We start from the raw sequence: 112,273 nt of genomic DNA, 5'->3' as shown, positions 1-112,273 counted from the left end.
GTCGCATCGCTACGACCTGCAATACCAGCTCTACTCGCTGGCGCTGCACCGGCTGCTCACTCTGCGCCTGCCGGGCTACGACTTCGAGCAGCACTTTGGCGGGGTCTTCTATCTGTTCCTGCGTGGCATGCCGCAGGGGGGCATTTTCCATACCCGCCCGAGCCGTGAACTGGTACTGGGGCTGGATGAGTTGTTTAGAAACGGTGATCGCTCTGGCGGTGTTTCATCAGCAGAATTAAACGAGGTAGAGGCATGAGCGGCACCATGATCAGCACCGCGACCAGCGCAATGATGGTTGAACGGCTCAAAACACTGGCGCTGGCTGGCCGTATTCGCCAGCTGGATCTGCAATTTGCCAAGCTGGTGGCCGACCTTGGCGGCAGCCCCGAGCTGGTGCTGGGGGCGGCGCTCACTTGCTTCGAGCTGGGGCGCGGCCATGTCTGTTTGCCACTTGAGATGCTCGCAGCCGGATCGCTGCGGCCGTTCGGGCTGGATCCCCAGCAGAGTCGGGATCTGCTGCTGGATCTGGCGGATCCTGCCCGCTGGCCCGCCCTGTTTGCGGCAAGCCCGCTCGTTGGTACCGAACAGGATGAGGGCAACGCCCCGCGCTGGCCGCTGCGACTGTGGCACGGGCGGCTCTACCTCACCCGCTACCACGATCACGAGCAGGGGGTCGCCCGCCACCTTCGAGCCCTAAGTGAAAGAGCCGAATGGCCCGAAATAGCCCCGGCCCTGTCGCGGCTGTTTGCCCGCGACTACGGGCTGGTGTTCGGGGCGCTGCTCAAGGCCCGCCTCGCCCCCGACTTCTCGGCCCGCCACTTTATCGAGAAGTATCTCGACTTAGTGTTCCCGAGCGAGGTGGACTGGCCCGCCATCGAGGCATTGCTGGCCAGCGCGCAGGCGGCGAGCGACTTGAGCAAGCTGGATGCGCTGGTGCCCGAGGCGCTCTGCTGCAACGGCCAGAAGCTGGCGGCGGCCACCGCGGCGGCGCGCCCCTTTGCGGTGATCTCGGGTGGCCCCGGCACCGGCAAGACCACCACGGTCGCCAAACTGCTCGCCATTCTGGTGGAGACCGGCCTGCAGGCAGGCAAGGCGCCGGCGATCCGGCTGGTGGCTCCCACCGGCAAGGCGGCGGCGCGCCTCACCGAGAGTATCGGCTCTGCCCTGCAGGCCCTCGATCTGCCCCCCGAGTGGGTCGAAGCGATTCCCACCGAAGCGGGCACCCTGCACCGGCTGCTCGGGGTCATTCCGGGGCGCAGCCAGTTCCGCCACCACGCGGGCAACCCGCTGCACCTCGATTTGCTGGTGGTGGATGAGGCCTCCATGGTCGATCTGCCGATGATGGCGCGCCTGCTCGATGCGCTGCCCAGCCATGCCCGCCTGATCCTGCTCGGCGACAAGGATCAGCTCGCCTCGGTGGAGGCGGGGGCCGTGCTCGGCGATATCTGCAGCTTTATCGAACAGGGCATCAGCCCCGCGCAGGCGGATTGGCTCTCCCGCCAGACCGGCTACCGCTTGCAGGGCACGCCAGCGGGGGCACCGGTGCGCGACAGCCTCTGTTTGCTGGCCAAGAGCTGGCGCTTTGATCAGCACTCCGGTATCGGTCAGCTGGCGCGCGCCTGCAATAGCGGCGATGCCACGGCGGTGGAATCAGTCTGGGGCATGGGCTTTGCCGATATCAGCCTGCACCCCTGGGCAGGGGAGGCCTACGATGCCCTGATTGCCCAGGGGGTGGCCGGTTATGGTGCCTATCTGAAGGCGGCCCGCGCGGGGGAAGCGCCCGCCGCCGTGTTCAAGGCATTCAACAGCTTCCAGATCCTCTGTGCCCTGCGCGACGGCCCGTTCGGGGTGCTGGGGCTAAACGAACGGCTCGAACTGGCCCTGTCACGGGCCGGGCTGATTGCCCGCGATGGCGACTGGTATGCCGGTCGCCCGGTGATGGTGGTGCGCAACGACCACGGGGTCGGCCTCTACAACGGCGATATGGGCCTCTGCCTGCCCGATGAAACTGGTCGGCTCAAGGTATGGTTTGAGCAGCCGGACGGCACCCTGCGGGCGCTTTTGCCCAGCCGCCTGCCGCCCCATGAGACGGTCTACGCCATGACCATCCACAAATCCCAGGGGTCGGAGTTTGCCCATACCGTGCTGGTGCTGCCCGACAGCCCCAGCCCATTACTGACCCGTGAGCTGGTCTATACCGGCATCACCCGCGCCAAGGCCCGGCTCGATCTCTACGGCGATCGTGCCCTGTTAGCCCAAGCTGTGCGGAAAAAGACCGAGCGTTATTCCGGATTGGCGGAGAGGTTGGGGAATACCTCACATGCATTCTGATTAACCCATTGATATTTAAGTTTTAATTTTAGATAGGGGTGTAATGATGGTAAAGGAAATCTTCGATGATGAATTTACGAGAAGTCGACGTGGATTATTAATTATATTTTCCATTGGTTTTATTCATCAACTACTAGAGATTAAGTTCATCGATGCAAAAATATCAATACCTGGATTGCCTGAAATTATTGCATCACACCCTGAACGTATAGTTTATGCATATATTCTATTGGTTTTTTATGCTACTTACCGGTATGTGTTAAATTCAAAGATGGAATTTTCTGAGATTTGTAGAATGGCATTTTCATGGGGGATAGAAACAACACTCGGAAGATTTTTTTCATCTAACTTTATCACTAGCGATATGTATAGAGTCAGTAATGATTCCAACTACATAAAAAATAATGTTGTAGTACTTAATGCTTATGAGGAAGATAGTGTTTCCTATATAATTGGATTTAATTTAGATTCATGTTTCTTCAAAGAATGCTGGGTAGAGTTACCACCCTCAATATCTAACCCTATGTTACTGAATTCTCCAACCAAGGAACAATGGGGTTTTTACAATACAACGAACGAATTAGATCCTGAGGAGCAGCGCCTTGGTATTACATCATATGAAGCGTACAGGATAAAATCCAAAACCATCAAAGGATATCTTTATGCGATTCTGTTATTTTCGATAATTATTTGTCTAATTAAAAATCCAAAAGCATTTGATTATTGGACTCCTGTAGTGCTTAATATGATTCTAATGATATGGATGATGAATAGTAGCGGAGTATTATCCAGCGTAATTGGGTAATCGAGTATGTTGGGCTTCGCAGGCTCAGCACCAACCTACCGATTGTGTAGGTTGTGGTTGAGCGTAGCGAAGCCCAACGTTTACTGCGTAATCTCTTTTTTCCTCCCCCTCATCCCCGACCCTTCTCCCGCAAGGGGAGAAGGGAGTAATGCCGTCACCGCTGTCCGATGACGCTTCGCTAATCGAACCTACATGGTTGGCGATCATATTACCGATGCCGCTTTATCCCCTCTCCCTCTGGGAGAGGGCAGGGTGAGGGGCGGATTGCACCACTGCTATTTATCTGGCAAAAGGTGTAATGCGCTGCGCTTATTACACCCTACATCCAACCTACACACGACAGGATCTGATTGCTTGAGACTTGAATTTAACACTATCGATCTGGATCGGGATTACGAACGTTGCGTACAGGCGCGCAGGGATGCTTATTTCTGCAGCTTTCATACCCATGACGGTTTTGCCGACTTTATAGACGGTTATCGGGAGCGGATCCGCGAAAGGCTGGGGCAGGCGAAATGGCATTACCTTCATGTCTGGGCGGGTGAACAACTGGTGGGGCAGCTGGAATTTCGCAGCTTTTCCGATGAACCCGAGACTGGCTATGTGCAGCTGATTTATCTGTTCCCCGAATATCGTGGCAGCGGTCTGGCCGCCGAGTTGCAGGCATATATCCGCCAGCAGTTGCTGGGGGCGGGCTGTAGATGGGCCATTCTCTCTGTGAGTCGCACCAATGTGCGGGCCTTAAGCCATTACCGGCGATCTGGCTGGGTATTTCTGCGCCCCAATCCGAAGCATCAGGAGACGGATTTTTATCGGCTGACTATGGCCGATTGACCTCTGTGGTTGCTCCATCTCGTATGTTGGGCTTCGCAGGCTTAGCACCAACCTACCGATTGTGTAGATTGTGGCTTCGCGTAGCGAAGCCCAACGTTAACCGCGTAATCTCTTTTTTCCTCCCCCTCATCCCCAGCCCTTCTCCGCCTTTTCTAATAAACGGGAGAAGGGAGCAATGTCGTCACCGCTGTCCGATTACGCTTCGCCAATCGAATCTGCGTGGCTGGCGATCATATTTCCGGTGCCGCTTTATCCCCTCTCCCTTTGGGAGAGGGCTAGGGTGAGGGTAGCGGGTTGGCACAATGTCCACTTCGTACAATCGGGTAGGGTGCAATGAACGAAGTGAATTGCACCGCTGCTATTTATCTGCCAAAAGGTGTAATGCGCTTCGCTTATTACACCCTACTTACTGTGGTTGCCCCCGGGTATCCCCCCATCTTTTCCATCCCCCAAATGACTGAATCGTGAGTTAAATCCGGTAAATGGGGCGCACTTGAACCACACTTATGGCTCCCATGATTCAGCCTGTGTCGTGAGTGGCTGATACCCGGGGAAACGGTGGTGCGGTGGGGTTCTGGCTGACAGATTTGTTGCGATATGCCAAGGTAGCGCCTCACGATAAAACAGCGATTCCCCGTGGTGGCGCGGGGCAGAAGAATAAGGGTAACCGCTATGGTGCAGGACTGTGACAGGATCAGGATCTCGGATGTCAGCGAAGCCGTGGTACACGGCATTCTGGAGGTGATCAGCGATGGTATCTGGGACTGGAATGCCAATACCGGTTTCGTCTATCGCAACTCCGGCTGGTATCGGATGCTGGGTTATGAGGTCCATAGCCTCGGTAATACCGTTTTCACCTGGGAGCAGGTGATCCACCCCGATGATCTGGCCGCAGTGATGGCGAATTTTGATCTCTGTCTGAGCGGCAATGCCCCTGAATATCGCGCCGAGTATCGGTGCCGCACCCGTGATGGCAGTTATATCTGGATTGAAGATTGCGGTCGGATCATCGAGCGCAACCCCAACGGTTCTGTGGCGCGAATGATCGGCGCTCATCACAATATCCACGCCAGCAAGCTGCTGCTGGATCAGCTGGAGCTGCGCAATCATTCGCTGGCGCAGTTGGTGGCTGAGCGTACCGCCGAGCTGGTGCGGCTGAATGAGGCGCTGCAACAGAAGGTGGAGGAGAATCGCCAGCTGGCGGAGACTGATGCCCTGACCGGTGCCGCCAGCCGCTATCGGCTGGAGCGGGCGTTGCAGCTGGAGTGCGAACGGGCCCGCCGTTTTCATCAGCCTTTTACGGTGATCGCCATGGATGTGGACAACTTCAAGCAGATCAATGACAGCTATGGGCATCACATCGGGGATCAGACCCTGATCAATGTAGTGGCGCGGGTGCGTAGCCATATCCGCGAGATCGATTTGCTTGCCCGCTGGGGCGGCGACGAGTTTATGGTGCTGTTGCCCAACACCGGCCGTGAGGATGCGCTGGTGGTGGCGAGCAAGCTGCAAGCATGGATGGCGATCGATCCCATTTGCCCCCACGGCCCCACCACCATGAGCTTCGGGCTGGCGGAGTATCAGCCGGATGAGCAGAAGGAGAGTTTGATGGTGCGTGCCGATCGGGCGCTCTATCAGGCCAAGCAGTTGGGCAAGAACCAGATCTGCTAACGGCGCTCTCGCCAGTAACTCGCCAGTAAAAAGGGCCGCAGGATAAGATCCTGCGGCCCTTTTGCATTGTTGCTGACGCGGCGCGACTTAGAAGTGGTAGCGCAGGCCCAGCTTGAAGGTATCCAGAGAGTAGTGATCATCACGCAGGGAGACTGCGTTGAACTGACGCTCATAACCGATACCGGCAGAGAAGTGGTCGTTGAAGGCGTAGTCCAGACCCACTTCCAGGTTGGGGTGTACAGTACCCTTGGTGGTGTTTTTGGTCATTTGGACATCGGCAACGTTCATAGAGAACTCGCTTTTGGTGCGAGTGTAAGCGATACCCGGCTTGGCATAGGCGCTGAAGCCCCAGGCCAGCGGCTGGCTCAGCTTGGTTGCCAGGCTGATGCTGCTGGTATCGATACTGGTGTTGGTGGAAAGATCCACACCATTCTTGCTCTGGCTCATGTGCTGACCATGCAAGCCACCTTCAACCGCCAGCCAAGACTTGAAGCTGTAACCCACGATCAGGCTGCCGCCATTGAGCTGGTCATCGATGATGCCGGCATTGCTCAGATCTTTGGCTTGGCCGTCGAGATCCATCTTGGAGGTGGTCAGATCCAGACCTGCATACCAGCCTTCGGCATGAGCGCCGCCATTCATGGCCAGGGCAAGTAGGGAGAAAGCGGCAATTTTATTAAACTTGTTCATGGATAAATAAACCTTATGTTGCGTGAACTGCGTGTGATTTATATTGCTCAATCCATGAAGCTTTTTATATTTCCGTCACATCTCTGTTTCCACAGAGGGGCCGCAGTATAGTCAGCGTATTTATGAATAACAAGAGTGTAATTTCCCCATGCGCCTAAATAATGCTGGCCGCAACTAGGGCTATTTTGTTTAATAAATGGTGTTATTAGAGTTTTAGCTTTATTGAGCTAAAAATAATTAAGTGGCGAGTTGAATGGTTGTCGATGTGTTCTTTTTTGATTCTATGTGATTGATTTTTATCGGTATAAGTTTTTCCTTCGAGTGGAGTCATGTTTAGGTGACCAAAGATGGGCATCTCAGATGCCATTGATAGGTGTGAGTCTCTTTACGGTTGTTTTTTGAGCGCCCCACAAGATGAAACCGTGAGAAAAAAATCTATCTTTTTGCCTGTTTTTTGTTCTTTTTGTGGTTTGGGATTGTTCCCATTGTGATTTGTGGTGGTCTTTTGAGGCTGTTTCTGCGGGTGTTGATGTTGCCCATCAGATGCGCGGGTGGGCTCTTATGGGTTTCTTTTTCTTCACCGAACTGCACTTGTTGGGGCGGGGGCGGGATGTAATGAGCAGATATTGGCAGTGCTGGTCGATTAATTTTGTTGGCTTATATATATAAGCTATTTAAAAGATAACATTTTGGTGTTTTTAATAACTTGTTTATATTGGTTTTGATATTTCATAAAGCTTTTTTAGGCACAATTTTAAATATGTTGTATGCCAAAAATGGGTAATGATGGCCGTTTAGGATACCTTGCCAGAGAGGTCGTGGTGGCTGGCTCATCGGTGGGCGGTGTGTGGCCGGTGACACTTCCCTTGCCGGGGCCCTTGACCTGACCACTGAATTCAGGGAAAAGAAAAAGGCGGTGCTATCAGCGCCGCCCAATGCCAGGAAAGAGAAAAAACCTTACGGTTTAAAATAAAAAAATTTGGAAGCAAACAATCGATTTCTCAACCAGGAAGGGTCTTGAATTCGATACGTTTCGATTATGCGCGATGTTCTATGCAGCACTAGCAAAATGTTTGCGGGTTGAAAGATATGCACTGTCTGGTGTCAGATTTTGCGACCTAGCTGCTTAACTGGTCTGTCCTGATGGGCGTTCTAAGCGGTTTTTTCTCTGGGGTGTTTTTTCGGTGTCAATATCTGCGCCTTGAAGGTAAAAACAGGTCAGAAGCTGACTCGGCATAACCATGCAATGAAAGTGCGATAACAAGGAATAGTGGCATGACCTACAGCCAGACCCTGGCCAACAATATTCTCGACACCCTGAAGAAGACCCTGACCGACAAGGGGATCCGCTATCAGACCCTGGCGGAGGCGATGGGCGTCTCCATCGCGACCGTGAAACGGATGATGAACAAGCCCTCCCTGCCGTTCGATACCCTGCTGGAGATCTGCCATCTGGTGGGGCTCTCGTTCGAGGAGCTGCTGGATCGCACTCAGGACGCCCAGAGCCGCCGCGCCGTCTTCACCCAGGAGCAGGACGAGGCGTTTCACAACGAGCCGGGGCTCTACGCCTTTCTCGCCAATATCTTCTGGCGCGACAAGACGCTGATCGATCTCAAGCGGGAGTACGGCCTGACTGACGCTTCTTGCTACCTCTATCTGCGCAAGCTGGAGAAGCTCGGCATTTTGCAGCTCGGTATCGACAACAGTTACCACTTCCTGATCAGCGAGCGGATCAGCTTCGAGCAGCACAGTCGCTTCGCCCGCCAGCAGGCGCGCCAAGCGATGTCGGTGCTGGGGGAGTATCTGGTGGAGAACATGCACAAGTCGAACAACTATATGGCGCTCTGTCAGCTGCACCTCAACGAGGGGGAGGCAATGGCGCTGATCGACCGGATGAAGGAGTACTGGCATCAGGAGCTCAAGCTCAACCGCCCCGCCATCGGCCAGCGGGAGCATGCCAAGACCTACACCATGTCGCTGCAACTGGCCGACTGCGGCTACCAGAGCTTCGACGACATGATCCCTAATATCGACAACTGATCCCGGCGGATCCTGCGGGATCCGCCTGCCTTGGTTAGCTCGATATCGGCAAGTCAGACCATCTTGCTGCCATCGGTTGCAGCGCCCGTGTATCGAGACAGATACGGATGGCATCCGGTCGCCAGTGTTCGATATCACAATCCACCAGCCCCCCTCGCTCGTCATAGTTGACCCGTACCAGCCGCAGCACCGCGCTCCCCTCCGCCAGATTGAGGGCGCGGGCGATGGCGCCCCGTGCCGCCGAGGGGGTGATCTCGAGGCTGGCGCCACCCTGGCCTATGCCATAGCGCTGTTGATAGAGCTCGGTGAGGGAGCTCGCCAGCGGTGCACTGGCGATATCGGGAAAGCGGCTGGCCAGCAGGTGATGGCTGACGTGCAGCACCGGGCGACCGTCGATCAGCCGCTGGCGGCGGATTTCGTAGAGCGGGGTAAAGGGCGCAAGCCCCATCCAGCGGCACAGTTCGCTGCTGGCAAGCTCGCTGCCGTGGGCCAGCACCCGGGTTTCGGCGGTGCGTTGCTGCTCGCCGATCCACTGGTGAAAGTGGGTGTGTATGGCGGGATCGTAGGTGAGGCGGGGCGGTGCCACAAACCAGCCACGCCGCTCGGCCCGGTAGATAAGGCCATCCGCTTCGAGGCTGGAGAGCGCCTCCTTGATAGTGATGCGGGTGGTGGCGAAGCGCTCGCTGAGCGCCCGTTCGGCGGGCAACTGCTGCCCGGCCCCCAGCTGGCCGCTGCCGATATAGCGGCGTAGGGTCTGGCAAATCTGTTCGCACTTGGAGGAAGAGCGGCCATCGGCCATGCTCTGTTCGTTCAGTCTCTGCTCGCTCAATCTCGGCTCGGTCACACTCTTATCCCTGTTGCTTATTCAGAAGGCGGGTGGCTGGCCAATCCCTTGCTGGAGTAGTCCAGCCTCACTCGGGTTCAGAGTTGTAACCGCGCTGGATGACAGCGGCGTGACAGGGTGATTGTCATCAAACTGCCATCAAAGCGCCCCGCCACCGTCATATTTCCCCTCTAGCATCCCTCTCGAACCTTAACTGACCTAGTCCAGAGGGATGGGATGATGAAAAGCGTGATCGCAAGTGCACTGGCCATGGTGGCCATCAGCCAACCACTTTTTGCAGCCGAAAATATCGCGGATCTCGAAAAGGCCGCCCGTGGCGAAGGGCAACTCAGCAGTATCGGCATGCCCGACAGCTGGGCCAACTGGAAGGATACCTGGCAACAGCTGGGCAGCATCTACGGCATCAAGCATCAGGATACCGACATGAGCTCGGCGCAGGAGATCGCCAAGTTTGCCGCCGAGAAGGCCAACGCCACCGCCGACATCGGCGATGTGGGCGGCGCCTTCGGTCCGGTGGCGGTCAAGCAGGGGGTCACTCAGCCCTACAAGCCCTCCACCTGGGCCGATATTCCCAACTGGGCCAAGGATGCGGACGGTCACTGGATGCTGGCCTATACCGGCACCATCGCCTTCCTGATCAACAAGGATCTGGTCAAGGCGGCCCCCACCAGCTGGCAATCTCTGCTGGGTGGCGACTACAAGGTGACCCTGGGTGATGTGGGCGTGGCCTCTCAGGCCAACAACGGCGTGCTGGCGGCGGCTTATGCCACCGGCGGCAGCGAGAAGAACCTCAAGCCCGCGCTGGATCTGTTCGGCCAGCTGGCCAAGCAGGGTCGCCTGTCGCTGAACGACCCGACCATCGCCAATATCGAGAAGGGCGAAGTGGAAGTAGGGGTGCTGTGGGACTTTAACGCCCTCAACTACCGCGACCAGATCGATCCCAAGAAGTTTGAGGTAGTGATCCCGAGCGACGGCTCCGTCATCGCCGGTTACACCACCATCATTAACAAGTGGGCCAAGAACCCCAACGCCGCCAAGCTGGCGCGGGAATACATCCTCTCCGATGCCGGTCAAATCAACCTGGCCCGTGGCTATGCCCGCCCCATCCGCGGCAACGTGACCCTGCCGGATGACGTGAAGGCCAAGCTGCTGCCAGCCGAGCAGTATGCCAATGCCAAGCCGGTCAGCGACCATGCGGCTTGGGAGCAGAGCTCCAAAGCCTTGCCGCGTCAGTGGCAAGAAGCCGTCATGATCAACATGCAGTAAGGGAATCCAGTGCAACACAAGGTGATAGTGGTACTTGTGGATGGTCTGGCAGCCGAGGTAGCCCACACCATGGGCTACCTCGCAGGTATGGTGGAGGCGGGGCGGGGCCTGCATACGACCCTGAACTCTGCCCTACCGTCTCTCTCCCGACCCCTCTACGAGTGCATCCTGACCGGCGTGCCGCCGGTGGTAAGCGGCATCACCCACAACGGGGTGAGTCGCTTGAGCCAGCACGACGCCATCTTCCATCTGGCCCGCGCCGCGGGTAAACGTACCGCAGCGGCGGCCTATTACTGGGTGAGCGAACTCTACAACCGCAGCCCCTGGCTGGCGGCCCGGGATCGCTTTACTCACGATGAGCAGCTGCCCATTCAGCACGGCTGCTTCTACTGGGATGACGCCTACCCCGACAGCCATCTGCTGATGGATGGCGAATGGCTGCGCAGCCAGTACGATCCCGATTTTCTGCTGATCCACCCGATGGGGGTGGATGACGCCGGCCACAAGTTTGGCCTCGATTCGCGCCAGTACCGCAATCAGGCGCGCCGCATGGATAGCTTGCTGGCCGATCTGCTGCCCCAGTGGCTGGCGGAGGGGTATCAGGTGGTGATCACCTCGGATCACGGCATGAACAACGATCTGAGCCACGGCGGCACACTGCCCGAGGAGCGCACCGTGCCGCTCTGGCTGTTTGGCGATGCCTTTATCGAGCGCTGGCCGGATGGGGTGGCGATTGCCCAGACCCAGCTCTGCGCCCTGATGGCGGATCTGCTGGGGGTTTCCCACGACAAGCCGGCTGCGCCACCGCTGCTCAAGGCCGCCTTTATGCGCGAGGTGCATTGATGATGCCTGCAACCACCGAGATCCTCGTGGATCAACCCGTGGTAACCCGGCGCAAGGCGCGCCGTCACTGGCTGCCCGCGCTGGTGCTGCTGCCGTTTGTCCTGTTGATGATCCTGTTCCAGCTCGCCCCCATGGTGTGGGTGCTGGTGGGCAGTTTCCAGACCCCCGATGGCTGGGGCCTCGACTACTACCGGGAGATCCTTAGCTCCCCCTTCTACCTGCAATCGTTCGGCAACTCCCTGCGCATCGCCGGTATCGCCAGTCTGGCGGGGCTTGCCATCGGTACTCTGGGGGCGGCGGCGCTGCGTCACAGCGGTGAGCGGGTCAAGCGAGCTCTGTTGGCGTTTGTCACCATGACCAGCAACTTCAGCGGGGTGCCGCTGGCGTTCGCCTTCATCATCATTCTCGGCATCAACGGCGCCGTTACCCTGCTGCTGAAATCCTGGGGCTGGATCGACGGCTTCAACCTCTACTCGGGGTCGGGCCTCATCCTCATCTACACCTACTTCCAGATCCCGCTCGCCTTGCTGCTGCTCTATCCGGCGTTTGATGCCTTGCAGGATGAGTGGCCGCAGGCCGCCGCGCTGCTGGGGGCGAGCAAGGGGCAGTATGTGTGGCATGTGGCGCTGCCGGTGCTCACGCCCGCCCTGCTCGGCACCCTGATCATCTTGTTTGCCAACGCGGTGGGGGCCTATGCCTCCGCCTACGCCCTCACTACCGGCAACTTCAATCTGGTGACTATCCGGGTGGCCAGTCTGGTCTCTGGCGATATCTTCCTCGAGCCCAATATGGCGGCGGCGCTGGCGGTGATCCTGATGGTGCTGCTGGGGGTAGTGACGGCCGCCAACCAGTGGCTGCTGAAAAAGAGCTATGTGAACAAGGGGCAATCCCATGCATGATTTGCAACCGCGCTGGCCCAAGTGGATGCTGGTGGCGCTGGTCGCCACCCTGCTGCTGCCGCTGCTGGCCACCTTTCTCTACTCCATCTCCACCCGCTGGGGGGCGACCCTGCTGCCGGATGGCTTCACCCTCGACTGGTATCTCAAGCTGTGGGGCGACCCGCGCTTTCTCGCGGCGTTTGGCCGCAGTCTGCTGGTCTGCTTCGCCACCCTGCTGCTGGGCACGCTAGTGCTGGTGCCGACCGTGCTGGTGGTGGCCTATTACTTCCCAAAGCTGGATCCCTGGATGAACCTGCTGATCCTGCTCCCCTTTGCGGTGCCGCCGGTGGTCTCGTCGGTGGGGCTGCTGCAGATCTACGCCGACGGCCCGCTGCCGATTATCGGCACGCCGTGGATCCTGATCGGCACCTGGTTCACCGTGGTGCTCCCCTTCATGTACCGGGCGCTGGCCAACAGCCTGCAAGGGGTACCGCTCAGGGATTTGATGGATGCTGCCCATCTGCTGGGGGCAAGTAGTCGCCGCGCCTTTCTGCTGGTGGTGATCCCCTGTCTGCGCAAGGGGCTGCTGGCGGCGCTGTTTCTCTCCCTCTCCTTCCTGCTCGGCGAGTTCGTGTTTGCCAACATGCTGGTGGGCACCCGTTACGAGACCCTGCAGGTCTACCTCTACAACATGCGTGCCACCTCGGGCCACTTCACCAGTGCGCTGGTGATGAGCTACTTCCTGCTGACCCTGCTGCTTACTTGGGCGGCCAACAGATTTCATCGGTGATCCAAGATGTTTCATTTAGAAGTCAATCAGTTGCACAAATCATATGGCGATACTCCGGTGTTCGAGGGGATCGAGTTCGGCATTCGCAAGGGGGAGCTGGTGACCCTGCTCGGCCCCTCCGGTTGCGGCAAATCGACCCTGCTACGGGCGCTGGCCGGGCTCACCCCGGTGGATGGCGGTCAGGTGCGGGTGGCCGGAGAAGACATTACCTGGCAGGCGCCCCAGAAGCGGGGCATCGGCATGGTGTTCCAGAGCTATGCGCTGTTCCCCAACATGACGGTGTGGGACAACGTCGCCTTCGGCCTCAAGATGAAACCCCAGCCGGGGCGGGAGCTGGCGGCCAGCGTGCAGGAGGCATTGGAGTTGGTTGAGCTGACCGGCTTTGAGCGCCGCTATCCGGGTGAGCTCTCCGGCGGTCAGCGCCAGCGGGTGGCGCTGGCCCGGGCTCTGGTGGTGCGGCCAAGGATCCTGCTGCTGGACGAACCGCTCTCGGCGCTGGATGCCCGCATTCGCCGCAGCCTGCGCCAGCAGATCCGCGAGATCCAGCAGCGCCTTGAGCTCACCACCATCTTCGTGACCCACGATCAGGAGGAGGCGCTCACCATGTCGGATCGGATCTTCCTGATGAACAAGGGATCCATCGTGCAGAGCGGTACGCCGGAGCAGATCTACACCCGCCCCGCCAGCGAGTTTGTGGCGAGCTTTATCGGCAACTACAACCTGCTCGGCGCAGAGCAGGGCAAGTCGCTGTTCGGCCCCCGTTTTCAGGGCAAGCTGGCGCTGCGGCCAGAATCCATCACCCTGTTGCCCGCCGGGGCGACCAGCAGCGAGCCCAGCCTGCCCGGCATCATTCGCCAGCAACAGTTGCTCGGCAACGTCATCCGCTATCAGGTGGAGTGCGAGGCGGGACTGTTGACGGTGGATTGCCTCAACCGCTCTGCCAGCGATCTGCTGGCCACCGGCAGTGCCGTGACCCTGGCGGTGGCCCGGGATCAACTCTGTGAGGTAGCATGATGCCTCGTTTCATTTTCGTTGTTACCGCAAGGAGCTCTCATGGCACTGGCACTGTTTGATCTGGACGAGACCCTGATTGCCGGGGATTCCGCCAGCCTCTGGCTGGAGTACATGGTGGCCGGGGAGCTGGCCCCGGCGGACATGATTGCCGAAGAGCAGGGGATGATGTCCCTCTACCATCAGGGCAAGATGGACATGCACCAGTACATGGCTTTCACCCTGCAGCCGCTGGCAGGCAAATCGCGCCAGTGGCTCAGCCAGCAGTGCTACCACTTTGCCGAGCAGGTGCTGCGCGAGCGCCTCTACCCCGAGGGGCTGGCGCGTATCGAATGGCATCGGGAGCGGGGCGACGAGCTGGTGCTGATCTCTGCCTCCGGCGAGCATCTGGTGGCCCCCATGGCGCAGATGCTGGGAATGGATCACTGCGTCGCCATCCTGCTCGATGAGGAGGAGGGGGTGCTGACCGGCCAGACCCGCGGCACCCTCAGCTTTCGCGAAGGCAAGGTGGCGCGCATCAACCAGCTGTTTGCCGGGCAGGAGCAGATCTGGCAGGGGAGCTTTGGTTACAGCGACTCCCACAACGATCTGCCGATGCTGCGGGCGGTGACCCATCCTCATGCGGTCAATCCGGCCCCCGCGCTGCGCCAGCAGGCTGGGGAGCTGGGCTGGCCGGTGTGGGAGTGGCAGCGCTGAGTCGAGCGATCAAACACGCTTAAAAGCGGCAAGAAAAAACAGACAAAAAAAGAGAGAGGCGATTGCCTCTCTCATCGTTTCCATGTCCCTATGGCGATCACTTTCTACTGATGGGCCCGCTGTCGGGTCTGATCAAAGTGAGAAGGGGGATCCTCTTCCAGCGGATCGCTGACCCGGATCTGGGGGAAGCAGAGGCGGTTTTTCCCCTCCCGTTTGGCCTGATAAACCCCGCTATCGGCCAGTTCTACCAGCTCCTTGGCCGAGAGCCCCGAGTGACTGATGGCCACCCCGCCGCTGATGGTAATGCTGAGGTCGGGTTCGCGCCATTCCAGCTGCTCGACCGCGATTCTGAAGGTCTCCAGCAGGGAGGCGACCTCGTTCATTTTCATCTCCAGCCGGAAGATCAGCACCAGCTCCTCGCCGCCGTAGCGGCAGAACCAGCCCCAGTCGTGGAACAGATTCATGCCCAGCTTGCTCACCCGCTTGAGCACCACGTCCCCCGCCTGATGGCCATAGGTATCGTTGACCCGTTTAAAGTCATCCAGATCGAACATCACCACCCCGAAAGGTGCGCCACTGCTGCTCTGCTTTTGCAGGCACTCGTCGAAGAAGCGGCGGTTGTAGAGGCCGGTGAGTTTGTCCTGATTGGCTTGCAGACGCACATCAGCAACCTCTTTGCTGGCGGCTGCCATCTCGGCGTAAATAGCCGATAGCTCACTCATCTGGTGTTCCGGTACGCGTTGGTCGCCATTAAAACTGACCCGGATCATGCCACTTATCTCCTGCAGCATGCGGCGGAAGTAACGTGACCAGCGCAGCGCCAGCAGCAGATAGAGGATGGAGGCGAGCGCTATCATGGCGAGCACGTTGAGGGATACGTTGTCGATTATCTGATTGAGGCCCGCGGTTGGGATCACGCTAAGCAGGATCCAGCGCTGCTCCGGGATGCGGTCGTAGGAGACCATCATGCCGCTGGCATCATCGAGGAAGAACCCCTGCGGCTGTTGCATCTGTGTCAGCCAGTCGGGGTGGGCGAGGGGTTTGAAGACCTGCTCGCGATCCGGATGGGCCAGCACCAGCCCGTCATGATTGAGCAGGATCTGATAGCCCGCCCCCAGATGGTGGGACTCATCATGCTTGTTGTTGAGCCAGCTGGCGAGGGGGGTTAGTTGGGTATCCAGCGAGAGCACACCGACCCGCTTGCCGTCAGGATCCTCGATCACCCTTGCCAGCGCTATGGTGAGGGTGCCAAGGGTGTAGTCGTAATAGGGATCAGTCCAGACCATCTTGCCGGGGTTGTTGGCGGCCAGCAGATACCAGGGACGGGTTCTGGGATCGAAGTTCTCATCGGCCTGCCAGGAGGGGTGGATCAGCATCTTGCGTTGTTCGGTGCCGACATAGACGTAATCGAGCTCCATCACCTTGTGATAGGCCTGCCACTGCTGCAGGTAGCGCTCGCCGTTGCGGATTTGCGGGCCGCTGAAGTCCTGATAATTTACCTGCTGATAAATGAGCGTAAACTGGCGTTTGAGTGTCGCCAGATAGGGTTCGATCAGGGTGTGGAAATACTGGGTATTACGAGCAATCAGGTTCTGTTGCTGCTCGTAATGCAGGGTGCGCTTCATATGCAGGTAGTAGATGCTGCCAAGCAGCAAGACCGGAATAAAGAGCAACAGGAGGCCCAGCCGCATGCGGGTGATCAAAGACCAAGTGTTCTTGGGCTTGCCGGGGGACATGAACAGATCCTTTTCGTCTCGGGTGACACCAGCATATATGATGCGGTGCGGCGCGTCTAAAGGCAGAAAATGAGATTTTTCCGATGCTGAACCACACTCTGCTCGCAATGGCTCACTACGGCAGCATAGCTGTGCTGATCCTGGCCCTCTGTGTCGAATATCTGATCTTTCGTCGCGGCCTGAATATGGTGCGGGTGCGCCGTCTGCTGCTGGCAGATGGGGTGGCGGCGCTGGCGCTCTTCTCCATCTTTGCCACCGGTTGTCTGCTGGCCCACGAGCATGCCAGTTCGGTGGCGCAGATCTTTGCCCATCCTGTCCACGGCCTCAAAATGGGGCTGTTTCTGCTGATTGTCTGCTCCCTCGATTACCCCAGCCGACTCTTCTATCGTTGGCGTCGCGCCCTGCGTCTGGGCAAGGCGCCGATGATCTCCATCCAGCAGCACTTTCGGGTGGTGTGGATCCTGCGGGGCAATCTGGTGCTGGTCGCCCTGCTGGCTGTGCTGACCAAGCCGCCCCTGCTGTGACCTGTGGTGAGAGGGTTGCAGTGAAGAGATCGGAAACAAGAGAGTGGAGACAAGAGGGTAGAGAGACGGGTATCTTGGATCGGATAACCCGTCACGCGCCAATTTAAGGAAGAATCGCCATGCGCTCCAATCTGATGTTGCTGATGGCTGCCACCATCTGGGGTATGGGCTTTGTCGCCCAGCGCCTCGGGATGGATCACATGGGGCCCTATACCTTCAATGGCCTGCGCTTTCTGCTCGGTGCCCTCTCCCTGCTGCCGCTGCTCTGGTGGCTCAAATCCCGACAACCGGTTGCCGTCGCGGGCGACCATCGCCAACTGCTGACCGGTGGCGTATTGGCCGGGCTGGTGCTGTTCTGCGCCGCCTCCCTGCAGCAGGTGGGGCTGCTCTATACCACAGCTGCCAAGGCCGGTTTTATCACTGGGCTCTACATCATTCTGGTGCCCGTGCTGGGGCTGCTGCTGCGCCACAAGAGCGGGCTCAATACCTGGATTGGTGCCCTGATCGCGCTGAGCGGCCTCTATGTGCTGAGCGTCACCGACGAGTTCACCATCGGCTTTGGTGATCTGCTGCAGGTGGCCGGCGCCCTGTTCTGGGCCATTCATCTGCTGCTGGTGGATCACTACTCCAATCGGGTCGCCCCCATCAAGTTGGCCGGAGTGCAGTTCGTGGTCTGCGGCCTGCTCAGCCTGGCCGCCGCTTTTGTCATCGAAACCCCGACTGTGGGTGGCGCTGTGGCCGGTTGGCAGGCGCTGCTCTATGCCGGGCTGGTGTCGGTCGGGGTCGGTTATACCCTGCAGGTAGTGGGGCAGCGGGGTGCCCATCCGGCCCACGCCGCCATCATCCTCAGTCTGGAGACCGTGTTTGCCGCCGTGGGTGGCGTGTTGCTGCTGGGTGAGACGCTGGACGAGCGCGCTATCGCCGGTTGTGCCCTGATGCTGGCGGGGATGCTCATCTCCCAAATCCGCTTGAGATGGTGGTGGAAGTCGCGCCGCGACAAGGTGCCGCAGGCCAAATAAATCGCGCTCTGCCCGCATCACAAAAACGCCCCGACAGTCGGGGCGTTTTGCATGGTGGCGGTTCGGATCAGGGGCGCTGATCCAGCTCGCGCTCCAGTTCCACGGCCTTCTGGCGGGCCGGATGGGTATTGAGGCGCTGCCAGTAGGCTTGCAGGTGCGGGAAGTGGGCCAGCTGGCCGCTTTGCGCCAGCAGGTCCACCAGGAAGGAGTTCATGATGTCGGCGCCGGAGAGGCGCTCCCCCACCAGATAGTGGCGGGTTGCCAGTACATCGTTGAGGTAGCCCAGCACCTTGGCACACTCCGCCTTGGCATAGTCCGGCAGGAAGTGCATCGGGCTGCCATCCTTGCGCACGAACATGTCGAGAAGCAGCGGCAAGATGCCCGAGCTCTCGGCAAAGTGGAGCCACTGCAGGTACTCGGGGTACTCGGGGCTATCTGGTGCCGGTGCCAGCCGTTCGGCGGCATGACGGGCAATCAGGTACTCGGTGATGGCGCCCGATTCGGCCAGTACCCTGCCGTCGAACTCGATGACCGGCGACTTGCCGAGGGGGTGGATGGCCTTGAGCTCGGGCGGCGCCAGAAAGGTGGTGGCATCGCGCTGATACGCCTTGATCTCATAAGGTTGGCCCAGCTCTTCGAGCAGCCAGATGATGCGTTGGGAGCGGGATTTGTTCAGGTGGTGCAGGACTATCATAACGACCTCGATTCGGTGGCAGGATACGATATACGAGCGGGCGAGAGGCGCGGTTCACCGGTAGCTAAAAAAGAGCGGGCTGATGCCCGCTCGCTCAACGCCTGACTTAGGCCGCCAGCGCCTGATCCAGATCCGCCAGTATGTCCTCGATCGCTTCGATCCCCACCGACAGCCGGATCATCTCCGGCTTGACCCCGGCCCTGGCCTGTTCCTCCTCGCTCAACTGGCGATGGGTGGTGGAGGCCGGGTGGCAGGCCAGCGACTTGGCGTCGCCGATATTGACCAGCCGCTTGAAGATCTTCAGCGCATCGTAGAAACGCACGCCCGCTTCATAGCCATCCTTCAGACCGAACGAAAGGATGGCCGAGGGGCGACCGGCCATGTACTTCTCCGCCAGCAGATAGTGCGGGTGACCCGGCAGACCGGCGTAGCTGACCCAGGCCACCTTGGGGTGATGCTTGAGGTGGTGGGCGACCCGCAGGGCGTTATCCACGTGGCGCTCCATACGCAGGCTCAGAGTTTCCAATCCCTGCAGCAGCAGGAAGGCGTTCATCGGCGCCAGCGCCGCGCCGGTATTGCGCAGCGGCACGGTACGTACCCGCCCGATAAAGGCGGCGGGGCCAAAGGCCTCGGTGTAGACCACCCCGTGGTAGGAGGGCTCGGGTTTGGTCAGTTGGGGGAAGCGCTCGGCGTGATCCGCCCAAGGGAACTTGCCCGAGTCGACCACCACGCCACCCAGCGAGTTGCCGTGGCCGCCGACATATTTGGTCAGGCTGTGCACCACGATATCGGCGCCGTGTTCGATGGGTTTGCACAGCACCGGCGTGGCGACCGTGTTGTCGACAATCAGCGGCACGCCACGGGCGTGGGCTGCCTTGGCCAGCGCAGCCAGATCGACGATATTGCCCGCCGGGTTGCCGATGCTCTCGCAGTAGACCGCCTTGGTCTTGTCGTCGATAAGGGCGGCGATGGCCTCGGCGCTGTCATCCTTGGCGAAGCGCACCTCGACCCCGAAACTCGGCAGCATGTGGGCGAACAAGGTGTAGGTGCCGCCATAGAGCTGGGGGGTGGAGACGATGTTGTCACCGGCGGCGGTCAGCGCCTGAATGGCGTAGGTGATGGCGGCGGAACCTGCCGAGACCACCAGCGCGGCGATGCCCCCTTCCAGCGCGGCCATTCGCTGTTCCAGCACATCGTTGGTGGGGTTCATGATGCGGGTGTAGATGTTGCCCGGCACCGCCAGATTGAACAGATCCGCCCCGTGCTGGGCGCTCTCGAACTCGTAGGCCACCGTCTGGTAGATGGGCACGGCGACCGCCTTGGTGGTGGGGTCGCTGGAAAAGCCGTGGTGCAGGGCCAGGGTCGCATCTTTCATCACACACTCCTTGTTGGATGTTGCTTGGCGCAGTTATAGCTGAGCCGTTATAGATGGATAGACGTCCAATCTATCAGGCCCGTGGCCGATGTAAACAGCAAGATCCGGCAAAGCAATGTCGCCCGCAGGGGATGGCGCCCCGAGTGGCTGGCACGGCTCGTACTCAGAGGCGGCGGCGATACTCCTTGTCATCTATCTGGTTCATATCCCACTGCATCAGGCGGTTGAGCTGGCTCATGGGATCCTCGATGAGCGCCAGCGGGCGCGGCAGGATCCGCTTGAAGTAACGGCGCAAGGTCTGCTGGATCCGGTTCGGTTTGAGGGGGTTGGTGTGGCTCATGATGGTGTTCCTCTGCTGTGGTTCTCACGTTCGCCAGCAGTATTGAGCTAAAATGAGGAAGTAAAAACTGATGACTTACAGCAACAGGATTTCCTCTTTTATGCCGACCGGTCGCCTCTACCAGCAATTTCAACGACTCGCCCAGCAGCTTGGCAGCGATGAGCGGGAGATCAGTCTCGCCGAGGTGGCGGATCTGCTCTGCTGCACCCCGCGCAACGCCCGTCTGCTGCTGCGGCGGATGCAGGATCAAGGCTGGCTCAGCTGGTCGGCCGAAGCGGGGCGGGGGCGGCGCTCCCGGCTTATCCTGCTCGACAGTCAGGAGAGCCTGACCCGGCGCCGTTTGCGGGATCTGCTCAGTCAGGGCCAGCTGGCGCAGGCGGTGCGGCTGGCCGAAGATCGCCTCGATCTGCTCACCCCGCTGTTGCTCGAACAGCTCGGTCAGGCCACTCGCGAAGGGCGCCAGATCCTGCGGGTGCCTTACTACCGGCCGCTGCCGCAGTTGCTGCCCACCGGCCCGATGCGCCGCTCCGAAATTCACCTGAGCCGCCAGATCTTCAACGGCCTGACCCGGCGAAATGAGGAAAATGGGGAAATCGAAGGGGATCTGGCCCACCACTGGGAGTGTCTGGGCCCCTGCCACTGGCGTTTCTACCTGCGCCCGGCGGTGCGTTTTCACCACGGTCGCGAGCTGGTGGTGGAGGATGTGATGGAGAGTCTGCTGGCCCTGCGGGATCGCCCGCTGTTTGCCCATCTGGAGCGGCTGGAGAGCCCCTGGCCGCGCACTCTGGATCTCTATCTCGACAGCCCGGATCCCTGGCTGCCCCACCTGCTGGCCGAGCCGGTGGCGACCATTTTGCCACGGGAGCTCAAGGGGGAGGCGGGCTTTGCCCTGCAACCGGTGGGCACCGGCCCCTACCGGGTCGCTGCCAACGATCCGTTGCATCTTTGCCTTGCGGCGTTCGACGATTTTTTCGGTTTGCGGGCCCTGCTCGACGAGATCGATATCTGGATGCTGCCGGAATTGGCGGAGCGACTGGAGACCCACCTGCAGCTGGGGCGCGACCGCCCGGAGCTGGGCACCATGCGCGGCGAGTCGGAGCTCGAATCTGGCTGCTACTTCCTGCTGCAGGACGATCGCTCCGGATCCTTGCAGGATCCCGCCTTGCGTCAGTGGCTCGGCCAGCTGTTCAATCCGGTGACCCTGATGGGGCGGGTCGCCCCCGAGTTGCAACGGGGCTGGACCAGCGCTCTCGGCCTGTTGCCCCACTGGCGCGAAGCGCTGCCCGCGCCCTTGCCCACACCGGCGCAGTTGCCGACGAGCCTGGTGCTCGCCTGTTTCAACCAGCATCTGGAGTTCAACGAGTGCGCCAACGCCATGAGCAGCCTGCTGGCCGAACAGGGGATCCGGCTCGAGGTGCGCACCCTCGATTACGGTCGCTGGGTGAGTGGCGAGGATGAAGACGTGGACCTCTGGCTCGGCACCCTCAACCTTGAGCACGCCGGTCCCTTTGCCCCCTACGTCTGGTTGCAGGGTACCCCGCTGCTGCGCAAGGTGTGGGGCAGCCAGCACGAGCTGTGGCAAGGGTTGATGCAGTGGCGGGCCAGCGGTGCCGAGCCTGGCCCTCGCGCCCTGCTGGCCAAGGTGCAGCAGCAGAGCCGGTTTGTGCCGCTGTTTCACCACTGGCTGGAGCTGGAGAGCCGGGTCGGGGTGCACGGGGTGCGGATGACCGCGCTTGGCTGGTTCGATTTTCGCAGCGCCTGGCTGCGGCCCGAGGCGACCAATCAGCCGGCAGCGGCGCCATAGTTCGTCCAATTGCTGCCGCTGCTGACGAGTGCTCCGTGGCCGCTTGCGTGAACGATCCGTAAAATGGCCGCCGTTGCACAGTTTGTGTCACGCCTCTGTGCCATGCTGTTTCAGGTTATGGACAGCAGAGCAAATGAGGAAAACGATGAGCAACAATTCAGACAGTTCCGCAGGAAAATGCCCGGTGATGCACGGGGGAACCACCTCCGTCGAGACGTCCAGAATGGAGTGGTGGCCGAAGAGCCTCAACCTCGACATTCTTCACCAACACGATACCAAGACCAATCCGCTGGGGGCCGGTTTCAACTATCGGCAAGCCTTGAAGGGGCTCGATATGGCGGCTCTCAAGCAGGATGTGACCGCCCTGATGACCGACAGTCAGGATTGGTGGCCAGCTGACTGGGGCCACTACGGCGGCCTGATGATCCGCATGGCCTGGCACTCGGCCGGGACTTACCGCATCGCCGATGGCCGCGGCGGTGGCGGCAGCGGCAACCAGCGTTTCGCCCCCCTCAGCTCCTGGCCGGACAACGCCAACCTCGACAAGGCCCGTCGCCTGCTGTGGCCCATCAAGAAGAAGTACGGCAACAAGATCAGCTGGGCCGATCTGATCATTCTGGCGGGCACTGTGGCCTATGAGTCCATGGGGCTCAAGACCTTCGGTTTCGCCTTTGGCCGCGAGGATATCTGGCACCCGGAGAAGGATATCTACTGGGGCTCGGAAAAAGAGTGGCTGGCGCCCAGCGGCAAGCCGGGCGGTCGCTACTCTGGCGAGCGGGATCTGGAAAACCCGCTGGCGGCGGTGATGATGGGGCTTATCTACGTCAACCCGGAAGGGGTGGATGGCCAGCCCGATCCGCTGAAAACCGCGCAGGATATGCGAGTCACTTTCGTCCGCATGGCGATGGATGACGAAGAGACGGTGGCGCTGACCGCCGGTGGCCACACCGTCGGCAAGGCTCACGGCAACGGCGACGCCAAACAGCTCGGGCCCGAGCCGGAAGGGGCCAGCCTCGAGGAGCAGGGGCTCGGCTGGATCAATCACCACAGCCGCGGCATCGGCCGCAATACTGTGACCAGCGGCATCGAGGGTGCCTGGACCACCCACCCGACCCAATGGGACAACGGCTACTTCGAGCTGCTGTTCAAGTACGACTGGTGGTTGCAAAAATCTCCGGCAGGGGCCCATCAGTGGGAGCCGATCAATATCGCCGAGGCGGATATGCCGGTGGATGTGGAGGACCCGTCGCTCCGCTGCAAGCCGATGATGACGGATGCCGACATGGCGCTCAAATTCGACCCCGCCTATCGCAAGATTGCCGAGCGCTTTCGCGATGACCCGGCAGCCTTCTCCGACGCCTTCGCCCGCGCCTGGTTCAAGCTGACCCACAGGGATATGGGGCCGAAGAGCCGCTATGTCGGCCCCTATGTGCCGACAGAAGATCTGATCTGGCAGGATCCGGTGCCTGCCGGCCGCGTCGACTATGACGTGGCGGCGGTGAAAGCCAGGATTGCCGCCAGTGGCCTCTCTATCAGCGAGCGGGTGAGTACCGCCTGGGATAGCGCCCGCACCTTCCGTGGCTCCGACAAGCGGGGCGGTGCCAACGGCGCCCGCATCCGGCTGGCGCCCCAGAAGGATTGGCCAGGCAACGAACCGGCACAGCTGGCGAAGGTGCTGGCGGTCTATGACAAGCTGGCGGCCGAGTGTGGCGTCAGCATCGCGGATCTCATCGTGCTGGGGGGCAACCTCGCCATCGAGCAGGCTGCGCAGGCCGCCGGGGTGAGGGTGAGCGTGCCGTTTGCGCCGGGCCGGGGCGATGCCACTCAGGCCCAGACCGATGTGGCCTCGTTCGAGGTGCTGGAGCCGCTGGCCGACGGCTTCCGCAACTGGCTCAAGCAGGACTATGTGGTGACGGCGGAGGAGCTACTGCTGGATCGCGCCCAGCTGATGGGGCTCACTGCCTGCGAGATGACAGCGCTGGTCGGCGGGATGCGGGTGCTCGGCACCAACCACGGCGGCACTGGGCACGGGGTCTTTACTGATCGGGTCGGGGTGCTCAGCAACGACTTCTTCGTCAACCTGACCGACATGGGCTACCAGTGGCTGCCGAAAGCGAGCAATCTCTACGAGATCCGCGATCGCCGCAGCGGCGCGCTGAAGTGGACGGCCACCCGGGTGGATCTGGTGTTCGGCTCCAACTCGGTGCTGCGCGCCTATGCCGAGGTCTATGCCCAGGATGACAACCAGGAGAAGTTTGTCTGTGACTTCATCACCGCCTGGAACAAGGTGATGAATGGGGATCGCTTCGATCTGCCGGGCTAACCCCCGAGCCGTTTAGCTAGCTGCACCAGCCCCGCACACCACAGGTGTGCGGGGCTTTTTACTGCCCGCTTTGCTGAGTTGCACCACAACCCGCCGCGCTGCGACATCCGCTGGCCGGTCGTGCAGGGCCGCTGGCATCCCTGTCCTTGGGCCAGCAGTATCATGTAACATGCTGATCCGCTGATGATGCTCGGCGGCCAGCCATTGGCCGCTTAGGTCCCATGAACAGGACAAGGACAAAAACCAAGACAAGGAGTCACCCATGCTGGAAATGCAGATCCAACCCCGCTTTCAAGAGACGGATGCCCTCGGCCATATCAACAATACGGTGCCGGCGGTCTGGTTCGAATCGGCGCGGGATCCCCTGTTCCGGATCTTCTCCCCCGAGCTGGATGTGGATAACTGGCATCTGATCATCGCGGGCTACACGGTGCAGTTCAAACGGGAGCTGTTCTACGGCCAGCCGGTCACCATCAAGACCGGCGTGCGCCGCATCGGCACCAGCTCATTTACGGTCTGGCAGGAGGCCTGGCAGGGCGGCGAACTGGCCGTCACCGCCGAAACGACCCTGATCCATTTTGACTACCGTGCCCGCCAATCCCTGCCCCTGAGCGATGCTCATCGGGAAGGGCTGCGGGCCTGGCTGACAGAGAGTTAACCACGGGCCGGATGGCCCATCACAGGAGTGCTATGTACAACTCAATGCGCAACACAGCGATCGCGCTGACCCTGGGATTCTGCTCCCTCCCTTCTCTGGCCGCTTCTCTCGCCGAGCAGTTTACCCTGATGGAGAAGGGGGCCGAGAACGCCCTCGATACCCGTCAATTCAGCCATGACGGCGTCGATATCAAGGCCTGGATCGATGGCGCCCCCGTCATCATCGCCGTGCCCATCATGAACGAGCTGGGCAAGCTGGAAGGGGAGAGCCGCTACTACTTCAAGGGCGGCAAGCTGTTCGGGGTCAAAGAGCCCGCCGCCCAGTTCGTCTTTGACGACAGCGGCAAGCTGACTCAGTGGCTGGACGAGAAGGGCCAGCCCGCCGAGTTCGTCAGCAAGATGAGCATGCAGCAGCGTCAGGCGTGGCTCACCAAGCGGGCCGCCGAGCTGAGCAAGCTGTTTGTGGTGAGCGCGGCCGAACAGAAGGCTGCCAAGGGGGGCGTCAAGCTGAAGGGGGCGGATCTCGCCCACTGGATCTGCAACGGCAAACTGATGGAGCTCGCCCACGGCGACAAGGTGATCTTCGAGCAGGAGAAGCTGAAGATTGGCGAGCAGGGGATCGAGGGGGAGGTCTCCCTGCGTCAGGATAAGGGATGGCAGGAGCTGAGTCTCAAGTGCGAGGTGCAGGGCACTCAGGTGACCCGTCTCACCTGGCAGCCGCTGCCGGGGGCCAACAAGCCGCAATAAGCGCAACAGCAAGGGGGCCCATCGCGGGCCCCCTTCTCATTCGGCTGGTGGCTCCCCCAGCTTGAGCCGGGTGATCGCCTCGACCCGGCGCCACTCTCCGGGCTCAAACCAGCGAGCCAGCAGCTCCTGCTGCTGTGCGGCCCGGGCCTCGTTCGGCAGTTGTTTTCGCTCTGCCAGATAACCGGTGAGCTGCTCATTGAACCCCTGCCGGTGCTGCTCCAGCTGGCGCATCCGATCCACCGCCTCCGGCCCTCCCGTCTCCAGCAGCAGGGCATCCCGTTTGGCCGGATCCATCTGCTCAAGCCCCTGCAACTCCTTAAGCAGGTGGCTGTTGGCCTCCGCCTCGCGAAACCAGCCCGGCTGCTCTGCCAGCCAGAGATCCAGCTCGCTGGCCAGCTGCGACTTGTCACTGTCTCTGGCCTCTGCCAGCGCCCTGCGGCGCAGGGTCAGCTGCTCCATCAGCCGATCTTCAGCAAACAGCTGCGTCTGCTCAGCCGGGGTGAAGCTCTGCTGGCGCAGCTGCTCCCGCTCGTCAAACAGGATCTGCAGGCTGGCGAGGGAGATCTCGGTGGGCACCGTCAGGCTACTCTGGGCAGAGATAAAGGTGCGATAGCGCGCCTGCAGCGCATCGGCGGCCTCCTGCTCGGGATCGTGTGGTTGGCTCTGGGCATGCTGGCTGGCTTGAGCGGGTGATGAGCCTGCCGTCGGTGCGGTGGGCCAGAGTAGCACCCCGCCGATCAGCAGGGTGATGGCGCAGGGTACGGCGAGCAGTATGCCGCGCTTCATAATCCCAGATCCTTGAGGCGGTTGGCGTGCTGGCGATAGAGGGTGACCGGATCGGTCTCGAGCAGATGGTGGATACCGAACGACTGGTTCACTTCATCCAGATGGTTCATCCGGTAGCCGGTGCCGATCACCTTGCCGAGGTGGCTGCTGCAGACCCCGACCAGCCCGTCATTGGGCTCTTTGAAGAAGGCGCCGGTCAGCGCCAGCGCAGGATCCACCGGATCCAGCAGATTGGTCAGGTTGCCGCTCCCGCTCCAGGAGAAGTAGTAGACGCCGTTGCTGGCCTGCATCGGCCCCTCACCGCAATAGCGGCTGGGCAGCCCCTCCGGGTAGCGCTGGTTGAACTGGCTGGCCCCTTTGCTGGTGAGGGCGTCGAGGGCGGCGACCGGATCTTGCGGTAGCTGGCTGCCGCCCGAGAGCAGTGAAATCATGCCGGATAGCGCATGGGCAGCGGCGGCGGTCAGTTTCTCGGCCGCGCTGCCGGGGGCGGCGTTGGCCCGCACCAGATCGGCAATCTCGGAGCCGTAGTTGACCCCGCCGATGCTGGTGGCGGAGGCGACCAGATTGGGCGCCACCGAGGCGACATAGCGGATGGTGGGGCCGCCGTGGGAGTGGCCGATCAGGTTGACCTTCTCGGCGCCGGTGGCCGCCAGCAGCAGCTCAACCTGAGCGAGCAGCTGTTCGCCCCGTTGCTCCGAACTGGCGGTGGCCGACACCTGGGCCACGTAGACTTTGGCTCCATCTCGGCTCAGGGCCTGGGGAATGCCGTAGAAGTAATCGACCCCGAGCAGCTTGTCGAAGCCGAACAGGCCGTGCACCAGCACTATGGGGTAGCGGGTCTGGGTATATCCGCTGGCGTGTGCCAGCATGGGCAGGGTGCAGAGCAGCACCAGAAGCCATCTCTTCATCATCAGCATCCTTGTTGATTCGTGAGGAACAGATTGTGTGGCGTACTCCATGTTCGCCGGTGCCAGTATGGTGGCTGATTGAAAAACGGGCTGTGAGGGGGATCGCAACTCAGGATTCAAAAGAGATTGTTGCTGGCCTGGCCTGGCCTGGCCTGGCTTAGGCGCGGGCGAGGAGACTGAACTCCCCGCCCTGCGGCTTATTGCCACTCCACCAGGTGATACTGCTTCTTGCCCCGGCGCAGCAGCAGGTAGCGGCCAAACAGCCGATCCGCAGCACTCAGCTGTTCATCCTGCTTGAGCACCCCATTGAGGCTGATGGCCCCCGCTGCCAGCAGTTCGCGGGCGATGCGCTTGGAGTTTGCCAGACCACAGCTGACCAGCAGGGTGACCAGATCGAGCTCGCCGCTGACGGTACTGCTCGGCATGCCATCTTGCGCCAGCTGGGCCAGATCGCTCTCGCCGAGGCGGGCCACGTCGCCGCTAAACAGCAGATCGCTGATGCGCTGCACCGCCGCCAGCGCCGCCTTGCCGTGCACCAGTTCGGTCAGCTCGTTTGCCAACACCTGCTGGGCCTGCTTGCGCCCCTGTCGCTGGGCATCTTCCGCCTCCAGTGCATCAATCTCGCTCAGCGACCTAAAGCTGTAGTAGCGCAGGAAGCGGTAGACATCCTCATCCGCGGTGCCGAGCCAGAACTGGTAGAAGGCGTAAGGGGAGGTGAGCGCCGGATCGAGCCAGACTGCGCCACCTTCGGTCTTACCGAACTTGGTGCCGTCCGCCTTGGTGATAAGGGGCAGGGTCATGCCGTGCACCTGCGTCTGATGGAGGCGACGGGTGAGATCCATGCCACTGGTGATATTGCCCCACTGGTCGTTGCCGCCAATCTGCAGGGTGCAGCCGAGCCGCTGGTGCAGCACCGCAAAGTCGTAGGATTGCAGCAGAGCGTAGGAGAACTCGGTGAACGAGATGCCCTGATCCGGCCGGGCCAGTCGCTGGCGCACCGACTCCCGCGCCAGCATGGCGTTGACCGAGAAGTGCTTGCCGATATCCCGCAGAAAATCGAGGGCGGACATCTGCCCCATCCAGTCGCCATTGTTGACCAGTTGTGGGGCCGACAGGTCGTCATCGGCGGGCAGCAGCGCCTTGATCTGGGCTGACAGGCTGGCGACCCAACCCAGCACGGTATCGGCACTGTTGAGGCTGCGTTCGGTCGCCTTGAAGCTGGGATCGCCGATAAGCCCGGTCGCCCCGCCCACCAGCGCCACCGGGGTGTGGCCCGCCCACTGGAAGCGGCGCAGCATCAAGAGCGGTACCAGATGACCGATATGCAGACTGCCGGCGGTGGGATCGAACCCGCAATAGACGGTACGCGGGGTGGCGAGGTGGTCGGCCAGGGCCGCCGGGTCGGAATTCTGGGCCACCAGGCCGCGCGCGGTCAGCTCATCGAGCAGGTGGGGGTTGATCATGGGTGCTCCAACAGCAGGGGGAAAGCCGTCATCCTCGCCGTTCTGGTCGGTGGCGGATATGTCCCCTGAGGGACAGTTTTACCACTCTCGTGCTAGCATCCAGCCATAGTGGGGAATCGCTCCCCGCCACCGGAAACGAGCCGCCATGACCCAGCCATTCACCACAGATGCCTTGACCCGCAGCATGACCGAGGTGGTCGATGCCCTGCACAGCAGCGCCTTTGCGGCGGCGCTGGTGCGACTGCTCCAGCAGCAGGTGGCGTTTGATTGCGCCCTGCTGCTCGGGGTGGGGCAGCGGCCCGTCTACCTCTACGACAACCTCAACCATCAGCGGGCCTTGCTGTTTGATCGCTACCTCACCAGCCACTTCAGTCAGGATCCCTTTATGCAGGCGCTGGAGCAGGGCTTGCCTGCCGGCGTCTGGACGCTGGCGCAGGTATCGCAAGGGCGGCTCGATCCCGAATATCGCCACCACTTCTATCAGGCTACCGGTTGGCAGGAGGAGGTGGGGCTGATCCTGCCGGTGCGGGACGGACTGACCCTGATGCTGTTTCTCGGCCGCCTCGACAAGCGCAGTACCCTCAGTCGTGACGAGCTGGCACGGCTGGAGCAGCTGTTTCCGCTGGTACATTCGCTGTGTCGTCAGCAGTGGCAGCAGAGCCAGCCGCTGCTGGCCCAGAGCACTGCACTGCCGGACAGCGCCAGCCTCAAGAGTGCGGTGGAGCAGGCGATGGCGAGCGTGGGGGGGGATCGGCTCACCCGGCGCGAGCGGCAGGTGGCGGGGTTGCTGCTGCAGGGGCTGGATACCGAGGCGATTGCCGCGGAGCTCGGGATTGGCAGCGGCACGGTGAAGAATCACCGCAAGCATCTCTATGGCAAGTTGCGGCTCGGCTCGCGGGCCGAGCTGTTCAATCTCTTTCTGAACCACCTCATCACGGCACCCGAGATTGGCAGCGAGCACATTGCTGCAGAGTAAAGGTTGGCACCAGACGGCAAGAGGCCTTATTCGATCAAGGGGGGTGGCGTGCCGACATGGGGTTGGGCATGTACATGTTGGTAGCGGGCTATCAAAGCTTGGTACTCCTTCCCCTGTTGCACTTTTTGTAGCGCCTGTTGCAGACGCGCGACCTGTTGCCGGTCTGCCAGAAGATTAAAAGCGAAGCAGTTCTCCTGTTCTGACAGGATGGCTACCGTGACGAAATTCTCTGATCCAAAGCCCATGTTTTGTGCCTGATAGCGAAGCATCACCTCATTGCCTGCCACCAGATCGGTACGAGCCATGATCAGTTGACGTACCACTTGGTCCATGCGTTCGACAGCCATCATATTGCTCGGGCTAACCCCGCGGCTGAGCAGCAACTGCTCCCCGACATCCGCCTGCATCACGCCGATCTGCAGCTTGGCGAGATCGGCTTTGCTAGCCACTTTGGGGGCATCTTTCTTGCGGCCGACCAGCGCCACCCGCGAGTGGCTGATGGGGCAGACCCAGAGAAAGTGGGGATCCCGCTCCTTGGTGCGGGCAGTGGTAAATAGCACGGCCTCTTGCTGCTGGGTCAGCAGATACCAGCCGCGGGCCCAGGGCAGAAAGTGGATCGGTTGCTCCGGCTCCCCCATTTCGCGCCACATCAGGCGCAGCAACTCGACGGCCAGCCCGGCAGGTTGGCCATTTTTATCCTGACCATTGAGGGGCATATTCTGCTCTGAATAGTAGATAAAGGCCGGAGCCGGGAGCACGACAAAAAGTGTGAGGGCGGCAAGAGCAGAGAGCAGGCGACGCATGATGCACTCCTTGTGCAGAGGGTTACCTAACAGTCTATGTGGCCTTTGCCATAACGTCATGATCCGGTGGCGGGATAAAAAACAGGCCACCTCGCGGTGGCCTGTCGGTCTATTTGAGCAGGGCTTCCATCTCCGCCTCTGCCTTGGCGCGGGCCTTGGCTTCCGCTGCGCTGGCGGCATCGGCGACGCTCTCTCCTGCCGTATGGGATGCGGCACTGACGGCCTGCTGAGCTGGCGCGGCCACAGCCTTGGTGGCTTCCTGGGTCACTGTGGCGGCGCTGCTGACGGCCTGCTGGGCAGGTGCGGCCACTGCTTTGTTCGCCTCCTGCGCTACGGTAGCGGTGGCGCTGCTGACAGCCTGTTTGGTGGGTGCGGCAACAGCCTTGCTCGCTTCCTGCATCATGGTGGCAGTGGCACTGCTGACTGTCTGTTTGACAGGAACGGCCACAGCCTTGGTCACTTCCTGCGTCACGGTGGCCGCGGTGCTGCTGACTGCCGGTTTGGCAGGTGCGGCCACAGCCTTGGTGGCTTCCTGCGTCACGGTGGCTGCTGCGCTGCTGACTGCCTGTTTGGCAGGCGTGGCCACAGCCTTGGTGGCTTCTTGCGTCACAGTTGTGGCGGCGCTGCTGACAGCCTGTTTGGCTGGCGCGGTGACTGCGGTGGTCGCACTGCGGGTCAGGTTGGTCGCGCTCTGGCTCACCGCTTGGGTGGCCTGTACGGTGGCTTGTTTGGTGGCCTGTCCTGTGGCGTTGGCGGCTGCGCCACTGATGGCCTGGCTGGCGCTGTCGGCCAGCGAGCCGGTGACGCCACGGGTAACTGTGCCCAAAGCATTGCCAAGGGAGAAGGGGGATGCGCCGCTCTGGCTGGTTGCGGTTGCGGTTGCGGTTGCAGTTCCGGTCAGGGCATTGGCCGCCGGGGTGAGCTGGCTGGTGGGGGTCTGCCAGCCCTGCATGGCGGTTGGCCAGATCGGCGTGGCAGCGGCCAGATTCTCGCCAAAGGTCTGGGTGGTGCCATCCCCTTTTTGCAGCAGCACTGACATCTGGTTGGTTTGCGAGTTCCACACCATGCCCGCCTGCTTGGCGATATCCGGCACCGGCGCATACTCGGAGAGCACGTAGAAAAGCGGCCCCTCCTGCTGTAACTTGTCGGCGGTCTTGAGCAACTGCATGGTGCTGTCGTAGTTGGGGCCAAGGATGGCGGTCATCCGATCCTTGATCAGGGGTTGTTCGAACAGATTGACCTCGTTCGGGTCAAAGCCGACCAGCGGCTTGAGCAGGGCCCACATCAGCTGGCTGGTGGGGCTCATCATCAGCAGGGGGGCAACGCAGGCGGACAACATCAGGCTCAGGCAGGCCGCCTGAAGCAACGGCATGATACGCATTGGGATAATATCCAAATAACGATTTGATAAATAAGGTTATATTTTGTCAGGAAGTGACAAATTTACCGGAAGTTTGCGGGTGGCAACGAGAGCCTGCCCGCAGGCGCTGGCAGGCTACCATATTGGTTCCACAATGCCAGCAGGCAGTATGATTGTCAGTCAAGTAAACCTCGGGACTGGTCGCTCCATCGAGGGCATCCCGCAACGACACAGGATCTACCCCATGAGAAATCTATTGTTCTGCCTGCTGGCCGCCTTCTGGCTGGCACCTGCATCGGCTACTCCCAAAACCACAGTGGCGGGAGAGGTTGCCAGCCCCGAGCTGGTGTTGCCACTGGGCGATCTGCCAGAGCGGGTCTGCTGGTTTGCGGATCAAAAATATTCTGAAGGGGGGCGGATACTGCAGGGGGATATCTGGCTGGAGTGTGGCCCGCTGAACGATCTCGAGAGTAATGGCCCGCTGGCCTGGCGATCCCCTGCAATGGTGCTGCCTGCCACCCGGGGGGCGAAAGATCAGAAGACGATTTCCGTGGGGCAGTGAGGCTTTTCTTGATCCAGCTAAAGACATGGACGTGATCCCTGTCGCATAATGCAGCTCCTTTCTTCTCTTGGCTGGAACCTAAGAAATGGCTCGTCGCTCTTCCAATGCACAACGTCGTCGCAGTAGCTGGTGGTACAAACGCTTGTTGGCAAGGGAGCGGGAAGAGCGCGAATCGCGTTCCGTCAGGGATTGATACTGCATTGAAAAACGGAGCCTCGTGCTCCGTTTTTGTTGCTGGCAATTTGCCGTCTGGTTATCTTGTCCACCCATCGCATACCCTATTGCCCGATGCCATCGGCAACTATCCAGAGAGCTGAAACCGTGAGAGTCGACGTCGTCTCCTATAACCCTCAATGGCCAGCCCGCTTTGTAGCGGAAGAGGCTCAACTGCGCAGTGCGCTGGATAACTGCTTGCTAGCTGTCCACCACATCGGCAGTACCTCGGTCGTCGGTTTGGCAGCCAAGCCCATCATCGACATCATGCTGGAGGTGTCATCGCTGGAGCGACTCGATGAGCAAAACGGGCAACTGGAGGCGCTGGGCTATGAGGCGATGGGGGAGTGCGGGATTGCGCGCCGCCGCTATTTTCGCAAGGGGGGTGGTGAGAGAACCCACCAGATCCACGCCTTCTTGCAAGGGGATGACCATGTACGTCGGCATCTGGCCTTTCGTGACTATCTAAGGGCCTACCCGGCGGTATGCCGGGAATACGCCGAGTTGAAGCAGGCGGTAGCCGCTAGCTGTCAGCACGATATCGAGCGCTACTGTGCGGGCAAGAATACCTTTGTGAAAGAGCACGAGGCGAACGCGCTGCGTTGGCAGGCCGGACAGGATCCTGCTCTCTGAGCGAGCTTGCATGCAACAGAAAACGGGGGCCGAAAGGCCCCCGTTTTGTTTTGCTGTCTTTTACCTGTCAGATCATGGCCTAGCGTTGCAGCGCGGCCAGTGCCAGTTCGATCCGCTTGGCGTACTCGGGGTCGGCCTGCTCGAAGTGCTTGAGCTGGGCCGCGACGATGGCGTCATCTTCCACATTGATGAGGGAGCGCGCCAGGTTGGCGGCGAGCCGTGAACGCTGCTCCTCGTCCATGATGCGAAACAGCTTGCCCGGCTGGCTGTAGTAGTCGCTGTCGTAGTCACGAAAATCGTAGTGCAGGGCTGCCCCTTCCAGACTCAGTGCCGGTTCGTGCTGTTCGCTCGGCTGCTGGGTACCGAAACGGTTCGGCTGATAGTTGGGGCTGGTGCCGCCATTGCTGTCTGCCCGCATGGCGCCGTCACGATGGGCGCCATGATGGAACGGGCAGCGCGGGGCGTTGACCGGCAGCAGGCCGTGGTTGACGCCGAGGCGATAGCGCTGGGTGTCACCGTAGGAGAAGAGCCGCCCTTGCAGCATGCGATCCGGCGAGAAGCCGATGCCGGGCACCACGTTGGCCGGGGTAAACGCCGCCTGTTCCACATGGGCGAAGTAGTTGTCCGGGTTCTGGTTAAGCTCCAGTACCCCGACCGGGATCAGCGGGTAGTCGCTGTGCGGCCACACCTTGGTGAGGTCGAACGGGTGGATCTGGTAAGTCTGGGCATCGGCCTCCGGCATTACCTGCACATAGACCTTCCAGCGCGGGAAGTCGCCCTGCTCGATGGCATTGAACAGATCCGCCTGGCTGGTCTCCCGATCCTGACCGACGACATTGGCAGCCTCTTCATCGGTGTAGAAGCTGTGGCCCTGCTCGGTCTTGAAGTGGAACTTGACCCAGAAGCGTTCGTTGGCGTCGTTGATAAAGCTGAAGGTGTGGCTGCCGTAGCCGTTCATCTCCCGCAGGCTCTTGGGAATACCGCGATCGCTGAACAGTATGGTGACCTGATGCAGGGATTCCGGATGGCGGGACCAGAAGTCCCAGGCTGCGGTGGCGCTGCGCAGGTTGGTGCGTGGATCCCGCTTCTGGGTGTGGATGAAGTCGGGGAATTTCAGCGGATCGCGGATGAAAAAGACCGGGGTGTTGTTGCCCACCAGATCCCAGTTGCCCTGCTCGGTGTAGAACTTGAGGGCGAAGCCGCGTACGTCGCGTTCGGCATCGGCGGCCCCCTTCTCACCGGCCACGGTGGAGAAGCGCAGGAAGATCGGGGTCTGCTTGCCGATGGCGTTGAACAGGTCGGCCTTGCTGAACTGGCTAATGTCGTGGGTCACGGTAAAGGTGCCGTAGGCGCCCGAGCCCTTAGCGTGAACCACCCGCTCGGGAATGCGCTCGCGGTCGAAGTGGGCGAGTTTCTCCATCAACCAGATATCCTGCATCAGGATGGGGCCGCGCGGACCGGCGGTGAGGCTGTTGTTGTTGTCGATGACGGGGGCGCCGTTGGCGCTGTGCAGAGTCTTGTCAGTCATGGCTTCTCTCCTTGTTGATATGGGGTCAGCCTACGGATCTGCGCCATGCTCGGCCAATGGGCCTTTCCTCGCCCTTTGATAGGCAAGACAAATGGGTGCGGGTAGGGGGTGTGCAATCGCGCCGGATATTGCATGATGGGGGTTTCGAGAAGGAGCCTCATATGCAGATAGCTATCCGTCATGCCGAACCCGCCGATGCCGCCGCCTTGCGGGATCTCTACGCCATGCCCACTGCCCAGGCGGGCACTTTGCAACTGCCCTATCCCGCCCCGGACGTGTGGCGGAAGCGCTTGGAGAATACCCAGGCGATTTCACTGGTTGCTGAGGTGGACGGGGAGCTGGTGGGCCATTTCGTGCTAGAGGCGGAATCCAGCCCGAGGCGCAAGCATGTGGCTGGTATAGCCATGGGGGTGCGGGATGACTGGGCCGGCAAGGGGGTTGGTTCTGCCCTGATGGCTGCGGCAATGGATCTGGCGGATAGCTGGCTCAATCTGCACCGGATCGAGTTGACCGTCTATGCCGACAATGCAGCGGCGCTGGCGCTCTATCGCAAGTTCGGCTTTGTGGAAGAGGGGCGGGCTCGCGACTATGCCTTCCGCCAGGGGCGTTACGTAGATGCGCTCTATATGGCCAGAGTCGCGGGGAACGCCAGTCGCTAACGGCATGGTCGATTATCAGGCCAGATTGCGCTCGGTGATCCGGGCGCTGGAGCAGAACCCCGAGCTTTGCCTCAGTGAGGCGGCCACTCTCGCTGCGCTCTCCAGCTATCACTTTCATCGGGTCTTTACCGCCGTCACCGGCGAAACCCCGGCCGAGATGCAGCGCCGCCTGCGGCTGGAGCGGGCGGCCCGCTCTCTTTGCTACAGCCGGGATCCGGTGACCGAGATTGCCTTCTCGGCCGGTTTTGCCAGCTCGCAGGCCTTTGCCAAGGCGTTTCGCAAGCAGTTTGCCATGACGCCGGGGGCGCTGCGCCAGCAACCCTCGCTGCTGCAACTGAGCAAGAATGGACACGCCGCCGCCCGCGAGGCTGGTTATGCTGAAAGCTGTTCCGATGAAAGGAGGCAACCGATGAAAACCGAACAGATGGCCCCGCGCACCCTGGCCTATATCCGGGTGACCGGCCCTTATGGCACTGGCTATGAGCCGGTATGCGATCAGCTCTACCAGTGGTCGGCCGAGCAGGGGCTGGCCGAGGGGGAGTGGATCTTTATCTACCACGACAACCCGGAGATCACCGCGCCCCAGCAGTGCCGCACCGATATCTGCGTCACCGTTCCGGCGGGTACCAAAGGCGGCGGTAATGTGGAGATCCAGCCGCTGGCGGGCGGTCGTTATGGCCAGTCACGTTTCACCGTGACCGACCCGGCGCAATATCCCGCGCTCTGGCAGCAGCATGTTGGCGAGATCGTGGCGGCCGGTTACGAATTTGATGATCGACCCTGTTTCGAGCTCTATCACAGCTATGACCCGGCGACCAAGGTCGCGGATGTCAGCTTCTGCTCCAGCCTCAAGGGGTAGGGCGCATAAGGGACAACTGAGCTGTGTTGCGCATAGCGCAGCAACGAGAGAGCCGGACAGTGTCCGGCTCTTTTGCATCTGGCGGTTGGGGGCGCGTTTAGCGCTGGAACCCCTTCTGGGCGAACTTGGGGCGGGCGTTCATGATCTGCTCCACCTGCTCGTCGCTCATCTTGCCGCGCGACAACCCCAGCACCTTGTAGGTGAGCAGCGGTCGGGCGGGCAGGGCGATCATCAGGGCACGGATCTGGTTCTCGTCATCCTTCTCCCGTACCGGCTTGCCGTAGGCGTAGGTGAGGACACCGGCATCCATCAGGTTTTTGACGGCGGGCTCGGTGATCGGCAAGTTTATGACGCTTTTACGCTGCAGCACGAACTCGCGCAGTACTGCCTTCTCGTTGAAGTCGAGGAAGCCGATCATCTGGGTCAGCTGGTCCTGCTGACGACGCGCCTGCCACTCCTCACAGGCCCACTCCCAGGCGATCAAAAAGCCCTGACTGCAGAAGTAGGAGATGGCGATCAGCATGCCGACTCCCAGCCAGGCCGCGTGATCCGCAGCCCACTGGCTCACGGCCCCTTTCATCAGCCCGGCCGGAAACAGCAAGATGATGCTGCAGCAGAGCAACAACCAGACCATCAGCCAGTTGAGGCGGTTCAGTTGATAGAAATGTTGGATCCACCGTTTCATCGTTCATCCTTCCCAAACTGTTGTGGATAGTGAACTACCTACAGCAAGCGGTGTGCCAACAGCGCAATTTGGAGGGGAGTGCGGTGGGCCGGGTTACATTCCCTTACAACTCAGTCAGTGAGTGATGAATTGTTTGTCTTGTGAACGGGCTGCCGCGTTGCTAAAAAGCCCCCTCAGTCATTGGGGAGTAGCAACCCGCCTGCATTGCGGGCCGGGCCCATGTCAACACTCTTGGATCCTCGCATCCATGGCATGGGCGGCGATAGGCACTATCGCTCTGCAAGACCTTTGGCCTCGATATGCACGCCAGCCGGGCGAGCCATGTCGGGTCCATTGGTTATTCTGCTCGCCTGGCGGTATCCATTATGTTGATTACCCTGCTGTTATTTCTCGTCTCTGCGGTCACCATCTACCTTGCCTGCGAATACTTCGTCAACGGCATCGAGTGGACCGGCCACCACCTCAAACTCTCCCAAAGTGCCACCGGCTCGCTGCTTGCGGCACTGGGTACGGCGCTGCCCGAGTGCATCGTCACCCTCACTGCCCTGCTGATGGGCAACACGGCAGCCCAGCAGGAGATCGGCATTGGCGCCGCCCTCGGCGGGCCGCTGGTGCTGGCGACCATCGGCTATGCTGCGGTCGGTCTCACCCTGCTGCTTTGCATGGGGCGTACCGAACGGGCCATCGATGGTGAGGTGCAGCGTGAGATTGGCCGGGATCAGCGCTGGTTTATCGGTATCTTTCTGGTGGCGACCGCGCTGGGGCTGGTCGCCTTTAGCGGCAAGAGCTGGCTGGCCCCGCTGTTTGTGCTGGTCTACCTCGTCTATGTGCGGCGCGAGTTGAAGCAGAGCGACAGCCACGAGGTCGAGCTGCCGGAGCCCCTCAAGCTGGCCCCCGATGCCGGGATCCCGCCCCTTGGCAAGGTGCTGCTGCAGACGCTGGGTGCGCTGGTGGTGGTGGCGCTGGCGGCCCAGCTGTTTGTTCATCAGCTGGAGAGCATGGGCGAGCTGTTTGGCCTTTCGCCGGTGCTGGCGGCCCTGCTGCTGAGCCCAGTGGCGACCGAGATGCCGGAGCTGATGAACGTGCTGATCTGGGTGCGACAGGGCAAGACCCGGCTGGCCTTGGCCAATATCTCCGGGGCCATGATGATCCAGGGCACCATCCCCAAGGCGTTCTGTCTGCTGTTTACCCCCTGGTTGCTGAGTGGTGCCATGTTGGCCTCGGCGATCGTGACAGTATTGGCGATGGTGTTGCTCTGGTGGGGTTTTCGCCGAGGGGCGATGACGGCTGGTCGTCTGGCACTGATAGGTCTGCTCTATCTGTGCTTCTGCGGCTGGCTGTTAGTGATGTGAGCGGGATGCGAGCGGCGGATCGGTCGGTGCATCAAGGCAGTCACTCTTGGGTGCCCCTGAAGTAGCAACGACACAGCCCGGCAAGAGACGCCTGCCGGGCTGTGGGTCCGGCGGCCCCGCGCCTTAAGTTCCGAGCCGGTTTCAGGTGGGCTGGGGCAGCTGTTGTTGCGAGGTGCGTTGCTGGAACCAGAGCCAGAGGCCGATGGCAAAACCCAGTGCCGACAGGCTCACCACATAGTGGGAAGGTGCCAGCATGTCGTTCTTCATCCAGAGGGTCACCGCCATCGGGGTGAGGCCGCCGAAGATGGCGTAGGCCACGTTGTAGGAGAACGACAAGCCGGAGAAGCGCACCACCGGTGGGAAGGCGTTGACCATCACGTAAGGCACGGCGCCGACAATCCCGACCGCAAAGCCCGCCAGCATGTAGAGCGGCACCAGCTGGCTCGTGCCTGCCGCCAGACCGTGATAGAAGGCGTAGCTGGAGCCTGCCAGCAGCAGGGAACCGAGCATGAAGGTGATACCGCTGCCCAGCAGGTCGATCAGTCGGCCATAGATGATGCAGCCGAGGGTCAGGGCGACGATCGCCAGCGAGTTGGCGGTCAGGGCGTCAGCCGGGCTGATGCCATAGACCTTCTGCAGATAGGTGGGGGTCATCAGGATCACCACCACGATCCCGGCGGAGAGCAGCCAGGTGAGCAGCATGGAGACCACCACGCTGCTCTTGTGATTGCGCAGCACCGTTTTGAGGGGCAGCTCGTCGGCCAGGGTCTTGTTGGCTTTCATCTCGGCGAAGACCGGGGTCTCGTGCAACCAGCGACGCAGGTACATGGCAACGATTCCGAAGATACCGCCCAGCAGGAAGGGCACTCGCCAGCCCCACTCGCTCACTTCGGCAGGGGTCAGGCTCTTGTTGACCGCAGTGGCGATCAGGGAGCCGAGCAGGATGCCGGCCGTCAATCCCGCCGTGAGCGTGCCGCAGGCGACCCCGACCCGACGGGCAGGGACGTGCTCGGCGACAAATACCCAGGCACCCGGCACTTCACCGCCGATGGCAGCGCCTTGCAGGATACGCAGTCCCAGCAGGGCGATGGGGGCGCCGATGCCGAGCACCGCATAGGTGGGCAACAGACCGATCAACAGGGTCGGCAGCGCCATCATGATGATGCTGAGGGTGAACATCCGCTTGCGACCGATGAGATCGCCAAAGTGGGCCATGATGATGCCGCCGAGCGGGCGGGCCAGATAACCGGCGGCGAAGATGCCGAAGGTCTGGAACTGGCGCAGCCACTCGGGAATGTCGGCCGGGAAGAACAGCTCGCCGATAACCACGGCGAAGAAGACGAAGATGATGAAGTCGTAAAACTCCAGTGCACCGCCGAGGGCGGCCAGACTCAGAGTCTTGTAATCCTGTCGATTGAGGGGGCGGGCGTGATCGTGTTGTTGTGCGGTTGTGCTCATATCCGTATGTTTCCCATCGGTTTTTTTAGTTATTGTCAGCCCGCGCAAGGGGCATATATAGGTGTTCGAGAGTATGCTGCCAGCCTCTTGTGTGTAAATCGCGCAATTCGCAACACTGTCTTGCATCTTTTTGGGGCAATCCGAATGCCCCGTTGGCGGAGGAATGATGGAAAAGAAACGGGTACTGCTCTCCTGGAGCAGCGGCAAGGATTGCGCATGGGCACTGCATCAGTTGCGGCAAGATCCCGCCATCGAGGTGGTGGGGCTGTTTACCACCCTCAATCAGGCATTCGAGCGGGTGGCGATGCACGGCGTGCGCAAGCAGTTGCTGACCGAGCAGGCCGCTTGTGTCGGGCTGCCCCTCATCACTATCGATCTGCCCTGGCCCTGCAGCAACGAGGATTACGCCCGCATCATGACCGGCTTTATTGCCGATGTGGTGGCACAGGGGATCCGCCACATGGCGTTTGGCGATCTGTTCCTTGAAGATGTGCGCGCCTACCGTGAACAGCAGCTGGCAGGCACCGGCATCGAGCCGCTGTTCCCGCTGTGGGGCAGCAATACCGGTGAACTGGCGCCGCAGATGATGGCTGCTGGCTTGAAGGCGCGGATCAGTGCCCTCGATCCGAACAAGCTGGATGCCAGTCTGGGGGGTCACGATTTTGACGAGGCGCTGCTGGCGGCGCTGCCGGAGGGAGTCGACCCGTGCGGTGAGAACGGCGAGTTTCACACTCTGGCCTATGATGGCCCCATGTTCGCCCGTCCGCTCGGCATTCGGGTTGGTGAAACCGTGCTGCGCGACGGCTTTGTCTTTACCGATCTGTTGCCAATCAAAGATTAATTATCAGGCGTCAAATGCTCCCTTTTGCAGGAGCATTCACAGATTTGAGGGGCGGGATGGGGGCACTATTGGCCCCCTCTTTTGCTTGAAGATGACAACCTGCCTTATGAAACACTTCTCTCGTCCGGCGCTGCTTGCCTCCTTGCTGGCTGCCGCCCTCGCTCTGCCTGCCGTGGCAGGTCAAGCCACAACCGTTCAGCCGATCCCTGCCGGTGTCACCACCGTCACTCTGGCCCAGCAGGCGCCGATCCACTGGGTCTCGGTGGCGCAGATTGCCAAGAGTCTGGATGGTCTGCCCCCGATGGCGGTCGGTTTTGACATCGACGATACCCTGCTCTTCTCCAGCCCCGGTTTTTATCGCGGCAAGCAGGAGTTCTCGCCCAACGACGAGAGCTATCTGAAGAACCCGGCCTTCTGGGAGAAGATGAACAACGGCTGGGATGCGTTCAGCATGCCGAAAGAGGTGGGCAAGGCGCTCATCGCCATGCACCTCAAGCGCGGTGACCATATCTATTTCGTCACCGGTCGCTCGGCTACCAAGACTGAAACCGTGAGCCAGACCCTGCAGCAGACCATGAATATTCCGGCCGACCAGCTCAATCCGGTGATCTTCGCCGGTGATCAGCCGGGCCAGAACACCAAGGTGCAGTGGCTCAAGGATAAGCAGATGAAGCTCTTCTACGGCGATGCCGACGGGGATATCAAGGCGGCGCAGGAGATCGGCATTCGCGGCATTCGGCTGCTGCGGGCTGCCAACTCCAGCTACCGGCCGCTGCCGCTGGCAGGGGCATTGGGGGAAGAGGTGATCATCAACTCCCAGTTCTGAGCCACAGCGGATCCATGTAATAAGGGCGGGGCCATTGGCACCCGCCCTTCTGCTTTTAAGGAGCCATGCAAAGGCGTGGCGCCTTGGTCAGCTCACGGTATCAGTCAGCCCACGGCATCTCGGGTAGGCTGTCGAGGAACTCGCCGTAGCGGGTCAGATTGAAGGGGCCTTGATCGGCCTCCATCGCCATCAGCTCGGCCCCGAGGGCGCAGGCGATATACTGCAGCGCCTCTGCCCGTGGCGTGCCCTTCATCACCAGCCGCATCAGGGTCGCCTTCACATGGGGCGGGTGACCATCGTTGAGCTGGTTCTCCACCATCTCCAGCAGCGTCTCTTCGTCAAAAAATTCCTGAGTGTCGTTCATGGGCTACCCACAACAGTAAATGTGGCGGCCAGTATAGCCCTAACCGCCTCCACTCCCTGCACAATCAGGCAATAAACTGCCCGCGGTGCGTGGCGGTTAGGTTCGGCAAATCAGCCCGAACAGGGTGTAGCGATCGCGCTGGTTAACGCGGCAGTAACGGATGCCGGCGGGCAGCGCCTGCTGCAGGGTGATGGCGCTGTGCTGATAGTGGCAGACCAGATAGAGCGGGCGCAGGCTGCCGTCAAGCTGGCTCCAGTAGTGGGTCTCATCGTTGTCGCCGTTATCCGGTTTGAGCTGGGCCTGATCAGCGGGATCCCCGTCGAACAGGGCGAGGTTGTCGAGCCGCAGGCTGAGGGAGTCGCGCTGCTCGCCGTTGGCGTTGCGGGTAACGGCTTGCCAGCCCTGCTGCGGGGCGAGCAGTTGCTGGCTAACCTCGATGGCGGGCGGGCAATCAAATTGCAGGCTGGCGGCAAGGGCCAGGGTGGTCAGTAACATGATCTCGGATCTCTCTTCATTCCATCAATCCCGTGCCCATGCTATGTCACCTGCTACTGAACAGCTTCATCATTTTGTCCAGTAGATCAAGCTGTTGTGGTGGCTGTCTCATGGACTCAGCCTCCCGCTCCAGCAACGCCTGCTGCTCCTGCTGGCGGGCGCTCAGTACCCGATAGAGGGGCTCGACCAGCGACTCGCGCTGCATCACCAGTTCCTGAAACATTCCTTGATTAATGCGATAGGTTTCCACGGTAGCAAGTGCCCGTACCGTGAAGGAGCTGGGCTCGCCAGTCAGCAGGCTCAGCTCGCCAAAGAAATCACCAGCCCCCAACGAACCCAGTTTCAGCTCTCGCCCCTCGACGTTGATCAGCATCTCCGCCTCCCCCTTGACCAGTACGAACAACCAGCCTGAGATCTCCCCCTGTTCCAGCATGATGTCGCCGCTGACGAAGGGGGCGAACTTCACCTGATCGGCCAGCTGGAGCAACTCGTTCTCCTGCAACATGGCAAACAGCGGCAGTTTGCGCAGGGTGTCGGTACGCTCGGCGGTGTGGCGTTTGTGGCGGGCATCGAGGTGCTGCTTCTCCTTGGCCATAAAGACGTTGAAGATCGGCGGGGTGAGGCGACGATCGTTGCGGCGCAGGGCGGCATCAATGAGGCTGCGCACCATGGAGTCGGTCGGATCGTCGCGAGCCAGATCGGTCAGCCAGTAGCGCACTGCATAGCGGGCAATGCCCCCCTCGACGTTCATCAACAGGCAGTCCGGTTGCGGATGCTTGGCGACACAGGGGAGCTTGGTCTCCCGCAGGGATTTCTCGATCAGCGCGATGATCTGGGTCGGCAGGGTATCCAGGGTCAGATCGAACCAGACCCAGCGCCGCCACTGCAAGGGTTCGCCCTGACGGCGGCCGAGCACGGTGAAGCGCTGCTTGAGCAGATGGCTGTTGGGGATGACTACGGTTTCCCAGTTGCGGGTCTCGATGGTGGTGGCACGCCAGTTGATCTCCACCACCCGGCCCTGAGTGGTATCTACCTGCAGCCAGTCACCGATGGCGATGGAGTTGTCGAGCTGAATGGAGACCCCGGCCAGCAGGTTGCCCAGCGTGTCCTGCATGGCGAAGGCGATGACGGCGGTGATCACCGCCGAGGTGGTGACTATCTCCCCCAGCGCCATCCCGGAAGCATAGAGACGAAACAGCCCCCAGCCGATGTAGCCGATGGTGATGACAATATCGGCGATGATCCGCGGGATCCGCACATGGCAGAGGGGGAGCAGAAACTCGAACAGCAGGATCCCCCACACCTTGACCAATATCAGACCGGCCAGCAGGGTGGAGATCTCGATCAGCAATTGATGGGGCAGCGGCAGTTTGAACCAGCCCCCTTCCAGCTGGATAAGCAGGATCATCACCGCGCTTATCATCACGAAACTGAGCTCGGAGAGCAGCTCCCGGCGCTGGCCCGGACGACGCCAGAGGTGGATCAGCATCAGTGACAGGGTGAACAGAGTCCAGAATGGGTGCTCCATGATCCAGATGATGGCAGGTAGTACCGTGAGGTTATCGCCAGACATAGCAGCCCCTTCTTGTGGTTTACCACCAGCATAGTTGCTGTAGCGAGGGGAAATGGTGCGTTGGTACAGCAATTTATTTATCCTGTGCAGAACCAGGCAAAGGAGTGCGATTTAGTGTCAATTTCAAAGAAAATCATCTGGTTGGTGGCATTGTTGCCACTGGCTGGCTGTGACCTGTTAGTGGATAAGTATCGGGTTGAGTTCAGGGATGGCTCCTGGCGCGAGATTGCCATCACCCCCTTCTCCAGCGAAGCGCGCTGGCGCGAGGGGTGTGCCACCGGCGAGGTGCTGAGCGATATGAAAGTGCCGATCAAACGCGGTGACAAGGTCAATGGCCGGGAGCAGTTGCTGATCGGCGGCGAGAAGTTCGAGCTGGATGACAACAACCTCTACCGCAGCAACGGCATGGTGTTTGGCCAATCCCCGGATCATATCCAGCGAGGGCTCAAGGGAATGGATATATGCCGAACTATGCGCCCCGAGCGGGGTGGCTTGCCCAAGCTCAAGGCGCGCGGTTTCGGCGACTGACTAGCTCCGGCTTAACCTTTGGCTGTCAGCCCACAGCGCTGGCGGCAGGCATCACCAAAGGCTTGAAAGATCTTGATGGAGTGGGGGTTTTCACTGGCTTTCCACTCCGGATGCCACTGCACTGCCAGCAGAAAGGGGGAGAGTGTGGGAGCATGCAGAGCCTCGATCAGCCCATCTTCGGCGTGGGCCAGCGGCTCCAGCCCGCTACCCAGTCGATCAATCCCCTGTCCATGCAGGGAGTTCACCGCAATCCGCTCAGCCCCCATCAGCTCGGCAAACCAGCTGCTCGGCAGCAGCTCAATCTGATGGCTCGGCCCATACTGCTCGTCAACCGGATCGTCGGCATCCTCCCGGTGATCGTCATAGCCCGGCTCGTTGTAGACCTTCTGATGAATATCGCCGCCCAGTGCTACGTTGATCTCTTGCATGCCACGACAAATCCCGAGGATCGGCAACCCCTGCGCAATCGCTGCATTGATCAGTGACAGGTCAAACAGGTCGCGATCCCGATCCTGCTGTTTTTCCGGGGTGAGGTTCTCTTGCCCATAGAGGCCCGGGTCTATGTTGGAACCGGCACCGCTCAGATAGACACCATCGGCCAGATCCAGATATTGCTGCAGATCGGCGGTGCTGCAGCAGGTGGGTACCAGCAACGGGATGCAGTCACTGATCTCCACCAGCGGCATGATGTATTTGTGGGTCATCACCTGATAGGCGTGGCCGTTGCGGGGTTGGGCCCCCATGGTCATCAGCACCACAGGTTTACGGTTGGATGGGGGGAGGGGATTTGGCATAGGGCACCTTGATTATCCTTGGCGTTGAAGTCTCATCCTGCGCCTTGGGCAGGCCCTTGCATATGCAGTGGGCAAGGGCATGCCTCAAGGCATGGTCATGGGATCCCGGGTCGGGCAGGGTGCAGAATCGTCGGTCAGCCTGGGCAGCGACAGCCTGGATCCTCTGTTCAGTCTGCCAAGGCCGTTCAATATGTCAAACAAAATGATGCTAAATTGTTAACGGATTTGTCTTGATCTGCTCTGAAACAGCGATTTAACGGGGTGGAGTAGATGGGTATTCATGGCTGGGTCGCCAGAATGGTGGATATATTAAACGCGCAGGGGCTGCGGGGGATGGGGAAAGGCAAAGGCGTCAATAGAAGCACGCCTCCGCAAGGGGAGGCGTGTTTCGGGGATCACAGCAGGTCTTCGATCTCGCCGCGCAGATATTGGTATATCTCGCGATAAGCGATCGGCGGCGTGTTGAGGGTCCGCTCTTTGTTAGCTGTGCGGATCAGTTGGCGCAGCTTCTGGCGATCCAGCTCGTGGAACTGTGACAGCAGTTCGTTGAGGGCGCTGTCACCTTCGGTGATCAGGCGCTCCCGCCACTGCTCCAGACGATGCAGACGTGCATTCACGGTAGAGTGACGGTTTCTGAAGATCGACAGGGCTTCGACGATCGGCTCGATATCACGGCTGCGCATCAGGCGGCCGATAAACTGCAAGTGACGGCGGAATGACTCGTCTTTGTTCGGTTTGAGCTTGCGGCCCAGCTCGACTGCATCGGCAAGCTCTTCATCCAAAGGAATTTTTTCCAGCTCGCTGTGGCTTAAGGAGACAATCTCTGCACCCAGTTTTTGCAACGCTTCTGCATCGCGCTTGAGCTGGCTCTTGCTGGGGCCCCAGTCTTCTAACTCGTTGTCGTCTTGATATTGACTCATCGGTCTCTTGATTCCTGTCTTTCACGTTTGGTGGATATGTTACCAGCTTCTCCCGCTGGGCGCAGGGGTCTGATATGCTTAGTCCCCTTTCCTTCCTTCATACAGATGTGAGTTATGGATCAGCAAGACCAAATCCGCCAGGATCAAGCCCATCTCGAGGCCGTGGTTGCCGAAGCCCTGGAGATAGCCAAAGGACTGGGCGCCTCGCTGGCCGAAGTCTCCATCAGCAAGCAGACCGGGCTGTCGGTGAACACCCGGGGTTGTGAACTGGAAAGCATTGAATTCAATAAGGATGGGGCGCTCGGCATCGCGGTTTACCGCAATGGCTGCAAAGGGTCATCATCGACCACTGATCTGGGCAAACCGGCCATTCGCGCCGCTGTCGAAGCCGCTATCGAGATCGCCCGCCATACTTCTGCCGACGATTGCGCCGGGCTGGCGCCCGCCGAGCTGCTAGCCTGGGATGCCCCTGACTTGCAGCTGTGTCACCAGATTGAGCTGGATCCCCAGCGCGGCATCGAGTTGGCCATCGAGTGTGAGCGGCTGGCACTGGGCCGCGATGCCCGCATCAAGCACTCCGACGGTGCCGGTTTCTCCAGTCATCTCGGCATCAAGGTTTATGGCAACAGTCATGGCTTTGTGAAGGGCTATGCCGCCTCGCGCAACTCCCTGAGCTGCGTGCTGATCGGCGAGCAGGATGGCGAGATGCAGCGGGATTACGGTTACTCATCCAGTCGCGACCTGGCCGGGCTCTGGAGCCCGCAGCGCATCGCCGATGAGGCGGTCGAGCGTACCGTCTCCCGCCTTGGCGCCCGCAAGATCTCTACCCGCCATGCGCCGGTGCTGTTCCACCCTGACACTGCCTCTGGCCTGTGGGGCCATCTGGTGATGGCCATCAGTGGCGGTAATCTCTATCGCAAGTCGAGCTTCCTGTTGGACAAGCTGGGCAAGCAGGTCCTGCCCGAGTGGCTCACCATTCAGGAATTCCCCCATCTGCTGGGCGGGTTGGCCAGTAGCCCGTTCGATGGTGAAGGGGTGCGCACCCGCGACATGGATATTATCCGTAACGGCGAGCTGATGAGCTGGTTGCTTACCTCCTACTCTGCCCGCAAGCTGGGGTTGACCACCACGGGCCATGCCGGTGGCATCCACAACTGGCAGGTCTCCAATACCGGCCAGGATTTTCAAGGCATGCTGAAAGAGATGGGCACTGGCCTGCTGGTGACCGAGCTGATGGGGCAGGGGGTCAATATCGTCAACGGCGACTACTCCCGCGGCGCTGCCGGTTTCTGGGTCGAGAATGGCGAAATAGCCTACCCGGTCGAGGAGATCACCATAGCTGGCAATCTGGCGGAGATGTTCAGCCATATCGTGGCGGTGGGCTGTGACGAGGACGAGCGCTCCAGCCTCAAGACCGGTTCGGTACTGGTCGAGAACATGAAGCTGGCGGGTCATTGATCCGGTAGTTACCCTGCCTGACGGGATGAAATGAGAAAGGCCCCCTCGCCAACGCGAGGGGGCCTTTTTATCAGCTGGCGATCAGTGATCTGCTGGCAAGCGAAGGGCTATCAGCCCTTGATGCGCTCGATGCGGCCACCCAGACCCTGCAGCTTCTGCTCGATGTCTTCGTAGCCACGGTCGATGTGATAGATGCGATCGACGATGGTAGTGCCTTCGGCTACAAAGCCGGCCAGTACCAGACTGGCAGAGGCGCGCAGATCGGTCGCCATCACCTGGGCACCTTTGAGTTGCTCGGTGTCGCGGCAGATGGCCACATTGCCCTGCAGTTCGATGTCGGCGCCCATCCGTACCAGCTCGGGAACGTGCATGAAGCGGTTCTCGAAGATGTTCTCGGTGACCATGGCGGTGCCCTTGGCGACGGCGTTCAGCACGGTGAACTGTGCCTGCATGTCGGTCGGGAAGGCCGGGTAGGGTGCGGTCTTGATGGTGACCGGCTTGAGGGTGCGGCCCGTCATGTCGAGGGTGATCCAGTCAGCCCCTTTCTCGATCAAGGCGCCTGCCTCTTCCAGCTTGACCAGTACCGCTTCCAGCAGGGTCGGGTCGGTGTTGCGGCAGGTGACCTTGCCACCGGTAACCGCTGCGCCCACCAGGAAAGTACCGGTTTCGATACGGTCAGGCTGCACGCTGTAGTCGCCACCGTGCAGGCGCTCGACGCCATCGATGGTCAGGGTGTCAGTGCCTGCGCCCTGGATCTTGGCGCCTAGGGTGGTGAGGAAGTTGGCCAGATCGACCACTTCCGGCTCACGGGCGGCGTTTTCGATCACGGTGCGGCCTTCTGCCAGGGTGGCGGCCATCATCAGGTTCTCGGTACCGGTGACCGAAACCATGTCCATCAGGATATGGGCGCCTTTGAGGCGGCCATCGACACGGGCCTTGATGTAGCCATCTTCGATGGTGATCTTGGCACCCATCAGCTCCAGACCGTGGACGTGCAGGTTGACCGGACGGGCACCGATGGCGCAACCGCCGGGCAGGGAGACGTCAGCTGCCCCGAAACGGGCGGCCAGCGGGCCCAGCGCCAGAATGGAGGCGCGCATGGTCTTCACCAGCTCATAGGGGGCGACGTGGTTGTTCACCGCACCGGTCAGCACGGTGACGTTGCCGTTGACCTTGGTGGTAGCGCCCAGCATCTCCAGCAGCTTGATGGTGGTGCCCACATCTTTCAGGCGCGGCACGTTGGAGAGGTGCACCTCTTCATCACACAGCAGGGTGGCGAACAGGATCGGCAGGGCGGCGTTTTTGGCGCCAGAGATGGTCACTTCGCCGTTGAGAGTACAACGACCATCGATTTTGAATTTGTCCATTTTTACTTCGTTACCAAATCAGGAGGGCAATAGGAATTTACGTTCGCGTTTCCACTCGGCGTCGGTGAACGCCTTGATGGAGAGGGCGTGAATGGCGTTACTGGCGATCTTGTCCATCAGCGGGGCATAGATGGCCTGCTGTTTCTTGACCCGGCTCATGCCGTCAAACATGTCACCGACGGCGATCACTTGGTAGTGACTACCGTCCCCTTTGACATGGACTTCGGACAATGGCAGAGCCTCGAGGAGTATCGCTTCAATTTCAGAGACTTGCATTATGCGTCCTCAGTTGTGAGCGGGGTTGACTGAAACAGCCCGGCCACCCCGTAGAGGGTGGCCAGGGTATAGAAATCACTGGAGGCGCCCACCAGTTGCGGTGTGGCGCCTCGCGCTAATACGGCTTTGGCCCATTTGACCAGCAGCGCCAGCCCGGCGGAGTCGAGGGTGGTGACGCCACCGAGTTCGAGCCGGTCATTCTGCCACCACTGGGCGCGGGATTGCCACAGCTCATTGACCTGTGGCGCCTGCAGCTCACCGCTCAGGATCATGGCTTGATCACTAGCGGTTTGGCGTTGTGCTCGCGCAACTGGGCGATCACCGCATCGATGCCGTTCTGGCGAATGAGGCCGCCCAGCTCGCTCTGTTTGGCAGATAGCAGGCTGATCCCCTCGGCGACCATGTCGAAGGCTTTCCACTCGCCGGTTTTATTGTTCTTGCGCAGCTTGAACTCGAGGAAGATGTCCGGCTTGCCGGGCTCTTTTACGCTGACGCTGACGGCGGTGATGTTGCTGTCACCGGCCGCTTTGCCCGGTTCGACCTTGACGGTCTGCTTGTCAAAGTGGGCCAGCGCGTCGGCGTAGGAGCTCACCATGTATTCGGTAAAGACCTCGACAAAGGCATTGCGCTGCGCCTCGGTGGTCTCTTTAATCTGGTTGCCGAGCACCTTGTAGGCGGCAAAGCGGTTATCCACGTAGGGCAACAGCTCTTCACGGATGATTACCCGCAGGTGATCCGGATTGCTTTTCACCTGAGCCTGATCGGCTTTCAGGCGGGCAAAGGTCTGCTTGGCTGCCTGATCAACCAGTGCGTTGGGGTCGGTGGCATCGACCGCGGCCTGGGCCGACAGGGCAAAGAGCATGCTGGTCATCAGACCCAGCAGCAGGGCGATTTTCTTGAACATGGTTACTCCTTGTTGCTGTCAGGTTTGCTGTCGGAGGATTGGCTGTAGAGGAACTTGCCAATCAAATCTTCCAGCACGATGGCGGATTTGGTGTCTTCAATCAGATCACCATTTTTGAGCATACCGGTTCCCATCTCCTCATCGCTGAAGCCGGGGGCCAGACCAATGTACTGCTCGCCCAGCAGACCCGAGGTCAGGATCGAGAGCGAGCTGGTATCGGAAAACTCGCCAGCACTCTTTTGCATCAGCAAGGTGACTTCGGGCACCTGGGTTTTCGGGTCCAGCGTAATATCGCTGACCCGACCCACCACCACACCGCCGACCTTGATCGGCGAGCGGACTTTCAGGCCGCCGATATTATCGAAATGCGCGCGCAGGGTATAGGTTTCTCCTTCCGGTTTGAAGCTCAAACCGGCCACTTGCAGTGCCAGCGCCAGAATGGCGCCGAGGCCAGCCAGCATGAAGGTGCCAACCAGGAATTCTACTTTGCTGAACTTCATCGTTACCTTATCCAAACATGACTGCGGTGAGTATAAAATCCAGGCCGAGTACGGCGAGGGAGGAGTGGACCACGGTACGGGTCGTGGCCTGACTGATCCCGGCCGAGGTCGGCTTGGCATCATAGCCGTTAAAGAGCGCAATCCAGGTGATCACCAGGGCGAAAATCAGGCTCTTGATGGCCCCCTGCATGATGTCATCCTGCCAGTCGACGGAGGCCTGCATGGCGGACCAGAAGCTCCCTTCATCAACCCCCAGCAAATCCACCCCAACCAGTTTGCCGCCAAAGATACCGATCAGGCTAAACATAAAGGCCAATAGTGGCATGCTGATGACCCCGGCCCAGAAGCGCGGTGCGACGACACGGCGCAGCGGATCGACCGCCATCATCTCGAGGCTGGAGAGTTGTTCGGTGGCCTTCATCAGACCGATCTCGGCGGTCAGGGCAGACCCGGCGCGACCGGCAAATAACAGGCCGGTCACCACAGGCCCCAGTTCCCGCAGCAGGGAGAGAGAGACCAGCGGCCCGAGGCTCTGCTCGGCGCCGAAATCCTTCAATACGTTGTAACCCTGCAGCGAGAGCACCATGCCGATAAACAGGCCGGAGACCAGAATGATGGCCACCGACTGCACGCCCACTACGTAAAGCTGTTGCACCAGCAAGGGAAAGTGTTTGCGTGGTTCGGGTTTGCCCGCCAGTGCATGAAACAGCATGATGGAGGCGCGGCCGACGGAGCTGATAACACGCACCCCGACCCGACCCAGCTTGCTTATTTGACTTATCAACATCAGAGATCCTGTAGCAGATCGCCTGCCGGAAAATGAAACGGAACAGGACCGTCGGGCAACCCTTTGAGGAACTGCTCGACTTCGGGATTGTGCTCCTCGCGCAATTGAGCCGGTGTGCCGTGTGCCACCACCTTGCGATTGGCGATGATGTAGGCATAGTCCGCGATGCTGAGCACCTCTTTCACATCGTGGGTAACGATGACGGAGGTGATGCCAAGGGCATCGTTCAGCTCCTTGATTAGCTTGACCAGCACCGCCATGGTGATGGGGTCCTGCCCGACGAAGGGCTCGTCATACATGATGAGATCAGGGTCAAGGGCGATGGCTCGGGCCAGTGCCGCCCGACGCGCCATGCCGCCGGAGAGCTCGGACGGCATCAATTGTGCCGCGCCGCGCAAGCCCACCGCTTGCAGCTTCATCATGACGATGGTGTGGATCAGCTCCTCCGGCAGGCCAGAGTGCTCCCGCAGCGGGAAGGCCACATTGTCGTAGACCGTCATGCCGGTAAACAGGGCGCCACTCTGGAACAGCATGCTCATCCGTTTGCGCACCTCGTAGAGACGGCTGCGGGAGAGGGTGGGGATATCTTCCCCATCGAACAGGATGTGACCGGACTCAGGTTTGATTTGGCCACCGATTAAGCGCAGCAAGGTGGTTTTGCCGATACCGCTCGGGCCCATGACGGCGGTGACCTTGCCACGGGGAATGGTCAGGCTGATCCCGTCGTACAGCAGCCGATTGCCGTGGCTGAAACTCAGGTCGGAGATGGTGATCAGATCATTGTTCAAACAATTGTCCATCCGGTGTAAATGAGGTGCGAATTTTATGGGGTAGTCTAGGTGTAAGCAACAGCAAGGAACAACTATTGAACAGGTTGCCAGCCTATTTGCACGACAGTTTTCTGTAACAAAGTGCGTCATTCATCGTGGGGTTCACCATCCGATTCGCTTATCCGGGCAGACTTTTTTATAATCCCGCAGCTAATTTCGGCCCGGAGCTGTGTCTTTATGTCTGTAAAGCCTGAGAAAGTGTCTGAACTGTTCGATTTTCGTCGCAGTGCCCGCGCGGTGCTGGACATTGAAAAACAAGCGATAGATGGACTCTATCAGTACCTGAACGATACCTTCGACAGGGCCTGCGAGATGGTGTTGCGCTGCGGCGGCAAGATAGTGGTCACCGGCATGGGCAAGTCGGGCCATATTGGCAGCAAGATTGCCGCGACCCTCGCCAGCACCGGCACGCCAGCCTTCTTCCTCCATCCGGGGGAAGCGAGTCACGGTGACCTGGGGATGGTATCCAGTGGCGATCTCATCATCGCCATCTCCAACTCCGGCGAGAGCGACGAGATCCTGGCCCTGCTGCCGGTGCTCAAACGCCGCGGCATCCCACTCATCTGCATGACCGGCAATCCGGCCTCCACCATGGCCAAAGAGGCCAACGTGCACCTGTGCATCAAGGTGGATAAAGAGGCCTGCCCATTGGGGCTGGCGCCTACCTCCAGTACCACGGCAACCCTGGTGATGGGCGATGCACTGGCGGTGGCCCTGCTGGAAGCGCGCGGCTTTACAGCTGATGATTTTGCCCTTTCTCACCCGGGTGGATCGCTCGGCAAGCGCTTGTTGCTGCGGGTCGGTGACTTGATGCATCGTGGTGAGCTGTTGCCCCGGGTTGGCATCGATGCCACCATCAGCGAGGCACTGCTGGAAGTGAGCCGCAAAGGTCTGGGGATGACGGCGATCATCAATGTCGATGGCGTGCTGGCGGGGTTGTTTACCGATGGTGACCTGCGCCGTATTCTCGACCAGCAGATCGATATCCATCACACCCCCATCAGCCGTGTGATGACCACCAACTGTGTTACCGTAGGGCCAGAGATGATGGCGGCTGAAGCTGTCAAACTGATGGAAACCCGCAAGATTAACGGATTGCTGGTGGTGGATGAGGAGAAGCGCCCGCTCGGTGCCTTTAACATGCACGACCTGCTGAAAGCCGGAGTAATTTGATGCAAAACGTACCGACCCTCTATGGTCCGGTGACGCGCAGCCAGTACGACAAGGCGGCGCAAATCCGCCTGCTGGTGTGCGATGTGGATGGGGTGCTCTCCAACGGCCTCATCTATATGGGAAACAACGGCGAAGAGCTGAAAACCTTCTGCACCCGCGATGGTGCGGGCATGCGGGCGTTGCTCAATGCCGGGATCGAGATCGCCATCATCACCGGGCGCAACTCTCGCATTGTCAGCGATCGGATGAAAAGCCTGGGTGTGGCGCATGTGGTGCAGGGGGCAGACAAGAAACTGCCCCACTTCGAGGCGCTGCTGGCCAAGCTGGGACTGACCCCGGAGCAGGCCGCCTATATGGGTGATGACACCATAGACCTGCCGGTGATGGCCGCCTGTGGCCTTGGCATCGCGGTGGCGGATGCTCATCCGCTGGTGCTGAACCGTGCTGATATGGTGACTCGTCTTGGCGGTGGCATGGGGGCGGTGCGCGAGGTGTGCGACTTGATCCTGCAGGCGCAGGGCCATGACGATTATCAGCCCGAGGCGTCGGTATGAGCAGACAGACCCTGTTGTTTGCCTTATTGCTGCTGGTGGCGCTGGTCGCCTGGCAGTTGGGCAAGGTGGAGCTGGTGCCGGAGAGTGCCGTCAAAATCGAAAACTATCAGCCGGATTTTGTCGCTAAAGATCTGGTGACCACCCGCTTTGACATGAATGGTAAACGTACCGAGCGGCTGGAGTCGACCTACGCCGAGTATTATCAAATCCTCGAGCAGGCGACCTTCGACCAGCCGGTGGTCTATATGTATGACGAGCAGGGGAGTGCCGAGTGGAAGATCACTGCCGAAACCGGCGTGCTCAACACCGGTGACAACGTGATCCTGCGGGATAAGGTGCATCTGGATGGGCTACTGCCAACTAGCTTCATCTCCACGCTCGATACGCCCTATCTGGAGCTGGATCTGGTGACGCAGGATGTGCGCAGCAACCGGGAAGTAAATATTCTGGGTCGGGATTTCCAGACCCAAGGGGTTGGCCTAAAAGGCCATCTGGACCGCAAATATTTTGAGTTACTGGATCAAGGTCATGCCATTTATTTCAATGAAAAACGCTAATCTGGCCCTCGCAGCCCTGCTGTTGTGTGGTGCTGTGACCGCCAAAGAGTCCGATTTTGCCGAGAAGGTCTATGTCGATGCCGTCAAGCAGGTGGCCGAGATGCAGGATAATCGCATCACCTTTGAACAGAATGTCATCATCACTCAGGGCACCATCAAGATCCATGCCGACAAGGTGGTGGTGACCCGTTCCGGCGAGAAAGGGGCCGAGGTGATGACTGCCTACGGCAAGCCAGCGACCTTCTTCCAGATCATGGATAACGGCAAGCCGGTCAATGCTCATGGCAATAGCATTCGTTACGAGCTGAAAAACCGGCTGGTCACCATTACCGGCAACGGTCAGCTCAAGCAGGAAGATAGTCTGGTCACTGGCGACCTGATCCGTTATGACATCGACAAACAGAAGATGACTGCCGAGAGCAAGAACCCGACCCAGCGGGTCAGGACCGAGTTCCTGCCGGATCAGGTAGAGAACTTCGACAAACCCGCCGACCAGAAGAAGCAGGGAAAATAAGCCATGGCAGTGTTAAAAGCAGTTGGGCTGCAAAAAAGCTACAAACGTCGCATGGTGGTCAGCGACGTTAGCCTGGAAGTGGGCACTGGCCAGATTGTCGGCCTGCTGGGCCCCAACGGGGCGGGCAAGACCACCTCCTTCTACATGATCGTGGGACTGGTGCAACGGGATGCCGGTCTCATCACCATTGATGATCAGGATATCAGCCTGCAGCCGATGCATGTGCGGGCTCGCAATGGCATCGGCTACCTGCCGCAGGAGGCCTCTATTTTCCGCCGGCTGTCGGTATTCGACAACCTGATGGGGGTGATGCAGACCCGCAAAGGGCTGAGCCGCGAAGAGCGGGAAGACAAGGTTCAGCAACTGCTGGAAGAGTTCAACATCACCCACATTCGCGATAACCTGGGCCAAAGCCTCTCCGGCGGTGAGCGCCGTCGGGTCGAGATCGCCCGCGCGCTGGCGGCCGAGCCGCGTTTTATTCTGCTGGATGAACCCTTTGCCGGGGTCGACCCGATTTCTGTGATAGACATCAAGAAGATCATTCAGCATCTGAAAGATAGAGGCCTTGGCGTCTTGATTACCGACCACAACGTCAGAGAGACTCTGGACGTATGTGAGAAGGCCTATATCGTCAGCCACGGCAAGATGATTGCCGAAGGTGCACCGGCAGACATCCTTGCCGATGAACAGGTCAAGCGCGTCTATTTGGGCGATCAATTCAGTCTATAGTAAGGGGGCATGCCTTCATTCTCTTTGACGAATGCCTCGCTGAACATAAGGATATCCCGACGTAGATGAAGCCGACATTACAGTTGCGTCTCGGTCAGTCCCTGACCATGACGCCGCAATTACAACAAGCGATTCGTCTGCTCCAGCTCTCCACTTTGGAACTTCAGCAGGAAATTCAGCAAGCGCTCGAGAATAACCCCCTGCTGGAGCAGGAAGAGAGTGAGGTACAAGAGACCAGTCCGGAAGAGCCTGTTGACGCCAGCCGGCTGGATTCAAGCGATGCCATGGCGCAGGAGCAGATGCCGGACGAGTTGCCGGTAGATACCACTTGGGATGAAGTCTACTCTGCCGGGACCGCCCAGAGCGCTGGCCCTATCCACGATGGGGAAGATAGCGTTTATCAGGGGGAGACCACCGAAAACCTGCAGGATTATCTGTTGTGGCAGATGCGGCTGACCCCGTTCAGCGATGTGGATGCCGCCATCGCCCTCGCTATCATTGATGCTATCGACGAATCCGGCTATCTGACCGTTGAGCTGGAGGATATCCTGCAAGCGGTCAGTAGCGATGCGCTGGAGGTCGAGCTTGATGAGGTCGAAGCTGTGCTCAAGCGGGTGCAGCATTTCGATCCGGTCGGCATCGCTGCCCGTTCGGTACAGGAGTGTTTGTTGATCCAGCTGGGGCAGTATGACCCGCAGACCCCCTGGCTCAATGAGGCCAAGGAGGTGATCCTCGAACATATGGATCTGCTCGGTAATCGTGACTACCGAACCCTGGCGCGCAAGACCAAACTCAAAGAGAGCGACCTCAAGTTGGTGCTGGATCTGATCCAGCTGCTGGAGCCGCGCCCCGGCAATGGCATCATCCAGAGTGACTCCCAATATGTGATCCCCGATGTCTCTGTGGTCAAGAAGGGTAGCAAGTGGGTCGTTGAGCTCAATCCTGATTCTTCCCCGCGAATCCGGGTCAACGAGACCTATGCTGCCATGGCCCGCAATGCGCGCAGTGGCACGGATACCCAATTTATTCGCTCCCATCTGCAGGAAGCCAAATGGTTCATCAAGAGCCTCGAGAGTCGCAATGATACCCTGCTGAAAGTAGCCTGTTGTATTGTCGAGCAACAACAGGGCTTTTTCGAGTATGGTGAAGAGGCGATGAAGCCGATGGTGCTCAACGACATCGCCGAAGCGGTGGAGATGCATGAATCGACCATTTCCCGGGTGACGACCCAGAAATACATGCATACCCCAAGGGGCATATTTGAACTGAAGTTTTTTTTCTCCAGCCATGTGAACACCGAAGGAGGAGGAGAGTGCTCATCGACCGCAATTCGCGCGCTCATCAAGAAGCTGGTCACGGCAGAGAATCCTGCCAAGCCGTTAAGTGATAGCAAGATCGCGGATTTGCTGGCCGAACAGGGTATTATGGTGGCGAGACGCACGATCGCTAAGTATCGCGAATCCTTGTTTATCGCACCTTCCAATCAGCGTAAACGCCTGGTTTAGGCAAAACAAAAGGATGATGTTATGCAAATTAACCTGACCGGACACCATGTCGAGATCACCGAAGCTCTGCGTGAATACGTGAGTAACAAATTTGCCAAACTCGAGCGTCACTTTGACCACATTAATAACGTGCATGTGGTGCTTAGTGTGGAAAAACTGAACCAGATAGCGGAAGCTAAATTGCATGTCAGTGGCGGCGAAGTGTTTGCTACCTCTGAGCATGCTGATATGTATGCTGCGATAGACACCTTGCTCGACAAGCTGGACAGGCAGATCATCAAGCACAAAGATAAGTTAAATAAAAAATAACTATGCAACTTGAACATATATTGAGTCGGGACTGCACCAAAAGTGCAGTCCCTTGTACCAGCAAGAAACGCGCCCTCGAAATCATCAGCGAGTTGGCCGCCGAACGCCTTGGCACCTCCCGTCAGGCGCTGTTCGAATGCTTGCTGGCCCGCGAAAAAATGGGCAGTACCGGGATCGGTGCCGGTATTGCGATTCCCCACGGTCGTATTGATGATGCGTTCCCGCCAACCGCGATTTTGATGACCTTTGCTGATCCCATCCCTTTTGATGCCATCGACAACCAACCGGTCGACCTGTTGTTTGCCTTGCTGGTACCGGAAAGCGAGTGCAAGCAGCATCTCAAGACCCTTTCCCTGATGGCCTCCAAGCTGGGTGACAAGGCGGTCTGTCGCCAATTGCGTCAGGCAACCAGCGATGAAGAGCTCTATCAGATCATGACCTCGGCCTGATACTCAGGCTTGGAATGAACCACCTGTTTTGGCGTGAGGGAACAAGATGCAGTTAATCGTGGTAAGTGGGCGTTCGGGCTCCGGTAAAACGGTAGCCCTGCGTGTGCTGGAAGATCTGGGTTACTACTGTGTGGATAACCTGCCGGTTAACTTGCTGCCCCAGCTGATTGTCTCGGTCGAAAGCCAGTATGACAAGCTGGCGGTCAGCATCGACGTGCGCAACCTGCCGAGCGATCCGGATAAGCTGGAAAACCTGTTGGCGCAGGTGCGCAATGAAGGGCGAGTCACGTTCTCCAGCTTCTTCTTTGATGCCGACAACGGCACCTTGCTCAAGCGTTATGGCGAGAGCCGCCGCTTGCACCCCCTGTCGCGTAACAAACTGTCGCTGGATGAGGCGATCCGTGAAGAGACCAATTTGCTGGCGCCCATCTCCTCGACAGCGGATCTGCGGATCGACACCACCACCCTCAGCATTCATGACCTGAGTGAGCTCATCAAAACCCGGGTGCTCGGCAAGAAAGAGAACGAGCTGGTGCTGGTATTCGAGTCGTTCGGTTTCAAGTACGGCATTCCCAAGGACGCGGATTTCGTGTTCGATGCCCGTTTCTTGCCCAATCCGCATTGGGTCCCCGAGCTCAAGCCGTTTACTGGCAAGGATGAGCCGGTCGCCAACTACCTCTCTGCACAGGCCGATGTGATGCTGTTTACCCAGCAGATCGAGCATATGCTGGTGACCTGGTTGCCCCATCTGGAGCGTAACAATCGCAGCTATGTGACGGTTGGCATCGGTTGTACCGGTGGTCAGCACCGCTCGGTCTTTATCGCCGAACGGCTGGCCAGCGCCTTCCGTTTGCTCGGCAAGAACGTGCAGATCCGGCACCGTACTCTCGACAAGAGTGCCCCCCAATCCTGATGGACCAATAGGACGACCCGATGACTGTTTCCGCCTCGGTTGAAGTGAAAAACAAGCTGGGCATTCACGCCAGACCAGCCATGATGCTGTTTGAGCTGGTGCAGGGTTTCGATGCCCACGTGCTGCTGCGCAATGAAGATGGTGTGGAGGCCGATGCTGACAGCATCATCGGCCTGCTGATGCTGGATTCTGCCCAAGGGCGGCAGGTGGAGGTACAGGTTGAGGGCCCCGAAGAGGAGGAAGCCCTGGCTGCGGTGGTGGAGCTGTTTACCTCCGGCTTTAACGAGGAGTAATCCCTTCCCGTTCCGTATTATGAGCCAGTACGAGCCAGCGCTTTGAAGCTGGCAAAGTCCCGACAAGCCAGCAGATTTTTGCTGGCTTTTTCGTTCATCAGTGCCAGAAACAGGTCGTAGAGACCCATAGCTTCTTCGTAGTCGGCCTTGCTGATGGCCAGCACGAAAATAAGCGTCGCGATTTCACCATTGCCCCAGTCGATACCCTGCGGTGCCAGCACGGTGTAAACCAGAGTACGGCGTGCCAGCAGACCGAGGGAGTGGGGCAGTGCGATACCCTCTCCCAGCATGGTGGAGACGATGCTCTCCCGCTCCTGCAGCGAAGCGCGGAAATCTTGCTCGACCAGCCCTTCATGTTCCAGCTGATCGCAAACCCGGGCAAAAAGCTGGCGTTGGCTGAGTGGTTCATTCACCACCATGAAGTGGTCGGCATCAAAATATTTGTCGAGCATATAGGGGCGGGTACGGTCGATCAGCACCAGTTTGCCGAGTTGCTCCAGTTGGTATTGGGTCGGGAAGGGATCGACCTGTACCACGGGAGCACTCTTCTCATTTACCTTGATGGTGCTGATGACAAAGTCTTGCTCGATCTGCACCAACCCTTCGTAATCCCGGACCGACTCCAGCGTGGTCAGTTGCAGCTGGGGGTACTCCCGCCTGATGCGAGCCTCCAGTACCCGGAACGTGGCGTTGCCGGCATCGCACAACAAAAGCGCCTGTGGACGGCGGGTATAACCGATGTCGTAGTGGCGTTCCAGACCGACCCCTATATGGATCACCAGATAGCCGATCTCGTGGTGGGTCAGCCGGTAAGGGGTCTGCTTTATCCACGCCGAAATGGCGGCCAGCGTGATGTCATAGGCGAGGGGATAGTACTGCTTGATGTGATCAGCCAGCGGGTTGTGGTTGCCAATCTGGTATTTGACCCGCAGCAGCATGGCGCTGATATGGTTTTGCAAATCGGCCCGCAGTTGCTGGTCGCCGCGCAGGTCATACGGGTAGTGCTGATGGATGTAGCAGAGCAGATGCTCGACCAGTTGTTCGCTCTCTGCCGCCATGGCCGGGCTCAGACTCGGACTGTCGGCAATCAGACGTGCCTGGATCTGGATGGCGAGACCAGCGATCTCGTCATCGGCTGGCGGCGTCAGGGTTGGCAGTTCCGCATAAATATCGCGGGCCACCGCCAGCAGCGGTGTGGTCAGATCTTCGCTGGCGAAGTGGTGCAGCTCGTGTCCCGAAGCTTGCCGCAGCAGGGCGACGGCACAGTAGATCGTGAGTTGCTGCAGGCTCTCATCGGCGAGGCGTAACTGATGGCGAGCGAGCTGGGCGTGGATGTGATTGCCCACCACCTCCATCGTCTTGCTGGGGCAGAGGTTGGGCAGCAGGCTCTGCAATTGGGTGTTGTGTAGCAACTCCTGATAGAGCAGCTGGGTCAGACAGGCACGGATCGCGGTCTCGTCTCCCTGAATGCGCATCCCCAGTCGGGGTTTGCTCTCGACCCCGAGTCTGAAGTGGCCGAGTTGCTCGCGCACTTCCGCCATGTCTCCTTGCAGCGCCGTCCGGCTCAGATACCAGGTATCGGCCAAATCATCGAGCTTGATCCCCTGCTCCGCCGTCAACAACAGGATCTGCAGATGCAGCACTCGCTCGCGGCTGGTGCGGGGCAGCGCGCTCTCCTGCTCTTGTGCGGCCAGCAACCCATCAAACAGTCCCTGATTGTAGATCTTCAACTGGTAGCCGCTGCCGCGCTGATGGATCAGGTGGGCGCCGTGGGTGGCAATCAGCTCGTTGAGGGTCGCCACATCGGTGCGCACCGTGCGGGTGGAGACATTGAGACGACGTGCCAGCTCCTCCTGGGGCAGTGGTTCGGCATGGAGTTGGGTCAGCAGTTGATGGAGTCTGGGGTGGGGCAGCTTGATCATGAGGGGGATAGGACTCCTGTCGCGAGATAAAGGCTCAATGTTAACCACGGGACTATCAACAAACCAGCCACTGACAGATCGATCAGTCAGTGGCTGGCGGCATGTCAGCTTTTCCCTACTTAGTCAGACAACAGCTGCTTTACCATATCCAGCAGGGTACGCACATCCTCGGTGCGGGTCTGGCCGCTTTCGCTGTCGATAATGGAGCTGTAGACGTGGGGGATCACCTTCTCAACCCCGGCGTCCAGCGCGATCCGCACTATCTCCTCGAAGTTCTCCAGATCGATACCGCCAGTGGGCTCCAGCCAGAAGCCGTGGCGGGCACAAGCCTCGGCCACCGCCTGATACTCGTCGCGGCAGGCCAGCCCGCCCATGGGGAAGAACTTGACCGAGCTGCCGCCCATATCCTTGAGCAGGGCGATGGCGGTATCGATGGGGACAATGCCGTCCGGCTGCTGTGCACTCAGGGGGCCGGTGGAGATCTTCACCATGCCCGGCGTGCCGGTGGGGGAGATCAGCCCATTCACCAGTGTGTGTGGCTGGCCGAGCAACGCCCGGCTGGCGCCTACCCCAGTGAACACCTGGTTGACGTGCTGGGGCTGCAGCTGGCGAGCCAGCTCGGCCACCATGGCGGACTGGCGCGGATCGCCGGCTCCCAGCCCGATGGAGAGCGCATTGTCGATAAGGGCCGCGTACTCCTTCATATCGGCGACCGCAGCGGGGATGTCCGGATAGTTTTTCGAGAGCACGCCGACCAGCACATGGCCTTCAGCTGCGTCGTACACAGCAACGGCATTATCTTTGGAACTTGCCAGTACGTTGAGGCAGACACGATCACGGTAGTAGTTGGGAGTAAGGGACATCAGCGATTCTCCTGAACGAGGTTGGCAATGGCGGAATGGATCTGGTCGAGCTGGGGCACGGTGACGCTGCGTACGTCGATCTCGATGTGCCCCTCGTTGGCCTTGTAGCCACGGCAGTAGATGGCGGGATTGCCCTGCTGCAGGCGGCCGACGAGCTGCACCGTGGTCATGCCGATCTGCGGGTAGTCAAACGCGATATCGGTGCGGGCAATGTCACGTCCTGCGCTGTCCCACACCACCTTGGCGCTGACGCCGGGCAGCTGGTTGAGGCGCTCGATAAAGGGGCTCATCTTGGCGACCATGGCGGCGCCGCTCTCCTTCTCTTTGGCCAGATAGCGTTCGATGGCATGAGTCAGGCCAAGGATCCCCTCCTTGCCTACCTTCATGGCGCGGCCGATGCCGTTGGCCTGCTGTTTGACCCATTCCACGTACTGGCGCTTGCCGAGCACCAGCCCGCTGGTGGGCCCTTCGATGGCCTTGGCGCCGCTGTAGATGACCAGATCCGCCCCCTGGTTGTAATAGAGCCGCAGATCCTCTTCGGCGGCCGCATCAACGATCAGCGGCAGGTTGTGCGCCAGGGCCACCTCGGCGGCCTCGGCCACCGACAGAATGCTCTTCTGCACACAGTGGTGGGATTTGATGTAGAGGATGGCAGCGGTATTGGCACTGATGGCGGCGGCCAGTTGGGCGGGAGAGCACTCGTTGGCATAGCCCGCTTCCACCACCTTGCCGCCACCCAGATTGACCATGGTGCCGACGGGAGCGCCGAAGTTGACGTTATGCCCCTTGGGCAGCACGATTTCACTCTGCACCCCGTGGGCATGGGCGTGCAGCTGCTCCAGCCGGTAGGGGTCGCCACGCACTATCACGGCGGCCACCGACTGGGCGATACCGGCACTGGCGCAGGAGACCACCACCGCATCCTCCACATCCAGCAAGCCAGCCAGATAGGCGCCGGTCTTGTTGACCAGATCCTTGACCTCGAAGTAGTGGCCGAGGCCGAAGTTGACCGCATCGACCACCTCCTGCTCGGGGGTGGATACGCCGAGAATGGTCATGCGCCCGGAGGCGTTGATCACCGGTTTGAGCTGATATTTCTCATAAACAGAAGGCATGGTGTGATTTCCCATTGTGAGTCAGAACCAGTTCGCCCCCCACCAGGGCGGCGAGAGGCAGCAGTTGTTGGTCACCGCTGCGGGACTGGGCTTCGGTATCCATAAACAGGCTCGGGCCGCTGGCGACCTCGAACAGGGTCAGATCGGCATCGGCGCCCACCTCGAGTCGCCCCTTGCCGGTCAGCCGCAATGCATCGGCCGCCTGATGGGTGACACAGGCCAGTACCTGCTCCAGCGTCATGCCGATGGCGAGAAACTTCGACATCACGTGAGCCAGACTGTAGACCGGCCCCTTGATACGGTTCTTGCAGTAGATGTCGGAGCTGATGGTGTGGGGCAGGATCCCCTGAGCAATGGCCAGCTCCGCCACTTCAAAGCTGAAGCTGGCGCCGCCGTGGCCAATGTCGAGCAACAGGCCCCGTTGCATCGCCTCGCGCACCGCGACCCGCAGCTCGCCAGCCGGAGTCAGGATGCGGTTCGGTTTGCCGTTGAAGCAGTGGGTCAGCAGGTCGCTATCCCCCAGCAGGGTCACAATCTCGTCCAGCTCCGGCGGCGTGTTGCCCACGTGTACCATCAGCGGCAGCTGGCCATGGGCCTGTTGCAGCGCCTTGGCCATGCGCAGCGGTTGCAGGCCGTTTTCTCCCACCACACTACCGCTCATGCGCGCCTTGATGCCGACGATAAATTCGGGGTGGCGGCGAATGGCTGCCGAGGCGAGATCCATATCCAGATCCCGGCTGTCCGCCAGCTCATTCTGGCGCAGCAGGCCGATGCGGGAGAGGTTGAGCAGGGCGTGCACCCGGGTCTTGCAACCAGCGGCGATCCGCTGGAAGTCGTCCACGTCATCCGCCCCTGTACTGCCCGCGTCGATGACGGTGGTGACGCCGGATTCCACCCCGACCTTGTCCGGTTCATCGTGATAGATGGGGGAGGCGGGGTAGCAGTGGGTGTGGCCGTCAATCCAGCCTGCGCTCACATGAATACGACCGGCGAGCTCGAGGGTCTCTCTGGCAACCGCCTCAGCAGGCAGGTGACCAATGGCCGCCAGCTTGCCCTCCTTGATGGCGATATCGACGAGCTGGCCATCTCCCTGGCGCCCGGCTCTGATAATCATGTCGTACATGGTGATGACCTCTAGAGTGCTGCCCCGCAGGGCAGCAGGTGCTTACACAAGGGCGACCGGGAAGAAGGTGCCGAGCAGCATTGCCCCCAGAATGGCGCCGCCGGTGATGGGCTTGCCCCACACGTAGAACAGCAGTGCACCCAGTAGGGAACCCAGGCCGATAGGGATGGAGGCGCCCATGGCGGAGAGGATGATCAGCGGGCCAAGGAAGCGGCCGGAGCTGTTGCCAGCCCCCATCATCACGTCAGCGCCGTAGGTGGAGTTGCTCTGGTTGATGGTGAACTTGCGCGCCAGAATGATCACGTAGCCGATAGCCAGACCAATCACCATGCCGGTCACCAGCGAGGCGCCGAAGTTTTCCACCGGATAGACGATACCGGCGCCCAACAACAGGGCGGGAACGCCCAGCCCGACCCCGGTCTGGATGGCGCCGCCGATATCGAGAATCCCCACCAGCGAGCCCTCGATGATACGGGCAAACAGGAAGCTGGCACCGAATGCGGCGACCGCGCCGTAAGCGCCGGTGTCCATTCCCGCTTTCAGCATGGCGACGAAGGCCACCTCGTTGAAGGCGCCGACCCCGTACAGGTAGAACATGTGGGTACCGGCAAACACCCCGGCTGACAGCAGGCCGACAAAGATGGGGAATGACCAGTCGGCGTACCAGAAGTTGTTTCTCAGTTTCTCATCCATGGCATGGCCCCTTATTTGCCGCTAAGCAGGTTGTGGACGTTTTCCAGCCACAGGGGAATGCCCATATGGAAGGATTCAATCAGTTTCATATCGAAGCCGCGGAAGAAGCCGCTCAGCACGAACAGCAGCACGATGGCGGCCATCATCACCTTGGTGACGTGGTTCCAACCGCTCTCTTCTACCCCTTTGCCGATCAGGATGCCAAGCACCAGACCCGGTACCGCGTTGCCCATGATGAGCTGGGCCAGACCGCCGAAGATGGTGGCCCAGAAACCGGATTTTTTGCCCGCTTCGATGGCGGCGAGCCAGAAGATCACCGGCATGACGGTGTTGACCAGCAGGTTGGCTGCCGGCACCAGCACCTTGACGGCGGTCACTTGCAGGGCTTCCGGCACTGCGGCGGCGGTGCTGTTGAGGAAAGCGACCACGATGGCGCCTATGATGCCGCTGGCGATCGCCATCTTTTTCGGGTCATGCAGGGTAGTGGCGAGATCCCGGTTCTTGAACAGCAGTGCTGCCGTGGCCCAGTGCGGGATGATGCGGTGATCCACATCCTGGGTGAAGGCACCCGCTGCCACGGTCGAGGCCCAGGCGTTGAAGAAGAAGCCAAGGCCGAACGAGAAGTGGGAGGCGGGATCCCCTTCACAGGAGTTGAGTTCGCCCAGGGTACGGAAGGCGCCCATGCCCTGTACGGTCGGGGCGTGGAACATCCGCGCCGCGCCGGCCCCCACCCCGACGCCAACCAGGCCGCCAATGATGAGAGACTTGATAAAAATGATTAGAAACATCCAACGTATCCTTCTTGTGGGGTTGTGCCTGCGCAGGCATCACGCTTGAGTGAATGCCACCTTGGCGACATCCATACTGGTGACCTGAACCTTGATCTCCAGCTCAACGCGGTATTCGCAGCGCTGGCGCGGCAGGAAGAAGAACAGGAACTTCTCCACCCGGACCGACTCTTCTGCCTTGAGCACCTGTACCTCGAGCGGCTCAATTCGCAGCATCACCAGCGGGTTGTCCTTGAGCAGGGTTGGTTGCACCTGACTGAGGGCGGCGGCAAATGCCTGCTGGCGGGTCGCCCCCTTGCCGTTGACGATGACCTGGGTGGTGAAGTTCTCTTTCATCAGGCGCGTCCGTGCTTCTTGGCGAAGGCTTCGACCAGCTTTTGGCCCAGCTCTTCCTTGTCCATGAAACCGAAACCCAGCACCACGCACCCTTCGTTGATGGCGGTGACGCCCTCTTCAATGGAGCGCATGCCGTAGCGGCACTTGTAGCCGTACTTGGTCTGGGCGGTGATGGCGCCGGCGCCGCCGCTGCCACAGAAGGAGATGCCGAGATCCGCCTGCTCCTTGTTCATCACGTCACCGAGCTTCATGTCGGCGGCCATGCCGGGAATGACGGTTACTGTGGCGCCAGCAGTTTCTGCACCAGCCCCGACTTTTTGGCCCTTGCCGAGACGATCTCCAATCACGAGTTTGATAGTTGTCATATTGATTTCTCCTGTTGTTACGGGTGCAGCACTGCGCTGAGTTCGTTTTCTTTGGCGACTTCGAAATGGACGGACAAGAGGTGTGCCTCTTCGTAGGCGAGTCTTTCCAGCCAGCTGACGACCTGTTCGGCAAGACGCAGCGAGAGGGGGGAGATCTCGTCAAACAGGCTGAGGTCGACCTCTGGCAGGGGCTCGCCACTATAAGAGCGCCACACCATGGCCTTGACGTGGGAGGCCAGCATTTGCCGTTGCACCTCGTTGGGGATGATGCCCTGTTCGGCCAGCAGGGGATGGATGCGTGCCAGCATATGGTCGGTCTGGCGCAACAACTCCGGGCTGTTCGGGGTCAGGGTCTGGTCGTGAGTCTCTGTTTGCAATGTCTGCTCTCCAAGGCTGGCAGAAGGTATGGGCTTACCCTAAGCCCACGCGGCGATGCAGAGGAGGCAGCGTTTTTCCGATTCAAAGCGGAAATTCCTGAATAAATCGTCGAAAACGGGCCTTTTGGCAGAGGGAAAGGCAACAAGGGAATTTATTGAGACCCATTTAATGTGACCTGTGACTCACTTCGCCGAGGGCCACTGTGGGGACAGCATTGTGTGAAATTGTGATATTTATCGCAGAATTTAACGAAATGAAGTGAGCACGGGGGCTGGTGGCCAAGGTGCGACAACATGGTGTGGCGGTGACGGTTCCCCTTGGTATGAACAGGGGGCTTCATAAAAAACTGGCCAGCAAGGGCTGGCCAGTTTGGGTAGTTGTCACAGGGATCAGAAGCGGTAGCTGCCGGTCAGGCTCAGCTGACGGGGTGTACCCGGCATGATCTGGGTGGCACTGGTGGCGCTGACGAAGTACTCGTGGTCAGTCAGGTTCTCGGCACTCAGCTCGGCTTCCCACTGTTGCCAGCGATAACCGGCGCGCGCATCGAAGCGGGCGTAACCGGGCAGGGCCGTGGTGTTGGCGTTGTCGGCGAAGCGATCGCCCACCGCCGTCACGCCGGTTTCACCGAACCAGCCCTGCTCGCCGCTCTTGTAGCCGAGATAGAACTGGCCATTCTGACGGGAGACGTTCATCGGGCGCTTGCCCTGCAGATCCGCATCCGCCTTGACCTGCTCGGCATCCTGAATGGCGAAGCCGCCACGCAGATAGATCTCTTCGGTCAGCTCGGCGCGAGCGCTCAGCTCGACACCCTCGGTGCGTTGCATGCCGGTGAGGATCACCTTGGTGGGATCCAGCGGATCCTTGGTGCGTTTGTTGTACATCTCCAGTCGATAGAGGGAGAGGGTGGTCGCCAGCTTGCCGTTCAGCCAGTCACTCTTCACGCCACCTTCGTAGAGACGGGTGTGCTGGGGCTCCAGCCCGTTGTTCTTGTCACCCGGGGTGATGCCGATCAGCTCGCCGCCCACCGGGGTAAAGGTCTTGCTGTAGGAGGTGTAGAAGGCGTGATCCTCGAGGGGATTCCACACCAGACCGAGGCGCGGGCTCAGGCTGTTGACCGAGACGCTCTCCTCCTTGTTGAGGTCGTAGCGGCGACTGGTGACGGTGAAGTCGTCACGGCGCAGCCCGCCCACCAGATGCCAGTCACCCAGGCTGAGCTGATCCTGCAGATAGAGGCCATTGCCGCGCACCTTGTGTTTGGCGTCGCTGGAGAGCTTCATGGCGCCATTGTAGGTGGGCAGCGAGCCCGGATCGTAGAGGTTGCCAGACGGGATGGCGGTGGCGTTCTGGTAGAGCTTGGGTGTGCGCTGCTGCCAGTTCTGCTCGAAGCCGACCAGCAGGCGATGCTCCACCGGGCCGGTCTGGAACAGACCTTCGGCCTCGGTGTTGCTGATCAGGGTCTTCGCTTTCAGATCCTGCTGCCAGCGGGAGCGGGTCACCTGATCCCCTTTGACGCTGGTGACATAGGTGTTGTCAAACTGGCTGTCGAGGGTGGAGTAACCGAGCTGCTGGCGCAGCTGCCACTGATCGTTGATATCCCAGGAGAGGCGGGAGCGGGTGGATTGCGCCACGTCATCGATGAAGTCGCGGCTGGTATCGCTGTAAACATACTCCCGCGGCACATCGGCCGGACGACCATTGACCCCGGGAATGCCACGATCCGGGGTGCGATCATGTTCGTTGCGCTCGTACTGCACCAGCCAGTTGAGGTTGTCGCTGATCTCCCAGTTGGCGGAGGGGGCCAGCAGGGTGCGCTTGCTCTTCACGCCGTTGCGGAAGCTATCTTTGTCCTCTTGCGCCATGTTGAGGCGCAGCTGTACCTGTTCGCTTGCCTCGCCATTGAGGTCGGCGGCCAGCCGCTGGCTGTCAAAACTGCCGACCCGGGCGGTGATGCTGGACTCCTCTCCTTTCTGCGGCTTTTTGCTGACCCGATTGACTATGCCCCCCGTGCTGCCGCGGCCGTACAGCACGGCTGCCGGGCCTTTCAGCACTTCCACCCGCTCGATGTTGCCGAGATCCCGGGTGTACTGCATGTCGTCGCGGAACCCGTCGAGATAGAAGTCGTTGCTGGCGCTGAAGCCGCGGATATTGACCCCGTCGAAGCGGGTATCACCGCTGGCGTTGACCCCGGGAATGCCGCTTAGGGCCTCACTCAGCGTCGGTTGGCCGAAGGCGGTCAGCTCGCTGACCTTGACGCTGTCGATGGTCTGGGGAACCAGTTTGGCTGGCGTATTGGTACGGGTGGCGGTGGCAACTTCCTGATGCTGGGATCGTTTGCCAACCACAGTCATGGTTTCATCGGCGGCCTGGGCAGTGAAGCCGGTGCCCAGTAGTGCCAGCGAGACCAGCGTTCTGCGAAAGTGAGGGTGCTGCATATTCAATATTGACTCTTTGAATGTCGACCTGACGGCTCGAACATATTGATTTAATTATAATTAGCCTGACCCGCCAAAGCGGGATGCCAATGATATTGATTTTCATTTATCTGGCAAGATGAAAATGGAGGGATGTGTGGAGGGGGGGGCGGTTGGGAAAGCGTGGTTGAAACGTAGAGTCCCTGCAGCAAACAGCGAGCACAAAGCGAGAGCAAAAAGGGCAAAGCGGAAGAGAAAGGGACGAAACGTGAAGAGATATCCGGCCCGATGTGTCGGGCCGGATACAGGGCTCAGTGGGTGCGTAGCAGTCGGCGGGTGAGGGGGATGGCCGCCAGCAGGCGATAGGCCAGCAGAGAAGCTCCCAGCAGCAGCGGCACCTTGGCGATCTCCCACAGGATGGATGCGCTGTGCGGGCCGAACATGAAGAGCCAGACCACCAGCATCATGTGCAGGCAGTAGATCCCTAGCACTTTGGGGGCCTGACGCTCCAGCCAGCTGCCCTTGCCCCACTCGGGGTTGGCCAGCAGCAGGCCAAACAGACCGAGAGCCCAGGGAAGGGAGCCGAGCAGGAAGTCGTGGCGGGTGAGCGGCACGCTATCGAGCAGGTAGAGCCCGATCGCCTCCAGGGCATAGATGGCCATGCCCACTGTCAGTAATCCCCAACTGCTGCGTGCAGTTGGCTGCCACTGCCGCTGACGCAAGGTGGCCCCCAGCGCCACAAACAGCAGGGAGAAGAAGGGGCCGTTGCGGGTGAGCAGTGGCCACTCGGCGCCCAGCAGCGGTTTGGCATAGGAGCCACCGAGCAACGCCAGCAGGTAGAGGCCAAGACCCAACCAGAGGGCAAGCGCTGGCCTGCCAAGCCGGTGGCAGAGCGCCAGCAGGGTCACCGCCATGATCAGAGCGGGCAGGAACCAGAGGTGGATCATGCCGCCCACCAGCCAGCCGTTGAGGGGGTCGGCGAGCTGGAACTGCCACTGCCCGCGCAGGGAGGCCAGATAGCCTTGCTGCACGGCATCCAGCGGATTGAAAGGCACCAGCAGGTAGACCAGGCTCCACACCAGCCAGAGCAGCAGCAAGGGGCGGCAGTAGCGCCAGGCAACGGTCAGCGATGCCTCGCGACTCAGTCTCGGTTGCAGAAAGTAACCGGCACAGAGGAAAAACAGCGGAACGGCAAAGCGGCATAGCTGGTTGATTGTGCCGCTCAGCCAGAACCATGACTCGCCTCCCCACAGGGCGGGGTTGAACGGGTTGGCGAAGGGGGAGACGTGAATGGTCATCACGGCCAGCATGGCCAGCACCCGCCCGCACTCGATACTGGAAATTCGCATGGTGGTTCGTCGTTACAGGGGTTGTGACTGCACGCTAAAACCCTTACTGGCAACTTACAACCAATTGATTTTATTAGTGTGAAACACATTATTGAGTAGTTACGTTTTGTAACGGGATGGCGGGAGGTGTTACCTGTAACGGGAGCTGGCTCCCATTTTTTGGACGTGGTCACGGAGATAAAAAAGCGAGGCGGGTGCCTCGCTGCTGTTTGGTGGGGGATTTGGCGGAGTCAGTATGAGCGGTTAGTTTGCTGCCAGGGTTGTGTTACCCGAGCCTTCCAGCCAGGTTTTGATCCGCTTGGCATCGGCAACCCGATCGTTGGTGGTCTCGGCATTGAGCAGCACCATGATCACCGGTTGGTGATTGACCTTGGTGCCGAGCACCAGACAGCGTCCTGCCTCGCGGATATAGCCGGTCTTGGAGAGGGTAAATTCCCACTGGCCTTCACGGATCAGCCGGTTGGAGTTGAGGTAGTGCAGCTGGTTCTTGTTGGTGCGCACATAGCTCTGCTCGTCGGTAGAGTATTGACGGATCAGGGGATAAGCCGACGCAGCCACGGCAAGTTTGGCCAGATCCTGGGCGGTGGAGACATTGCGCGGGTTGAGGCCGGTACTATCGGCGTAGCGGGTATTCCACATTCCCAGCATGCGGGCCTTGGCGTTCATCGCTTCAATGAAGGCGCGCTGACCACCAGGATAGTGACGGGCCAGTGCCGAGGCGGCGCGGTTTTCAGAGGACATCAGGGCGATATGGAGCATCTCGGCGCGGCTGAGCTTGGAGCCGATGGCCAGTCGCGAGCCGGTTCCCTTGATGCGATCTATGTCGGCATTGGTCACGGTGAGCATTTCGTTGAGGCGCAGGTTGGCATCCAGTACCACCAGCGCTGTCATCAGCTTGGTGAGGGAGGCGATGGGCATCACCCGGTTGCCGTTGCGCTCGGAGATCACCTCACCGGTTCTGTGATTCGCCACCACGAAGGCGGTTGAACTGAGGTTGGGCACATCCCGCCGCTCGAGAAAACCGCTGCTGCCCTTGTTGCTGGCGGAGAAGGGGTTGGCATGGGCACTGTCTATCGTGGCTGGCAGCATCACTGCACCAAGCAACAGGGGAAGGAGGAAACGCATCATGATGATCTGCTCTATCGGACGAAATACAGGGATATCTGGCTAAGTTATATGTCGTGAACTGGCGCTTCACAATCATTCTCACCTTGATATTGATAATTTACGGCATTCAGCGCCTTTTGGTGGCCCAGAATCGGCAACAGAGGTCTCTTTAGGGTCTTTTTAATGACCGGCAGGGGGGGAGATGGTGGTGATGCATGAGATGGCAGGCTAAAAGAATCGGGACCTGAAAGGTCCCGATTTACATGACAAAAACAACACCGTTTAGTGGATATCGTCCTGCTTGATCTTGAAGCGCATGGCGATCACCACGAACAGCAGCGGGCCTATGATGGTCCAGATACCGGTAGAAATATCCCCGGAGATAAAGGGGGCGACCACGGTGAAGACGTTACCGAAGGCGACCAGAACCAGGCTGATGATAGTGGCCAGTAGTACCGAGCCCGCGCTCTTGAAGAAGATCAGATCCTTGCCCAGCGCTGGATTGTTGCGATAGCGATACCAGGCGTAGATAAGGAACATGTAGGGCAGGGTCATACTGACGTTGGTCATGGTGATGATCAGTTCATAGAGGGCGGCGGCCCCTTCCGGGTTGATCAGGGTGAAGATGGATTTGGCGGCGATAAAAGCACAGACCACCCAGGCTTGTACCTTGAGCGCCTCAATCCTTACCCCATTCTTGTTTTCGCTCTGGAAACGCTCCGGCCAGAAGTAGCTCGGGGTGCCGGTGATGAACTGACGCAGCGGCGCATAAGATAGCGCGATAAAGGCACCCAGATAGCTCAGGAACATGCCAAGACCGGCAAAGCGCATGAAAATCTGGCCCAGCCACTCACCACCGAGATGGCGCCCCAGCTCCAGCATGATGATGAAGAGGGCGGAAAGGGAGGTGATCCCTTCGGCCGGGAAGTCGCTCCAGCGCATGATGGCGCCGACCGCCAGAAAGCCGATGATGTAGCAGATCACGATGAAGCCACCGGAGAGGAAGATGCCACGCTTGAGGTCGCGCTCCGGATCTTCCAGCTCGTCCGCTACGCCAGCCATCGCCTCAACCCCGCCGTAGGCGAAGATGGCGAACACCATGAAGCCGAGGAAAGGGATGATGTCGTTGAAGGCGGCGTTCGGTGACGCGGTCAGTGATGCTCCGGTAAGGGGCTCCTGCAGGGTCATGCCGCTTACCGCGAAGGTGAAGACGCCACCCACCAGCAGTAGCACGTTGAGGGCCACTACGGAGAGGCCACCGATGGCCGCCACCTTGGCGAAGCGGGCGCTGCCCAAAGTGATGAGTTTGGTGACGGTCGCGACCAGTGCGATGGCGACCACTCCCAACATGAAGGGGCCGAAGTCGATGCTGGTGCCGAACGTGACCGGAATGACGGTGATGTCGCGGCCAAATAGCATAAAGGAGAGGGGCACCCACATGGAGAGCGCCTTGCCAAACATCCAGATGACGTACGAGGCAAACCACATGGTCAGACCGATAAAGGCGAAGCGGGTTGATACTGAATGGCGCATCCAGGTAAAGATGCCGCCCGCCTCCTTGCGAAAGCCGGTGCCAAATTCAATCATCATCAAAATAAAAGGGATGAAGAAAAAAAGACCACCGACCACAAACATCGGAATAGCTGCATACCCCATGCGGTAAAAACCGATCCCGATATTAGTGACGCCAAATACCGATGTTAATATCATCAATATAAAGGCACCCAATTTCAGCTTTTTTGCTGACATATTTGACACTCCATTATTGTGCTGAATTTAAAACAACCAAAAATTAAACAAAAAACCTTTATTTGATTAATACATCAGGGGTGGCAACCTCATCCACCACTGGAGGTAAAGGGTCTGGCGGTGGGGGGCTGGATCGGTAAATCTGCCCAGTGATTCATCAATATTTGGACGGCTATGATTATGGCGATGACTGCGAGCGATATTAGGTAAGGTTCATCAGTAACCAGATGTGAATAATTTTATCACTAGTCGTGCTGGCTTGGTAAGTTCACTGGTGTGAGGCCGCTCAAGAAAAAATAGCAATGCCAGTAATTTGATACGCTACGGATGTAAATATTTACGCTGTTGATGGCATGATCCTCACCTTGGGAGCATGGCGCCTCTCGGTTGGATAAATAAACAGCAAGAACGTCGCTTTGATTATCCCAGGCGGGTTAACAAAACCCCGGCCGTAATAATGGCCGCCGCAGTGAGCCGCACTCGCCCCAGTGGCTCTTTCAGTAGCAAGACCGAGAGCAGCATGGCGAACAGCACGCTGCTTTCACGCAGGGCGGCCACTACCCCGATGGGCGCCTTGGTCATGGCCCAGATGACGATGCCATAGGCAAGCAGCGACATGGCCCCTCCCATGATACCGGTCAGCGCGTATTGGCGGATTTGATACCAGGCGTTGCGCCGCTGATGGATCAGCAGTACCACCAGCATCACCAGCCCGTTGCAGGCAAACAGCCAGAGGGTGTAGCGGATCGGCTCACCACCAACCCGAGCCCCGGCACCGTCCGAGAGGGTGTAGCCAGCGGTAAACATGGCAGTGATCAGTGCCGCCTTGATCGCTTTGCTGCCAAGTCGTTCTCGTCCGCCCCTCCAGGCCATCAACAAGACCCCCAGGATCAATACAACTGCCCCCAGTACGCCGTGAATACCCGGATAGTCAGCCAGTATTGCGGCACCCAGGATCATTGCCAACAAGGGCGCACAGCCACGGGCCAGCGGATAGATCTGGCCAAACTCTCCGTGGTTGTAAGCGCGGCTGAGAAACAGGCAGTAACCGGTATGGAGCAGGATCGAGAGGCCGAGCCAGGGTAATTCGGCAGCAGAGGGGAGCCCCATTGGCAACAGTGCCACGGCAGCGATAAGCCCGGAGAAGAGCGCTACCAGAGACACGCCAACCAGTCGCTCCTCGCCAATTTTGACCAGCGCATTCCAGCTGGCGTGAAGCAGGGCAGCCAGCAGAACGGCAAAAAAGACGGTGGTAGTCATTGGAAGGGGCTCTCGGGCGACAGGGGCCAATAGCATACTCGCCCTAACGGATGCGGGCTGGGATCTCCATCAAGGCTTCAGCTGCCCCAGCACTAGCTTGGGATGGGGATCGGTCTGCAGCGGAATATCTTGCAGCTGTGTGCCCTGCTGGTGGAGATGAATGATCCCGGCGGCCATCTTGCCCAGCTCCTCGTAACTGCTTATGGTGCCGATGGTGCAGCCGTGTTCAACGAACAGCTCGGCACTGCAGATGGTGGGGATGGAAGCCTCGTTGAGTGCATTCAGCAGACGGGGGGCGATGGAGAGCAGATAGCTGTCGGCGGCCAGAAAGACGATGTCGCTTTTGGCATCCTGTTGCAGCCGCTTCAGTTCGTTGTCCAGCCGCCGTTGATCAGGGGCCATCCGCCAGGTGACCATCTGCCACTGATAGCGCTTCGCCTCATTGAGCAGCATATCGGCCACCAGCAGGGTGTTCTGCTCCCGTGGGTTGAAGGGCAGCAACAGCCGTTTTCCGGTGGGGAGATGTTTACTGGCGTTGGCCAGCTGCAGCGGCATGGGGACCATGTTGCTCACCCCGGCGACCATGCTGTTCTGGGTTTTGTCTTCCGAGAGGAAGCCTGCCCCGACCGGATCGGAGACTACGTTGAAGATAAGGGGCTTGCGGTTTGCCACCAGACTCTTGGTCATGGCGGTGGCCGTGGTGCCAAAGGTGTAGATGTAGTCGTACTCCGCCAGTTTCGGCAGCATCTGCTGGCGCAACATGGTCGCCAGCGCGGTGCGATCCTGATCGGCATTGTAGGTAGTGATGGTGGCCTGATAGCCAAGGCGGGTCAGCTCTGCCCGAAAGCCCGCTTCGGCTGCGGTTTCGCCGCGCCACAGCACCATGGCAATAGAGAAGGCGTGAGCTGGTAGGGAGATCAACAACAGCAGTGTGGCAAGCAGTTGAACCTTCATTTTCTCCTCTCTCGTGCAGACCCTTGTCTGATGAGCTTAGGCTACTTCCTCTCGTGGTAAACGACGCCAAGCAAAAAGCGCGATGGCAAGCCATCGCGCTGTGGGGTCTGCAGGAGTTTGCTTAGAAGTCGTAGCGGGCGGCCAGCTGGAAGTCATCCTCGTTGGCGGTCGCTTTACCGGCAACGCTGTCCAGATTGTTGATGCGGTACTCGCCGATGACCCGCAGGTTCTTGTTGAACTTGTACTGGGCTCCCAGGGTGTAGTAGTCAATGGCATCGGTTTTCTTGCCGCCAGTGACTTCTTGTTCCTGCTTGTTCCACAAAGCCATCAGACCGAAGCCGTTTTCGAAGTTGTAGCCGAGCGCGGCTTCCCAGCCGGTGTGGTCGGTGCCGCTTTGGACAAAGTCAGAGCCATCGGCATAACTCAGGGCGGCATAGGCGGCCTTGTTGTCGTACTTGGCGGAGATCAGCCACAGCTTGGCGTCTTCGGTATTCTTTTCCTGACGCAGTCCTACGTTGTAGGCGGTACCCAGCGACAGGTTGAACGGGAAGGTGTAGGCCACTGCTGCTCCATAGGCTGGGTCAGCTGGGGAGGTCTTGCTGCTGCTCTTGTCTTCTTCTTGGCCGCCATCAAATTTGTAGCTGGTATCGATCTGGAAGCCATTGAACAGACCAGAGTATTTCAGCACGGAACCGGCGCGGTTGGTGGCGAAGGTATCGGTCTTGGCGCCCAGAGCCTCATTGCCGTAGCCGTCAGAGAGGGAGACATCTGTCCAGTCGGCCAGGAAGCCTGGGGCCCCTTTCTGGCGACCGAAGGTCACGGTGCCCCAGTCGGCGCCGACACCTGCAAATGCCAAGCGAGTACGCAAGTTTTCGCTTTCTTTAATTTGGCCTTTTGAATCGACAGTACCCGCAAGAGTTTTTTCGCTGTCGTTGATATACATCTGCACTTCGTACTGAGCCAGTGCCTTCAGACCGCTCTGGATCTGGGTTTCGGCCTTGGCGCCGAAGCGGACAAACTGGTTGGCTCCCTGCTTGGCGCTGTAATCCTTGGTGCCATTCGGGTTGGCAGTATCGACCCCTTCCTTCTTGTCACCGAAGAATTGACCGGCATAGATACGGCCATACAGATCCAGCATGGCGGTGTCATTTTTATACACTTCAACGGCTTGAGCCTGGAATGCGGCGGTCAGAGCCAGTGCCACTACAGTCAGCTTTTTCATCTTAATCCCTTGTGTTGCAAGCTTTTGTTTTGAAGACGGGGCCATGCTAGGCAGTGGGGATGACAGCGGGGTGACTGCGGGATGAAGAGTTAGTTGCAGTTAGGTTGCAATTAGATGAATTGGCTACAATCTTGTCCGCAACGGCTACTTTTGTGCGCAAAGGTTTGCCCTTGTGGTAGAATGCCGCCCGTTTTCGGGCCCCATAGGTTGGATATGCGATGAGACGTGAACTGGCAATCGAGTTTTCCCGAGTGACGGAAGCGGCTGCACTGGCTGGCTACAAGTGGCTCGGGCGTGGAGACAAGAATATCGCTGATGGGGCGGCCGTAGCGGCCATGCGCCACATTCTCAACCAGATCGACATCGATGGTGAGATTGTGATCGGCGAAGGTGAAATTGATGAAGCACCGATGCTCTATATCGGTGAAAAAGTGGGTACCGGACACGGTGATGCGGTCGATATCGCCGTTGATCCGATAGAAGGCACCCGCATGACCGCCATGGGTCAGTCTAATGCGCTGGCGGTGCTGGCGGTGGGCGACAAGGGCTCGTTCCTGAAAGCGCCTGACATGTACATGGAGAAGATCATTGTCGGTCCCAAGGCCAAAGGGTCGATCGACCTGAATCAGGCCCTCGAGCTGAACCTCAAGTCGGTGGCCAAGGCGCTGGGCAAGCCGCTCTCCCGCCTGACCGTCATTACCCTGGCCAAGCCGCGTCATGACAAGGCGATCAAGGAGATGCAGGGGCTGGGCGTGCGGGTGTTCGCCATTCCTGATGGTGACGTTGCTGCCTCCATCCTCACCTGTCTGCCGGACAGCGAAGTCGACATGCTTTACGGCATCGGCGGCGCACCGGAAGGGGTGATTTCGGCCGCGGTGATCCGCGCGCTGGATGGCGACATGCAGGCTCGTCTGGTGCCGCGTCACCGGGTCAAGGGCGACAGCCCGGAAGTGCGTGCGCTGGGCGAACAGGAAATTGCCCGCTGCGAAGCACTCGGTATCGATATCAGCAAGGTGCTCAAGCTGGAAGATATGGCGAAGAATGACAACGTCATCTTCTCCGCCACCGGCATCACCAAGGGTGATCTGCTGGACGGCATCAGCAGCGATGGTGTGATGGCGACCACCGAGACTCTGCTGATCCGTGGTAAATCTCGTACCATCCGTCGTATCAAGTCGATCCACTACCTTGAGCGCAAAGACAGCGTGGTACGCGATATCATCATGTAATGATGTTTCGCTGAACCGGCTGTTTTGCCTCAAAGCCCGATCGCCCGTGCGGTCGGGCTTTTTATTGTGCGCCAGCTACGTTTGTGCCGCCGCTTCGGCTATGGTGGCTCAGACCGTCCCAAAGGAGTGGAGTGTATGGAGTGTCGTAGCGGCTGCGCTGCCTGTTGCATCGCCCCCAGTATCAGCAGTGCCATTCCCGGCATGCCAGATGGCAAGCCGGCGGGTATCCCCTGTGTCCAGCTTGATGGCGTGCTTGGCTGCAAGATCTTCGGTCAACCGGAGCGGCCAGCGGTATGTGGTGGCTTTCGCCCCATGATGGATGTGTGTGGCAGCCACCGTGCCGAGGCCATTTGGCTGATCGGCGAGCTGGAGCGGCTGACCACCTGACGAGGGCAGGGCGAAGAGATAAAAAAAAGAGGCCGCACTGTGCGGCCTCTCGCGTCTCTGTGCGTCGGGATCAAATCCCTGCCAGCATTAGCGCCTGACGATAGTACTCGTTGGCCTTGTTGGTGAGGCGACGTTTGTCCATCAGCTGGCCAAGGGCATGGTAGGCGGCAGCGCTGGGGGCGCTGACGACTTCCTGCTCCAGCAGCTTCTGGGCATCGTCCAGCTGGCCAGCCAGCAGATAGAGCTGGGCCAGCGCCGTATCGACATTCGGTTGCCCCTGCTGCTTTTGCAGCAGTGCCAGTAGCGGCTGGTAGTTGTCGAGTTTCAGCTTGGGCAGGCGCGCCAGCAGCTGTGGCATCGGCTGCTTGCGCAGCGCCTCCTGCCACAGGGTGGCGGCCTCGTTGTCGGCACCCAGCTGGCGCAGCAAGTCGCCATAGCAGGCCAGCAGTTCCGGCTCGAGGCGCAGCTTGCGCGGCAGATCCTGCCACACCGCCTTGAGGGTTTCGAGGCTGCTTGCTGCCTGTTGCAGGCGACCACTCCATGCCTGTTGCAGCAGATCTTCTTCCTGTTTCGGGGTCAGCTTGCCCACCTTGTGCAGCGCCGGGATCAGATCGCACAGGGCGCTCCAGTCCTGACGGGCCAGATGCACCTGACGCAGCTGATCCAGCACCATGGGGTGGCGCGGGTTGAGGGCGTAGACCGACTCCAGCATCGCCAGTGCGGTGTCGTACTGGCCCTGTTCGATCTGCAATTGGGTTTGGGTCAGGGTCAGTGCTAGCTCGGCCTTGGGGTTCTCCTCCTGCGCTTTTTGCAGGTATTGATCCCGGCGGGCGTCGTCACCACGGGCCTGAGCCGCCTTGGCGGCGCTTAAGTAGTTGAGCAGCGGGGTGTCGCTGTTGCTGGCCCCCTTGATCATCAGCTTTTCAGCCTGACTGTAGTGCCCTTCGGCCATGGCCAGAGTGGCGGCAACGGTCTGCTGATTGGCCTTGCGGCGGCGGCGTGAGCCATACCAGCCTTGTGTCTTGCGACGCAGGCCGAATACCCGGCCCAGCAGCCACTCGATGAGCAGCAGGGCACCGTAGAACAGCACGGCCAGGATCACCGCGCTGGTGACGGAGGATTCGATGGTGTAATTGCCAAGGGCAATCAGTACATAGCCCTTGTTACCGGACGCTTGTGGGCCAAAGATCAGCCCTGCGACCATCACGGCAACCAGAATGATTATACGGATCATGGTGCCCTCCTCAGTTGCTGGCCAGAATGCGTTGCAGGCGTTCGGTCAGTACCTGTTCCAGCATGGCCTGAGTCTTGAACTGTTCCGGATAATCGATCTGGATCTGTTCGCCTTTGAGCTTGTCGATCTCCCCCTGCATATAGCGGGTAGCACTGTTTTCGGTGTCGAAGTATTGGGTCAGCCAGCGCTGTGCCTTGTCCAGACTGTCTTCATAGAGCGTTTGCTGCTCGCGGTACACCGAGATTTGTGCCTGCAGCAACTTGGTTTTGAGGTTTTCACGCAGGAAGATCTCTTGTTGCGGTGAGAGCAGCGCCTCCACCGCGCCATCGCGGCGACGAATGGTGACGAAGTTTTCGGTGAACTTGACCCAGTTCTTCTTCAGGTTGCTCTCCCACTCGTCGGGATTGGCGGTGACCGCCTGATCAGCCTCAAGCTTGGCTTCCGGCATGCTGACGGTAGAGAGGGGCAACAGCTCGATCTGATCTTCGAGGGCGGCCAGTTTGAGGGTCAGCCCCTCACGGTCAATACGCGGCATCCCCTTGAGCTTGGCGATGTCTTCCGCCAATGCCTTGCGGATTGGCATCAGGCTGGGGTCGTTCAGGGCTCTGATCCGCTCGTCGGCATTGCCAAGCAGTGTGATAGCAGAGATGAGGTCATGCTCCAGCCACAGCTTGCGGCCTGCCATCCGCACCAGATACTCGGATTCGGCCAGCATCCAGTCGTTGGGGCGCTTGTCGTTCAGATCCAGCACCCGGTTTTGTAGCCCCTGCATCTCGCCCTGCAGTCGTTGCTGGGTTTGATCCAGCGTGGCCAGCTGTGCGGCATCCTTGCTGCTGGTCTGGTCGATCTTGCTCAGGGCGCTCGCCAGCTGCTGCTTGAGCTGGGCCAGTTCGGCCTGCTGGGTAACGGCACTCTGGTGACCGTGCAGATAGAGCCCACCAGTCAGGCCAAGGGCCAGCAGAATGGCGACTCCGCCCAGCACAGTACCGGAGCGGCTCTTGCTGTTATTGACCACAGCGGTGGGCTGGGGTTTGACCTGGGATTCTTGTTGTTCTGTCATTCCATCTTCCTCAGTTCCAGTGCGGCCATCAGGGCCTGGTTGGATGCACCTTGGGCAATCGTGATATGGATAAAGCCCGCCGCGCTGGCCATCTCGGCCACCCGGGGGCTGGGAACCACCAGTTGGCGGTCAAAAAGCCAGGGCCGCTGGTGGTCGGGCACCAGCTCCAGCAGCCGTTGCAGCAGTTCACCACTGGTGATCAGCAGGCTATCCAGCCCCGCTGCTTGCCAGTGGTGGGTTAATTGTTCCCCGTCGAACTCGGGGTAGTGGCGCTCGTAGGCCGCACAATAGTGCACCAGAGCACCGCGTGAGGCCAGCGTGTCGGCGATCAGCTCCCGTCCGCCATTGCCCCGCAGGATCAGCACCCGTTTGCCAACCAATTGTTGCAGGGCGGGCAGCGCCAGCAGCCCCTCACTGCGTGGGTCATCCGGGCAGATCGCCGCGATACCGATGGCGGCAAAGGCATCTGCGCTGGCTTGACCTACGGCAAAGTACTCAATATGTGGCCAGGTCTGACCAGTTTGCAACAGAAAATCGTGTGCAAAATGAATGGCATGGATGCTGACGGCGATAACCATGTCGGCACTGTGCAGCAGGTCTGGCAGGCGGGAAAGTTCACTGCCCGCCACGGTTTCCAGCAGCGGGCAGCAGAGTGGTGCATGACCTTGCTGGCGCAGCAACTGCACCAGCTCGGCGGCCTGAGCGGCCGGACGCACCACCAGCGGGATCATCCGCGGTAGACCTCGGCCAGAATCACGTCGGCACCGGCGGCCAGCAGGCGCTGGGCCAGCTGTTCGCCGAGGGCTTCGCCGTCGCTCACCGAGCCACGGATCTCGTCACGGATCACTTGAGTGCCATCCGGGCTACCCACCAGACCACGCAGCCAGATCTGGTCGCCATCGATCAGGGCATAGGCACCGATAGGGACCTGACATCCCCCTTGCAGGGCGCGGTTCATGGCCCGCTCGGTCAGCACCCGGGCGCGGGTCTCGGCGTGCTCCAGCGGCGCCAGCAGGGCGTGCAGCTCAACATCGTCAAGGCGGCACTCGATGCCGACGGCCCCCTGGCCGTTGGCAGGCAGGCTCTGTTCCGGTTCGATAAAGGCCGCAATGCGGTGTGCCATCTCCAGTCGTTTCAGACCGGCGGCGGCGAGAATAATGGCGTCATATTCACCGCCATCCAGCTTGGCCAGGCGGGTGTTGACGTTGCCACGCAGGTCGCGGATCACCAGATCCGGGCGGGCGGCGCGCAGCTGGCACTGGCGACGCAGGCTGGAGGTGCCGACCACGGCCCCTTGCGGCAACTCGGCAATGGCCTTGAAACGGTTGGAAACGAAGGCATCGCGGGGATCTTCCCGCTCGCAGATGGTGTGCAGGCCTAGCCCCTCAGGGAACTCCACCGGCACATCTTTCATGGAGTGAACGGCGATATCGGCTCGTCCTTCCAGCATGGCGGTTTCCAGCTCCTTGACGAACAACCCTTTGCCACCGACCTTGGCCAGCGGGGTATCGAGGATCTTGTCACCCTGAGTGCTCATGGGCACCAGTTCTACCTGCAGCTGCGGGTGCAGGGCTTCGAGCCGGTCTTTGACAAAGTTGGCCTGCCACAGGGCCAGCGGGCTCTTGCGAGTGGCAATTTTCAGGGTTCGGGCTGCCATATCAATCAGTTGTTTCATTTTTAGGAGGAAATCGATATTACCACCCTTTGCCCGGGCTTTCATGGCGCAGCCGGCAAAAGCGCGGACAGGCTCAAAAATGCAGGTTGAAAATGATTTTCATTAAGAGTTTGTAGATGGCTAAGATATTGAAAATATTTAAATTTAAAGATATCCCTTGATACTTAATGTGGTCATACCAGAAATAATCAGGTGATTCGCGGTGGGCTTGTTTACCACTGCTGCTGGCATTGTTAACATGATCACACTTTTTTGACGTATCCCCCTTTTGGTGCGTCATTTTTACCTTGGTGATAGGCAGGGCATTGCAGGAACACATAGATACGCTGGTTGCGCGTTATGACGACATTACCCGTCTCAAGACGCAACGGGCGTTAGGCCTCATGAGTCGCTACGGGCAGCAGGTATTTCAACTGCTGCCCGTCATGCTGCACTTCAATCACCCCCTGCTGCCAGGCTATGTTTCTGGCGATGTCCCTCATGGTATCTGGAGCTTCAGCGCTACTGCCGAACAGCAAGCCTTTATCGATGACCTTTGTCGCAACGCCAACTGCCTGAATGGTCTGGCAACCCAGGATCGCGCGATTCAGGGACTCTACTCCATGGGCAGTACCTCCTCCATCGGCCAATGCTGTCACTCGGATCTCGATATCTGGGTCTGCCACGTGGCCGGTTTGTCGCAGGAGCGGCTTGAACTGCTGGATCAGAAGTGTCAGCAACTCTCCAAGTGGGCCGAGCAGCGTGGGGTCGATCTCAACTTTTTCCTGATCCCGGAAGACAAGTTCCGCCAGACCAACGATGCCCAGATGCAGGGGGAGAGCTGCGGCAGTGCCCAGCACCTGCTGTTGCTCGACGAGTTCTATCGCAGTGCCATGCATATCGCGGGCAAACGCTTGATCTGGTATCTGGTGCCCATCGCCTGTGATGACCACTACGACGCCTATGTGAACGAACTGTTCGAGAGCGGCAAGCTCAAGCAGGACGACTGGCTCGATCTGGGCAGTTTTGACCGCATTCCGGCCGAGGAGTACTTCGGCTCCGCCTTGTGGCAGCTCTACAAGGGGATTGACTCCCCTTACAAGGCGGTGCTCAAGTCGGTGCTGATGGAGGCCTACTCCCACGAGTATCCCGACACCCGTCTGCTGTCGATGATCGGTCGCGACTGGTTCCAGCATAACGAGGGGATGCACTACCGGCTCGACAACTACTCTCTGATGCTGGACAAGGTGACCAACTACCTCAAGTCCATCGGCGACATGGCGCGGCTCGATCTGGTGCGCCGCTGCTTCTACCTCAAGGTGTGTGACGGCCTCAGCCATCCCAAAGATGATCACTCCCCCGAGTGGCGCCGTGGGCAAATGAGCCAGCTGGTCTCCTACTGGGGGTGGAGTCAGCAGAAGCTGTATCAGCTCGATCACCGCCACGAGTGGAAGATCGAAGAGGTGAAGATCGCCCACGCCGAGTTGCTGGAGGCCCTGATGCAGAGCTACCGCAACCTGATCCAGTTCGCCCGCCGCAACAACATTAGCGAGTCGATCAACCCGGAAGATATCGGCATTCTGTCGCGCAAGCTCTACGCTGCCTTCGAAAGCTTGCCGGGCAAGGTACAGCGCATCAACCTCAAGATTGCGCCGGATCTCAGCGAGCCGGATCTCAGCTTGGTACAGGTGCCCCATGGTCGTCTGAATCGTGCCGGTTGGTACCTCTACAAACATTCGCTGGAGCCGGCGGACATCATTGGTCGTGCGCCACTCGAGTTCAACGGCTACATCAGCAAGCTGGTCTCCTGGGCCTATTTCAACGATCTGCTGACGCCCCAGTCGCGGGTACACCTGTTCAATCAGGGCTCGGATCTGCACATCGACAATCTGCACCAGTTCTGCCGCGATCTCTCCGGTTGTTTCCCCGAGAAGTATCCGCTGGCCACCAACCTGGCCCTCAGCCGCCCGTGCGAGATCCGTCAGCTCTCCATCTTTCTCAATCTGGAGATGGACCCGACCAGCCACTGGGTCGGTCAGGTGATCGAATTTGATGCCAACACCGTGGATGTCTTCTCGTTTGGCCGCAATCAGGAGTGTCTGGTGGGCTCGGTGGATCTGGTCTATCGCAACTCCTGGAGCGAGATCCGCACCCTGCACTTCCAGGGGGATGAAGCTGTGGTCGATGCCCTCACCACCATCCTCGGCAAGATGCACCAGGATGCTGCTGCCCCCGAGATGATCGAGGTGTTTTGCTACAGCCAACATTTCCGCTCATTGCTGCGATCCCGCTTCGAGACCCTGGTGGCTGAGTGTATCGATCTGCGCCTGGCCCGTGACAAGCAGCAGTTGGTCAAGACCATGGCGCTCGGCAAGGAGAAGTACGGCATCTTCTTCGAACGGCGCGGGGTGTCGGTGAAGAAGCTGGAAAACGCCATCGATTTTTACCGCCACATCTCCCACAACAAGCTGGATCACCTGCCGCTGCGGCTCGACAAGACCCATAGCCAGCATCTGCCGAGCATCGTCGATGCCTACGCCAGCGAAGGCTTGGTGCAGTTCTTCTTCGATACCCGGGATGCAGGGACCAACATCTACATCCTCGATGAGGCGAACCGGGTGGAGATTTACCAGCATTTTGCCGGCAACAAGGATGAGCTGGTGGCTGGGGTCAACCGCTTCTACACCTCCAGTCACGAGCGGTTCAGTGACGACGGTCAGTTCATCAACTTCAACCTGCCCCAGTACTATGAGATAGTGCAGCAGGGTGGTGAGTTGGCGGTGATCTCCTACCGCAGTCAGGGCATGTTGCGGGAGCAGGCGCCGCCGACCCGGGAAGTGGGCTGACCCACCAGTTGGCATCGCCATAAAAAACGGCCTGCAATTGCAGGCCGTTTGCTTTTGAGGCAGATCAGACGCCGAGACGGGCCAGCAGCCAGTGGCGAATATCATCGAGCTGCGGACGGCAGATCTCGTGACGCATCGGGTACTCGTGCCACTCGGGAGCGAGCCCGGCACTTTCCAGTTGGTTCTTGGCATCCCACCCGAGCGACAGGCTCACCACATCGTCATAGATGCCGTGCATGTAGCAGATGGGCAGGGTGCGAGCCGCTTCGCTCATCTCGTCTATCAGCTTGTCCGCGGCGGCCAGATAGGTAGACATGCAGAGCAGGCCCGCCAGCCGGGCGCGGTAGCGTAGCGCGGTGAAGGAGGCAATCACTCCGCCCTGAGAGAAGCCCACCAGCACGATGCGCTCGGGGGCAAGCCCGTCGGCCACCAGTTGATCGAGCAATGCGGCAATCTGGTCGGCCGATTCACGGACATGGGACTCCACGGCCCGCTCGGCGGGATCCTCGAAGCTCTTGATGTCGTACCAGCCGCGCATCTTGTAGCCCATGTTAATGGTGATCGGCCGCTCGGGGGCATCCGGCAGCAGGTGACGCACCGGCAGCTCGGTGGGCAGGTCCAGCGCGTCGACCAGCGGGGCGAGACCAGCGCCGGAATCCCCCAGCCCGTGCAGCCAGATCACCGCATGGCGGGCATCCTGCGGGTGCAGGTCGATCATGGGAACACCACAGTTTCACCCGCCTGCGTGGTGCAGGAGCGGCTCAGCAGGGCTTTCAGCTCGTGACCGAAGCGGTTGTCGATCCAGGTTTCACCCTGTAGTTCGAAGTGGAAGCCGTTTTCGCGGGTAGCGACCCAGATCTGGTGCAGCGGCTCCTGCTTGTTGATGATGACCTTGGTCTTGTTCTCGAAAGAGAGGGTCAATACGCCGCCGTTGCGTTCGCAATCGATATCGGGATACCCCTCGTCGATAATGTCTTCCACATACTGGAAAAAGGTGTCGGTCAGGGCGTGATACTGGTGATCCTTCATCGGTTTATCCTGTTGCTTTTAACAATGTGAGTGCGATTATAGAGGGCCAAAAATTTTTTCGCAGCGAACCATTATGATCACCCAGTTCACCAAGTGTCTGCTTGCCACTCTTCTGTCCCTCGGGTTGGCCGCGTGCGGTCTGAAGGGGCCGCTCTATATGCCGCCCCCCGAGCAGCCACAGAGCCAGAGTACACCGCAATCGGCACCGCCTGCGACCTCCGAGGCAGCCACCGAGGCCGCGCCGCACTAATGCCGCACCCATTCTAGGAAGGAACCGCCCCCTTGGATCACTTTAACTACGACGCCGACGGCCAGCTTCAGGCCGAGCAAATCTTACTGCAGCAGCTTGCCGAGCAGTACGGTACCCCGCTTTACGTCTACTCCCGTGCGACTCTTGAGCGCCACTGGCACGCCTTCGACACGGCGGCTGGCAATATTCCCCATCTGATCTGCTATGCGGTGAAGGCCAACTCCAACCTGGCGCTGCTCAACCTGCTGGCCCGTCTGGGTTCCGGGTTTGACATCGTCTCCGGTGGCGAGCTGTCGCGGGTGCTGGCGGCGGGCGGTGATCCGGCCAAAGTGGTCTTCTCCGGGGTGGCCAAGAGCGAAGCCGAGATGCGCCTCGCGCTGGATAAAGAGATCCTCTGTTTCAATCTGGAGTCGGAAGCCGAGCTGGAGCGCCTCAATCGGGTGGCGGGCAGCATGGGCAAGAAGGCCCGTGTCTCGGTGCGGGTCAATCCGGACATCGATGCCGGTACTCACCCCTATATCTCCACCGGCCTCAAGCAGAACAAGTTCGGCATCCCCATCGAGCTGGCGCCAGCTATCTACCGCAAGGCGGCGGCGATGGCGAACATCGAGATCGTCGGGGTGGATTGCCATATCGGCTCCCAGCTCACCGAGCTCAACCCCTTCATGGAGGCGGCAGACAAGCTGCTGCGGCTTATCGACGAGCTGGCGGCGGAGGGGATCCGCATTCACCACCTGGACGTGGGCGGCGGCCTCGGGGTCAACTATGGCGCCGAGCAGCCGCCCCATCCCACCGAATATGCCGAAGCGCTCAAGAAGAAGCTGGCGGGTCGGGATCTGACCCTGCTGTTCGAGCCGGGCCGTGCCATCGTCGCCAATGCCGGCGTGCTACTGACCCGGGTCGAGTACCTGAAGCCGGGCGAGACCCGCAACTTCGCGCTGATCGATGCCGGCATGAACGACATGCTGCGCCCCTCGCTCTACGGCGCCTGGATGAACATCATCGAGGTGGATAGCCGTGCTGGCCATGCTCCCGCGCTTTATGACGTGGTGGGCCCGGTGTGCGAGACCGGCGACTTCCTCGGCAAGGAGCGCACCCTGGCCATTGCCGAGGGTTCCCTGCTGGCGGTGCGTTCGGCCGGTGCCTACGGCTTTACCATGTCATCCAACTACAACACCCGCCCCCGTGCCGCCGAAGTATTGGTAGATGGTGCCGAGTCGCACCTGATCCGTGAGCGGGAGCAGTTGGCCGATCTCTGGCGCGGTGAGCACCTACTGCCCTGATGACGCAGCGTTGGACAATGACTTCATAGTGGTTGATGGTGAATTTTTACAGCCCTGATAGCAGAGCACAGCAATGCACGATGTTGATGGACTCTTCCGGGATGCATGGGGCTATGGACAACGACTTCATAGTGGTTGATGGTGAATTTTTACAGCCCTGACAGCAGAGCACAGCAATGCACGATGTTGATGGACTCTTCCGGGATGCATAGGGCTGTGGACAATGACTGACGCCCCTTGGTTTGGTGAATTTTTACAGCCCTAACAGCACAGGAATGCACGATGTTGATAGATTTTTCCAAGATGCATGGCTTGGGCAACGACTTTATGGTGGTGGATGGCGTCACCCAGAAGGTCTTTTTCAGCAATGATGTCATCAAGAAGCTGGCAGATCGCCACTTCGGGATCGGCTTTGACCAGCTGTTGCTGGTCGAGCCCCCCTATGATCCGGAACTCGACTTCCACTACCGCATTTTCAATGCCGATGGCAGCGAGGTGGAGCAGTGTGGCAACGGCGCCCGCTGTTTTGCCCGCTTCGTCCGCCTCAAGGGGCTGATCAACCGGGATCGCATCGCCGTCAGCACCTCTCGTGGCCGCATTATGCTGCAGCTCGAAGGGGAGAATCAGGTCACGGTCAACATGGGTGTCCCCCAGTTCGAGCCGAGCAAGATCCCGTTTCGGGCTCAAAAAGCAGAAAAAACCTACCTGTTGCGGGTGCAGGAGCATACCGTGATGTGTGGCGCTGTCTCCATGGGCAATCCTCACTGCGTCATTGATGTACCGTCGGTTGCCGATGCACCGGTCGCCGTGTTGGGGGCCATCATGGAGCGCAACGAGCGTTTTCCCGAGCGGGTCAACGTCGGCTTCTCCGAGGTGGTCAACGCCAGCGAGATCAAGCTGCGGGTATTCGAGCGCGGGGTCGGTGAGACCTTGGCCTGTGGTACTGGCGCGTGCGCCGCTGTGGTGGTCGGCATCAGTCAGGGCAAGCTCAAGGAGCGGGTCACTGTCACCCTGCCTGGCGGCAAGCTGACCATCGCCTGGAAGGGGCCGGGGCAACCTGTCTATATGACCGGGCCCGCCGAGCATGTGTTTGACGGCCAGATAGAGGTTTAGGTAGAGGGGGCGAATGCCCCCTTTGCCCATGTTATCGGGGCGGTAAGCCCTGTTTTTCTAATGGATCACCCAATTTATGAGCGAGCTCAAACGGCAGGAGCAAGCGGTGGACGAAGCCGCTGTGCTGGAGTACCTGTCCCGTTACCCCGAATTTTTCCAGCGCCACGTCACCGTGCTGGACCGGATCCGTATTCCCCATGAACGTAAGGGCTCCGTCTCGCTGGTAGAGCGCCAGCTGGATCGTCAGCGTGAGCGGATTGAGCAGTTGGAGCTGGAGATCACCGAGCTGATGGGCATTGCCAGCGAGAACGAGCGGATCTTCCGGGTCTATGCCGATCTCTATGGCGAGCTATACGGTTGCCAGACCCTGTTTGAGGTGAGTGCTGTGATGGGCAAAGCCTTTGTCCAGCGGTTGCGGCTGACCGGGTTGCGACTCTGGCTCAATCCCAAGCGCTTTGCCCTGAGCGGGCCCGAGCAGCGCTTTCTGGCGCAGGGCAAGCAGCTCGAATCCCTGCTGGGCCAGCGTCTTCCAGGGCAGGATTACTACTTTGGCCGCCTGAGCCAGAGCGAGAAGCAGGCGCTGTTTGGCCACGATGTGCTGGTTAACTCGGTCGCCCTGATGCGGCTCGGCGATCTTGGGATGCTGGCCTTCGCCAGCTCGGATCCGAGCCACTTCAGCCCGCACAATGACACCCTGCTGCTGGGCCAGTTGGGTCGCTTGCTGCAGTTGCGTCTGCCCGAGTTGACCCGTGGCTAGGGAATCGGCCAATACACCGCCAGCCTCTGAGCCGCTGCCGTCAGCACTGGCGGACGAGCTGGCGGCATTTATCGAATACCTGAGGGTCGAGCGCCAGCTCAGCCCCCATACCCGTACCAACTATCAGGGGCATCTCGACGCCATGACCGCCGAGCTGGTGCGACTGGGTCTTTGCGACTGGGGCCAGCTCGATGCGAGTCAGGTGCGCAGTCTGGTGACCCGGATGCACAAAGGGGGGCTGGCGCCCCGTTCGCTCGCCACCAAGGTCTCTGCGCTGCGCAGCTTCTGCGACTGGCAGGTGCGACAGGGGCGGCTGACCGCCAATCCGGCCCGTGGCATCGTCACCCCCAAGCAGGGGCGGCCGCTGCCGAAAAACCTCGATGTGGACGAGATGTACCAGCTGCTCAACATCACCGATGAGCAGGATCCACTGGCGGTGCGGGATCGCGCCATCATGGAGCTGATGTACTCGTCAGGGTTGCGTCTCGCCGAGCTGGTGGGGGTCAATCTGGTGGATCTGAAGCTTGATGATCGTCAACTCAAGGTGACCGGCAAAGGCTCGCGGGAGCGAGTGCTGCCCATCGGTCGGATGGCGGTCGAGTGGCTGCAAAAGTGGCTTAAAGTGCGCCCGCTGCTGGCCGGGGATGAGAGCGAGGCGCTGTTTCTCTCCAGTCGCAAGCAGCGGCTGTCGGCTCGTTCGGTGCAGGCCCGCCTCGATGGCTGGGGCAACAAGCAGGCGCTCAATGCCCACGTCCATCCCCACAAGCTGCGTCACAGCTTTGCCACCCATATGCTGGAGTCCTCCGGCGATCTGCGGGCGGTACAGGAGCTGCTGGGGCACGCCGACCTCTCTACCACCCAGATCTACACCCATCTCGACTTCCAGCATCTGGCCAAGGTCTATGACAGCGCCCACCCAAGGGCCAAGCGTGACCCGGATGCGCAGGAAGATGAATAACGGGCCCTGAGCCCCCGTCGCAGAGGAGAGTCCATGCACTTCTATCGCCGCTGGCAGCCGGTTGCTGCCATCTCGTTTGATCTCGATGACACCCTCTATGACAACGGCCCCGCCATCGTGCGCGCCGAGCAGTGGATGCTCGGCCATCTGCGCAGCGAATATCTGGCCACCGCCATGCTCGACCAGCCACGCTGGCTGGCGCTCAAGCGTAGCGTGTTGAAAGATATGCCCGAGCTGCACCACGATGTCAGTCTGGCACGCCAGCAGACCATCCGCGCCGCCATGGTCGCGGGGGGCATGGCTGACCAGCAGGCCAGTCGTGAGGCAGAGCAGGTATTTGCCGCGTTTCTGGCACAGCGCTCGAAGATCGAGGTAAGCGAATCAACTCATCATCTGCTGGCCAGATTGGCCGAGCGCTATCCGCTGGTGGTGATCACCAACGGCAATCTGGATCTGGCGCAAGCAGGACTGGATCGCTACTTCACGCTGATCTGCAAGGCGGGGGTGGGCGCCAGAATGAAACCGGCGGCGGATATGTTTGAGCAGACCCGCAGCGCCCTCAAACTGCCACCTGAGCAGATCCTCCATGTGGGGGACCATCCCGAGACCGATGTGCTGGGCGCTCGCTTGCATGGCTTTCGTGCCGCCTGGCTCAATGAGCGGCAGCAGCCGTGGCATTCAGTGCAACTGCTGCCAGATGTCGAGATCAATGGGCTGGAGGAGTTGGCCGGGCTGCTGCTTTGAGGGTGGTTAGGAGCTTGGCTGCTTGCTGTATTGATCTGGTGACCCATAATTATGAGCAGTTTGCTTCGGCAAACAGATTGGAATACTCATAACATGGATGGACATGACTATGCCTACGATCGACTCCTTGCTGGCGGAACCCAAACTGCTGCCCCAGATCCCTGAAGTGATGCGCGACTTGATTCAGACGTTCAACGAAAAAGACCCTGATCTGCTTAAGATCAGTAAATTGATTAACAAGGATCCGGTCATCTCTGCCAAGTTGTTGCGCTTGGCCAACTCGGCCAAATTTGGCAGCAGTCGTCAGGTCGCCACCGTCAATGAGGCGGCGGTTCGGCTGGGGTTGGCGATGGTGCGCAACATGGTGCTGGCTTGCGGGCTCACCGAATCAGTCAAAGCGGTGCCTGGCATCAATCTCCAACACTTCTGGGGTTGTGTTTTCAACGTAGCGGAGCTGGCCCGTCGTCTGGCCGTCAAGAAAGGGATGAAGGGGGAGGAGGTCTTTACCTGCGCACTGCTGCACGATCTTGGTCGCCTCATCATGCATGTGGGACTGCCAGAAAATACGGTGAATCACATTCACGATCTGGAGCAACATAAAGGGCGAGCCAAGGCGGAGGAGCTGGTGATTGGCTTCAATTATGCTCAGGTCGGAGCGGCGATGGCCAGATACTGGAAGTTTCCAGACACCATCAGCAATGCGGTGGAGTATCACTACAACCCCATGAAGGCGAAAGAGTTTTCCTCAGAGGCAGGGTTTATCCATCTGGCCATCGTGTTGGCGGCCCAGTCCGATGTAGGGGAGGAAGCCCCCCCCGAGTGGCCTCAGAAAGTGGCGGAACAACTGGGGCTGACATGGGCCGATTGTGCTGCCCAGTTCAGCGCGCTGCGGGAGCAGGGCAACGGCTATGCGGGGTTATTGGCAGCCTGAGCCGATTCACTTGATGTTGCCAGGGGCCTATATGGCCCCTTTTTCATGACGAAAGAATCTGCAGGCTTGTCAGCCCGGGAGTAGCGGGGCACTCTTTACCTTTCACTTTCCGTTTGAGAGCCTTTGCCATGATTGCCTCCTCCCGCCTGATCCTGCGCGAAATGATCGCCACCGACGCCCCCTTCATTCTTGAGCTGCTCAATGATGGCGACTTTTATCGCTACATCGGCGATCGGGGCATTCGGACTCTGGCGCAGGCGCAGGAGTATATCCAGCAGGGGCCTGCGGTGAGCTATGCCCGCTACGGCCATGGCCTTTATCTGGTTGAGCGAAAGGAAGATGGTGCCTGCCTCGGCATTTGCGGCCTGATCAAGCGCGATACCCTGGAGCAGGTCGATATCGGTTATGCCTTCCTGCCGCAATATCGTGGTCAGGGCTATGCCATCGAAGCGGCGCAGGCTGCCCTTGCCGATGGCAAAAGCCGATTGGGGATTGGGCAAGTAGTCGCCATCGTCACCCCTGGCAACGAGCGTTCCATCGGCCTGTTGGCCAAGCTGGGGCTGGTGCGCAGCCGTCTGGTCAAGCTGGGTGAAGATAGTGACGAATGCCTGCTGTTGGAGCAGTGACCGGCAAGTCAGAGAATTGGAGAAGGAATAGTGAAGTGCTGCTCAGGCTGAACGACAAGCAAGAGAGTGGATCTGGATAAAGGGCGCGAGAGGGAAAAGCAAATAGGCCGCCGTGAGTTGCGGCCTGTCTGCATCGGGCGCTGCCGGTGGGCAGGCAGGATCAGTTGAGGTCTTCGATGGAGAACTCTGTAATTTTATATAACCAAATGATTTTAATGGTTATTGTTTTTTATTTTTGTCTCATGATTCTTTTAAACCCCACACTAAACCCCGCAACTAAAAACTCAAGCTAGTTATAGTCTCGGTAGAGCATGACCAAACTGCTTTGCTAATCGGTTAGATGTTCGTGCTGAATGTTGAGAGCCTCTGCCAGTCGTGCGAGCTGCTGGCGGGTGAGTTGGTAGTCAGGTTGCTCCAAGGCCACCAGCTCACTCAGCGACATACCCACCCGCTCAGCCAGATCAGTCTGACTCAGGCCCCGGTAGTTGCGCCAGGCAGGCAGCAGTGAAAGACCTTGCTCGAATTGCAGTACTATCACTTCGTGGGGGAAGTAAATTTTGTCATCGCTCATGGTTGTTTCTTCTTTCATGGGGGGACTGATAACACATTGGCGGACTACTCCTCCCAGGGGCCGTACCAGACATCGCTCAATGGGTGGATCTGCTGGGATACAACCCAAGACTGACTGGGCCGCCTGTCCCCGATCAGCTATCACAGGATTACTATATGTGGAGTTTCAGCCCATATATATGGAGCTTATCACCCCCGCAGAGGGGGCGGAGGCTCAAGCTAACCGCTCGTCTCACCAAGCAATATAACCGTTCCGCATCAAGTCGAAGACATAACGCATATTGTCATCGCTAGGTTCATCCTGTCCCAGAAAGTGCACCTTGATACCCAGATATTGAGCCCAGGCGACCCCCTTTTTAAATTCACGCCATTTATTATTTTTGGCACATGCCTCCAGATAGTGATTAAGCAGAGGGCGCTGATATTGGCCTGCTGCATATTTAGCTGCATCAAAGGCAATGGATAGCTCTCGATAAACACCGGGCCAGTCGTTGGAGTGATAGAGGGTCTCGGCTTTCAGCCAGTGCACCATCCAGGCGCAGATAGATGGCAACTGGTAGCGATCTATTTTGGCGATAAACCTGGCCACCTCAGATGGCTCACAGATGGTTTTTTTTAGCTCCAGAAATTCGATAAGGCATTCGATGAATCCTTCTGGGATATGTTTTCTTTGCTGTTGCTGTCTATCAAAAAACTCGAAGATAGGACCAACTATATCTTCACCATACTTGTTCACAAACCATGCCTTTTGGTGATTGGACAAAATATGTGGCTTTTCCATAATGAGAGACTGAATGTGTCTGGCAGCTGGTATCACTCTATCAGCTTTCTCGCACCAGAAACGTTCTGCATATTCAGCGTGGATACTGTCTATCATCCCGGAAGGGATTTGTGGATGATGTGCCATTTCACTAAAGAAGTGAGAAAGCTTTTCCATCGGCTCTTTTAGCCAGTCGGTATGACGCTTGAATTGTGCCAGCAACTCATTCAGATAGTCGCGGCCATAGAGCTCATCAATGTCCTGACTAATGATGGTGGCGACCCTTGCCACAAACAGGGTCAACAGTATGCTCTCTTTCTGCTCAGCCAGATGGGGATAAGCTTCCAAGGCTTGCATGAAATTGCGCTGCAACGCTTCCCAGCTGGGAATATGTTTGCCGGTGAGCCAGTTCTGGGCACTATCCAGTTGATTGGCCTTCAAGTGATCATTACTCTTAGCCTCCTCGGAGGGATAGTGAAACTGGGTCTGATTCACGCCGCTTAGCTGATATACCCATGTCATCGCCTTGCCGAGCGGCCAAGTGACCGAGTTATCGTCAGTCGTAGGCAAAAACCAGTATGGCTCTGTAGGGGAAGTAAGAGCCTCACTGGCAAGATTGATGCGTGCCGGATGTTTGTGAAGGGAGACTACCAATCTGGGAATAAAATATGAAGACAATATCCAGTGCAGGCTTCCTTTTGTGTCCTGATAAGTGCCATCATCGGTAATAACATTACCATAAACCAGAACAAGGTCTCCGATAACATCTGAAATAACCTGCAATACCTTGCGATTTTTAATGCTGGCAGAGAGGATTTTAATAAATACATCGCCCAGTTCTTGAAAACTCTTATTGATATCCCCCTCTTCTGCTGCAAGCCTTTCCAACGCTTTCTGATATTTCTTTTTCTCTTTATCACTTAATGAGTGAGCATCTTTATACTTGCTTGGAATGATCCCTGTAGCCTTGAAGGAATACTTGACAACTTCACCCAGGGTTGGAAAACCGGCCGTCATATTGAATCTCCTGATAAGCGCCTGGCTTGCCAGGCGCTCCTTTTATTTCTGGTTGGGGTTCAGTTGTTTGCCGCGGTTTCCGTGTACCTTAGCATTGGCCTGATTGGTGCCATTGCTCCCCTTGTTGGGGTTTAGCTGATTGGCGTGATGGTTGGGATTGTGTGGATGTTGAACGCCTTTTCCCGACTTTGACATAAGATGCTCCTGCTTGTTTCTGTGGAGCCTTGAGTCTATCTAGGGCTCGATACTCTGTCTTTCGGAGAGTTGGCGACGAAGATTTTCAACTGTCCATCTCGTGCTAGGTTGATTTTGCCTCGTTGAGCAAAGGGATATGGCGTGTTCGACAAGTGAGTTACAAGGCTGGGTGTATGGTAAGCGTGCACCGACCTAGGCTTGGCGCAGAGCCTGTAAATAATTCTGTGTAACTGCCCACTCCATTACAGGTGACCGTTCAGGCGATCACCGAACTCGATAATAAAGCGATTCAGGGCCGGCTTCCAATTCTGGATCGGCATGGTCCATTTCTTGGAGGCCTGCTGTATCGCGAGAAACGCCACTTTGAGCGCCGACTCATCGGTCGGGAAGAGCTTCCGTTGTTTGGTCGCTTTGCGCAGCACGCTGTTCAGTGACTCGATCGCATTGGTGGTGTAGATCACCTTCCGGATCGCGGGGGGATAATCGAACAGCGTGATCAGATTAACCCAGTGACTCTGCCAGGAACGCGCTATCTGCGGGTACTGGCTATCCCAGCGTTCGCCGAAGGCCGCCAGCGCCTGCTTAGCCTCACGCTCCGTCGCAGACTGGTAGATCTGCTTCAGTTCAGCCGTCACCGCCTTGTAGTCCTTCCAGGAGACGTAGCGCAACGAGTTGCGGACCATGTGGACGATACACAGTTGCACCTTGGTTTGAGGATATTCCACGGCAATGGCATCAGGGAAGCCCTTGAGACCATCCACACACGCGATCAGGATGTCTTCCAGGCCGCGGTTCTTCAGCTCGGTCAGGACCGACAGCCAGAACTTTGCCCCTTCGGTCTCGGCCAGCCACAGGCCCAACAGCTCCTTGTGCCCCTCCATATTGATGCCCAGTGCCAGATAGAGCGACTTGTTGATCACCCGCTGGTTCGCGCGGATCTTCAGCACAATGCAGTCCAGATAGACGATGGGATAGAGCGGATCCAGCGGCCGGTTTTGCCATTCGTGGACCTGCTCGATGACGCGTTCGGTCACCTTCGATACCAGCCCCGCCGAGATGTCGGCGTCATACATCTCTTTGAACGCGTCCACTATATCCCGCGTACTCAAGCCCTTGGCGTAGAGGGCGAGGATCTGGTCGTCCATCTGGGTCAGGCGTGACTGCCCCTTGCGGACAAACTGAGGCTCGAAGGAGGCGTTACGGTCACGAGGCGCCTGGATGGTGACCTCTCCATGGTGGCCTTTTAGGCGCTTGGTGGAATAGCCATTGCGATTGTTGCCGGTCCCGCGGCCTTGTGGGGCGTGTTTCTCGTAGCCCAGATGCTCGTCCATCTCGGCATTGAGCGCGGTCTCCACGGTGAGCTTGATCAGCTGTTGGGTGAGTGTGCCGAGATCTTTTTCAGATTTGATGTCTTTGGCCAGCTCAGCGGCCAGTGCTTTGAGTTTGTCTTGGTCCATTTGCTTACCCACGAAGGTATCCTTTTGAAAAAGTTACTTATTCGTGGGCGGTTACACAATTGGATTTACAGGCTCTTGGCGCACACAATTCGATACAGATGAGGTAATCCATTTTCTCGAAGTAAGCATGCACAACTGCGCGCGGCCAACCCTGAGGGCAACGCTTCGGAAGCGGTGGCAACCGGATCAACCAAGATGGTGGCCAAATTCACTATGCCACTACAATCTGAATCACCTAGCCACGGCGTTGTTGCCCAAATCGATGCAGCTTGAATGGAACTAACTGAGGGCGCGGTGATCTGATCACCACCATCCTCTTCAAGTCTGCATCATGGGCACCTCGCTTCACCCCATCACCAACTGGCCTAAATACAACAGGTCTCTGATTAACCGTGGCTCACTCACCTTCTGGGTTGATGCCGAGGCCATGAGCAATTGGTTTCACCACGACCATCATGGGCGACGGGGACGCAGCCAGCTTTACACTGACCAGACCATCTGTACCTTCCTTATGCTCAAGGGGATTTTCAACCTCACTCTGCGGGCCACCCAAGGACTACTCGACTCCCTGTTCGAGTTGATGAACGTACCGCTTTGTGCCCCCGATTACAGCTGCGTCAGCAAGCGAGCACGCACAGTGACGGTCGCTTATCGACAGCCCCCAAAGGGACGTATTACCGACTTGGTTATCGACTCAACCGGGCTGAAGGTGTTTGGTGAAGGCGAGTGGAAGGTCAGAAAACACGGCGCCGAGAAGCGGCGAGTGTGGCGCAAGTTGCATCTGGCGGTAGACCCGGTGACTCACGATATCGTGGCGGCAGAAGTGTCGCTGGAGAATGTGCATGACGCAGAGGTGTTGCCGACCTTGCTCAATCCTCTGCGGCGCAAGCTGGGGCGTGTTTATGCGGATGGCGCCTATGACAGCAAAGCCAGCCATCGGTTGATTGCGCGTAAAGGGGCGACGGCGTGTATCCCGCCTCGCAAGAACGCAGGACTATGGAAAAAGGGCCATCCGAGAAATGAGGCGGTGCTGGTGATGCGCAAGGAGGGGCTAGCGCACTGGAAGAAGATGTCGGGATATCACCGTCGCTCGCTGGCAGAGACGGCGATGTATCGGTTCAAACAGTTGCTGACGGGGAAAATCAGTCTGCGAACATACAACGGTCAGGTAGGGGAAGTGATGGCGTATGTTGGTGCAATCAACAAACTGAACACCCTTGGTCTGCCTGTCAGAAAGCCCCGAGTGTAGCGGTCACCTGGGGCTGGGGACGTTGTGACCTGATAGCTGATTTGGGCAACAACGCCCCTAGCCACTCAACCGAACGAAATAGTCGGCGCTTCAGTTGTGCCTGCACGTGTTATGGATGTGATTGCCATGCTGACCCAACAAGAGATAGTCCTGTACCAAGCTGCGCAGGATTAAATAGGCGAGAGCGTTCTTCTAACAGACCGCGAGGCATCGGTGTTATTGTTGTAGGAGTGCTACGTTGATCTAGATCTCGGGGTTCTTCAAAACCCCTGTCGTAAATAAGCCCTCCTTTGCCAGTAAATAAGCCTCGCTGATGTAAAAGCCCACTTCCTGCATCGTCTAGCCAATACCAAAATAATCTGATATTGGCGGGCAACCGTGTACAAAGTTGCATAAGAGCATGATTTCTCTGGTCTCTATCTTGCTTGCCTTCTTCTTCTGCGAAGACATGTAGTTCGACGTCCGTTTTTTGGCAAAGAGACATCATTTCTGAAAGAGTATTCAGACAACCAGAGCGTGTTGGACACAGATAATTGTCATAGATGGTTACTTTTTCTGCATCCAGCAATAATGCTTTTGCCGCTCCGGCAAGAGATGCTGCATTACGGACATACTGTGTGTTGGGAACAAAATCATCATCCTCAAGACTTTGCCAGTCAGAGATGTAGTGCGGGCGTTTATCTGTAATCCCGTCAATAATGCGATGGAATGGTTGCGCTTGATGGCTGGTTGCTGCGGCTTCGTGCCATGGAGTTCCGGTGTATTCACGGTTAAAGCTAACCAAGCGTGATTCTTTAATTCTGCGGAGTTTCTCGGTCGCCCGATCAACCTGATGTCCATTCAATGATGCATTGAGGTGTCTAGAGACTTCTCCAAACCAGCTTTTAGGGAACCGCGAGAGAACCGCTCCTTTATCAAATCCCAAACGGGCCTCTAACAGGTTGAGGTCGGCCATATTTCGGATTTGGTTCGGGGAGATAGCAAATTCGAGATGCAGCATTAGAACAGCTCCTCCCGGCGTTCAGCAAAGAAACCATTAGGCCAAGGGGCATCAAATTCCCCTTCGTCAGTTGTCTTGATCGGCAGCAGGCGCGTTTTTCCGTTCTCCTGCTCGCAGAAAATAATCTGGATATCTTCTTTGCGGCAATAACTGCTGTGATTATCCGTGATGTCACCCTCTGCGGATTGGCGGCGTCGCTTAAGCAACCTTAACATCAGGTGCTCACTGTGGGTTTCTACCAGAAACATCCGCTGAGGATCTTTGCGGCAAGCAGCCAGCATCATATCGGCGAGGCTAAGTTGCCATCTGGGGTGGATATGCAGTTCGGGCTGTTCGCAAGATACCATCACACCTGATTGATCCAGACAGGTGGTGGCAATAAAGGGGAATACTTGTGAGACACCTACACCAACATCACAGGGGCGTAGCGGTGTATTTGCATTAGCTTCGGTTAATTGCACCTGGCGTTGTTGTAGGGGGGGAGCCCCTTGAATGCTGGCCGTAAAGCGATAACTGGAATTGAGCAGGTTCATATGGTTAAAGCATTGGTTAACCTGCTCACGGTATACGTCAGAACCAAAAGCAAAGTGGTCCCAGCCTGCCGTACCATCGTACCAGCGATCTCGCTTAGGGAAGTCTTCGAGGATGGTATCTCGACCAGGTACAATGCGTAATGGACCGATATGAAGCAAATTTTTTAACTTTCCACCCAGAATCTTTAAAGGTGCCAAGGTTGCGCAAGATATTGCAGCCTCAGCAAAGAGATGTGATGCTATTTCTGTCGGTGTTATTTCACCAGACTCTAAGGGTGAATTAGGTAAATGAATTCGTTCAATAGGCGGGAGTGCATGGCGATAAGGAATGAAAGTAATGCCATTATTCTTGTCTGTGAATAAATGTTGTAACGCCGAATTAACTTCATCACTCCAATGTGGTAAGGGTGAAAAACTATGGATATAAGCTGAAGGTGTTCCAGCGGTGGCTTCTATTTTTATATAGCTTAGCCCTTTGCATGAACATTCAAAACGGCTAACAAAAACACATCTGTTGTATTCATCCCATGCTAATTCTATTTCGAAAGACATGATTTCTGGAGCTGTTTCAGCTGAAAAGCCCATGTTGCTTTCTAGTAACCAGTTTTCTGGATCTGTTGTAAACGTATTTAATTGCTCGCCTTCGTTGTCTCGGAAGTCCAGCGTTGCACCAAGAGTGATGGTATTGGTGAGATCTTTACCATGCACCAGATTATGAAAGCCACCTAACCAGAGTTGCTCACCAGTAATTGAGCTGTATTGCGGATCAAAATTACGTTCGACAATGATTTCATAGAGATAGAGCAGCGCCTGTAGAACTGTGCTCTTGCCGGTACTGTTAGCACCAAAGAGCAGGGTAATCGGGGCCAGGGGAATATGGGCTGTTTGTGCAACCCCCTTAAATCCGCCTATGGTCAATGCGCTAATTTTCATCCTAATATCCTTGTATGGTTATAATACACCAGCAAAAGATTTCTTAGAAAGTGATGCAAAGAGAATGTCTAATTTGTATCTAGATTTCTCATGCTTTAATAATCGACGGTTTGTTTCTTGCACTATGCTCTCGAAACGGTTCTGTAATTCAATGGGGGGGAGTGGGATCCTAATATTCTGCAATTCCTGAGCGTTTATGTTAGCCATGCCGACAATACTTTTGCTCATATTTAATAGTGTTTTCTTTCCATGAGCAGAATTAAGGTATCCAGATAGATAATAATTATTACCTAGTTCATTTGTTCGGATTCTAACCAAGTAACCCGCAAAGGCCATCGGATTATCCTCTTCGAATACAGTTGTTTTTCCCACCAACTCTTTGCTGTTTGTTCTATTGAACAACAAGTCCCCTTTTCGAACTAAAAATTTTTCCTTATCACTATCATGTAAGTCAATGAATTTTAAATCAGACAGATCTAGCCTGCCCTGATAGGTAATGTTACCCATTCTGAGGATCGGGTAATCACCGGTATCTTCGGAAGCTTTTGCTGATGAACCATAATTTGCTGATTCAACTAAATCCCTAATTGTTCCTTGTGGGAATCCCTTCAGATTGGTGAAGGGATCGCCAAACATATCGAGGAATACGCTGCGCAGAAAGTCATCGGCGAGGGCGATGGCTTGCTGGCGCTTCTGGCGGATGGCATCGGCCTTATCCAGAATCGTGACAATACGTTTTTGCTCTTCGAGTGGAGGAAGAGGAATTTCGTGCTCCCAGAAAATTTTCATAGAGACGCGGGGCATCTTAGCTCCTGCGACCTGCTCATTTACCCAGCGAACAAATTGCTCGGAGCGTAAATAGTAAGCGAGGTATTTTTTATCCAATCGCTCGGGGTCAGGCAACATTGGTACAAGTTCTGTTGTTGCCAAACCAAGTCCGTCAGGAACCACAACTTTATTCAGATATGGCCGCAGTTTTGAATAGAGCACATAGTTTTCATCAAACCAATGTGTTGATGTTCCTGCCTCATCTGCTGAGCAAAAGAGTTTATCAATCACTCTACCCGTATGTGATTCCACCATATCCAAATTGAGTAACCAGACTGAATTTGAGTCAGCTATTTTGGGACTTTTAATTGGTTTCGCTGGTGCGACAATGCCCAGCTTTTCCATCGGCCACTTCATAGCATTTTCTCCAGCTCTGCCAGATCGGCCAATATGTCTGCTTCTAGCACCTTCAGCTTGGCCAGAATCACCTTTGGATCTTCGTAGCTCTCCTCCTGATAGACCACCTCTTTATAGCGGTTGATGGAGAGATCGTATTTCTGGGCGGCTATCTCGGCCTTGGGCACGATAAAGGCTTGCTGGGTGCGATCCTGATAATCCCGCTCAACGCCCCTCTCGTCTTTCAGATGCTCGTTATTGGGGAACTGCTCGGCGAGCTGGCGGCTGAGCTGGTGGCCGATAAAGTTGCCGACCGGCATATGAGCCTGTTTGCGGTAGTGCTGCCAGCTTGAGACCAGATGGGGCAGATCGTTGGCTGCAATCTGGTTGCGCCTGTCATCGAGGCTGTAGCCGTCGTTTTGCAGATCGTAGAACCAGACATTATTGGTAGAGCCGCCCTTGGTAAAGATCAGAATAGCGGTGGCGACCCCGGCATAGGGCTTGAAGACGCCGGAGGGGAGGTTGATCACCGCCTCCAACTGGTTGTGCTCCACCAGCAGCTCGCGCAGTTGCACATGGGCCTTGGATGAGCCGAATAGTACCCCCTGCGGCACCACGGTGGCGCTGCGCCCGCCGATTTTGAGCATTTGCAGGATGCGGGCGATAAACAGCAGCTCGGTCTTCTTGGTCTTGACCTTGGCGGTGAGCTTGGGGTCGATGTCCTCTTCATCCAGAGTGCCGGTAAAGGGCGGGTTGGCGAGGATCAGGTGAAAGCCTTCGTTGCTGGCGTCCGGGAAGCGATCGCGAAAGCCTTGGCTCAGGGTGTCTTGATAGTGGATATCGGGCTGCTCGACCCCGTGCATGATGAGGTTCATGGCAGCGATACGCAGCATGGTGGCATCGAAGTCGTAGCCGTGGAACATGTCGGTATCGACGTGGTGGCGATAGTCGGCGAGCAGATCCCCGGCGAAGACTTTTTGCTCTTCCAGCTCGCCGCGTTCGTTGGCAACGACCTGGCTGTGGACGTTGTCGGCACTGGTGTAGCGTTCGACGATGTATTCGTAACTGTTGGAGAGGAAACCCGCTGTGCCGCAGGCAGGATCGCAGATCCGTTCATGGCGGGCTGGGTTGGGCTCCATCATCTCAACCATGGCGCGAATGAGGTGGCGCGGGGTACGGAACTGGCCGTTGATCCCGGCGGTGGTGAGTTTGGAGAGCAGGTATTCATAGAGATCGCCCTTGGTGTCACCTTGGTCAATGGGGAGGGACTTGAGCATCTCTACCGCGCTGACCAGTAGTCTCGGGTTGATGATCTCCAGCCGGGCATTCTTCATAAAGTGGCTGAGGATGGAGCCCTCGTGGTTGAGGCTGCGGAAGTGATCGAAGACACCGTCGCGCACCGTCTCCAGCATCTCGTCCGCCCCCAGATTGGCGTAGCGGGAGAAGCGATAGTCCTGCTCGAACTCGGCAAAGCGGTGTTTGAAAGGAATGCCCGCCAGCACCTCCCGCTGCTCGTCCTTGCTCTCCTGCATGTCGAGCATGCGGGAGTACATCAGGAAGGTGATCTGCTCGATCACGGTCAGCGGGTTGGTGATGCCGCCGACCCAGAAGGCTTCCCACAGCTTGTCGATATTACTTTTCAGTTCGCCGGTGATCATGATTGTTCCATACAAGATTGAGAGGCTGCTGGCGCGTCAGTGGGCGGCCAACAGACTAGAATAAGCGGCCCGCACAGGGCGGGCCATCAGTGCCAGATTGGAATGGCCGCGATTGTACCGCGATTTTTGGCAGGATGGGCATTGATGCCCCTTCCGCTTTTTAGGGCACAGCCTTTCCGGTTTCAACGGCAAGCCCGTCGACGATGGCCTTGAGGGCCATTACCTGTGCCATATCGGGGAAGACCCCGGTTACCCCCTGGCTGTTGACCGAGGTGAAGGGTTGCTCGAACAGTTGTTTCATCTCGATGGTGCCAAAGGTGCGGATATGGTTTTTCAGCAGATCGAGGAAGCGCATCTGAACCGCACTGAGGTGATGTTCGGCGGCGAAGGCGGTGAAACGCGCGGCCACCTCCTCTCCATCCATCCCCACCAGGGTACGCAGGATCTTATCGAGCCCGGCACTGGCTTCGGGATAGAAGTCGGTCAGCACCTTGATATCGACATTGGGGTTTTGCACCAGCACCAGTTTGCGCAGTTCGTCCAGTTCCTGGTCGGTAACCGGCTGACCACGACGGATCTTTTGCAGCACCCGGTTGCTGTCAAACAGGGGTTCCAGCACGCCCTGTACCTGCTTGCGGTAGAGTTTGAAATCCACTGATTTGATATTGGTCTTGCGCTGGCCGGTCTGATACTCCCCCTCGTCTTCCTTAATGTTGGTGACCAGCGGTGGGCTCGAAGGAGTGGGGGTTTTCTCCATCAAGTGCATGATATCGCGCAGGGTGATGCGAGCGTGTTCCAGCTGATCGAAATCAGCCTGCTGCCACCAGAGCAGCTCGCGCAACTGATTGATCAGTTCGCCGTGTTGCTGTACCTGAGCCAAGTGGGGCGGCAGCAGTTCCACCTTTTCCGCCACCTTGTGGTAGCTCTGCATCAACTGCTCCGGGTTGTCATAGAGCGCCTGCTGGGCGGCGATCATGTCCATATCAAAGCGCAGAGCATCACCTTGGCCGCGTACATCGAGCCACTGCATCAAGGGGGCCATTTCGGTGAGCAACGCCTGCTGGGTAGCCGGTGAGAACTGGCGCAACAGCTTGGGGTCGCTGAGACGAGCTTTCTCCTTCCAGTGCTCCTGTACCGAGATGGATCTGTCATCCAGCGCATCGAGTTGGGAGCGCAGTAGCAGGGTCACCTTGTCGAGCGCATCCCGGTCAAATTTCTTCAAGGCGCTGCGCCCTAGTTGCAACCAGGCCTCGAAGCGTTGCTGAGCGAGGGATTTGCTGACCGCAGGCTCCACCTCTTCGGGCTCCTGCTCGAAGTAGTCGAACACGCCCCAGTGATCGAAGATGCGGAACTTCTCCTTGTGCTTGCCCGGCCCGAACAGATCTTTGCACAGGCGGGTGCCGCGCCCGATCATCTGCCAGAACTTCACCTTGGATCGCAGCGGTTTGGCAAAGACCAGATTGACCACTTTGGGCACGTCGATGCCGGTATCTAGCATGTCTACCGAGATGGCGATGGTAAGGTCGTGGTTTTTGCCATCGCCCTTGAAGTCGTCGATCAACTGCTCGGCACGGGGGTCGTAGTTGTCGATCACCTGGCAGAACTTACCCGCAAACTGGGGGTATTGCTCATCGAACACGGCTTGCAGCAAGAGGGCATGCTGGTGGTTGCGGGCGAAGATGATGGTCTTGCCCGGCAACTGGCCATCCTTGTCCTTGATGCCGTTCTCCATCAAGTTGCGCATGATGGCGGCATTGGTCGGCTTGTTGTAGATGGCCTTGTCGATACTCTGGGCATCGAAATCGAGCTCGTTGGGGTCGATGCCGTCATCTTCCAGTTGAGCTACTTGCTCATCGGTCAGGTTGTCGCGTTTGATCCCCTCGCGCAGGAATTTGGTGGTGTGAGTCACCACCTCGTAGGGCACCAGATGATCATCTTCGATGGCCTTTTCCAGCGAGTATTCGGCGGTGGGCATCTTGTAGTCACAACCGAATAGCTGGCAGGTGGAGCGGCTAACCATCTCGACTGGCGTCGCGGTCAGGCCCACTTGCAGGCAGTCGAAGTATTTGAACAGATCCCCGTAGACGTTGTAGATGGAGCGGTGGGATTCATCGGCCACGATGAGATCGAAATAGCCCACATCGAACTGCTCCATGATATTGAGCATGCCGGGATAGGTGGCGATAAAGATGCGGGCGGTCTGCTGGGTCGCCTTGTCACTGGAACCGACTACGCAGAGAGGGTCGCTGATAAATTCGTTGAAGGCGTTGCGGGCCTGTTTGCGCAGCTCCTTGCGGTCGCATAGAAAGAGCACCCGTTTCACCCAGCGGGCATCGAGCAGCAACTTGGTCAGGGCGATGGAGACGCGGGTCTTGCCGGTGCCGGTGGCCTGCACGATCAGGGCGCTGCGCTTTTTATTGCTGAACGACTCCGCCACGCGACGAATGGACTCCAACTGATAGAGGCGAGTGCCGCCCCCGGCAATATTGGTGTCGATGGGGGTTTGCAACAGATCCTTTTTGCTGGTGCGCTGCTGGATCAGGTGTTGCAGGCTCGCCTTGCTGTAGAAGCCGAACAGGCGGCGTGGTGGATAGCCATGAGCGGGATGATCATCCCAGATAAAGATGTCGTAGCCATTGGTGTAGAAGATGACCGGGCGCTGACCGTATTTCTCCTCCAGCCAGTCGGCATAGAGCTTGGCTTGTTGGCGTCCTGCTTCGGCATCGACCTGAGTGCTTTTCGCTTCAATCACCGCCAGCGGCTGGTGGTTGTCATCCCACAACACATAGTCAGCGCGCCCCTTACCTGTCTTGGTGGGCTGCTTGAGGGTGGCTTCTTCCTGACTGACTTGTTCGGTATCGCTGCCATCATCCGAGATATCCCAGTTGGCATCGAGCAGGCGGGCATCGATAAGGCGGCGGCGAGTCTCGGCCTCGTTCATGTCGAGCAGGCTGACCGCTTGCTGGTTCTTCAGACGGGATTGTTCTAGGCGAGCTTTGAGCTCGTCGGCCTGCTCTTTGGCTTGCTGCAGGTCACGCAGAATAGCGATCTCACGCTCTTCGGCAGCCTTGAGGGCGGCACAGGCTTTTTCCAGCTCATGCGCCTTTTTCTTCAACGCATCCGTTGTAAGTTCAACGGGTTGCTGCGCTGGCTGGGTAAAACTGCCACATTCCTGCTGATTGCCGTTGTCGTAGCGGATATAGAGCCAGGCGGCGATCAGCCACCCCTCTTTGAGCAGCCAGACTGAGTGCTTCTGCTCGCACTTCTCGCCGTGAGCGGCTTTGTTGCCGTATTGACGCAGGATATCGAGTTTCCCGTGAATGGGCTTTGGCATCAGGTCGACAAATACATCGTCCTTGATGAGATCGAACAGGTTGGGTCGATAGCCTTGGGGCAAACGCTCTTCCCGGTAAATCCAACGCACGATCAACTCGACCATGTTGCGCAGTTTTACCAGTGAGGTCTCCGGGTCGTTGTAGACATATCTCTCCGCCATTGCCCCCAGATCGGCTATCTCGGGCCATTTGCGGCGCAGCATTTCGAAGTTCAGTGACTTGTTTGGCATGGTCGTCAATCTTCCAGAAAGTAATCCGAATCCAGGGTCTTGATGGTGAGGGTCTGGCGTGTGGTGACGCCAACGCCGTATTCGATCATCAGGGCGGCAAGACGGTCACCGTCGATCAGCACAATGCGTTTCTCAATCAGCCCGACATACTCCTGCGCCTCACGGCTAAAGCTGGAGGTGGTGATAAATACCCCCTTGCGGGCCTTGTGCAGATCAAGCGCCCCCGCGAAAGACTGGATCTCGGGACGCCCCACGGTTTTGTCGGTGTAGCGCTTTGCCTGCAGGTAGATGGAGTCGAGCCCCAACCGGTCTTCCTTGATGATGCCATCGATGCCACCATCGCTGCTGTAACGAGTGGTGCGGGCGGCATCCTGCTGACTGCCGCCATAGCCCATGGCCACCATCAGATCGACCACCAGCTGTTCAAAGAAACGAGGGGAAAGGCCCAAGATCTCGGCAAGCAGGTCATCGGCAAGGGAGCGATTGATGGCAGATAGTGCCTGCTCAATCTGCTCTTGAGGGGTGCTGGCCTGCTCTGGTGTTGGCGTGTCTGTCGGGATCGCCATGGCTTGTTGCGTATTGCCTGCGCTCTCACTGGAGGCCAGGGTAAACGCTACGAACTCGTTGAATTGGGCCAGATAGCGGTTGTCGATTGACTGTCCCGAGACTAGCGCCACCTTACCCCGTTCGGTGATAAGGCAAATGCCCCGCTTGGGTTGTTCGATGAGCCCTGCCTTGACCAGATAGGTCTTGGCCCAGCCGACCCGGCTGCGCAGCGTGGTTTGGCGGCCACTGGGCAAGGTGTCGGCCAACTGCTCCGGAGTAAAGGCATAGTGCTGGCAAACCCGCTCGAATACCTCACGTAGAGGGCGGGCGACACCATCGGACAATACCTTGAGCACGGCAGGCATCATGGCTTCATAGCTGGGCAGGGTTTCTTTCATCGGGCGACCGGAGCGAGACAAAACAGGCACTTATCTTGTCACAGCGACCTGCTTGGGGCCAGTGGATGGCATCTGGAGTGTGCAGGAGGTCATTTAAAAGAGGATTGCTGGTGGACTTAGCCACCAGCGCTTTTTATTTACACTCCAGTTGTGGGGGTTAAAAAATATCGAATTGATCTTGAGCTATATGATCAAGCCCACTCCTCGGCAACTTCGGTCAATGTCTCTCCATCCTCATCCCATCCGGTGCCAGAGAGCTCATCATTAGGTAGGGGGTTGAAGTCATCTTCATCGAGCAGTTCACTGTTCTGGCGGGCAGCTTCGGCGGCCACGGCTGCGGCCACCTCTGCCCGGCGATTAGGGAGCCAGACCTCCATGATCTCTTTTTGCTCGGCCATGTAAGCGCGGGACATCTCTTCCAGCTCGGCATCGGAGATACCGCCATCGGCATCAGTGATCGGTTCGATGAAGCTAACCTCTCTGGCGACTTCCAGCTCCAGGAATCGGGGTAACTTCAACCCTTTTAACTCCAGTTCTTGAGCTGTTTCTAAAGCGCTCCAAGCGTTCTTTTTCCGGTTCTCCAGTATCTTGATGGTTAAGTACATCCGCTCATTTTTATTGTAAGGATGCCGCTCATTTTCGGCTTGCCTGCGCCTCCATATAGTGCTCTTACGATTTCCAAGAATCCGCTCCAGTTCCGACAGTCGCTGTGCCGGGGCCATTTCAGCCTGCATGATGGCCATTGCGAGTGGCATCGGCGTTTCGGTGCCGGGGTAGTACCACACCTCCCCATTGGCGTAGTCGTCCTTAACTTGCTGAACGGTATTATCCTTGCATCGATAAAGCTGAAGATAGCGACCGCAAGCCAGTACCAGCTCTCCATCATCCCCAGCTAATTCGATCGCTGCTTTCAGAAGATCATCATCCAGATTTATGGATGATACATACCCACCAGTATGGTTTTGTGCTGTCAAAGGCTCCATATACTGGGCCATCTTGTTTCCGAAATCGGTTATCCATTCATGGTGATCATTTTCTGTATTTTCGACCAAGGGTATTGTTGTGTGTGAGTGATCGCTTTTGTGTGTATGAGCCTCTTCACTTTGGAGTGCCTTTTTTCTGTATCTTCTTGATTTTGTTGTTTTTGATTCTTTTTCTGTACCGACTGATGCATAGGGCTCTTTGGCGGTGAGATCGCTTGGTAAGTGATCATTCCCTGTAGAATGATCACTTTGTCGCTGACTCTTGGATTGCTGCGCCACGTTGCCTTTAACTGCGCTTTTTACTCCACGCATGGCCCGGCGAGCTGTAGAGGGGTTTAATCCAAATAGGGCTGCATAGGCGGCCAACGTGAGTTCTGGGTACTCCTCTAGATACCGCTTTTTGTGTTCTTCCCAATCATGCTTTGTCATCCAAGATCCTCGCTCATTACTCAATTTCAATCCCCCGCGTAGTTGGGGGCGTCGTATCTTTTACACTTGCGGCATTTAATGCATCCTGATGCTGCGGCTGATCTGGTAGTCCTTGACGGCTGGTGGCCGATCTCCTTTTGTTTCTGCCTTGGCCAAATAGCTCAAGCGGTAGATCAGCAGCCGATGCTCGTCTAGACGGTCATGGTGAACGTGATAAAACGGGTTTTCAGGTAGTGAAAGATAACCATATGTCCATTCCGCTTTGGCTAAACGGTAAACATTGTCTGAGTGTTTAACCTTTTGCCCATCTAGTAGCAGTGCCAGGTGGTAGTGCTGGACTTTTGACCTTGCTTTCTCTCTGACCCAGATATAGCCGTGGTAGCAGGGACCATAATGTCGGATCAGTTTGGGTTTAAGCTGTTTGAAGAAATGGCTGATTGGCTGGTTGTCTATTGTCCCCTGCTTCATTTTTAGCTCCATACGAATGGCGGTAAGCTTGCTGGTTTTGCTGAAGAACTTTTCTAGTAATTGAAAAATGCCATCCATGATCTCTCGCCTGATATGGATGTGATTGATTACGGCCCAAGCATGGCCTTGATACTCATAGTTGAGGGGCAATGTTAAAGACGAGTTATTATTAATATTGGGCATATATTATTAATATCCTAGCGGTTCGGGTGAATACCGAAGGCAGCTACCCCCCGTCATTGATAGTCGGACGGCTTTTCTGTGGCGTTTTCTGATTCAGAAAAAACGGCTTTAATGTTCCAGTTTGTTACATTAGGTGCCAAATAAAGGAGGCGATTGCCTCCTATTGTGGCTTCAGTGTGCCGTTAACCAAGCTTCAATCTGCTGCCTGGTCCATCCCATGACCCGCCCGTTGTTATGCTTAAGCGGTGCGGGAAGTTTGGATAATTCGATCCAGCGATAGATCGTCGTTCTTGAGCATCCCAGTACTCGTTGCAGGTCTTTATGCTTGAGTATTGGTTGCAGCGTGCCGCTATCTGCAGCGGCTAGACTGCGATAGCTAAATGGAGCTCTAGCCATTATTGCCCCTCCATCAGCTCTGCTACCCATTTCTGGTAAACCGATTCAGGCCATCCTACGGTTTTACCGTGAACTTTGATCGGTTCAGGAAACACGCCATCGCGAACCCATGCCCACAGGGTTCGGCGATTGCGTCCTACGAGTTCACAAACATTTGTAATGGATAGGATTTTTTGAGAAATCATTGCTCACCTCGTCTCGTTTGATTTGATAGAGGCAATGTTAGCGAGACGGATTTTTTACACCTCCGAAAAACAGATAGATAAAATTTCGGAAAGTTGGCTGAAAAGCGACCATTATGTTTGTAACTAACTGTTTTACCTCAATTCATCTTTGACAATCTTAGTTCCATGTCCCTGATCACACCATCTTCTGATGGCAGCTTGATAGTCATGTTCAGCAAATTTAAGTGCATTTGGCCGCCGAGTATCACTGATATGTTTGGCTGTTATCGGATTGTCTGGATTGCCCAGGTGGCTGGGATACAGGATGTCGGCTAATTGATCATCCGTGTACTGGAAGCCGTTATGGCGAGCCCAGAGCATCAAATCCAGCATTGGAATGATGCTTTGTTCAATGATGTTCTTGATGATGCTGTTACGCTTAGATTGATTCGGCCGTGGACAACCAAGTTGTTCCCGCCATATGGGGAGTAATGCCTTCAGGTCGGCAAGAATATCCTCATCAGCTGCGCTGAGATCAATGTCATTCAGCACCTGTGTTACATGATGTGGCATTGCAGCCGCGACACTGGCATGCAGGTTAACCAAAGCGGGCTCCCCGTTAGCAAACCTATCTTTTTCATCCTGAATCGTTGTAGGAAATTGCTTTTCTATCAGTTGATGCAGATCGCTTAACGCCATAATCGAGATGGGACGGATTGATTGCGACGATGGCAGCTGAGCTTCAGATTGTGCTGCAAAAACTCGGCTTCGTGGTTCATGCCGCAAACAAATCTGACCAGAGGCTAGTCGTGTAATCAGATTTGATAGATCGCAAAAATGCGTCAACTTATGGGCTCTGTAAAAGGCTTCTTCACATAGTTGGTTGTTCGTTACGTCCAGTAACTCCGCGTATGAATCTAGTTTGAACCACGTTGGGGGGCGGCGGGTTCGTTCTTTTCTTGTCGCCATGGATGAGCCCTTAAATATAAATAGCGCGATGAAAAAATGTTGGATTTATATACTGCTGGTTACTGTCTACCAGCATGGCGAAGGGGGGTGACATTATCACTGGTGGGACAATTCCAGATCATTGACTGCCATAGTTCCAGAGCAACTTTCTGTTCTGATAGGCGATGATCATGGATGTAGTGGCTCATTACACCTTTAAGGCTATGGCCCGAGATGATCTCGATAACATGGGGTGCAGTGCCTGCTGCGGTGAGATGGGTGGCTAGCGATCGTCGCAA

General features: G+C 58.5%; 113 protein-coding genes and 1 riboswitch (2 of these 114 only partly in view). Of the genes, 50 read left to right on the top strand and 63 right to left on the bottom strand.

The genetic code is table 11. The features are described 5' to 3' along the window. The 5 genes from recB to ACY8FN_RS01930 all read left to right on the top strand — a co-directional run. Positions 1-256: the end of an exodeoxyribonuclease V subunit beta gene (gene recB, locus ACY8FN_RS01950; protein WP_463099104.1), read on the top strand. 3,377 nt of this gene lie to the left of the window's left edge; 256 of the gene's 3,633 nt are visible here — the last part of the coding sequence; its start codon lies off the left edge, out of view; its stop codon occupies positions 254-256. Further along, positions 253-2,331, top strand: coding sequence for an exodeoxyribonuclease V subunit alpha (gene recD, locus ACY8FN_RS01945; RefSeq protein ID WP_463099103.1), 2,079 nt, complete (start codon positions 253-255; stop codon positions 2,329-2,331). The genes recB and recD overlap by 4 nt, the downstream gene beginning before the upstream one ends. Before the next feature lie 43 nt (positions 2,332-2,374). Beyond that, positions 2,375-3,136: a hypothetical protein gene (locus ACY8FN_RS01940; RefSeq protein ID WP_463099102.1), complete on the top strand. Its 762-nt coding sequence runs from the start codon at positions 2,375-2,377 to the stop codon at positions 3,134-3,136. Positions 3,137-3,490: 354 nt separating this feature from the next. After that, the gene (locus tag ACY8FN_RS01935) at positions 3,491-3,970 is read left to right on the top strand and encodes a GNAT family N-acetyltransferase (protein WP_463099101.1); all 480 of its coding nucleotides are present in this window, start codon (positions 3,491-3,493) and stop codon (positions 3,968-3,970) included. 672 nt (positions 3,971-4,642) lie between these two features. Then, positions 4,643-5,641, top strand: a complete 999-nt coding sequence (locus ACY8FN_RS01930; RefSeq protein WP_463099100.1) for a sensor domain-containing diguanylate cyclase — start codon at positions 4,643-4,645, stop codon at positions 5,639-5,641. Positions 5,642-5,728: 87 nt separating this feature from the next. Here ACY8FN_RS01930 and ACY8FN_RS01925 read toward each other — a convergent pair whose 3' ends face one another. Continuing rightward, positions 5,729-6,331, bottom strand: coding sequence for a porin family protein (locus ACY8FN_RS01925; RefSeq protein WP_463099099.1), 603 nt, complete (start codon positions 6,329-6,331; stop codon positions 5,729-5,731). A gap of 1,275 nt (positions 6,332-7,606) precedes the next feature. Between ACY8FN_RS01925 and ACY8FN_RS01920 the strand changes: the two genes are divergently transcribed. After that, complete coding sequence (locus ACY8FN_RS01920) at positions 7,607-8,371, top strand: helix-turn-helix domain-containing protein (RefSeq protein WP_098971793.1); 765 nt, start codon at positions 7,607-7,609, stop codon at positions 8,369-8,371. Between the two features lie 34 nt (positions 8,372-8,405). Here the strand turns inward: ACY8FN_RS01920 and ACY8FN_RS01915 are convergent, their stop codons facing one another. Further along, positions 8,406-9,170, bottom strand: a complete 765-nt coding sequence (locus ACY8FN_RS01915) for a UTRA domain-containing protein (protein ID WP_463101119.1) — start codon at positions 9,168-9,170, stop codon at positions 8,406-8,408. 264 nt (positions 9,171-9,434) lie between these two features. Between ACY8FN_RS01915 and ACY8FN_RS01910 the strand changes: the two genes are divergently transcribed. Genes ACY8FN_RS01910 through ACY8FN_RS01885 form a run of 6 tightly spaced genes read left to right on the top strand, consistent with a single transcriptional unit; the run spans position 9,435 to position 14,699 of the window. After that, positions 9,435-10,481 carry an ABC transporter substrate-binding protein gene (locus tag ACY8FN_RS01910; protein WP_463099098.1) on the top strand — a complete coding sequence of 349 codons (1,047 nt, stop codon included), beginning with the start codon at positions 9,435-9,437 and terminating at the stop codon, positions 10,479-10,481. Between the two features lie 9 nt (positions 10,482-10,490). Then, positions 10,491-11,324 carry an alkaline phosphatase family protein gene (locus ACY8FN_RS01905; RefSeq protein ID WP_463099097.1) on the top strand — a complete coding sequence of 278 codons (834 nt, stop codon included), beginning with the start codon at positions 10,491-10,493 and terminating at the stop codon, positions 11,322-11,324. Next, a complete protein-coding gene (locus ACY8FN_RS01900) occupies positions 11,324-12,223 on the top strand; it encodes an ABC transporter permease (protein ID WP_463099096.1) in 900 nt (299 codons plus the stop codon). The genes ACY8FN_RS01905 and ACY8FN_RS01900 overlap by 1 nt, the downstream gene beginning before the upstream one ends. Next, positions 12,216-12,992, top strand: coding sequence for an ABC transporter permease (locus ACY8FN_RS01895; RefSeq protein WP_463099095.1), 777 nt, complete (start codon positions 12,216-12,218; stop codon positions 12,990-12,992). The genes ACY8FN_RS01900 and ACY8FN_RS01895 overlap by 8 nt, the downstream gene beginning before the upstream one ends. Positions 12,993-12,998: 6 nt before the next feature. After that, on the top strand, positions 12,999-14,006 hold the full coding sequence (locus ACY8FN_RS01890; RefSeq protein ID WP_463099094.1) for an ABC transporter ATP-binding protein: 1,008 nt from the start codon (positions 12,999-13,001) through the stop codon (positions 14,004-14,006). A 39-nt stretch (positions 14,007-14,045) separates the two neighbouring features. Next, the gene (locus ACY8FN_RS01885) at positions 14,046-14,699 is read left to right on the top strand and encodes an HAD family hydrolase (protein WP_463099093.1); all 654 of its coding nucleotides are present in this window, start codon (positions 14,046-14,048) and stop codon (positions 14,697-14,699) included. A gap of 104 nt (positions 14,700-14,803) precedes the next feature. On the opposite strand, the gene ACY8FN_RS01880 is transcribed toward ACY8FN_RS01885, so the two are convergent. Then, the gene (locus ACY8FN_RS01880; RefSeq protein WP_463099092.1) at positions 14,804-16,435 is read right to left on the bottom strand and encodes a sensor domain-containing diguanylate cyclase; all 1,632 of its coding nucleotides are present in this window, start codon (positions 16,433-16,435) and stop codon (positions 14,804-14,806) included. Positions 16,436-16,518: 83 nt separating this feature from the next. Here ACY8FN_RS01880 and ACY8FN_RS01875 point away from each other — a divergent pair, with 83 nt between their 5' ends. Both ACY8FN_RS01875 and ACY8FN_RS01870 read left to right on the top strand, forming a co-directional pair. After that, entirely contained in the window at positions 16,519-16,959 is a 441-nt protein-coding gene (locus tag ACY8FN_RS01875; protein WP_058053513.1) for a DUF2214 family protein, read from the top strand. 119 nt (positions 16,960-17,078) lie between these two features. Beyond that, positions 17,079-17,978: a DMT family transporter gene (locus ACY8FN_RS01870; RefSeq protein ID WP_463099091.1), complete on the top strand. Its 900-nt coding sequence runs from the start codon at positions 17,079-17,081 to the stop codon at positions 17,976-17,978. Positions 17,979-18,045: 67 nt separating this feature from the next. Here ACY8FN_RS01870 and ACY8FN_RS01865 read toward each other — a convergent pair whose 3' ends face one another. The 3 genes from ACY8FN_RS01865 to ACY8FN_RS01855 form a co-directional block, all read right to left on the bottom strand. Continuing rightward, complete coding sequence (locus ACY8FN_RS01865; RefSeq protein ID WP_463099090.1) at positions 18,046-18,672, bottom strand: glutathione S-transferase family protein; 627 nt, start codon at positions 18,670-18,672, stop codon at positions 18,046-18,048. 106 nt (positions 18,673-18,778) lie between these two features. Beyond that, positions 18,779-20,047 carry an O-acetylhomoserine aminocarboxypropyltransferase/cysteine synthase family protein gene (locus ACY8FN_RS01860; RefSeq protein WP_463099089.1) on the bottom strand — a complete coding sequence of 423 codons (1,269 nt, stop codon included), beginning with the start codon at positions 20,045-20,047 and terminating at the stop codon, positions 18,779-18,781. Between the two features lie 163 nt (positions 20,048-20,210). After that, positions 20,211-20,387 (bottom strand): hypothetical protein, encoded by a 177-nt coding sequence (locus ACY8FN_RS01855; protein ID WP_139691121.1) that lies wholly within the window; start codon positions 20,385-20,387, stop codon positions 20,211-20,213. A 100-nt stretch (positions 20,388-20,487) separates the two neighbouring features. Between ACY8FN_RS01855 and sgrR the strand changes: the two genes are divergently transcribed. The 4 genes from sgrR to ACY8FN_RS01835 all read left to right on the top strand — a co-directional run bounded on the left by sgrR (position 20,488) and on the right by ACY8FN_RS01835 (position 25,918). Beyond that, positions 20,488-22,191 (top strand): HTH-type transcriptional regulator SgrR, encoded by a 1,704-nt coding sequence (sgrR, locus tag ACY8FN_RS01850; protein ID WP_463099088.1) that lies wholly within the window; start codon positions 20,488-20,490, stop codon positions 22,189-22,191. A 145-nt stretch (positions 22,192-22,336) separates the two neighbouring features. Continuing rightward, positions 22,337-24,514: a catalase/peroxidase HPI gene (gene katG, locus ACY8FN_RS01845; protein ID WP_463099087.1), complete on the top strand. Its 2,178-nt coding sequence runs from the start codon at positions 22,337-22,339 to the stop codon at positions 24,512-24,514. A gap of 262 nt (positions 24,515-24,776) precedes the next feature. After that, a complete protein-coding gene (locus ACY8FN_RS01840; protein ID WP_447954715.1) occupies positions 24,777-25,172 on the top strand; it encodes an acyl-CoA thioesterase in 396 nt (131 codons plus the stop codon). 44 nt (positions 25,173-25,216) lie between these two features. Next, on the top strand, positions 25,217-25,918 hold the full coding sequence (locus tag ACY8FN_RS01835; RefSeq protein WP_463101118.1) for a hypothetical protein: 702 nt from the start codon (positions 25,217-25,219) through the stop codon (positions 25,916-25,918). A 36-nt stretch (positions 25,919-25,954) separates the two neighbouring features. Here ACY8FN_RS01835 and ACY8FN_RS01830 read toward each other — a convergent pair whose 3' ends face one another. The 3 genes from ACY8FN_RS01830 to tyrS all read right to left on the bottom strand — a co-directional run bounded on the left by ACY8FN_RS01830 (position 25,955) and on the right by tyrS (position 29,075). Further along, positions 25,955-26,704: a lipase secretion chaperone gene (locus ACY8FN_RS01830; protein WP_463099086.1), complete on the bottom strand. Its 750-nt coding sequence runs from the start codon at positions 26,702-26,704 to the stop codon at positions 25,955-25,957. Next, complete coding sequence (locus ACY8FN_RS01825; protein ID WP_463099085.1) at positions 26,701-27,612, bottom strand: lipase family alpha/beta hydrolase; 912 nt, start codon at positions 27,610-27,612, stop codon at positions 26,701-26,703. Before ACY8FN_RS01825 ends, ACY8FN_RS01830 begins: the two co-directional genes overlap by 4 nt. 197 nt (positions 27,613-27,809) lie before the next feature. Next, on the bottom strand, positions 27,810-29,075 hold the full coding sequence (gene tyrS, locus ACY8FN_RS01820) for a tyrosine--tRNA ligase (protein WP_463099084.1): 1,266 nt from the start codon (positions 29,073-29,075) through the stop codon (positions 27,810-27,812). Between the two features lie 145 nt (positions 29,076-29,220). Between tyrS and ACY8FN_RS01815 the strand changes: the two genes are divergently transcribed. Beyond that, positions 29,221-30,051 (top strand): LuxR C-terminal-related transcriptional regulator, encoded by an 831-nt coding sequence (locus tag ACY8FN_RS01815; protein WP_463099083.1) that lies wholly within the window; start codon positions 29,221-29,223, stop codon positions 30,049-30,051. A gap of 26 nt (positions 30,052-30,077) precedes the next feature. Here ACY8FN_RS01815 and ACY8FN_RS01810 read toward each other — a convergent pair whose 3' ends face one another. Together ACY8FN_RS01810 and ACY8FN_RS01805 are read right to left on the bottom strand one after the other, a co-directional pair. Then, a complete protein-coding gene (locus tag ACY8FN_RS01810; protein ID WP_139691127.1) occupies positions 30,078-30,854 on the bottom strand; it encodes a substrate-binding periplasmic protein in 777 nt (258 codons plus the stop codon). A 109-nt stretch (positions 30,855-30,963) separates the two neighbouring features. Next, the gene (locus ACY8FN_RS01805; RefSeq protein WP_463099082.1) at positions 30,964-32,235 is read right to left on the bottom strand and encodes a hypothetical protein; all 1,272 of its coding nucleotides are present in this window, start codon (positions 32,233-32,235) and stop codon (positions 30,964-30,966) included. Positions 32,236-32,458: 223 nt separating this feature from the next. Here ACY8FN_RS01805 and ACY8FN_RS01800 point away from each other — a divergent pair, with 223 nt between their 5' ends. Next, entirely contained in the window at positions 32,459-32,776 is a 318-nt protein-coding gene (locus ACY8FN_RS01800) for a DUF1496 domain-containing protein (RefSeq protein WP_463099081.1), read from the top strand. 321 nt (positions 32,777-33,097) lie between these two features. Further along, on the top strand, positions 33,098-33,622 hold the full coding sequence (locus ACY8FN_RS01795; RefSeq protein ID WP_463099080.1) for a GrpB family protein: 525 nt from the start codon (positions 33,098-33,100) through the stop codon (positions 33,620-33,622). Positions 33,623-33,701: 79 nt separating this feature from the next. Here ACY8FN_RS01795 and ACY8FN_RS01790 read toward each other — a convergent pair whose 3' ends face one another. Next, positions 33,702-35,150, bottom strand: coding sequence for a catalase (locus tag ACY8FN_RS01790; protein WP_463099079.1), 1,449 nt, complete (start codon positions 35,148-35,150; stop codon positions 33,702-33,704). A gap of 161 nt (positions 35,151-35,311) precedes the next feature. Here ACY8FN_RS01790 and ACY8FN_RS01785 point away from each other — a divergent pair, with 161 nt between their 5' ends. Together ACY8FN_RS01785 and ACY8FN_RS01780 are read left to right on the top strand one after the other, a co-directional pair. After that, positions 35,312-35,809 (top strand): GNAT family N-acetyltransferase, encoded by a 498-nt coding sequence (locus ACY8FN_RS01785; RefSeq protein WP_463099078.1) that lies wholly within the window; start codon positions 35,312-35,314, stop codon positions 35,807-35,809. A gap of 4 nt (positions 35,810-35,813) precedes the next feature. Next, a complete protein-coding gene (locus tag ACY8FN_RS01780; RefSeq protein ID WP_463101117.1) occupies positions 35,814-36,668 on the top strand; it encodes an AraC family transcriptional regulator in 855 nt (284 codons plus the stop codon). A gap of 97 nt (positions 36,669-36,765) precedes the next feature. On the opposite strand, the gene ACY8FN_RS01775 is transcribed toward ACY8FN_RS01780, so the two are convergent. Beyond that, positions 36,766-37,353, bottom strand: a complete 588-nt coding sequence (locus ACY8FN_RS01775) for a superinfection exclusion B family protein (RefSeq protein ID WP_101323428.1) — start codon at positions 37,351-37,353, stop codon at positions 36,766-36,768. 170 nt (positions 37,354-37,523) lie between these two features. Next, positions 37,524-37,631, top strand: a riboswitch (yybP-ykoY riboswitch). Between the two features lie 87 nt (positions 37,632-37,718). Between ACY8FN_RS01775 and ACY8FN_RS01770 the strand changes: the two genes are divergently transcribed. Next, positions 37,719-38,705 carry a sodium:calcium antiporter gene (locus ACY8FN_RS01770; protein ID WP_463099077.1) on the top strand — a complete coding sequence of 329 codons (987 nt, stop codon included), beginning with the start codon at positions 37,719-37,721 and terminating at the stop codon, positions 38,703-38,705. 141 nt (positions 38,706-38,846) lie between these two features. Here the strand turns inward: ACY8FN_RS01770 and ACY8FN_RS01765 are convergent, their stop codons facing one another. Then, complete coding sequence (locus ACY8FN_RS01765) at positions 38,847-40,163, bottom strand: MFS transporter (protein ID WP_463099076.1); 1,317 nt, start codon at positions 40,161-40,163, stop codon at positions 38,847-38,849. A 166-nt stretch (positions 40,164-40,329) separates the two neighbouring features. Between ACY8FN_RS01765 and ACY8FN_RS01760 the strand changes: the two genes are divergently transcribed. Continuing rightward, positions 40,330-41,004, top strand: coding sequence for a Dph6-related ATP pyrophosphatase (locus ACY8FN_RS01760; protein WP_463101116.1), 675 nt, complete (start codon positions 40,330-40,332; stop codon positions 41,002-41,004). A 106-nt stretch (positions 41,005-41,110) separates the two neighbouring features. Continuing rightward, a complete protein-coding gene (aphA, locus tag ACY8FN_RS01755) occupies positions 41,111-41,830 on the top strand; it encodes an acid phosphatase AphA (protein WP_463099075.1) in 720 nt (239 codons plus the stop codon). Between the two features lie 100 nt (positions 41,831-41,930). On the opposite strand, the gene ACY8FN_RS01750 is transcribed toward aphA, so the two are convergent. From ACY8FN_RS01750 to ACY8FN_RS01740, 3 genes are all read right to left on the bottom strand, one after another. Continuing rightward, positions 41,931-42,194, bottom strand: coding sequence for a hypothetical protein (locus ACY8FN_RS01750; protein ID WP_042024501.1), 264 nt, complete (start codon positions 42,192-42,194; stop codon positions 41,931-41,933). A 96-nt stretch (positions 42,195-42,290) separates the two neighbouring features. Further along, a complete protein-coding gene (locus ACY8FN_RS01745; protein WP_463099074.1) occupies positions 42,291-42,689 on the bottom strand; it encodes an STY0301 family protein in 399 nt (132 codons plus the stop codon). 46 nt (positions 42,690-42,735) lie between these two features. Continuing rightward, a complete protein-coding gene (locus tag ACY8FN_RS01740; RefSeq protein ID WP_463099073.1) occupies positions 42,736-44,262 on the bottom strand; it encodes a mechanosensitive ion channel domain-containing protein in 1,527 nt (508 codons plus the stop codon). A 114-nt stretch (positions 44,263-44,376) separates the two neighbouring features. On the opposite strand from ACY8FN_RS01740, the gene ACY8FN_RS01735 reads away from it, so the two are divergent. Continuing rightward, positions 44,377-44,790, top strand: coding sequence for a hypothetical protein (locus tag ACY8FN_RS01735; protein ID WP_068978657.1), 414 nt, complete (start codon positions 44,377-44,379; stop codon positions 44,788-44,790). Between the two features lie 11 nt (positions 44,791-44,801). Here ACY8FN_RS01735 and ACY8FN_RS01730 read toward each other — a convergent pair whose 3' ends face one another. Next, a complete protein-coding gene (locus tag ACY8FN_RS01730; protein ID WP_463099072.1) occupies positions 44,802-45,584 on the bottom strand; it encodes a gamma-glutamyl-gamma-aminobutyrate hydrolase family protein in 783 nt (260 codons plus the stop codon). 395 nt (positions 45,585-45,979) lie between these two features. Beyond that, positions 45,980-46,504, bottom strand: a complete 525-nt coding sequence (gene yjgA, locus ACY8FN_RS01725; RefSeq protein WP_101320752.1) for a ribosome biogenesis factor YjgA — start codon at positions 46,502-46,504, stop codon at positions 45,980-45,982. Between the two features lie 114 nt (positions 46,505-46,618). Here yjgA and pmbA point away from each other — a divergent pair, with 114 nt between their 5' ends. After that, positions 46,619-47,962: a metalloprotease PmbA gene (gene pmbA, locus ACY8FN_RS01720; RefSeq protein WP_438580168.1), complete on the top strand. Its 1,344-nt coding sequence runs from the start codon at positions 46,619-46,621 to the stop codon at positions 47,960-47,962. A 110-nt stretch (positions 47,963-48,072) separates the two neighbouring features. On the opposite strand, the gene murA is transcribed toward pmbA, so the two are convergent. From murA to mlaF, 7 genes are read right to left on the bottom strand one after another with little or no spacing between them, the layout of a single operon-like run. Then, a complete protein-coding gene (gene murA, locus ACY8FN_RS01715) occupies positions 48,073-49,329 on the bottom strand; it encodes a UDP-N-acetylglucosamine 1-carboxyvinyltransferase (protein WP_042024513.1) in 1,257 nt (418 codons plus the stop codon). 18 nt (positions 49,330-49,347) lie between these two features. After that, positions 49,348-49,605: a BolA family iron metabolism protein IbaG gene (ibaG, locus tag ACY8FN_RS01710; protein WP_005306001.1), complete on the bottom strand. Its 258-nt coding sequence runs from the start codon at positions 49,603-49,605 to the stop codon at positions 49,348-49,350. Then, complete coding sequence (locus tag ACY8FN_RS01705; RefSeq protein ID WP_101320746.1) at positions 49,605-49,877, bottom strand: STAS domain-containing protein; 273 nt, start codon at positions 49,875-49,877, stop codon at positions 49,605-49,607. The genes ibaG and ACY8FN_RS01705 overlap by 1 nt, the downstream gene beginning before the upstream one ends. After that, positions 49,874-50,509 carry a phospholipid-binding protein MlaC gene (mlaC, locus tag ACY8FN_RS01700; protein WP_101323436.1) on the bottom strand — a complete coding sequence of 212 codons (636 nt, stop codon included), beginning with the start codon at positions 50,507-50,509 and terminating at the stop codon, positions 49,874-49,876. Before mlaC ends, ACY8FN_RS01705 begins: the two co-directional genes overlap by 4 nt. 2 nt (positions 50,510-50,511) lie before the next feature. Next, positions 50,512-51,009: an outer membrane lipid asymmetry maintenance protein MlaD gene (gene mlaD / locus ACY8FN_RS01695; protein ID WP_101320742.1), complete on the bottom strand. Its 498-nt coding sequence runs from the start codon at positions 51,007-51,009 to the stop codon at positions 50,512-50,514. Between the two features lie 7 nt (positions 51,010-51,016). Then, positions 51,017-51,796, bottom strand: a complete 780-nt coding sequence (gene mlaE, locus ACY8FN_RS01690) for a lipid asymmetry maintenance ABC transporter permease subunit MlaE (RefSeq protein ID WP_068978662.1) — start codon at positions 51,794-51,796, stop codon at positions 51,017-51,019. Further along, positions 51,796-52,596, bottom strand: a complete 801-nt coding sequence (mlaF, locus tag ACY8FN_RS01685; protein ID WP_042024519.1) for a phospholipid ABC transporter ATP-binding protein MlaF — start codon at positions 52,594-52,596, stop codon at positions 51,796-51,798. Before mlaF ends, mlaE begins: the two co-directional genes overlap by 1 nt. A gap of 207 nt (positions 52,597-52,803) precedes the next feature. On the opposite strand from mlaF, the gene ACY8FN_RS01680 reads away from it, so the two are divergent. From ACY8FN_RS01680 to npr, 10 genes are all read left to right on the top strand, one after another. After that, positions 52,804-53,799: a KpsF/GutQ family sugar-phosphate isomerase gene (locus ACY8FN_RS01680; protein WP_042024520.1), complete on the top strand. Its 996-nt coding sequence runs from the start codon at positions 52,804-52,806 to the stop codon at positions 53,797-53,799. Next, entirely contained in the window at positions 53,799-54,353 is a 555-nt protein-coding gene (gene kdsC / locus ACY8FN_RS01675; RefSeq protein ID WP_463099071.1) for a 3-deoxy-manno-octulosonate-8-phosphatase KdsC, read from the top strand. Before ACY8FN_RS01680 ends, kdsC begins: the two co-directional genes overlap by 1 nt. Next, positions 54,350-54,910 (top strand): LPS export ABC transporter periplasmic protein LptC, encoded by a 561-nt coding sequence (lptC, locus tag ACY8FN_RS01670; RefSeq protein WP_463099070.1) that lies wholly within the window; start codon positions 54,350-54,352, stop codon positions 54,908-54,910. Before kdsC ends, lptC begins: the two co-directional genes overlap by 4 nt. Beyond that, positions 54,897-55,424: a lipopolysaccharide transport periplasmic protein LptA gene (gene lptA / locus ACY8FN_RS01665; protein ID WP_042024523.1), complete on the top strand. Its 528-nt coding sequence runs from the start codon at positions 54,897-54,899 to the stop codon at positions 55,422-55,424. The genes lptC and lptA overlap by 14 nt, the downstream gene beginning before the upstream one ends. A gap of 3 nt (positions 55,425-55,427) precedes the next feature. After that, complete coding sequence (gene lptB / locus ACY8FN_RS01660; RefSeq protein ID WP_005336333.1) at positions 55,428-56,153, top strand: LPS export ABC transporter ATP-binding protein; 726 nt, start codon at positions 55,428-55,430, stop codon at positions 56,151-56,153. Between the two features lie 65 nt (positions 56,154-56,218). Then, positions 56,219-57,658, top strand: a complete 1,440-nt coding sequence (locus tag ACY8FN_RS01655) for an RNA polymerase factor sigma-54 (protein ID WP_463099069.1) — start codon at positions 56,219-56,221, stop codon at positions 57,656-57,658. A gap of 21 nt (positions 57,659-57,679) precedes the next feature. Further along, a complete protein-coding gene (gene hpf / locus ACY8FN_RS01650; RefSeq protein WP_042024526.1) occupies positions 57,680-57,967 on the top strand; it encodes a ribosome hibernation promoting factor in 288 nt (95 codons plus the stop codon). Positions 57,968-57,969: 2 nt separating this feature from the next. Next, positions 57,970-58,416: a PTS IIA-like nitrogen regulatory protein PtsN gene (ptsN, locus tag ACY8FN_RS01645; RefSeq protein WP_042024527.1), complete on the top strand. Its 447-nt coding sequence runs from the start codon at positions 57,970-57,972 to the stop codon at positions 58,414-58,416. 46 nt (positions 58,417-58,462) lie between these two features. Next, positions 58,463-59,329: an RNase adapter RapZ gene (rapZ, locus tag ACY8FN_RS01640; RefSeq protein ID WP_101320736.1), complete on the top strand. Its 867-nt coding sequence runs from the start codon at positions 58,463-58,465 to the stop codon at positions 59,327-59,329. Between the two features lie 20 nt (positions 59,330-59,349). Further along, the gene (npr, locus tag ACY8FN_RS01635) at positions 59,350-59,622 is read left to right on the top strand and encodes a PTS phosphocarrier protein NPr (protein WP_042024530.1); all 273 of its coding nucleotides are present in this window, start codon (positions 59,350-59,352) and stop codon (positions 59,620-59,622) included. 17 nt (positions 59,623-59,639) lie between these two features. Here npr and ACY8FN_RS01630 read toward each other — a convergent pair whose 3' ends face one another. The 16 genes from ACY8FN_RS01630 to ACY8FN_RS01555 all read right to left on the bottom strand — a co-directional run bounded on the left by ACY8FN_RS01630 (position 59,640) and on the right by ACY8FN_RS01555 (position 77,257). Further along, entirely contained in the window at positions 59,640-61,544 is a 1,905-nt protein-coding gene (locus tag ACY8FN_RS01630; protein WP_463099068.1) for a BglG family transcription antiterminator, read from the bottom strand. 119 nt (positions 61,545-61,663) lie between these two features. Then, positions 61,664-62,407, bottom strand: coding sequence for a 2-dehydro-3-deoxy-phosphogluconate aldolase (gene dagF, locus ACY8FN_RS01625; protein WP_463099067.1), 744 nt, complete (start codon positions 62,405-62,407; stop codon positions 61,664-61,666). Beyond that, entirely contained in the window at positions 62,407-63,522 is a 1,116-nt protein-coding gene (locus tag ACY8FN_RS01620; RefSeq protein WP_463099066.1) for a DgaE family pyridoxal phosphate-dependent ammonia lyase, read from the bottom strand. The genes dagF and ACY8FN_RS01620 overlap by 1 nt, the downstream gene beginning before the upstream one ends. Next, the gene (locus tag ACY8FN_RS01615) at positions 63,506-64,645 is read right to left on the bottom strand and encodes an amidohydrolase/deacetylase family metallohydrolase (protein ID WP_463099065.1); all 1,140 of its coding nucleotides are present in this window, start codon (positions 64,643-64,645) and stop codon (positions 63,506-63,508) included. The genes ACY8FN_RS01620 and ACY8FN_RS01615 overlap by 17 nt, the downstream gene beginning before the upstream one ends. 42 nt (positions 64,646-64,687) lie before the next feature. Continuing rightward, a complete protein-coding gene (locus ACY8FN_RS01610) occupies positions 64,688-65,338 on the bottom strand; it encodes a DUF4310 family protein (RefSeq protein ID WP_042024540.1) in 651 nt (216 codons plus the stop codon). A gap of 11 nt (positions 65,339-65,349) precedes the next feature. Then, on the bottom strand, positions 65,350-66,126 hold the full coding sequence (locus ACY8FN_RS01605) for a DUF4311 domain-containing protein (RefSeq protein WP_101346092.1): 777 nt from the start codon (positions 66,124-66,126) through the stop codon (positions 65,350-65,352). 39 nt (positions 66,127-66,165) lie between these two features. Then, entirely contained in the window at positions 66,166-66,462 is a 297-nt protein-coding gene (locus ACY8FN_RS01600; protein WP_463099064.1) for a DUF4312 family protein, read from the bottom strand. Beyond that, complete coding sequence (locus ACY8FN_RS01595; RefSeq protein WP_463099063.1) at positions 66,462-66,827, bottom strand: glycine-rich SFCGS family protein; 366 nt, start codon at positions 66,825-66,827, stop codon at positions 66,462-66,464. Before ACY8FN_RS01595 ends, ACY8FN_RS01600 begins: the two co-directional genes overlap by 1 nt. A gap of 17 nt (positions 66,828-66,844) precedes the next feature. Continuing rightward, positions 66,845-67,204: a transcriptional regulator gene (locus ACY8FN_RS01590; RefSeq protein WP_139691144.1), complete on the bottom strand. Its 360-nt coding sequence runs from the start codon at positions 67,202-67,204 to the stop codon at positions 66,845-66,847. A gap of 390 nt (positions 67,205-67,594) precedes the next feature. After that, positions 67,595-69,637: a TonB-dependent receptor gene (locus ACY8FN_RS01585; RefSeq protein WP_463099062.1), complete on the bottom strand. Its 2,043-nt coding sequence runs from the start codon at positions 69,635-69,637 to the stop codon at positions 67,595-67,597. A gap of 290 nt (positions 69,638-69,927) precedes the next feature. Continuing rightward, the gene (locus ACY8FN_RS01580) at positions 69,928-70,965 is read right to left on the bottom strand and encodes an acyltransferase (protein WP_463099061.1); all 1,038 of its coding nucleotides are present in this window, start codon (positions 70,963-70,965) and stop codon (positions 69,928-69,930) included. A gap of 243 nt (positions 70,966-71,208) precedes the next feature. Continuing rightward, the gene (gene pbpG / locus ACY8FN_RS01575) at positions 71,209-72,096 is read right to left on the bottom strand and encodes a D-alanyl-D-alanine endopeptidase (RefSeq protein WP_303843316.1); all 888 of its coding nucleotides are present in this window, start codon (positions 72,094-72,096) and stop codon (positions 71,209-71,211) included. 258 nt (positions 72,097-72,354) lie between these two features. Next, the gene (gene yjeM / locus ACY8FN_RS01570) at positions 72,355-73,821 is read right to left on the bottom strand and encodes a glutamate/gamma-aminobutyrate family transporter YjeM (protein WP_463099060.1); all 1,467 of its coding nucleotides are present in this window, start codon (positions 73,819-73,821) and stop codon (positions 72,355-72,357) included. A gap of 420 nt (positions 73,822-74,241) precedes the next feature. Next, positions 74,242-75,117 (bottom strand): DMT family transporter, encoded by an 876-nt coding sequence (locus ACY8FN_RS01565; protein ID WP_463099059.1) that lies wholly within the window; start codon positions 75,115-75,117, stop codon positions 74,242-74,244. Between the two features lie 33 nt (positions 75,118-75,150). Continuing rightward, the gene (locus ACY8FN_RS01560) at positions 75,151-76,035 is read right to left on the bottom strand and encodes an ABC transporter substrate-binding protein (RefSeq protein ID WP_463099058.1); all 885 of its coding nucleotides are present in this window, start codon (positions 76,033-76,035) and stop codon (positions 75,151-75,153) included. A 121-nt stretch (positions 76,036-76,156) separates the two neighbouring features. Continuing rightward, entirely contained in the window at positions 76,157-77,257 is a 1,101-nt protein-coding gene (locus ACY8FN_RS01555; RefSeq protein WP_463099057.1) for a porin, read from the bottom strand. Positions 77,258-77,475: 218 nt separating this feature from the next. On the opposite strand from ACY8FN_RS01555, the gene glpX reads away from it, so the two are divergent. Then, the gene (glpX, locus tag ACY8FN_RS01550; protein WP_101323452.1) at positions 77,476-78,486 is read left to right on the top strand and encodes a class II fructose-bisphosphatase; all 1,011 of its coding nucleotides are present in this window, start codon (positions 77,476-77,478) and stop codon (positions 78,484-78,486) included. Positions 78,487-78,621: 135 nt separating this feature from the next. After that, positions 78,622-78,873, top strand: a complete 252-nt coding sequence (locus tag ACY8FN_RS01545) for a YkgJ family cysteine cluster protein (protein ID WP_463099056.1) — start codon at positions 78,622-78,624, stop codon at positions 78,871-78,873. Between the two features lie 70 nt (positions 78,874-78,943). Here the strand turns inward: ACY8FN_RS01545 and ACY8FN_RS01540 are convergent, their stop codons facing one another. From ACY8FN_RS01540 to hemC, 4 genes are read right to left on the bottom strand one after another with little or no spacing between them, the layout of a single operon-like run. Then, positions 78,944-80,107 carry a heme biosynthesis HemY N-terminal domain-containing protein gene (locus ACY8FN_RS01540; RefSeq protein ID WP_303843238.1) on the bottom strand — a complete coding sequence of 388 codons (1,164 nt, stop codon included), beginning with the start codon at positions 80,105-80,107 and terminating at the stop codon, positions 78,944-78,946. Between the two features lie 10 nt (positions 80,108-80,117). Then, complete coding sequence (locus ACY8FN_RS01535; protein ID WP_139691153.1) at positions 80,118-81,167, bottom strand: uroporphyrinogen-III C-methyltransferase; 1,050 nt, start codon at positions 81,165-81,167, stop codon at positions 80,118-80,120. Then, positions 81,164-81,898, bottom strand: a complete 735-nt coding sequence (locus tag ACY8FN_RS01530) for a uroporphyrinogen-III synthase (protein ID WP_463099055.1) — start codon at positions 81,896-81,898, stop codon at positions 81,164-81,166. The genes ACY8FN_RS01535 and ACY8FN_RS01530 overlap by 4 nt, the downstream gene beginning before the upstream one ends. Beyond that, positions 81,895-82,824: a hydroxymethylbilane synthase gene (gene hemC / locus ACY8FN_RS01525; protein WP_139728313.1), complete on the bottom strand. Its 930-nt coding sequence runs from the start codon at positions 82,822-82,824 to the stop codon at positions 81,895-81,897. Before hemC ends, ACY8FN_RS01530 begins: the two co-directional genes overlap by 4 nt. A 323-nt stretch (positions 82,825-83,147) precedes the next feature. On the opposite strand from hemC, the gene ACY8FN_RS01520 reads away from it, so the two are divergent. Next, positions 83,148-85,667 (top strand): class I adenylate cyclase, encoded by a 2,520-nt coding sequence (locus ACY8FN_RS01520; protein ID WP_139719376.1) that lies wholly within the window; start codon positions 83,148-83,150, stop codon positions 85,665-85,667. A 64-nt stretch (positions 85,668-85,731) separates the two neighbouring features. Here ACY8FN_RS01520 and ACY8FN_RS01515 read toward each other — a convergent pair whose 3' ends face one another. Then, a complete protein-coding gene (locus tag ACY8FN_RS01515; RefSeq protein ID WP_463099054.1) occupies positions 85,732-86,385 on the bottom strand; it encodes an alpha/beta hydrolase in 654 nt (217 codons plus the stop codon). Continuing rightward, entirely contained in the window at positions 86,382-86,696 is a 315-nt protein-coding gene (cyaY, locus tag ACY8FN_RS01510) for an iron donor protein CyaY (RefSeq protein WP_042024573.1), read from the bottom strand. The genes ACY8FN_RS01515 and cyaY overlap by 4 nt, the downstream gene beginning before the upstream one ends. A 73-nt stretch (positions 86,697-86,769) precedes the next feature. Between cyaY and lptM the strand changes: the two genes are divergently transcribed. The 8 genes from lptM (at position 86,770) to ACY8FN_RS01470 (ending at position 93,358) form a co-directional block, all read left to right on the top strand. Continuing rightward, a complete protein-coding gene (lptM, locus tag ACY8FN_RS01505) occupies positions 86,770-86,946 on the top strand; it encodes an LPS translocon maturation chaperone LptM (RefSeq protein WP_139728293.1) in 177 nt (58 codons plus the stop codon). Positions 86,947-86,978: 32 nt separating this feature from the next. Continuing rightward, positions 86,979-88,229 (top strand): diaminopimelate decarboxylase, encoded by a 1,251-nt coding sequence (gene lysA / locus ACY8FN_RS01500; RefSeq protein ID WP_463099053.1) that lies wholly within the window; start codon positions 86,979-86,981, stop codon positions 88,227-88,229. A 282-nt stretch (positions 88,230-88,511) separates the two neighbouring features. Then, on the top strand, positions 88,512-89,342 hold the full coding sequence (gene dapF, locus ACY8FN_RS01495; protein WP_042024577.1) for a diaminopimelate epimerase: 831 nt from the start codon (positions 88,512-88,514) through the stop codon (positions 89,340-89,342). Between the two features lie 76 nt (positions 89,343-89,418). After that, positions 89,419-90,099 (top strand): DUF484 family protein, encoded by a 681-nt coding sequence (locus tag ACY8FN_RS01490; RefSeq protein WP_162515508.1) that lies wholly within the window; start codon positions 89,419-89,421, stop codon positions 90,097-90,099. After that, complete coding sequence (gene xerC / locus ACY8FN_RS01485) at positions 90,092-91,057, top strand: tyrosine recombinase XerC (protein ID WP_139719369.1); 966 nt, start codon at positions 90,092-90,094, stop codon at positions 91,055-91,057. The genes ACY8FN_RS01490 and xerC overlap by 8 nt, the downstream gene beginning before the upstream one ends. Positions 91,058-91,090: 33 nt before the next feature. Next, a complete protein-coding gene (locus tag ACY8FN_RS01480) occupies positions 91,091-91,801 on the top strand; it encodes an HAD-IA family hydrolase (protein WP_463099052.1) in 711 nt (236 codons plus the stop codon). Between the two features lie 109 nt (positions 91,802-91,910). Then, positions 91,911-92,732 (top strand): HDOD domain-containing protein, encoded by an 822-nt coding sequence (locus tag ACY8FN_RS01475; RefSeq protein WP_101320688.1) that lies wholly within the window; start codon positions 91,911-91,913, stop codon positions 92,730-92,732. A gap of 128 nt (positions 92,733-92,860) precedes the next feature. Continuing rightward, positions 92,861-93,358: a GNAT family N-acetyltransferase gene (locus ACY8FN_RS01470; protein WP_463099051.1), complete on the top strand. Its 498-nt coding sequence runs from the start codon at positions 92,861-92,863 to the stop codon at positions 93,356-93,358. A gap of 328 nt (positions 93,359-93,686) precedes the next feature. Here the strand turns inward: ACY8FN_RS01470 and ACY8FN_RS01465 are convergent, their stop codons facing one another. From ACY8FN_RS01465 to ACY8FN_RS01455, 3 genes are all read right to left on the bottom strand, one after another. Continuing rightward, positions 93,687-93,929, bottom strand: a complete 243-nt coding sequence (locus tag ACY8FN_RS01465; protein ID WP_463099050.1) for a helix-turn-helix domain-containing protein — start codon at positions 93,927-93,929, stop codon at positions 93,687-93,689. Between the two features lie 231 nt (positions 93,930-94,160). Beyond that, positions 94,161-95,705, bottom strand: a complete 1,545-nt coding sequence (locus ACY8FN_RS01460; RefSeq protein WP_463099049.1) for a hypothetical protein — start codon at positions 95,703-95,705, stop codon at positions 94,161-94,163. A gap of 437 nt (positions 95,706-96,142) precedes the next feature. Then, the gene (locus ACY8FN_RS01455; protein WP_463099048.1) at positions 96,143-97,357 is read right to left on the bottom strand and encodes an IS256-like element ISAs3 family transposase; all 1,215 of its coding nucleotides are present in this window, start codon (positions 97,355-97,357) and stop codon (positions 96,143-96,145) included. 331 nt (positions 97,358-97,688) lie between these two features. Here ACY8FN_RS01455 and ACY8FN_RS01450 point away from each other — a divergent pair, with 331 nt between their 5' ends. Then, positions 97,689-98,606: an IS5 family transposase gene (locus tag ACY8FN_RS01450; RefSeq protein WP_463099013.1), complete on the top strand. Its 918-nt coding sequence runs from the start codon at positions 97,689-97,691 to the stop codon at positions 98,604-98,606. A 109-nt stretch (positions 98,607-98,715) separates the two neighbouring features. On the opposite strand, the gene ACY8FN_RS01445 is transcribed toward ACY8FN_RS01450, so the two are convergent. The 12 genes from ACY8FN_RS01445 to ACY8FN_RS01390 all read right to left on the bottom strand — a co-directional run. Further along, the gene (locus ACY8FN_RS01445; protein ID WP_463099047.1) at positions 98,716-99,606 is read right to left on the bottom strand and encodes a hypothetical protein; all 891 of its coding nucleotides are present in this window, start codon (positions 99,604-99,606) and stop codon (positions 98,716-98,718) included. Further along, positions 99,606-101,072 (bottom strand): AAA family ATPase, encoded by a 1,467-nt coding sequence (locus tag ACY8FN_RS01440; RefSeq protein WP_463099046.1) that lies wholly within the window; start codon positions 101,070-101,072, stop codon positions 99,606-99,608. Before ACY8FN_RS01440 ends, ACY8FN_RS01445 begins: the two co-directional genes overlap by 1 nt. Positions 101,073-101,090: 18 nt before the next feature. After that, the gene (locus ACY8FN_RS01435; RefSeq protein WP_463099045.1) at positions 101,091-102,257 is read right to left on the bottom strand and encodes a restriction endonuclease subunit S; all 1,167 of its coding nucleotides are present in this window, start codon (positions 102,255-102,257) and stop codon (positions 101,091-101,093) included. Beyond that, positions 102,254-103,894, bottom strand: coding sequence for a type I restriction-modification system subunit M (locus ACY8FN_RS01430; RefSeq protein ID WP_463099044.1), 1,641 nt, complete (start codon positions 103,892-103,894; stop codon positions 102,254-102,256). The genes ACY8FN_RS01435 and ACY8FN_RS01430 overlap by 4 nt, the downstream gene beginning before the upstream one ends. Before the next feature lie 160 nt (positions 103,895-104,054). After that, complete coding sequence (locus ACY8FN_RS01425) at positions 104,055-107,459, bottom strand: DEAD/DEAH box helicase family protein (protein WP_463099043.1); 3,405 nt, start codon at positions 107,457-107,459, stop codon at positions 104,055-104,057. A 5-nt stretch (positions 107,460-107,464) separates the two neighbouring features. Beyond that, positions 107,465-108,403, bottom strand: a complete 939-nt coding sequence (locus tag ACY8FN_RS01420; protein WP_201883736.1) for a restriction endonuclease — start codon at positions 108,401-108,403, stop codon at positions 107,465-107,467. A 191-nt stretch (positions 108,404-108,594) separates the two neighbouring features. Continuing rightward, entirely contained in the window at positions 108,595-109,815 is a 1,221-nt protein-coding gene (locus ACY8FN_RS01415; protein WP_463099042.1) for a hypothetical protein, read from the bottom strand. A gap of 75 nt (positions 109,816-109,890) precedes the next feature. Then, entirely contained in the window at positions 109,891-110,361 is a 471-nt protein-coding gene (locus ACY8FN_RS01410; protein WP_223917987.1) for a YagK/YfjJ domain-containing protein, read from the bottom strand. A 276-nt stretch (positions 110,362-110,637) separates the two neighbouring features. Continuing rightward, positions 110,638-110,862 (bottom strand): helix-turn-helix transcriptional regulator, encoded by a 225-nt coding sequence (locus tag ACY8FN_RS01405; protein ID WP_158508560.1) that lies wholly within the window; start codon positions 110,860-110,862, stop codon positions 110,638-110,640. Continuing rightward, a complete protein-coding gene (locus ACY8FN_RS01400) occupies positions 110,862-111,047 on the bottom strand; it encodes a helix-turn-helix transcriptional regulator (RefSeq protein WP_463099041.1) in 186 nt (61 codons plus the stop codon). The genes ACY8FN_RS01405 and ACY8FN_RS01400 overlap by 1 nt, the downstream gene beginning before the upstream one ends. A 132-nt stretch (positions 111,048-111,179) precedes the next feature. After that, positions 111,180-111,995, bottom strand: a complete 816-nt coding sequence (locus ACY8FN_RS01395) for a DUF6387 family protein (protein ID WP_463099040.1) — start codon at positions 111,993-111,995, stop codon at positions 111,180-111,182. A 59-nt stretch (positions 111,996-112,054) separates the two neighbouring features. After that, a protein-coding gene (locus tag ACY8FN_RS01390) for a tyrosine-type recombinase/integrase (protein WP_463099039.1) crosses the window boundary here: on the bottom strand, positions 112,055-112,273 show its final stretch. Its footprint extends 1,011 nt past the window's final position; only the last 219 of its 1,230 coding nucleotides appear in the window; its start codon lies off the right edge, out of view; the stop codon is at positions 112,055-112,057.

This window comes from Aeromonas sp. 160P (genome assembly GCF_055193095.1).
This window is presented reverse-complemented; position numbering and strand designations above follow the sequence as displayed.

Coding starts and splice junctions, on each gene's coding strand:
- mlaC (WP_101323436.1), bottom strand. CDS start 50,509: ATGTTCAAGAAAATCGCCCTGCTGCTGGGTCTGATGACCAGCATGCTC.
- mlaD (WP_101320742.1), bottom strand. CDS start 51,009: ATGAAGTTCAGCAAAGTAGAATTCCTGGTTGGCACCTTCATGCTGGCT.
- ACY8FN_RS01750 (WP_042024501.1), bottom strand. CDS start 42,194: ATGAACGACACTCAGGAATTTTTTGACGAAGAGACGCTGCTGGAGATG.
- ACY8FN_RS01445 (WP_463099047.1), bottom strand. CDS start 99,606: ATGCTGCATCTCGAATTTGCTATCTCCCCGAACCAAATCCGAAATATG.
- ACY8FN_RS01760 (WP_463101116.1), top strand. CDS start 40,330: ATGGAAAAGAAACGGGTACTGCTCTCCTGGAGCAGCGGCAAGGATTGC.
- ACY8FN_RS01870 (WP_463099091.1), top strand. CDS start 17,079: ATGCGCTCCAATCTGATGTTGCTGATGGCTGCCACCATCTGGGGTATG.
- ACY8FN_RS01825 (WP_463099085.1), bottom strand. CDS start 27,612: ATGAAGAGATGGCTTCTGGTGCTGCTCTGCACCCTGCCCATGCTGGCA.
- ACY8FN_RS01815 (WP_463099083.1), top strand. CDS start 29,221: ATGACCCAGCCATTCACCACAGATGCCTTGACCCGCAGCATGACCGAG.
- ACY8FN_RS01910 (WP_463099098.1), top strand. CDS start 9,435: ATGAAAAGCGTGATCGCAAGTGCACTGGCCATGGTGGCCATCAGCCAA.
- ACY8FN_RS01490 (WP_162515508.1), top strand. CDS start 89,419: ATGAGCGAGCTCAAACGGCAGGAGCAAGCGGTGGACGAAGCCGCTGTG.
- ACY8FN_RS01775 (WP_101323428.1), bottom strand. CDS start 37,353: ATGAAACGGTGGATCCAACATTTCTATCAACTGAACCGCCTCAACTGG.
- ACY8FN_RS01585 (WP_463099062.1), bottom strand. CDS start 69,637: ATGCAGCACCCTCACTTTCGCAGAACGCTGGTCTCGCTGGCACTACTG.
- ACY8FN_RS01880 (WP_463099092.1), bottom strand. CDS start 16,435: ATGTCCCCCGGCAAGCCCAAGAACACTTGGTCTTTGATCACCCGCATG.
- ACY8FN_RS01415 (WP_463099042.1), bottom strand. CDS start 109,815: ATGACAAAGCATGATTGGGAAGAACACAAAAAGCGGTATCTAGAGGAG.
- mlaF (WP_042024519.1), bottom strand. CDS start 52,596: ATGGACAATTGTTTGAACAATGATCTGATCACCATCTCCGACCTGAGT.
- ACY8FN_RS01785 (WP_463099078.1), top strand. CDS start 35,312: ATGCAGATAGCTATCCGTCATGCCGAACCCGCCGATGCCGCCGCCTTG.
- ACY8FN_RS01440 (WP_463099046.1), bottom strand. CDS start 101,072: ATGAAAATTAGCGCATTGACCATAGGCGGATTTAAGGGGGTTGCACAA.
- ptsN (WP_042024527.1), top strand. CDS start 57,970: ATGCAACTTGAACATATATTGAGTCGGGACTGCACCAAAAGTGCAGTC.
- ACY8FN_RS01830 (WP_463099086.1), bottom strand. CDS start 26,704: ATGAAGCGCGGCATACTGCTCGCCGTACCCTGCGCCATCACCCTGCTG.
- ACY8FN_RS01835 (WP_463101118.1), top strand. CDS start 25,217: ATGCGCAACACAGCGATCGCGCTGACCCTGGGATTCTGCTCCCTCCCT.
- murA (WP_042024513.1), bottom strand. CDS start 49,329: ATGGACAAATTCAAAATCGATGGTCGTTGTACTCTCAACGGCGAAGTG.
- ACY8FN_RS01400 (WP_463099041.1), bottom strand. CDS start 111,047: ATGATTTCTCAAAAAATCCTATCCATTACAAATGTTTGTGAACTCGTA.
- ACY8FN_RS01405 (WP_158508560.1), bottom strand. CDS start 110,862: ATGGCTAGAGCTCCATTTAGCTATCGCAGTCTAGCCGCTGCAGATAGC.
- ACY8FN_RS01630 (WP_463099068.1), bottom strand. CDS start 61,544: ATGATCAAGCTGCCCCACCCCAGACTCCATCAACTGCTGACCCAACTC.
- recD (WP_463099103.1), top strand. CDS start 253: ATGAGCGGCACCATGATCAGCACCGCGACCAGCGCAATGATGGTTGAA.
- ACY8FN_RS01425 (WP_463099043.1), bottom strand. CDS start 107,459: ATGCCAAACAAGTCACTGAACTTCGAAATGCTGCGCCGCAAATGGCCC.
- ACY8FN_RS01475 (WP_101320688.1), top strand. CDS start 91,911: ATGCCTACGATCGACTCCTTGCTGGCGGAACCCAAACTGCTGCCCCAG.
- hemC (WP_139728313.1), bottom strand. CDS start 82,824: ATGGCAGCCCGAACCCTGAAAATTGCCACTCGCAAGAGCCCGCTGGCC.
- ACY8FN_RS01450 (WP_463099013.1), top strand. CDS start 97,689: ATGGGCACCTCGCTTCACCCCATCACCAACTGGCCTAAATACAACAGG.
- ACY8FN_RS01460 (WP_463099049.1), bottom strand. CDS start 95,705: ATGACGGCCGGTTTTCCAACCCTGGGTGAAGTTGTCAAGTATTCCTTC.
- ACY8FN_RS01545 (WP_463099056.1), top strand. CDS start 78,622: ATGGAGTGTCGTAGCGGCTGCGCTGCCTGTTGCATCGCCCCCAGTATC.
- cyaY (WP_042024573.1), bottom strand. CDS start 86,696: ATGAAGGATCACCAGTATCACGCCCTGACCGACACCTTTTTCCAGTAT.
- ACY8FN_RS01875 (WP_058053513.1), top strand. CDS start 16,519: ATGCTGAACCACACTCTGCTCGCAATGGCTCACTACGGCAGCATAGCT.
- ACY8FN_RS01580 (WP_463099061.1), bottom strand. CDS start 70,965: ATGCGAATTTCCAGTATCGAGTGCGGGCGGGTGCTGGCCATGCTGGCC.
- ACY8FN_RS01600 (WP_463099064.1), bottom strand. CDS start 66,462: ATGAAAGAGAACTTCACCACCCAGGTCATCGTCAACGGCAAGGGGGCG.
- ACY8FN_RS01480 (WP_463099052.1), top strand. CDS start 91,091: ATGCACTTCTATCGCCGCTGGCAGCCGGTTGCTGCCATCTCGTTTGAT.
- lptC (WP_463099070.1), top strand. CDS start 54,350: ATGAGCAGACAGACCCTGTTGTTTGCCTTATTGCTGCTGGTGGCGCTG.
- ACY8FN_RS01840 (WP_447954715.1), top strand. CDS start 24,777: ATGCTGGAAATGCAGATCCAACCCCGCTTTCAAGAGACGGATGCCCTC.
- ACY8FN_RS01420 (WP_201883736.1), bottom strand. CDS start 108,403: ATGAAAGAAACCCTGCCCAGCTATGAAGCCATGATGCCTGCCGTGCTC.
- ACY8FN_RS01395 (WP_463099040.1), bottom strand. CDS start 111,995: ATGGCGACAAGAAAAGAACGAACCCGCCGCCCCCCAACGTGGTTCAAA.
- ACY8FN_RS01535 (WP_139691153.1), bottom strand. CDS start 81,167: ATGACAGAACAACAAGAATCCCAGGTCAAACCCCAGCCCACCGCTGTG.
- ACY8FN_RS01515 (WP_463099054.1), bottom strand. CDS start 86,385: ATGATCGACCTGCACCCGCAGGATGCCCGCCATGCGGTGATCTGGCTG.
- lptA (WP_042024523.1), top strand. CDS start 54,897: ATGAAAAACGCTAATCTGGCCCTCGCAGCCCTGCTGTTGTGTGGTGCT.
- ACY8FN_RS01770 (WP_463099077.1), top strand. CDS start 37,719: ATGTTGATTACCCTGCTGTTATTTCTCGTCTCTGCGGTCACCATCTAC.
- npr (WP_042024530.1), top strand. CDS start 59,350: ATGACTGTTTCCGCCTCGGTTGAAGTGAAAAACAAGCTGGGCATTCAC.
- aphA (WP_463099075.1), top strand. CDS start 41,111: ATGAAACACTTCTCTCGTCCGGCGCTGCTTGCCTCCTTGCTGGCTGCC.
- rapZ (WP_101320736.1), top strand. CDS start 58,463: ATGCAGTTAATCGTGGTAAGTGGGCGTTCGGGCTCCGGTAAAACGGTA.
- ACY8FN_RS01780 (WP_463101117.1), top strand. CDS start 35,814: ATGGTCGATTATCAGGCCAGATTGCGCTCGGTGATCCGGGCGCTGGAG.
- ACY8FN_RS01855 (WP_139691121.1), bottom strand. CDS start 20,387: ATGAGCCACACCAACCCCCTCAAACCGAACCGGATCCAGCAGACCTTG.
- ACY8FN_RS01655 (WP_463099069.1), top strand. CDS start 56,219: ATGAAGCCGACATTACAGTTGCGTCTCGGTCAGTCCCTGACCATGACG.
- mlaE (WP_068978662.1), bottom strand. CDS start 51,796: ATGTTGATAAGTCAAATAAGCAAGCTGGGTCGGGTCGGGGTGCGTGTT.
- hpf (WP_042024526.1), top strand. CDS start 57,680: ATGCAAATTAACCTGACCGGACACCATGTCGAGATCACCGAAGCTCTG.
- ACY8FN_RS01920 (WP_098971793.1), top strand. CDS start 7,607: ATGACCTACAGCCAGACCCTGGCCAACAATATTCTCGACACCCTGAAG.
- ACY8FN_RS01605 (WP_101346092.1), bottom strand. CDS start 66,126: ATGTTTCTAATCATTTTTATCAAGTCTCTCATCATTGGCGGCCTGGTT.
- ACY8FN_RS01730 (WP_463099072.1), bottom strand. CDS start 45,584: ATGCCAAATCCCCTCCCCCCATCCAACCGTAAACCTGTGGTGCTGATG.
- ACY8FN_RS01860 (WP_463099089.1), bottom strand. CDS start 20,047: ATGAAAGATGCGACCCTGGCCCTGCACCACGGCTTTTCCAGCGACCCC.
- ACY8FN_RS01790 (WP_463099079.1), bottom strand. CDS start 35,150: ATGACTGACAAGACTCTGCACAGCGCCAACGGCGCCCCCGTCATCGAC.
- ibaG (WP_005306001.1), bottom strand. CDS start 49,605: ATGCAAGTCTCTGAAATTGAAGCGATACTCCTCGAGGCTCTGCCATTG.
- ACY8FN_RS01895 (WP_463099095.1), top strand. CDS start 12,216: ATGCATGATTTGCAACCGCGCTGGCCCAAGTGGATGCTGGTGGCGCTG.
- ACY8FN_RS01890 (WP_463099094.1), top strand. CDS start 12,999: ATGTTTCATTTAGAAGTCAATCAGTTGCACAAATCATATGGCGATACT.
- yjeM (WP_463099060.1), bottom strand. CDS start 73,821: ATGTCAGCAAAAAAGCTGAAATTGGGTGCCTTTATATTGATGATATTA.
- tyrS (WP_463099084.1), bottom strand. CDS start 29,075: ATGATCAACCCCCACCTGCTCGATGAGCTGACCGCGCGCGGCCTGGTG.
- ACY8FN_RS01565 (WP_463099059.1), bottom strand. CDS start 75,117: ATGCTATTGGCCCCTGTCGCCCGAGAGCCCCTTCCAATGACTACCACC.
- ACY8FN_RS01865 (WP_463099090.1), bottom strand. CDS start 18,672: ATGATAGTCCTGCACCACCTGAACAAATCCCGCTCCCAACGCATCATC.
- ACY8FN_RS01530 (WP_463099055.1), bottom strand. CDS start 81,898: ATGATCCCGCTGGTGGTGCGTCCGGCCGCTCAGGCCGCCGAGCTGGTG.
- ACY8FN_RS01620 (WP_463099066.1), bottom strand. CDS start 63,522: ATGCCTTCTGTTTATGAGAAATATCAGCTCAAACCGGTGATCAACGCC.
- ACY8FN_RS01455 (WP_463099048.1), bottom strand. CDS start 97,357: ATGGACCAAGACAAACTCAAAGCACTGGCCGCTGAGCTGGCCAAAGAC.
- ACY8FN_RS01615 (WP_463099065.1), bottom strand. CDS start 64,645: ATGTACGACATGATTATCAGAGCCGGGCGCCAGGGAGATGGCCAGCTC.
- ACY8FN_RS01435 (WP_463099045.1), bottom strand. CDS start 102,257: ATGAAGTGGCCGATGGAAAAGCTGGGCATTGTCGCACCAGCGAAACCA.
- ACY8FN_RS01610 (WP_042024540.1), bottom strand. CDS start 65,338: ATGGATGAGAAACTGAGAAACAACTTCTGGTACGCCGACTGGTCATTC.
- ACY8FN_RS01900 (WP_463099096.1), top strand. CDS start 11,324: ATGATGCCTGCAACCACCGAGATCCTCGTGGATCAACCCGTGGTAACC.
- ACY8FN_RS01930 (WP_463099100.1), top strand. CDS start 4,643: ATGGTGCAGGACTGTGACAGGATCAGGATCTCGGATGTCAGCGAAGCC.
- ACY8FN_RS01885 (WP_463099093.1), top strand. CDS start 14,046: ATGGCACTGGCACTGTTTGATCTGGACGAGACCCTGATTGCCGGGGAT.
- ACY8FN_RS01555 (WP_463099057.1), bottom strand. CDS start 77,257: ATGAAAAAGCTGACTGTAGTGGCACTGGCTCTGACCGCCGCATTCCAG.
- yjgA (WP_101320752.1), bottom strand. CDS start 46,504: ATGAGTCAATATCAAGACGACAACGAGTTAGAAGACTGGGGCCCCAGC.
- dagF (WP_463099067.1), bottom strand. CDS start 62,407: ATGTCCCTTACTCCCAACTACTACCGTGATCGTGTCTGCCTCAACGTA.
- ACY8FN_RS01745 (WP_463099074.1), bottom strand. CDS start 42,689: ATGTTACTGACCACCCTGGCCCTTGCCGCCAGCCTGCAATTTGATTGC.
- pmbA (WP_438580168.1), top strand. CDS start 46,619: ATGGATCAGCAAGACCAAATCCGCCAGGATCAAGCCCATCTCGAGGCC.
- ACY8FN_RS01430 (WP_463099044.1), bottom strand. CDS start 103,894: ATGATCACCGGCGAACTGAAAAGTAATATCGACAAGCTGTGGGAAGCC.
- kdsC (WP_463099071.1), top strand. CDS start 53,799: ATGCAAAACGTACCGACCCTCTATGGTCCGGTGACGCGCAGCCAGTAC.
- ACY8FN_RS01805 (WP_463099082.1), bottom strand. CDS start 32,235: ATGCGTATCATGCCGTTGCTTCAGGCGGCCTGCCTGAGCCTGATGTTG.
- ACY8FN_RS01810 (WP_139691127.1), bottom strand. CDS start 30,854: ATGCGTCGCCTGCTCTCTGCTCTTGCCGCCCTCACACTTTTTGTCGTG.
- ACY8FN_RS01925 (WP_463099099.1), bottom strand. CDS start 6,331: ATGAACAAGTTTAATAAAATTGCCGCTTTCTCCCTACTTGCCCTGGCC.
- ACY8FN_RS01765 (WP_463099076.1), bottom strand. CDS start 40,163: ATGAGCACAACCGCACAACAACACGATCACGCCCGCCCCCTCAATCGA.
- glpX (WP_101323452.1), top strand. CDS start 77,476: ATGAGACGTGAACTGGCAATCGAGTTTTCCCGAGTGACGGAAGCGGCT.
- dapF (WP_042024577.1), top strand. CDS start 88,512: ATGTTGATAGATTTTTCCAAGATGCATGGCTTGGGCAACGACTTTATG.
- ACY8FN_RS01465 (WP_463099050.1), bottom strand. CDS start 93,929: ATGAGCGATGACAAAATTTACTTCCCCCACGAAGTGATAGTACTGCAA.
- ACY8FN_RS01705 (WP_101320746.1), bottom strand. CDS start 49,877: ATGATCCTGAGCGGTGAGCTGCAGGCGCCACAGGTCAATGAGCTGTGG.
- ACY8FN_RS01595 (WP_463099063.1), bottom strand. CDS start 66,827: ATGACAACTATCAAACTCGTGATTGGAGATCGTCTCGGCAAGGGCCAA.
- lptM (WP_139728293.1), top strand. CDS start 86,770: ATGATCACCCAGTTCACCAAGTGTCTGCTTGCCACTCTTCTGTCCCTC.
- ACY8FN_RS01470 (WP_463099051.1), top strand. CDS start 92,861: ATGATTGCCTCCTCCCGCCTGATCCTGCGCGAAATGATCGCCACCGAC.
- ACY8FN_RS01560 (WP_463099058.1), bottom strand. CDS start 76,035: ATGAAGGTTCAACTGCTTGCCACACTGCTGTTGTTGATCTCCCTACCA.
- ACY8FN_RS01680 (WP_042024520.1), top strand. CDS start 52,804: ATGTCTGTAAAGCCTGAGAAAGTGTCTGAACTGTTCGATTTTCGTCGC.
- ACY8FN_RS01410 (WP_223917987.1), bottom strand. CDS start 110,361: ATGGATGGCATTTTTCAATTACTAGAAAAGTTCTTCAGCAAAACCAGC.
- ACY8FN_RS01800 (WP_463099081.1), top strand. CDS start 32,459: ATGAGAAATCTATTGTTCTGCCTGCTGGCCGCCTTCTGGCTGGCACCT.
- ACY8FN_RS01940 (WP_463099102.1), top strand. CDS start 2,375: ATGATGGTAAAGGAAATCTTCGATGATGAATTTACGAGAAGTCGACGT.
- ACY8FN_RS01540 (WP_303843238.1), bottom strand. CDS start 80,107: ATGATCCGTATAATCATTCTGGTTGCCGTGATGGTCGCAGGGCTGATC.
- ACY8FN_RS01915 (WP_463101119.1), bottom strand. CDS start 9,170: ATGGCCGATGGCCGCTCTTCCTCCAAGTGCGAACAGATTTGCCAGACC.
- ACY8FN_RS01740 (WP_463099073.1), bottom strand. CDS start 44,262: ATGTCTGGCGATAACCTCACGGTACTACCTGCCATCATCTGGATCATG.
- sgrR (WP_463099088.1), top strand. CDS start 20,488: ATGCCGACCGGTCGCCTCTACCAGCAATTTCAACGACTCGCCCAGCAG.
- lptB (WP_005336333.1), top strand. CDS start 55,428: ATGGCAGTGTTAAAAGCAGTTGGGCTGCAAAAAAGCTACAAACGTCGC.
- katG (WP_463099087.1), top strand. CDS start 22,337: ATGAGCAACAATTCAGACAGTTCCGCAGGAAAATGCCCGGTGATGCAC.